Genomic DNA, 112903 nt, shown 5'->3' with positions numbered 1-112903 from the left:
ACCGCGGGGTGGAAGTGCGCGAAGCGATCCATCATCTCCTCGACCGTGGAGGGGATCGCCCAGCCTTCTTCCGCCCAGCCGTCGACGACCGCGAAGCCGAGGAAGTTGAGCAGCGTTTCCTGCCGGACTGGATAGTGCGCCACGTGGCAGCCTTCGCCGATGTGGATGCCGACCGGCTCGGCGCGGAAGTCGTCGGAAAGGTCGGTCATCGGCACCAGGCCGCGCCAGGCGACGATCTGCGTGAAGCGAGGCTGTTCGGTACCGAACAGGTCCGAGCGCACTTTCGAACGGATACCGTCGCAGCCCACGATGATGTCGGCCTCGATCCGCTGGCCGTTGGTGAACGTTGCCGAGGGGCGCTCGGCATCAGGCTCGATCCCGGCCAGTTCCCAGCCCAGCTTGACCGATCCGGGCGCGCGTTCCTCCAGCGCCTTGACCAGCATGTCGTGCAGGTCGCGGCGATGGATCTGGAGCAGGGGGGCGCCGTACGTGGGGCGCATCATGCTCTTGCGCTCGAACATGCGCAGGACTTCGCCGGTCTCGCCGTTGCGGATCATCTGGTGGATGGGTTCCTCGCCGATGCGTTCGAGTTCGTCGAACAGGCCGAGGTGCGCCAGCACTTTCGTGGCGTTCGGCCACAGCGTCAGCCCCGCGCCCACTTCGCCGAGGATTGGCGCACGTTCGTAGATGGTCGGCGCGAACCCGCGCTGGCGCAGCGCCAGGGCCAGCGTGAGTCCGCCGATGCCGGCACCGATTATCGCAATTTCACGCTGCACCATACGTCTCCATGAATTTCAGTTTCGCGGCTCAAGATGCCTGCGGGATCAAGTTCTGCGTGGCCTGCCATGCCGCGAGGTCGCGGGCGAGGAAGGCAGCGAAAGTCGTCGGCGCGCGCCCGAGCAGTGCGCGCAGGACAGTCGAGGAGCCGTCGAAGTGGTTGTCGCTGTACCAGTCGGCCACGGTGGTGAAGAGGCGGACCCGTTCGGCGAAGCGGGCTTGGTCGGGGTCGGGTCCGAACACGTTTTCGATGACCTCTTCGGGCATCACCCTGACCGTGCCGACGCTGCGATCCAGCAGCGCCGACAGTTGTTCGGCGATCTGCCCGGCGGTCAGGCACGCGCCCGAGCACAGCTCGTACGTCGCGCCGTGATGCGCAGCCGGCCCTTCGACGAGGACCTGTGCCGCGACTTGTGCGACGTCGGCGAGATCGACGAGGGCCTGCCGTCGATCGAGGCTCCAGGTCAGACGGAAGGGATCGCCAGCGAAGGCGGCGCGGTGCTGCAGGGTCTGCATGTAGTGCGCGGGCTCCAGCACCGTCCAGCGCAGGCCGGATTCTATCAGCGCGACCGATACGCGCAGCTTCATAGCATGCTGGGTGAGCGCGGGTATCTGCGGGTGTAGGACCGAACCGAACACGAAATGGTCCACGCCTGCGCCGCGCGCCGCGCGGATGGCGGCGAAGCCGATCTCGTCCTCGCGCGGGTGAGCATTGGGGCCGAGGTGATAGACCGCGTCGGCTCCCGCCATCGCCTGCGCGAGCGCACCCTCGTCAAGCAGGTCGGCCCTGATCGCCCAGGCAGCCCCGAGCCGCTGCAATGCGGCCTCGTCGGCGGCAATGTCATAGGCTCGCACCGTGCATCCGTGCGCGACGAGGCGGGGGATCAGCAGGCGCCCCTGGTTCCCCATCGCCGAAGTGACGAGGATCGTGGGCGAAGCGGCGGTGGCGCTCATGCCGGGGGCCGATGGGTCTGGAGGCGGGTCGTTGACGGCATGGCAAGGAAAATCCTGGCAGGAAGGGCGTGGGCCGGGCGGCGCAGGCGCACACCGACGGCCCGCGCTTGCGGGGGGGATCGCAAATGGTGCTCCCCCGGCCGTCGTGGGGGCGGGCGAGCTGTGCGGTGAAACTCAGGCCGGCTGTGCGATCGCGCGCCAACTCTCTCCGGCGGGAACGTCGATCACGCGGGTACGGATCTCGGCATAGTCTGCGGGATTTTCCGGACGACCCCAAGGATTTCGGCCGTCGTCTATGTCCTTGAGCGCTTGGAGCATGCCCTTGCGGAAGCGCACCAGCGTCATGTCACTGGAGCTGAGATGTTCGAAGCGCCGGTCCACTACCGGGCCCATCGACTGCAGTACGGCAAAATCCTCGTAGAAGACGTGGCGGTTGGTGATGCCGCTGAAGTGGCCGTTCTTCATTGCCTCGCGGTCCTGGGGCCAGCCGAGCGGGCCGGGGGCGGGATCGGAGATGTCGTTCTTGTCCTCATGCGTGTAGAACCAGATCTTCTCGACCTCTCCCGACTTGAAGGCGCGAAAGGGGTTGTAGGTGACGTGGATCTGCAGGCTGTTGTTGTCATCGATCGGAACCGCGATCACGATCGAACGCTCGTTGCCCTCGGTGCCGGGCAAGAATGCGTAGAATGGCGCGACCACTTCGCGCAGGCGCACGTCGCTCGACCCGTCGGCACGGTTGCGGATCGCTGCTTCGCGCACGCCGAACGGGGTGTCTTCGAATTCGAGCTTGGGGGCGCTGTCGACTTCCCAGTTCTGCGCGTTCTGCTTGGCGTTGTCGGTCATCGCCAGTTCCACAGAACTGCGGTGCAGATAGCCCAAGTGGGCCGAATCGAGCACCGATTCCAGGTTCTGCAGCCAGTTGAACGGCAGGATCGCGATCTTGATGTCGATCTGATCGGGCGCGAGGCCGGTAAATTCGAACGCGGGGAACGGCGGGGCGGAGTCCTTGGGGCCCAGGTAGACCCAGATCATTCCGCCTGCCTCGTGCGCGCTGTAGGCGCCGAGCTTGACGCGCTTCATCAGCGCTTTGCGATGCGCAACCTGCTCGGTCGGCGCTTCGATGAGGCTGCCATCCTGATCGTACTTCCAGCCGTGGTAGATGCAACGCAGGCCGCCTTCCTCGTTGCGCGCGATCGACATCGAGGCGCAGCGGTGGGGGCAACGCTCGTCGACTAGGCCGACCGTGCCGTCGGGACTGCGGTAGGCGACGAAGTCTTCTCCGATCAGGCGGACCTTCACTGGCGCACCGCCCGCTTCCAGGCGTTCGCTGCGCAGGACGGGAATCCAGTAACTGCGCATCAGTGCATGCATGGCGGTGCCTGGGTTCACCTGGGTGAGAAGTTCGTTGTCGGCGGCACTGAGCATGGATCAATTCCCTCAAAAGAGACGGGCGCGCGAAGTACAGACAGGTCACCGGCGGACGGAAGAACGCCGTGCGACCGGCGCCGTGTTGCGGTTCGTATTCAGTTTCGACCGCGTCTTGCTTCGGTGGGACCCTGCTGCCCTTGCGCACCCTTCGAATGCCCCGGCAGGCTCTCGCGACTGGCCTGCACAGTCAAGCCCGGCGCAGATGCCATAAACGCACAAGGGTATGCGCAGTTGACGAAAGGGCGCAGGTCTGCCGGCCATGGCCGTCCGGCATTCGCGCCAGTCCGCATATGCGCATCCGTCAACGGGGTCGGAGTATACCGGCATCGACAGTCTCCATGACCGGCCGCATCAATCGCGTTCCGACCCGATCCCGTGCGATCGGGGGCAGGCGGGTCTCTCTTGGAGACTTTCGCTCGAACCTAAGGATTTGCATCATGGCGACGGCAAGCGAGAACGGCATCCACTTGTGGTACGAGACCAAGGGCGAAGGCCCGCCGGTGATGCTGATCGGGGGCTTCGCACTCATCGACGCGCAGTATGAATTCGTGGTCGACGATCTCGCGCAGCACTACAAGGTCGTCAACTGGGCATTCCGGGGCAGCGGCAAGTCCGACTGGACGATGGCGTGCCCGCCCACGGTGGACCAGTACGCCGAGGACATGCGGATCGTGCTCGACGCCGCCGGAATCGAGAAGACCGCGATCTGGGCGACCTCCACGGGCGCGCCGGTCGGCCTGCGCTTTGCCGCAAAGTACCCCGAACGGGTCTCGGCGCTCTGCACGTATCCCTGGTTCAAGAGCGACGATACCTGGCGCGGGATCATGGATGCTGCCTACTACGTGGGCAAGTATTTCGGCGTGGACCACATGTCGCGTATGTTCGCGGGATCGGTCTTCCCGGCCGACCTGCTCTATGCCGAAGGTGGCATCGCCTACGAGGTATGGGCCAAGAAGCGGTACATCGAGAACGTCAATCCCAACACGCTCAAGTGGGTGATCGAGGCGTACAAGGAAGTCGACCTGACCGGCGACGTCAAGCGCCTGGAATGCCCGACGATGCTGCTGATGGGTAACGACTCCGCCCAGAACGACCGCGAGGAACTGAAGGAAGTGTCCTTCGACTACCTGGTCAACAGCTTCCTCGCGCTGAAGCCCGATGCCGAAGTCGCGACGATCGAGAACGCGGGCTCGACGTACTGCATGATCACCAGCCCCGACAAGTGCAGCGCGGCAGCGATCGAGTTCTTCGACCGCGCGATCCCGCGCTAAGCGGCTCGCAGTTCTAGAAAGGGGATCGCCATGGGGAAACTCGACGGCCGCGTGGCGATCGTCACCGGCGGCGGGCGCGGTATCGGCAGGGCCACTGCCGAACTCTTCGCACGCGAAGGCGCGTGCGTGGTGGTGGCGACCCGATCCGAAGCGCCTGGCGCGGAGACGGTAGCGGCCATCCGCTCCGCCGGCGGCGAGGCCTGCCTGGACGTGGTCGACATGGGGCAGCGCCGGGACGTGGCCGCGATGGTCGAGCGCGCGGTCACGACGTACGGCGGGCTCGACATCGTCCTGCACAACGCGGCCTACATCCCGTTCGGGGCGATCGGCGAACTTGCGGACGCCGATCTCGACAAGGTCTTCGACGTCGGCCTGAAGGCATGCTTTTGGCTGGCGGCGGATGCCTTGCCCCACCTGGAGAAAAGCAGCCACGCGCGGATACTCATCACGTCCTCGCTCGCGGGGACGCGCCGCAATTTCGTCAATCTCGTGCATTACGGTGCGCTCAAGGCGGGGGTGAACGGCTTCATTCGCGGGGCGGCGCTGGAACTGGCGCGCAAGGGGATCAACGTGGCCGGGATCGAGCCCGGCCTCGTCCTCGGCCATGCCTTGCGCGAAAGCGCCTCGGACGAAGCACTCGACGCGATGGCCTCGGTCATCCCGATCCCGCGCGTGGGCATGCCCGCGGAAATCGCGCAGGGGTTCCTTTACCTCGCCTCGGACGAGGCGCGGTACATCACCGGGCAGACCATCGCCATCGACGGCGGCATATCGGTCGGCCGCCTGGACAACCTGAAGTTCGATCGTCTGCCATGAACGCGGACGCCGCCGCGCCGGCCGCGATCGTCACCGGGGGGGCCAGCGGCATCGGCGCGGCGACCAGCCTTGCCCTGGCGGCGGCAGGGCACCGGGTGGCGCTGGTCGATACCGATGCGGAACGCGCGCAGGCGCTGGCCCGGCAGAGTGCCGCGATCGTGCCCTTCCGATGCGACATTGCGGACATCGACGCCTTGCCCGGGCTCGTCGCGGACATTGCGCAGCGCCTTGGACCGCCTCGGGTGCTGGTGAACAATGCGGCGAAAGGCGGCGGCGGGGCGATCGAGACGGTCGCTGCCGATGCGTTCGACCGCGTGTTCGCCGTTTCGGCGCGCGGGAGCTTCTTCCTGACGCAGGCCGTGGTTCCGGTGATGGCGGCGGCGGGCGGCGGCGCGATCGTCAACGTCGGATCGCTGATCGCCGCGCGCGGTGTGGAGGCGAACTCCCACTACGCGGGGGCGAAGGCGGCGATGATCGGGTTCACGCGGGCCTGGGCGCAGGAATTCGCCTCGCGCCGGATCACCGTCAACGCCGTGCTGCCCGCATTGACGGACACTCCGATGACGCGCGCAGCGATGGCGCTCGATGAAATAGCGGCGAAGGCGGCCTCGATCCCAATGGGACGGCTTGCCCAGCCGTCCGACTGCGCGGACCTGATAGTGTTCCTGGCATCCGCACAGGCGCGTTTTCTGACCGGCCAGGTCCTCAGCCCTAACGGGGCGGAGTTCACCGGCGCGCTGTGACGATCGGCAAACGCAAAGCAGCTTCACCGCCTGGCGAACAAATGGGCCGAATGCCGGCTTGACCCGCCGATCCCCTGCAGGTTTATGTCGTGCGATGAACATTCAGCATTTGCGACATTTCGTTGTCACCGCTGACACTGGCAACATGCTGAAAGCGGCTGAGACGCTCAATATCAGCCAGTCTGGGCTTTCGCGAAGCGTCGGCGCTCTCGAAAATCTGCTCGGCCTGCCATTGTTCGAACGCAGCGCGAAGGGTGTCGAACTGACCGCCTTCGGAAGACAGTTCTACCCCCACGCGCGGCTGATGCTGAACGAATACAATCGTTCAATGGACGAACTGAAGACCTATCAGAATCTCAAAGGCGGCTCGCTCCGCATCGGCATCAATCACAGCTTCGCCTATGTGTTGATCCCAGGCGTGATCGCGGAACTCGTGCGGCGTTGGCCCGGCATTCATGTCGATATCGAAAGCGACAACTACGCCGCGCTCGTATCTGACCTGTCGCACGGCGACATCGACATAGCCTTCTCTCTCTACACCACGGGCAGCATGCACGATCACCTCGATTACGAGCCGCTGTTCGATATACGCACGCGCGTGTTCGCTAGGGCGGACCATCCGCTGCGCGACAGCAAGCAGATCGGCCCCAAGGAGTTGGCGGCGGCGAATTGGTGCCTAATCAACGGAGCCTCCGTACAATCGGCTTTCAGCGCGTTCTTCACTGAAAACGGTTTGGAACCGCCACCTGTCGCGATGCAGTGTTCGTCCGTTGCGCTCATGGCGTCGGTGGTGGCGCAGTCGAACCTGCTGACGATCCTGCCTGAAGAACTGATCCAGAAGACGCGCGGTTTTTCCATCGAGCCGTTGCAGGGTTTCGACTTTACGTTCGGCGTCGCCCATGTCGGCCTCGTTCGCCGCAAGGGCAGTTTCGATTCCCCTATTGCCGAGCGCTTTTCGCGTCTGCTGCGCCGCGATGCCGGCAAGGTGGAATCCACTTGGAAATAGCAAGGATACAATGCGGGTCTCGCTCGACCGGGCCATGCGCATGTGTGATACCAACCTACATGAACCGCGATTTCCTTTGAACGGCCGACAAGGGAAACAAGTGCCAACGCAGTGATGGAGCAATGCGATGGAACTTCAGGCAGCAGAGCCGGTGACGACTGACACGACGACGAGCGGCGAGGATACGCCTGCTCCCAAGCATACCATTCCGCCATCGACCAAGATCACGCCGGATGCGCCTACCTATATACCAACGGGCTTCGCTGCACGCCGGGAGGGATGGACCGCGCCGTTCCTGTCCTCCCCCGTCAACGAGCCGCCGCATCCCATGGAGATGTGCCGCGCGATCATGGTCGAGTTCGAACTCGATCCCGAAGCGGCCCGTGCTGCGGTTCCCGATCCCCTCGTTTGGGAAGAGGGCACGACCGGCGTGGCCATCATCGGTGACAACCGCCAGATGCCCACCTCGCAGAAATTCCAGGAAGGCATGATCCTCCTGCAGGTCCGCTTCGGTGACATGGTCGGCACCTACGTGCCGTATATCTGGACTTCGACCGACGAGGCACTGATCGCCGCGCGCGACGTTTCGGGTCGCCCCAAGGCGATCTGCGAGCACAACGAACTCGAAGTCATGGGCAGCCTGGTCAAGGGCAAGATCGTGCGCCGCGGCGAGACGATGATGCGCGCATCGGTGACGCTGGAGCATCCTGCCGAACTCAAGGAACTGCCCTTCTCGCGCGACTGGCTGTCGGTCCGCAAGATCCAGATGCCCGAGTCAGGCCGCCCCGCGCTCAAGCAGGTCATCCACCATCCGACCGGCGAAGGCTTCAAGCTGCATTCGATGTGGCGCGGCCGCGGCTTCGTCGAGTTCCCGGGCCAGTCGTTCTCGGCGGTCCATGAACTGAAGCCGGGCAAGATGGTCAATGCCTGGATGATCGAGATGGGTTGGATGCTCGGCTGGGGCAAGATCCTGTGGGAGAACTGGGTACCCGCCACGCAACCCTGATTGCCTTCACGGGCGCCGGCGGAGGCGATGTCGTCCCCGCTGGCGCCCGATCCACTCCTGGAACAGTCTGTGAGGACCAAGTCATGCGCGAAGCCGTACCCTTTCTCGACACCAACGCCATGGAGTGGGCGCCCGGCGAACTGCACGGTCAGTTCACCAAGATGTTGAGCCACGACCCGGAAACGGGCGCACGCACCGCCTTGCAGCGCATCGATCCCTCGTCGGGATACGGTGCGCCCGCCAAGCCGCATTACCATTCGGGCGACGAGGAAATCTTCGTGGTCGACGGCAAGTTCTCCTTCGACGGAGAGAACTGGCTGGGCCGCTATTCCTACTGTTTCCACCCCACCCACACGGTGCACGGATTCAAGTCGGAAGTGGCGGAGGAGAGCTTCTTCCTGTCCAAGATCAAGACCCACCTCGATTTCAACTTCAGCGAGGAATATCGCGACCTTGTGCCGTTCAATCTCGACGGTATCGAACCCGAGCGCGGCGTGAGCGTGATCGGCGATCCGATGAAACAGGAATGGCAGGACGTCGCCGGGCCGGACGGGACCACGGTGATGCGCCGCCTGATCCTCTCGCGCCACCCCGGGACGGGCGAAGGTGCGATGCTGGTGCAGTTCATGCCCGGCTTCGTCAGCGAGCACGGCCCTCACTACCACACCAGCGACGAAGAGGTTTTCGTCATGGAAGGCGAAATGGAGACGACCGACGGCGTGGTCTTCGGCCCCGGCTGTTATACCTACAAGCCTGCGGGCACCGTCCAGTCGCCGCTGCGCAGTACCAAGGGCGCGATTTGCTACGTGCTGCACGCAGGCAACCTCGATTTCGTTCCGGCCGGGAATGCCTGATCGCATGATGGTGAAGGACAAGGTCGCCATCGTTACCGGCGCGGCGCGGGGCATCGGCGCCGCCGCTGCGTTGGCGCTCGCACGGGACGGCTATCACATCGAAGCGAGCGACATCGATGGCGACGGGCTGGCCCGAACCCAAGCGGCGATCGTGGACGCGGGCGGTTCGGTCGTGACCGGCCTGCTCGACGTGCGGTCCAGCGAAGCGGTGGCTGCCTATGCCGCCGGGGTCGAGGGGCGCCATGAAGGCATCGACCTGCTGGTTAGCAATGCCGGGTTCGCCTCGATCGGCTATCTGGAAGACATCGACGACGCGCATTGGGAGACGGTCACCGACCTCAACCTGACCAGCCACATGCGCCTGGCGCGCGCCTTCGTGCCGAGGATGAAGGCGCGGACTTCGGGACGTATCATCTGCCTTGGTTCGATTGCCGGGCATACGTACGGCTGGGCCGGGCGCCTAGCTTATGCGTCGTCCAAGGCCGGTGTTACGGGGCTCGTGCGTACGCTGGCGATGGAACTGGGTCCGCACGGCATCACCGTCAACGGCGTCGCCCCGGCCGGGCTCCATGCCGCCGTGGAGCAAGTCCCGCTGGGCCGGGTCGGCACCAACGAAGATATCGGAGACTTCATCGCCATGCTGGCATCGGACGGGGCACGCTTCATGACAGGGCAGATGCTGTCGGTCGACGGCGGCATGAGTGTGTCGCTCTGAACCGGTTGCGCCCCCTGATCCCGGTCGGCCCAAGCTACGGCTGGGTCGTCGCCGGCACGCTGACTGTCCTTCTGGCCATCAGCCACGGCCTCATCGGTTCCGGCATCTCGGTATTCGACGCCGCCATCCTGCACGACCTGCACATATCGCGCGCAACGCTGAAGTTGCGTGACGTCGTGCAACTGTTCGGCGGTGGCCTTTGGGCCATGGCGATTGGCTTCGCGGCCGACCGGTTGGGGCCCCGCACGGTCATCTACGCTGGGCTTTTGACGCTGGGCGTCGCCCTGTTCGGCTATGGCTACGTCACCGACGTGCGGCAGATTTATGCGTTGCACGTCCTGCTCGCCTTCGCCTATTCCTCTTGCCACGTCGTCGTCGTGCTGCTGGTGCTGACCCGCTGGTTCGCGCAGCGGCGGTCTACGGCGCTGGGGATCATCCTGGCGGGCGAGAGCCTGGGCGGGTCGATCCTTCCACCGGTCATCGCATATCTCATCGGCAACTCCGGATGGCGCGAATCCATGCACATGCTGGCTCTGCTGCCGGTCGGGCTCGCGCTGTTGCTGGTCCTCCTGCTGCGCGGCAAGCCGCAGGACTTCGGGCAGATGCCGGTCGGCGGCGCTTCCGGTTCGGATATCGAGCAGGCCGCCGAAGTTGCCGCCGATCCTTCGCTGCGCATCCGCGACTATCTGCGATCCGGCCAGGTCTGGCTGATCCTGGCGATCGGCGCGGCCTTGTTCTACACCGGTGGCGGGGTTGCGGCGCACAGCTTCCTCTATTTCAGCGACCGTGGCTTCAATCCCGAGTGGGCTGCTTCCAGCCTCAGCCTGATCTTCGTGGGCGGGCTTGTCGGCAAATCGTGCAGCGGTTTCCTGTCCGAACGCTGGCCCGGCCTCGGCGTGTGGATGGCTTTCCAGGCGACGATGCTGGTTGGCGTCACCTGCCTGACGATCGCGACCCCGCTGACCGTATGGCCCGGGGTCGCGCTGTTCGGCTTGGGTTGGGGTGGCAGCTATACCCTGACCCAGGCGAACGTGATGGAGCGTTTCCGTGGCCCCTATCTCGGTCGTCTTGCCGGCCTGATCGTGCTGGTCGAAGGCCTGTCTGCCGGGATCGGATCGTTCATGGGCGGCTTGCTGCACGATATCACCGGGTCTTATACGCAAGCCTACCTCGTGATGACTGCCAGCGTGCTCCTGGCGATCGTGCTGACCCAGCTCCTGCGTATGGCGACGCTGCAACCGGTCCCGGTCCGCTGACCCATAGGCGTAATGAAAAGGGCCGGCTGCGCGAAATCGCAGCCGGCCCTGTTTTCGTGTCACGGGAAATTCAGCTCCAGACCACCTGATACGTGTATCGCCTGTCCCGTCACCGGCGCCGCCGCCTCCGTAAGCAGCCAGCACAAGGGGCGTGCAACCTCCAGAGGAGTGGTCACCCGCCCCAGCGGCGTGCGCGGCTCGATCCGGGCGCGGAATGCCTGCGCGCCCGCTTCGCCCAGCGATTCCGTCACACCCTGGGTCCAGATCAGACCCGGCTGCAACGCATTGATGCGGATCCGGGGATGCGCGCGTTGCAGCGTCCTTGCGCGCGCGATGCTGGCACCGATCACCGCCGCCTTGGTCGACGAATAGGCCGCCGCGCCCGGTCCGCCGCGCAGGCCCGCCACCGAACTGACGTTGACGATCGCACCGCCGCCCGATGCCCGCAGCGCGGGCAGGGCCGCGTCCATGCCCAGCATCGTTCCGGTATAGTTCACCGCGACAAGGAAGCTCAATTCGTCGCCCGTCAGCAGGTCCAGCCGCCGATTGACCGATTCGCCGGCATTGTTCACCAATCCGTGGAGCGCGCCGCGGGCCGCTACCACGCTGTCTATGCCCCGTGCCCAGGCATCAGCGTCGGTCACGTCGAGGGGGACGACCATGCCGTCGCCGCCTGCCTCGCGCACCATCGCCAGCGTCTCGTCGGCCAGTGCCGTCTTGCGGCCGCCTACGGCCACGAACGCGCCGAGGCTGCCCGCAACGATGGATGCCTGCCGACCCAACCCCGAAGTCGCCCCGGTTACCAGCACCGTGCGCCCATCGAGCCGGGCGTCGCCCAATGACGTGGTGTCGTCGAGCGCGATTTCAGCGCCGCTCATGAAGGCGGAACGGGTATCGCACAAGAACCGCACCGCCTCGGCAATCGCGGCGGGGGCGGCCTGATCGGCGATGACCAGGCGGTTGGCGCGAGGGCGGCGCTCCATGCCGATCCCGTCGATCATGGCCGCGCCCATGCCGATGCGCTGCGCCTCGACGGCGGCATCGCGCGCAAAATCCGCGCCGTCTGGGGAAAGGTGCTGGCTGACGAAGATGCCGCGCTCTCCCGGCGGAAGCAGGCGCAGCATTTCGCGCATGGCGAACCACTGGCGGGCCAGCACCTGCGGGCCAGCAGTGCCGACTGGCGGCGCGCAGAAGACGATCGCATCGACCGGGCCGTGGCGGGTCAGCACTGTTTCGCTCAATGTGTTCCAGCTGCCGTCGTCGTCGGGATCGAGCGGTAGTTCGCTGGCCGGTGCGGCGGCGCGCAGGACCTGTTCGAACAGATCAGAGACGGCAGACACGGTCGTATCGGCAAACGGCGAGCCGCCGTCGATCACGAGGCAGGTAGTCGGCATGCGGTTTAGGCTCCAGTAAGCATCCGAAGGTGAAATAGGGAAGAAGTCCGGTCCTGGCGATCGCACGATCGGGCAGTCTCCATGCCGAATACGCATGTCTGCGATGGCTGGGCGACCGTCGATTTGTGTGCAAGGTCGGACGGCATCGACGTTCGACACGCGGAGCAAACATGTCCCGGCCCTTCGACTCTGCCGCAGGCTCTGCGCCCCGGCCCATCGCTTACGGTATTTCGTCCTGCATCCATGTCGATGCCATTGCCGAAGTCCCGTTCGACCTGTTCGGTGCGGACGCCTGCGCAAGGCCGCTGCGTCGGCTCGGTGATGGTCGCCTGCGCAGCGGTGTCGTCTCGTTTCCGCCAGGGTTCCGTGGCGACGGGCCGAAGGCATGGCGCAGCGTCGTGCAGATGTTCGTGCTCGGCGGCGCTATCGAAGTGGACGGGATGCGCATAGGCCAGGGCGGCTTCGTGGCGACGGCGCGCGGCGGCCCGATGCCGCATGTCGCGAGCGTGCGGGGCGCGCAGGCCATCGTTATCCTCGATCATGCCATGCCCGCCGGCGCATCCACAGGCTCCGTCACCGTGATCCCGGACGTCTTCGCGGTTGAGCCGATCGTGCCGGTGATCGGCGGCAGAGCGCTCGAAGGGTTCGAACGCCGGGTGCTTTGGGAAGACGCGCAGACCGGTGCTGATACCCGGCTGCTGCGCGTTCCCGCAGGCTTCGAAGGCACCGGCGGCCCCGGCTTCCACCCGGTCGAGGAGGAGATCTTCTGCCTCGCAGGCGACATTGCGCCGGACGACGACACGCCGATGCATGCGGGGTCCTACTTGTGGAATCCGCGACTTTCCGTCCATGGCTTCCACGAACACAGCCGGGGCGGATGCGTACTGCTGGAATGGCACGACGGGCCCTGGGCCTATCATCGCTACCAAGGCCCTTCGACTATCACCTGAACGGGGCGTCCGAAACAGGCCCGGCCGGCGGGACGGATCGCCCCGCAGGCCGGAAAGTTCATCAGAAGTCGAAGCGAGCGCGGGCGGTCCAGCGCATCGGCGGCGAATAGTAGCGGTAGCCGGAAATGACTGCGACGAGGTAGGTCTGGTCGGTGCAGTTCTCGCAACCAATCGAGAAACGCATGCCGGCGTCCTTGTTCTCAAGCGCGAGCGAGCCGGAGAGCAGGGTGTAGCCGTTGTCGTACGTCGTGGCGAGCTGCGCTGCATTGACGTTGAAGCTGCTGACGTAGCGCAGCGAGCCGGACGGCACCAGCGACCAGCTGCTGCTGACCGGCACGTCCCAGGTGAAGCCGACGGTCCCGGTGTACTTGGGTGCGCGCATAGGGTCGGCGATGGTGCCGTCGGCCCGGATGATACCGTTGCCGCAGTTGGCAGACGTCCGCCCCGCCGCCAGCGCCGCCTCGCACGCCGCCTGCTGGTTGAGCACCTGGATGGCAGGGTTGGTGTACTCGGTCTTGTTGTAGCCGCCATTGGCGAAGATCGACAGTCCGGCGGTGGGCCGGACGCTGGCTTCGAGTTCGACGCCGTAGCTGCGGAAGTCCGAGAAGTTGCCGACCGGGAACACCGGCGCGCCCGCATTGGATGCGCCGTTCGCCGTCGCGATCTGGAGATCGGTGGTGTCGCCGTAGAAGCCGGTCAGGTTGAAGGTGACCTTGTTGTCCAGGAATTCGGACCGCAGGCCGCCTTCGAAGGACCAGGTCTTCTCGGGGCTGAAGTTGCCGAGCAAGTTGGCGGCGGTGGCGCGCACGTTCCACCCGCCTGACTTGAAGCCGTTGGTGGCCGATGCGAACAGCATGACGTCGGGCGTCGCCTGGTAGGCCAGCGCGACGCGCGGGGTGAACAGCGATGCGCTCTGCCGCAGCGGGATGCCGGCATTGATCAACAACTGGTCCGAAGGATGCGCGGAAGCGCGCGGGTTGCCGTTGTCCTCGTAGTGGATCTTCTTGCGATCGGTCGTCCAGCGCCCGCCGGTGGTCAGGGTCAGCTTGTCGGTCAGGTGCCAATCGAGCTGGCTGTAGAGCGCGAAGCTATCGGTCGTGTTGAACACGGTGCGATCGGCATCGATGAACGGCGCGCCGCTGCCGAGCCGGAACACGGTCGTAAAGTCGCTGTCGTTGTATTCGTGGAAGTAGAATAGACCGGCAGTATAGTCGACGACGCCGCCGAACAGCTCGCCCGAGATGTTCGCTTCCTGGCTGAACTGGTTATGCTTGGAATACTGGACCGAATCGTAGCCGCCGATGGGCGAGGGGTTGTTGAAGTAATCCAAGCTGTACTGCGACAGGAGATGGCGATAGCCCGTGATGATCTGGATCTTGCCGATCGAGGCATCGATCGACAGGTGGCTGGTGACTCCGGTGGTGTCGTTGATCACCCTGTTCGGGCTGATATCACCCTTCTTGCCGGTCACCAGCGAGCCCAGTTTCTGCAGGCCCGAGCGGGAAACCCAGTCGCCGTCCACCTTGGTCGACGGGATCAGCGAGTTTTCGTCGTGGATGTGATCGACGGCGACGTCCCAGGTCACGGCCGACGACAGGTCGATGCTGACCGCGCCGCGCACGCCCCAACCGTCGTGATCGTTCTCCGTTCCGCCGGTGGTCACGTTCTTGACATAGCCGTCCTCGTCCATCCAGTAGCCGGACAGGCGAGTGCGGATGTTCTCGGCGATGGGCATGTCGATCGAGCCACGCAGGCTTTTGGAATCGTAGTTGCCGTAGGACCCTTCGATAGAGGCGCCCATTTCCTTGCCCGGCTTCTTGAGCACGACGTTGATGGCGCCGCCGGTGGTGTTTCGGCCGAACAGGGTTCCCTGTGGACCACGCATGACTTCGATGCGCTCGATGTCGAACAGCGCAAAGTTGTTGGAATTGACGCGGGCGAGATAGACGCCGTCGATGTAAGTACCGACCGGGGAGTCGAACGTCGCTGCAGTTTCCGCGTTGTTGAGGCCGCGAATCGAATAGTTGTTGTTGCCTGCGCCCGATACCTGGCCGCCCGAAACGTTCGGGAACATGCGCAGAAGACCCTGCGTCGACGTCGCTTCCTGGGCGACGAGCATGTCCTCGCTCACCGCCGATACGGCAAGCGGCACTTCCTGTAGGCTCTGCTCGCGGCGCTGTGCGGTAACGACGATGTCGTTCCCGCCGCCTGATGCGCGTTCGCCGTCTGCGCTTTGTTGCGTCGAGGCGTCCTGTGCCAAGGCGGGCTGTGCGCCCAGCACGAGCGCCGCCATGGAGGCGCCCACAATCCAGCGTGCATTCGTCATCGCGCTAATTCCCTCGTTGTGCCCGCACGTCGGCGTGGTCGCAATTTCATGCGTTGCCACCCGACGCGGGAGTGATCCCTGACAGGCCTTTCAGAACTCACCCTGTTTGCTTTTCTTGAGTACAAAACTGTCATGTCTGTTCGCTAAGTCCAGTGGCATTTTCGCGCCGCTGCGTGATTGAATCTGTGGCAAGACATGCTGAAAACCAAGGTTTTAGGCGTAAATTTGGCGATTTTCTGGCGGATTAGTCATAAGCTCTGATTGATGCGCATATGGTATACCAAGGGTGCCTTCAGGCGCCGATCTGAAATGCGGGGCAGTGACTGGATCCCATTTCGGAACGAACGGTTCGCAGCGAGCCGCAACATGCGCAGTTCGCATACCCTATTGGTCAATCGGCGATCGGTGCGGCGCTGTCCAAAGGGTAAAGGTGGGCGCGGTAGCCAGCGCCTTCGGGCCTTTCGCGCCGCTTCGTCCAGGGGGGGGACGTAAGGCGGATGCCCCGATGCGCGCCGTGCCGCCTTCGTAGTGCTGTCGCTCGGAACCAGGGAAGGTCCAGTTTGATGCGTGACCAAGACTATGCTTACGATGATCCCGATCTTGCGCGTGGCGCTGCGAATTTCAAAAGGATGTTCGGCGAAATCTACGGCAGCGAACTGTGCAGCCAGTTGCACGAAGGACCGGTCGGCATGAACCGCTTCGTGATGACGCAGATCGGCCCGATGGTCTGGGAGCGTGATGGGCTGGACATGAAGACCCGCATGTTCGTCGCGCTCGCCGTTCTCGCTGCGCTGGGGCGCGAAGAGACGCGGTTCTTCATGCGTGGTGCCCTGTGCAACGGCGCGACCCGTGCGGAGATCGAGGAAGTGCTAATCGTGACCGGGCAGGAGGCAGGGTTCCCCTGCGCTGCGCTCGCCGCCAAGCGCCTCGACGAGGCCGAGGCGCAGCACAACGAGATGATGGAGCGCTTCGCTGCCACGCAGCAAGCCGGGGGGGAGGGCTGACATGACCCAAGGTTTCACGCGGCCGTTCACGCCGAGCGGCAATGCCGCCATGGCCCATGCGCTGCCCTGGAAGTTCGCGGGCGATCTTCTGCTCATCCACTTCCGCGCCGCTCCCGAGGCGCTGGCCCGCTACCTGCCGGAGCCGCTGGAGCCGCTCGACGACAGCGGCGAATGCTTCCTGTGGTCGCCTCGGCTCACCTGTCATCCGGTGGATATGGACCCGGCGACGATGGATCCGGGACAGACCGGCTACAACGTGTGCGTGATCGGCATTCCGGCCAGGCTGAATGGCGAGCCGACGATGTTCTCGGCCTTCCAGTGGTGCGACAAGGACTGGCTGATCGTATTAAGCTGGTTCATCGGTGCGACCTCCAAGGGCGCAGAGTTCCAGGATACGTCGCGGCATGAGCTGATAGGGCGGATCGGATCGCCGCTCGACGGTGCTTTCGGTCATCCGATTCGTCGCACCGTTTCGCGCTTCGGCAATCGCGTGGTCGACATGGGCTACACCCCGGAGCGGGAAATCGCGATGGACGCTCTGTCGTTCTATACCGCGCTGCTGCCGTTGACCGGCATGCGCCACATGCCCGACCTGACGATACCGCCCTCCGGCAGGCCGCCGGTGCATGACTTGGTGCAGCAGATCATGCGCGACACCAGCTTCGGTACGCCCACGACGGGCCCTGCCACGCTGAAGTTCGGCGAGGGGCCGAACGAGGAACTGTTGCCGATTCAGCCGCTCGAGACGATCGCCGGGTACTCGATCCCGATGACGATGGTTCTTGAGGGAATCCGGGTCGTCCACGACTACAACGCCAGGTCCTGAAGCATCATGATGGGAGGCGGGCGTCCCTCGGTCTCCCACTTTCCACTGGCAGGGCCAGAATCGCGACCGGCACGCGTACGCTTTCGCGCAGATGGTCGATACCCTCGGGCCTGAGAGTGGCTGACATCGTCTGCGCAGCGTTGCGGGCGGTGTCCTTCAGCCTCCGGCCGGCGTCGGTCAGTGTGACAAGGAGGTGGCGTTCATGGGTGGGATCGCGATTGCGCGAAACGAGCAAGGCCGCCTCCATCCGCTTGAGCAGGCGCGTAAGCGTTCTACTTTGGAGAAGCGGCCGTGTTTCAAGTGAACCGACCGTTTGCGGCGCATTTTCCCATAACACGAGCATGACCAGGTACTGTAGCTAAGCAAGTCCCATCCGTTTGCCGGCGACGTGAATGACGGCATTTTCGAAACAAGCGGCATATCCAGCCGCGAAAAGTTGTTGAGGATTCGTTGCTCGACCCCGACCCCCAAGTTCCTTGCGCATCGCTAAAGCAATGTCGAGAAGATCGTTGTCGATACTAATAGTACCGTTTCGGACGCCGAGCACAATGAAAGAGGTAATTTATAAACGGGGCGTAAAATTTAACTATAATGGTTTTATCTCACGGAAAAATTGCAATCTGCGATAGTTTATTATTCTAGATGTTCGGTTGATTGGTTAAATCAATATTCCAATGTGGAGTTTCAAAATTTACGATCAACACATTTTCAGGCTTCAGTTTCATGTTTTAGCGAATACCGTTTCGAGACTGGCAGTTGCGGCCCTGTCCATCAGTGACGGGCGCTGGTCTTCCGCCTCGAGCCGAATCATCCGGTACTTCCCTGAATGCAGGCAGGCCCAGAGATAGGCATCGAGATGATCGACGATTAAACCACCCCTTCGGAGCAGCACGAGCGAGGCGACGCCGCGCGTCTGGCGGATGAGATCGGCAGTTGCCGCAAGTTCAGGCATTCGTACCGATGCCCTGAGGAGCGCGTCCATGGCTGCCATGCCCGAAAGGCTTGCCTTGTCGTGAAACGCCAGAGATTCCTCAACCGGGCGGTCATCGGGCAAGGCTTCGTCGGTCAGGGTCGCGCAATGCATTCGACACAGTTCGGAAAAGGCGGCGCTTATGAGATCGGTCTTGGTGCGGAAGAAATAGGTGACCGAAGCAAGTGACACACCGGCACGAGCGGCGACCTCGCGCTGGGCCAGTCGCTCGGGCCCTTTTTCTGCAATGACCTCCAGGGCGCAGTGCAGGATGTTCTCCGCCGTCTCGTTAGCCGGCGCTTCGGATGCCAGCCGCGCTGCATCAGGCCCGCCAAGCCGCACGAACGTGACCGGCTGGCCGGACAGACGCTGGCGCAAGCGCGTTGCCGGCCCGGAAATCCAGGCCGATCTCACCGGCGCCTCGGGTTCCGACAGCAGCAGGCTGGTCAACCCGAGGGCGAGGCTCGCCCAGGCTTCTGACGCCTGTGAGGTCTCGCCGAAGCTTGTTGCCAGTTGGCGCCAGAATGCAGCTTCCGCGTCCGTCTCCGCTTTGAGTGCTGCAAGCACCCCATCCTGATCGGAGCCGGCCGCTTCGTGTTCGAGTTCCTGCAGCAGTGCCAGCACGCCGGTGCTCTGGCTCAGCCGATCCTGTAGCAGGCTCGTGAAGACGTCGTGGAGATCCGCCCATGCCGGAACCCGGTTTTCCTGAGCCGCAGCCCTGCCTTCGCGCCACGTTCGGGAGGTGGCGATGGCGCGATCGCAAATTTCCGAGATCAACAGTTCGCGATTGCCAAAATAGTAATTGATCGAAGACGGGCTCATCCCTGTTTCCCGTGCCAGACTGCGCGCGCTGAGCGCGGCGAGGCCGGCGTCACGTGCCAGCGAATAAGCCGCTTCCTTGAGGCGAAGCGCCTGCGGCACTTCATTGCCGGCCTCGGGCGCATCGGATTCGCTCGTCGTCATCAAGGCCCTGTACAGTCGTTCGACTTTGGAAAAGTCCGCTTCGTCGAGGTGATTGGGCACTCTTAGGTGTGCTGCGTCAGGCGGACAAGGGTGAATGGCTAATGACCGACAATTTTGCGCCAAAAAAGGCTACTGACGTCTTCGAGTTGGGTTGGATAGAGAAAATTTTACGAGCTGTCACGGAACCGCAAGACGCAAATCTTAACTGTACAACCGTTTCGATTCGTGAACGATTTGTGTCAATGACGCCTTGCTGAGCACCGGACGGCCTGCCGTCCGGAGGCGACGGACTGCGCCCGCTTCACAGATCGCTTCAGGGAGGAACCGCTGCGCCGGCATCCCCGGCGGGCTGTAAACATGTTCAGGAGTTCACCATGACCACACCAACCGATCCGTTCACCGTGGCTGTCATCTGCGATACGCAGAACTACTCCAGCTACCGCAACCAGCGCGAGGCGGGCTTTCCCTTCAACGCCCGCGAAATGCTGTGGGACGTCATGCACTACATCTCGCGCAATGCGCGCAAGAATGGCGGCGACATTGCCTTCGTATCGGGCCTTGGCGACAGCTGGCAGCATCCCAGCGCCTGGGCGCCCGATGCCCCCCATGTGGAGCGCGGCGTCGTCTCGATCGACAATCCGGCGATCGAAGCGCTGATCCCGGCATCGCCCAAGGAAGTTCTCGAAGTAGAAATTCCCGCCGTTCGCGCCGCCTGGGAGATCATCGCGGACGACCTGCCGTTCTTCCTCGTGCCCGGCAACCATGACCACGACAACATCTGGAGCGACCCTTCGAACCCGCCGGCGCCCGATGGCTGGATACGCGACGGCATGTCCTTCGGGTTGGGATCCCTGCACGTAGGTTCGCTCGACAACTGGACGGCGCATTTCGGCAGCGAATCAGACCTGTTCAAGGACAAGCCCTGGTACGTCGCTTCGTACAAGGCGGGTTGCAACGCGGCGCAGATCTTCGAAGGTGGCGGCTATCGCTTCCTGCATATCGGCATCGAGATGTGCCCGCAGGACGACATCGTGGAATGGGCCCAATCGGTGATCGACATCTATCGGGGGCTGCCCACGATCATCTCGATCCACGAATTCATCAACGAGAAGGGCGAACGCCAGTCGATCGACTGCTTCGACCTGACCCGCATCGATCCCGACCGCAACAGCCCTCAGATGCTTTGGGAAAAGCTGGTCGCCCCCAACGACCAGATCCTGTGCACGCTCAACGGTCACTTCCATGGCGTGATGAACCGCATCGATGAAAATGCCTTCGGTCACAAGGTCTACCAGTTCCTCGTGAACTACCAGTGCCGCAAGCAGAGCTTCAAGGCGACGGGTTCGGATGCGCCGATCCTTGACGGTATCGGCGATGGCTGGCTGCGCCTCATGACCTTCGATCTTGCCGGCGAGCAGCCACAGCTTCGCCTGCGCGCCTATTCGACCCACTACAAGGCATTCGCCTCCGATTTGCCGCTCTACAAGGAATGGTATGGCAACGAGCATCCGGAAATGAGCGCGGAAGAACTGGTCGCTCTCGACGAATGCACCTTCGACCTCGACGATTTCCGGGCTCGTTTCGGCATGCCTTTCCTCCAGCAAACCGAAGTGCGCGAGCCCGCGCTGGCCGGCGAATAATCATGGCTTCGCTCGCCGACTCCCTTACAGACGGCGGTATCCCGGCATCGACAACAACGTCGATGCCGGGAGTTACAGCCCGCCCGCGCGCGATGGCGTATTACGTGCTCGCGCTGCTGTGCTTCATCTCGCTGCTCGGCTACTACGATCGCTATCTCGTGGCGATCCTGGTCGAGAGCATCAAGCACGATCTGGGCGTAAGCGATGCCCAGATCGGCCTTCTGACCGGTTTTGCCTTCGCGTTGGTCTATTCATTGATGGCGGTGCCGGTTGCGCGCTATTCCGATGGCGGGCGGCGGGTACTGGTTCTCGGCTGCTCGCTTCTGGTCTGGTCCGCGATGACGGCCCTGTGCGGTCTGGCGCCCGGCTTCCTTGTCCTGCTTGTGGCGAGACTGGGCGTGGGCATGGGCGAGGCGGGTGGAATTCCCTCCACACATGCGCTGGTCTCGGACACCTTCCCGGCGCGGTGGCGTGCTACGGCGCTATCGGCGACGGTGGTGATCGGCGGCCTCGGTTTCATGATCGCCAATGCCGCCGGTGGCTGGGTCGCCGATCACTGGGGCTGGCGTGCAGCCTTCCTGGTCGGCGCGGTGCCGGCCCCGTTCCTTGCTTTCCTGCTTTTCACGACGGTTCGCGAACCTTCGAAAGCGCCAACATCTGGGAGGTCGCCCGCTGATCGGCCGATGACGATCCGCGAGGCCGTTTCGCTACTGCTCTCGCGGCGAAGCTATGCCCTGCTCTGCGCCGGAATGGCGCTTGCCACCGTAGGCTCCGCCGCGACGCTCAACTGGATCCCGGCATTCCTGATGCGAGAATACGGTCTCAAGGCAGGGGAGGTCGGCGCCAGCTATGGGCTCATCATGGGTCTTGCAACCATTGTAGCCCTGCTTGTGGGCGGCATGCTGGGGGACGTGCTTGCACGGATCGATCCGCGATGGGCGATCCGGCTTCCGGCCGCATCGTTCGTGCTGGCAACGCCGCTCACCCTGATGTTCCTCTTCGCCCCCAATCTTCACGCCGCGCTCTGGCTGGCCGCGCCGATGACGCTGTTCGCCTCGCTTGCCACCACACCTGCCTACGCTCTGGTGCAGCGCCTCGCCGGCAACGGCAATCGCGCCATGGCGACGGCGCTCTACCTTCTCATCGTCAACCTGTTCGGTATGGGGTCAGGCCCCGCCATCGCAGGCTGGCTCAGTGACCGCCTCGCTGCCGGTTTCGGCACGCAGGCGCTCCAATATGCACTTGCCTGCGTCAGCTTTGCCTATCTGCTCGGCGGCCTGCTGATTACGTGCGGTGCCCGCACCGTCGCGCGTGACGAGGTCGCCGCGAACCGAACCTGATTTCGCCGTAAAATGCATGCTCCAAGGCGCCGACCGCGAGATCGGCGGCCGGGAGCGCATGTCCAAAACTCTCCCAGGATTTCTTCCCATGACATCGCCGATAAACGTTCCGCTTAAGCGCCGCCTGACCGTCCTGATGGCCGGCTCGGCCGTCCTGGCATTGACCGCACCCGCCGTTCGCGCCGAGGAAGCGCCCGCCAGCCTGCCCTCGGATGGCCAGGGCGACATCGTCGTCACCGCCCAGAAGCGCGAGCAGCGCCTGGTCGACGTGCCTTCCTCCGTAAGCGTCGTCAGCCCCAGGATGCTTGAGGAATCGGGGGCCAAGGACCTGGTCGACGTCTCGCGCCTGACGCCCGGCGTCGTCGTGTCGCCACAGATTTCGGGTGGTAGGACCATCCAGACCTTCACCATCCGCGGCATCGGCTACGATGATTTCAGGCCCAACGGCAACCCCTCGGCCGCCGTCAGCATCGACGGCGTCTACCAAGGATCGGGCGCGCTGGTAGGCGGACAGATGTTCGACGTTTCTCGGGTCGAGATTCTCAAAGGACCGCAGGGCACCCTCTATGGCCAGAACACGACGGCCGGCGCGGTGAACATCATCTCCAATCAGCCGGGCGACCAATGGTCCGGCAAGGCCAGGGGCGAATACGGCCGGTTCAGTTCCTGGCGTGCGGAAGCCGCCGTTGGCGGACCGCTTGCCGAAGGCGTCAAGCTGCGGGTTGCCGGGGTTTTCGACAATACCGACGGCTTCATGACCAATCTGGGCACGCAAGGCGCCACGGGATCGACCAATCCCGCCGTTCCGGCCCTCCCGGATCCGGGCGTCGATCAGAAGGCGAACCGTTCTCAATACTACGGTGGCAGGGCAATCCTCCTTCTCGAGCCGGCTAGTGGAACCTCCATCACGCTGAATGCGCACGGTTTCCATGAAAGCGGCGCGGCCCAGCTGTTCGAGCGTACGGCGACGATGAAGGGCTTTGCCCCCAACAAGCCCTACACGACCGACGCCGCCATCGCGCCTTCGCTTGGCAAGACCAGCTACGGAGCTTCGGGCACATTGAACCAGAAGATCGGTGACGACATGCTGCTGGTCGCGATCCTGGGATACGAGAAGTTGAAACAGCACTACGCAGCCAATGGCGACGCCGTGCCGCTGCGCATCGGCGACAGCATCTATCGGGACAATGTGGAGCAGGGCACCGCCGAAGTCCGCCTGCAGAATGCAAATCCCGGCCAGGCCGACTGGGTGGTGGGCGCCACGGCCTATCGCGACAAGGTTCGCCTGCGCAGCGATCTCGACCTGACGGACGCGGTGCTGAGCGTGCTGCAGGCCGACTACACCCAGCGCCGCCGCAGTTACGGCACTTTCGCCGACGGCAGCGTCAAGCTCGGTGCGCATTGGAAGATCGGTGCTGGCCTACGCTACAGTCATGACCACAGCACTTACGACGGTTCGACAGTCGATCTCGATCCTTATGGCGTCAGCATAGCCCAGGCGGTCTTCGGCGCGCTGCCGTTCACCTTCGACCGGACTTTCTCGGACAACAGCCTCTCCGGCCGCCTGAATGTCAGCTACGAGTTCTCCAGCGCTGCAAGCGCCTATGTCTCGGTGAGCCGGGGCTTCAAGTCCGGCGGTTTCGACGGATCGACCTCCTTCACTCTGCCCGAGACCAATCCTTTCAAGTCGGAGCGGGTGTGGACTTATGAGGCCGGCATCAAGTTTCTTCCGCGCGGCGGCCCGGTGCAGATCGATGCCGCTATCTACTACAACGACTTCAACGACCTTCAGGCCAGCCTCAACAAGATGATCAACGGTCTCAACAGCAATATCCGCACCAATGTCGGCAGCGCACGCACGTACGGTGCGGAGGCGAACGTGACGGTTCGACCGATCTCCGGCCTCGACATCCAGGCAGGAGTCTCGCTGCTCGACAGCAAGATCCTCGAGATGTGGTCTGACAGCGAAGCCGAGCGCGAACGCCGAATCGGTAATGACCTGCCGTTTGCTCCCAAGATGACGCTGACCGGCTCGATCCGCTATGAAATACCGCTGACCCAGAGCATGAAACTGGTGCCGTCGGTCAACGGTCGCTTCATCGACGACTACTACACCGAACTCGACAACTATCAGGCGATCAAGGGTTACTTCCTCGGCAACGCCCAGCTTGAATTCGAAATGGCCAACGGCCTTTCCCTGGCTGGGTGGGTGCGCAACTTCACCGACAAGCACTACGCAACCACGCTCTACGTAGCGCCCGGCACATATTCGATGATGAGCGGAACTCCGCGAACTTATGGTGTGTCGATGGGCTATAGCTTCTAAGAGGCTGACGTGCCTCCCCGGTATCTACCAGCGCGGATTAGAGCCGGGCAGCTTTGTTGCGCATGAGCGGGGGTTGAGCAATGGCCTGCGCAGCGGAGCCCGTTGGGCTTAGCCAAGCAGGCCATTGCTTATTCAGTTCAGCGGCGAAGGCGTCAGGGGTCTCGTCCAAGTGAGGTGGCCCTGCTTTCTCGGACAGATTGGCGGCTGAGTTAAGCCAGAGCCGCTCGATGAAGACGTTGTCCATCCACCGTCCCCGACCATCCATGCTGATGCGTATTTTCAGCCTCGAGTAGCATGCTGGTGAAGGTTAAGCTGGTAAACTGGCTACCCTGATCGGTGCCAGTGCATCCCTCCCACCCTCTACGGCATGAATACTCGGCCTCGCCGCAGCCTCGAGCTGTTACCCCTGCGCGCCCGGGCCGGCTCATGATCCGAGCGCCGCCATGATGTGCACCCACAGTTTCTGGTCGAAATCCTTGTCCACAGCTGCTGCACCTGTCCGCACGACAATCAGGCGCTTGCTGGGAACGATGTAAAGCCGCCGGTCTAGCGCTCCCAAGGCAGCGACCATGTCGGCCGGGGCAGCCGAGACCAGTGGCCCCTCGGCTCTGCCCGAAGCGCGGACCGTATAGGCGCTGCCGTTCAGCCACCACAACCGCCCATAGGCCGGATTGGCGGCCGAGGGCGTCAGCATCGCCTTGAGCCCGGCCTGCGACACCACCCGCCTGCCATCGGCGCCGATGCCGCCCTTGAGGATCATCGTACCGAACGCCGCGATATCGCGCGGCGTGGTGACGAGACCGGTGGCATTGCCCACGCCGGCAAGCGCCAGCGGGCGCTGCCGCCATGCGGTGTCCCTCATGCCCGCCGGCTCCGTCAGCCAGTCCCGCGTGATAGCCTCGAGCGGCCGGCCGGATGCCGCCGTCAGTAGCCGCTTCGTGACGGCGTAGACGGGGGTATTGTAGAAGAACCGTGTTCCCGTAGGCGCGACATAGGCGAACCGCTCATCCAGTCCCGAACTCATGGTGAGGACGTCGAGCACACGGATGCCCGATTCCTGTTCGGGCGACGCTTTGGACCATCCCGGACCCAGATAGGCGGAGACCGGCTTTTCGACATCGATGAGTCCCTTGTCGATGGCGATCGCGACCAGCACCGAAACGAAGCTTTTCTGTGCCGAGGCGACGTCTTCCAGCAGGGCCCCGTCCCCGGAGCGTTCGTAGGCGAAGGAGGCAAAGACCTTGTCCGCAGCCGGTGCGGCCCAGTTCCGCTCGACAACGACGTGGTCGTCCTGGATGACGAGGAAGCCGGTGGTGCGCTGCCCCTGCACGTAGTCGACGAGATCGCGCATCGGGCCGGGCGGGACCTCCTGCGCCGTACGGGCGGAACCCGGTCGAGGTGCCTGGGCATGCAGGAGAGTGGGCCCGCAGAGCAGGCCGGCCACGAGCAGGCCCCTGGCCATGGTGCGCACGATCATCGTCATTTTCTCGCCACGGGAACCGAAGTTCGACCGACCCCGCGGGCAAGCAGGATGCGCGAGACCGCGTCCTGCATGAAATTGATGAGCCCACGTGCCCCTTGAGCCGCCTTTTCGGCATCGCGCGCGACCAGCGCGGTGCGGATGTGATGCCAGAAGACATAGGGGCCGCTGCCGTTCGCATTGATCGCCAAGGCCACGTAGGAAAAGTGCCAGCGCGTCTTGCGGCGGATGGCTTCGATCATGCGCTGGGCGTCCACGCTGGCGTTGGCGGTCATGTCGGTGAAGATCGCTTCGCTGATGTCCATGATCTCCTCGGCGGCTGCGCCTTGTTCGGCCGCCAGGAGGAGGCTGTCGATCTTGATCAGCATCCGTTCAATCGCGGCGTCCGAGGCCCGCAGGCACGCGAAACGGGCGGCCAGCCCGTAAAGCGCCGCCCGCACTTCGTAGAGGTCGAAGACTTCCTCGACCGTCGTTTCCGAGACCCGCGCGCCGCGATTCTCCTCCAGCTCGATCAGTCCGTCATCCGCGAGCGTGCGCAGCGCGCGGCGCGCAACCGAACGACCAATGCCGAACTCGCCGCACAACTTCGCTTCGCGGATCCACTCCCCCGGGGCGATCTCGCTGCGCTGGATGCGCAGGCGCAGGGCCTCGGCGACATGGTCGGCGGTGGGCAACGGGTCAGGCTGGATGGCGTTGATGTTCAAGCAAATATCTTTCTGCGACAGGTATCGGCGCCCTTCGTCCGCGGCCTGAATCTATGGCCGGACCCAGTGCGCTGCAAGTTCGATTGTCCGGATCACAATCAAAAATTGTCGTACAATGAATTTGACATTGTCGGGCGATATGCGGATTACGCCTTAGTCAACTTATTTGGTAGTGAATGCGATGAAACGGGGTGCAATGGGGAATTTGCTCGTCACGACCGCAGGCCTGGCGCTGCTGGCAGGCACGCCGGCCTATGCGCAAACCGTCGAGCCCGGCGGGGCGCAAACGCAAAGCGGCAACAGCAATGACATCACCGTCACCGCGCGGCGGCGGGAGGAAAGCATCAAGGATGTGCCCGGCACGATCGCGGCGGTCACGGCCGAACAGCTCGAAGCCAAGGGGCCGGTCGTCGGCACGGCCGACCTGTTGAACACGACACCCGGCGTTCGCTTCAACGATGTCGCCTCCGAAAACCTCGCCGAACTGTCGATCCGCGGATCGGGCACGCAGCGCGCGACCAGTGCGGATTCGGGCGTGGGGCTGTTCGTCAACGGCGCCTATGTCGGCAGCAGCACGCTTGGTGGCCGCAATTTCAAGACGCTCGACTATTTCGACCTGGAACGGTTGGAAGTGCTCCAGGGCCCACAAGGTGGCCTCTACGGACGCAACTCGGAATTCGGCGTCGTCAACATCGTCCTGGCCAAACCCCGGTTCGAGAATTCCGGCTACGTCCGCGACACCTTCACGGCGGAATCGAACCAGAACCGGCTGGCCGCTGTCGTCAACCAGCGGCTGGGCGACGATGTCGCGGTGCGGATCGGGGCGGAGACTTATGGTCAGTCCAAGGGGTTCTACTATGACCCCGCCAACCGCAAGTACTATGACCGAACCAGCGGCTGGACCGCGCGCGGCCAGATCCGCTATCGTTCCGGGCCGCTCGACGTCACCTTGCTGGTCGATGCGCAGGACCTCGACCTGCCGAGCTTCGTCAACAGCCTCGTGGTGCCCGGCGGCGGCGTCAACGCCCAGTTGCCGCAAGGGTTCACGCAGTCGCGCTTCACGATCCCGCACAGCGGCCAGGACGGCCTGCAGCAGAAGGTCCAGCGCGTGATGCTGCTGGCCGACTACGACCTGGGCTGGGCCAGGCTGACCTCGACAACGATGGGAACGCGCTGGCGCTCGAGCCAGCAATTCGCGGCCGCCGTCGACCTTGCGACCGAGATCGCGCTACAGCAGTCCGGGCAGCTTGGCATCTATCCCTTCGGACAGACGACGACCGACGTGAAGGACCGCACGTTCTACCAGGACCTGCATCTGGCCGGCGAGGCAAACGGCGGACGCCTGACATGGCTGGTCGGCGCCGAAGGCCTGGTTCAGCGCGACACCTATCGCCGGACGGCGGCGACCTCGCCCTGCCTGTTCCGGCTGGGCAGCAGCCTGTGCACCGGCACCCCGACCGAGCCCGTCTGCGTCAAGCCGCTCTCGACCTCGACCAACTGCCCCACGCCCTTCCCAAACGCATTCGGCACCGACAACAACACCCGCCAGCGCGTCAATTCCTTCGCGGCCTACGCCTCGCTGCAATATGCGCTGGGCCCCGTAACCCTTTCTGGCGAAGGGCGTTTCACGCACGACTACAAGCGCTCGGCGCTGACCGTCTATTCGCTGTACACGAACCGGATCGTGGGCACGCCGACGGCCTTCTCGTTCAAGGCGGACCAACCGACCTGGACGTTCACGGCCAGCTACAAAACGCCCGATGCCTCCGCCACGCTCCTCTACGCCAAAGTCGGAACCGGCTACCGGGCGGGCGCCGTCAACAACGGCACCTTCAACGATGCTGCGCCCAATCCCTTCGTTGACACGTACGGCAACGAAAACACGGTAAGCTACGAGACCGGCGTGAAGTCGAGCATCCTGGACACCGTCTTCGTACGGGCCTCGGCCTATCTGTCGCGGACCACCGACGCCATCACCAGCATCAACGACGGCTGCACCGTCACCAATGCCTGCGGCACCGCGCAGCAGATCTTCAACGTCAACGGCGGTACGATTCATGCGCGCGGCTTCGAGGTCGCACTCGATGGGCGCTTCGCCATCGGGTCCGGCAGGCTTTCGATCGGCCTCAACGCGGCCAACCAGCGCGCGCGCTTTCACGACGTTCCCACCGGCGTCTCGGGCCTGCCGGTCCAGGGTTCGACGGTCGCCCAGATCCCCGACTGGACGATGTCGGCCAGCATCGATTTCAGGCAGTCGATCACCGACGACGTCAAGGGCTTCGTCAACCTGAGCTATTCGGGTCAGCGCGGCGGCGGCCAGGACACGGTGACGATCGCGACGCCCTATATCCCGATGTCCGACTTCGACAACGTCAACGCCCGCGTGGGCGTGGATGTCGGCAAAGTCCAGGCGGCCTTTTTCGTGCGCAACCTCACCGACCAGCAGGTCGAGGTCCTCAAGTTCCAGCAGGCCGGCTATCCGTTGTCGGTCCGCTACAACAAGCCGCGCACGTTCGGCGGCAGCGTCAGCTACCGCTGGTGATCGAAGGACAGGCATGATGCAAGAGACGAGCAGGCGAAACTTCCTCGCGGCGAGCGCCGTCCTTCCCCTGGTTGCCGGTGCGGCCCCAGCTGCGACAGCAGCCTCGCCGGAAGCCTGGGTCGCGGCGGATCTGGAGCGATACATCGGCTTCGGCGGCAAGCAGGCGGGCGGACCCGGCGATATCGCCTGTGGTGAATGGCTGTCTGCCGAACTGGAAGGGCTCGGCTTCGCAATCGAACGCCAGAGCCTGTCCGTTCCCTTCTTCGAAACGCGGCGCAGCGAACTCGTCTGCGGTTCGGTAAAGGCTGCGGTATGGCCCCAGCCGATCGTCGTCCCCACCGGCACGGAAGGGATCACCGGCCGACTGGTGCGGGTGGATTGCGAGGGGCGGGCGTCGAGCCCACTAGAGGGGGCCATCGCGCTCGTCGACCTGCCGTTCGGCCGCCTGTCCACCGCGCTCGCCAAGCAGGTGCGCGCGCCGGTCACAGCAGCCTTCGCGGCCGGGGCGGTCGCCGTGGTCGCCATCACCAACGGCCCGACCGGCAAAGTGATCGCCCTCAACGCCGACGGCCGCAAGCCCATGTTCGCCGGGCCCGTCGCCCTGATCGCACCGCAAGACGCGCGCGGTTTCCTGGATGGCGCAGGAGCAGGAGCAGATGCGACGCTGTTCCTCGACGGCGCCGGCGGGCATCGCCCCACGTACAACTTCATCGGCCGCATCGATCGCGGCAAGGCGCAGTGGCTGGCCGTCTCCACTCCCCGCTCCGGCTGGTACGGCTGCGCCGGCGAACGGGGCCCCGGCGTCGCCGCATGGCTCTGGCTGGCGCGCTGGGCGAGCGCGGCGGTCAGAGACTACAATCTGGCATTCATCTGCAACAGCGGCCACGAATACGAGAACCTGGGCGCGCTGAAATCGCTGAAGGCTCTGGCACCCAAACCCGCCGTGACGAAGCTGTGGCTGCACCTGGGTGCCAACGTCGGAGCGCAGGACTGGCATGAGGGGACTGGCCGCGCCCTTCCCAGCGTCGATCCCCAGCGTTACCTGTCCGTCAGCCGTTCCCTTCTTGCTCTCGCCCGCATGACTTTCGCAGGCCATCCCGGCCTGGAAGCGCCCTACACCAGCGATATCCTGTCCGCAGGAGAACTGAGCGAGGTCATCGCAGCCGGATATGGAACGGTGGCCGGGGTCTTTGGAACACATCGCTATCACCATGTCGCAGAAGACGACGGGCGATGTGTCTCCGCGCGGAACGTTCTCGCGACCGCGATGGCGTTTCAACAGTTCTTAACCAAGGCGATTTGAGGCGCGCGATGCGTTGAGATCCTGCCACAACGAGAGAGCTCATCCGCCCCTATCGCGGATGCTCGTTGTGAGCACGATCACGAAACCTCCCACCCGGTGGCAACCATCAAAGTTGGTCCAGCCGCAAAAGCCCGAGCAAGCGCGCTGCACCTAGGCGACGGTCGTGCCCACGGTAGGGGCCAGACGGTCGACCAGAATGGCGCTGGCCTGATTGAGGCCGGTCACTTCGACCTGGATGCCATGGCGCCGCATCTTGGTCACGACCTCCTCGAGCGCCTTCACCGCAGTGATGTCCCATAGATGACTGGCGGTGAGATCGATGCGGACACGCTCTGGGGTCTCGCGAAGGTCGAACTGGTCGCTAAAGATTTCGGCGCTGGCGAAGAATATCTGGCCGCTGACCGTGTAGATCCGGGTTTCCGTCGCCGGGTCATAGGCTGCCTCGACCTTCATCAGCCGGGTTACCTTGAAGGCGAAGAACACGCCGCTCAGCAGCACGCCCGCCGCAACGCCCGCGGACAGGTCGTGGGTGAGCACGGTGACGATAACCGTCGCGGCCATGACGATGCCCGAAACCTTGGGGTGCTTCGCGAGATCGCGGATCGATCCCCAGGAGAAGGTACTGACCGACACCATAATCATGATCGCGACGAGCGCGGCGACCGGCACTTGCGCGATCCACGGGCGCAGCGGGACCATGACGAGCAGCAGGAACACGCCTGCCACCAGCGTGGAGAGGCGTCCACGACCGCCGTAGCGCACATTGCCCACCGTCTGGCCGATCATGCCGCAGCCTGCGATGCCGCCGAACAGGCCGGCCGCGACATTGGCAAGGCCAAGGCCGGTGCATTCGCGGGCCTTTGAACTGTTGGTCTCGGTCAGGTCGTCGACGACCGTGGCGGTCATCATCGATTCAAGGAGACCCACCGCTGCCATGGCAAGCGCAAAGGGCGCGACGATCTGGAGCGTCTGCCATGCGAAGGGGACGGCCGGTGGGGTCAGGGATGGAAGCGACGCGGGCAAGCGGCCAAGGTCCGAAACGACATGGATGGGCATGGGAAAGGCGATGCTGATCGCGGTCAGGACCAGGATGCAGATGAGGGGCGAGGGGATCGCCGTCGTCAGGCGGGGGAGCAGATATATGATGGCGAGCCCGCCAGCGATCATCGCATAAGTGTGCCAGGTGACGCCCAGCATCTGCGGCACCTGCGCCGAGAAGATGAGAATGGCCAGCGCGTTGACGAAGCCGGTCCGCACCGACCGGGAAACGAAGCGCATCAGGATGTCCAGCTTCAACAGGCCGAAGATGATCTGGAACACACCGGCCAGCAGCGTGGCGGCAAGCAGATATGGCAAACCGTGGGCGTGGACCAACGCAGCCGCGACCAGGGCGACCGATCCCGCCGCGCCGGAAATCATCGCCGGTCGCCCGCCCGCGAAGGCGATGACGATGCCGATGATGAAGGAGGCGAAAAGGCCGACCTCCGGATCGACGCCCGCAACGAAGGAGAAGGCGATGACTTCCGGGATCAACGCGAAGGTGCCGACCATGCCGGCGAGGATGTCTCGCCGGGCATTGCCCGCGCCATCGAACCATTCGGCGCGGTAACGCGAAAAAGCGGTGCTGTTCATGTTTGATAACCGACAATGATCGCAGGAAGGGCGCGGCTAAGGCGGCAGATTTCGGCCTGCGACGAACGTTGTCCGGCGGATCGGCGGCCGGAATAGCCACCCGGAATTGCACCGGGTCCCTGCGAATGAGGGTGCCCTAGCGCGCTAGCAGCGGATGCGCAATCATAACGCCTTGGTTTTGCTGCGTCCGACAAATGTCGTGGCGATGCTCGGGGACGATATTCCATTGCGGTCTCCGCTACACCCGCATGACCTGCCCATGGAATGAAACCGAGCCTTTCCTCGCGAGTTTTGAAAGATAATGCTCCGGTCCGATCGCTTCGGGATCGCGGCCGGTGATGCTAGGGTGAAGAACCCGCATGCTCTAGCGGCCACATCTCTCCGCCCAAAGCCTTTCAAATACTACGCTAAGTCACATCAAGCGACCCTCCCGCGGAGCGGGCCGGTGCTGTGAACGGCAATGGTGGGTCAATCCAGTCCGAGGGGGCTTAGTCTACAAGGCTAGCGACACTACCATCAAGAAGTTGGGAACGGCGGGGATTGGTAGACAAGCGGCGGGACGAGCGCACCGGGCGTCCCGATCACCACATGCTCATAGATGGACGCGGCGATCGTACTGCGGCCCAATGTCTCGGTAGCCAATTGGAGAAGCATGAGTGAAGCGAGGCCCAGCCACCAGGCCGGATGCACCTTTCCGTAGCGCCGCTTGTCCCGCACGATGCCCGCCACCGGAAATGCGATCATGCCAATGAAGACTGCCGTCAGCATCGAATGCATGAGCAGCGGGGCGGGCAGAAGCCTTCCAAATGAGGGGCCCATGATAGCCGCCATGCCGCAGATGATGAGGCGCGGATGCCACTCGCGATCGCGCCGCTTTACCACGCCGCCAATCAAAAGTGCCGCGAACAGGCCCACGCTGAGCGGGTTCATCACCAAAAACTGCGCGGGCAGGAAGAAGAACGGGACAGCCGCCTTTTGAGTGCTCCACACCGTCGACAGGGTGCCGACGACCACCATAGCCAGAGCCCAGCCAACCGCCAGCCAACCTAATTTGCGATGAAGTCCGACCGACCCGGTTGCGGCGAGCGACACCTGCGAGACGAACAGCAGCACCCAACCCATGAACAAAATGGCGTGGATATGCACAGAAACAGGAGCGCGAAACGATGATATGCCCATCGCTGCAAAGAACGAGAACGCACTAACATTAATGAGCGCCATGACGATGGCGGTGATTGCAAAGAAGCGCATCTCGGCCGCGAAGAACCGTCGACTCGCAATCGCTGTATCCATCGCGCTCACTCCCGTAGCTTGCCCCTCGGCCACGGCCGCATATTACAACAGTCCTTCGTGCATGTAAAAGTCCGCTGCCAAGAGAAATACACGAAGGTGTCCTCGCCACCTCGCCGGAAATCCCCTTGTGGCTCCAGCAGAACTCCTGCGGGAAGCGCCTGACGGATCGGGATTGCCACAGCTGGACAGGGCAGGCGCCGAGTACGTGCCCGTCGATGCGTTGTCCGCACTACATTTGCACGCGTTGTGGTCCTGATCGGCCCCCTTTCAGAAAGAGGGCATTACGCAGGATTCTTCACATTCCGTGCCTGTGTACGCGAGGGATCGGGTGGAAAATCTACCTCTCTTCAGGCAAGCTTCCCATGGGCCAGGAGTGTCAAGTTCGCATAAGGTTCGCTACGCTCGCTCTTCAGTCACGACAGGGAAGGGCCGGTGCATGATTACCGTATGGGGCGGACAGACCTCGCGATCGATCCGGGTCGCCTGGGTATTGGACGAGATGAACCTGCCCTACCGCGTCCGGCAGGTGGACATGCAGGACCCTGAGTTCCTGGCGGTCAACCCCGCCGACTACATCCCGGCGATACAGGACGGCGACGTCATCATGGTCGAATCGATCGCGATCATGGAGTACTTGATGGCTCGCTACGGGCCGACACCGCTGGCGCCTGCGCCGCACGATCCGAACTTCGCCGCTTACCAGCAGTTTCTTCACCTCGGTGAAGCCGGCCTCGCGACCCTGATGATGCCCGTCGTCGTCAGCCGCTTCATCGCGCCCGAGACCGAGCGGTAGAACTGGGGCGCGAACTGGTGTCTGCAATCGGTGCAGAAGCGGCTGAAGCTGGTCAGCCAACGACTTGCCAACGCGCCCTACCTCGCGGGTGACGCTTTCACGGCTGCCGACATCTCGGTGACCTACGCCCTGGATCTGGGCCAACGGGCCTGTGGCATCACGCTCGGCGACGCCGAACTAGCCTACCTTTCCCGCACCACTGGCCGCGACGCCTATAAGCGCGCTATGGAGCGTTCGCATGCAGGGTTGAGCACCTAAACAACCGTCCACGCCGCAAATTGAGGCGAGGGAAGGCGGCGCTCAAGGTCCAAAATGGTCTCTGCCGACCGACGATAGCCCAGGTCCGATCCGCACGTTCGGACCAGCAGCGGCCAACGTCGTGGGTTGCTAGCGATCGCCGTAAGCGCCTTGCGTGCTCGAAACTTCCGCCTTTATTCCCGCCGATCCCGAGCCGAAATCGGCTTCCCGGAACCACCATTCGTTCAAGTGACGCGATTCAGGACGATCCCACCGTTCACGACGCTCACCGCTGCGCCGGTATCTCAAATCTCAACAACAACGTCTGCTGCGACGCGCGGGGTTACTTTGCTCGATCGTGCCCAGCGCCGGCCCCATCAGCAACGCCGTTGCCCTGCCATCCGGTGCCCGCAGCCCTCCGACACGAGCAAGGTGCCACGACCGTCTCCCGCCATTGCTTCGACCACCCTCGTTCTCAGGGTGGCGCTCCAGCCACGCGTCCATCCCGGCGAGGCGAGCGGGCCGGCCAGCCGGCGGACCGCCGGCAATGGCATAGCGCAAGACACGGTGATCGCGCTCCAGTACGACGAGCACCGCGTCGGGGCGACAGGGTCCCTTGCAGGCGCCTGCACCAATTCGATCGCCTCCGCATCGCTCTCGACCTTGCCCTTCACTGGCATGCCCTCGCTGTCGGTTCCGTTATCGAAAAAACAAGCCTCCAGCAGGCATGCGCGTTCCCGGAAGACCTATAGAAGTTATCTTTCGTACGGCCCCGCGCAGTTCAGTCCCGGTCCTTTCGAGCCCGCCCGCGCCCCTTCGTCATCGGGTCCGGTTTCTTAGGCGGTGTCCATCCCGCAGGAGGCTTTACGTGCTGCCGGCTCGTGCCCAGCCCCATCGCTCCCGGTTGTTGCCGAACGAGACCGGAGGGATCGACGTCCTGTGCGGGCGTGCCGGCAGGTATGCCGCGCAACAGGCTGATCCGGTCGCGCAGCTGCGCGGCCTTCTCGAAATCGCCTTGAGACGCGGCTTCGTGCATCGCGCAGTGGAGGTCGCGTAGCTGCTGCTCGTGACGTTCCATCACTTGAACGCCCAGCGCAGCGCCTGCGCGACGCCCAGCGTGCCCGCCCGTACCAGCGGCGTCCGAAGCGGCGAGGGGGACAGGCCATGGAGCGCGCGTGCCCAGCGTGGCAGCAGATCGACGCCAGCCTCACCGGCAAGCCGGCCCGGCACCGAGGCAAGCCAGTTCGCTGCGGGCGGGTACAGGATCAGCCTGGCGACTTCGGCCGTTCGCGCATCCGCCTGCAGGGCCGGACGCATCCCGGCTATCAGGCGATCCGCCTCGGCACGGGTGCGCGGCAAGGGCTCTGCCCCCAGCGCCCTGCCAATCAAGGCCATTTCGGCGAAGTATCGGTCCTGATCCGTGCGCGACATCCACGGCTCGCCGTAGCGGATCCAGGCATCCAGAAAGCTGCGGGTCTCTGTGACATGCACCCATGCCAGCAGCATTGGGTCGTTCGCGTCGTATGGGGTGCCATCGGCGAGATGCCCCTTGACGCCATCGTGGACGGAGCGGACCCGCCGGATCATGGCCTCGGCCTCGCAGCGATCGGCATAGGTGGTGGTGGCGATGAAGCGCGCGGTGCGCCGCAGCCTGCCGTGCATGTCGGCGCGGAAATTGGAATGATCCCACACGCCTGCCAGAACGCCGGGATGCAGCATCTGCAGCAGAAGGCTGGCGATGCCGCCCGCCATCATCGAGGCGACGTCGCCATGGACTCGCCAGGCGACGGACGTCGGCGCGAACAGGGCATTCTGGCTCCTGACGACCGGCGCCTCGCCTCGCTGGCTGTCGTTGAACATGCCGACGACCTGTTGACGGATGGCCCGCTTGACCGGGTTGGACGTGCGATTTCCTTCGCTCATACTCGCTCCAACGTTCCACCATCGCAATCGCTCCTTGGGATGCGAAGGCGTTGGCTTGGGCCAGGGGCGTTCAGGCATTCGCCGGGCTTGCAACAATCCGCACGGGTACGCCCTTGGAGGCAGGTGTGCGCGATTGCTCGTCATGATACCATACGGGGATGAGTGGGTTCATCTCGGGATAATAGGCGCCGATGCAGCCGCGCGGGAGCAGGAAGGGAGTGACGGTCAACCCGTCGACCTGCCGATAGACCCCGTCGCCGGCATCGGCGACCAGCCCGATCACCTGACCTTGTACCAGCCCGGCCTGCGCGATGTCGTCCGGGTTCATGAGCACGACGTCGCGGGTGCCCTCTATGCCGCGCAGGCGGTCGGAATAGCCGTAGATCGTCGTGTTGAACTGATCGTTGGAACGCAAGGTCATGAGCCGGAACCGACCCGGAGAATCCGCGAAGCCGATGGAGCGCATGGCGGTGGGCACGCTGAACTGCGCCTTGCCGCTTGCAGTCTTCCATATCCGCTCGCGCGCTGGATTGCCGGGATGGAATCCGCCTGGCGTGAACACGCGCTGGTTGAAGTCGTGGAACGGCTCGGGATAGGTCTTCTCGATGCCATCGCGGATCCTGGCGTCGTCTCCCGTCCACTCGTCCCAGCGCACGTCGGGATTGGCTGGAAGGGTCGCCTTGGCGATGCCCGCAACGATCGCGATTTCCGATCGAAGATGTTCGGATGCCGGGGCGTTCTTGCCGAGCGAGCCGTGAATGCACGAAAGCGAGTCCTCCATCGTCACCGCCTGCGCACCGGTCGCCTAGACGCAATGAACAAAGTGAATCTAACGCACTTTTTGTTCGTGTTAGTGGGTGGTAGCTGTTACCACGCGCTCAGGATGCAGCGCCGATGTCCGATATAATCCCCAACACAGGTGTGCATGGCAGTGTCAAAAGCCCAAGTCGTGGCGTCAGCCATTCCCTCGCCTATAGATTCGGACGACCACTCAGGCTGCCGTGCGTTGTTGGAGGTCCTCGACCGGATCGGCGACAAATGGACGGTGATGGTCGTCGCCGTGCTGGCGAAGGGTCCGACGCGCTTCAACGCCATTCAGCGGGCGATCAACGGCATCTCCCATAGAATGCTTACGTTGACGTTGCGAGGCCTCGAACAGGATGGCCTTGTCGAGCGCCGTGTCTTCGCGACCGTTCCGCCCAAGGTCGAATATGAACTGACCTTGATGGGCAGATCTCTGATCGAGCCGCTCGACACGCTGATGGAGTGGTCGCAGTCCAATCGGCCAGCAATCGAAAGTGCGCGTACCGAATATAATGATCGGCAAGAACCTGCCTGATCAGGTGCTTGTGCACGAACATTTCTGTGCCCTGCGACCCAATCTGACCGTTCTTGTTGCCTGAATCGCGCTGCCTATCTCCCCGTTCTGTCCGGTAAACTTCACACCGGAATGCTCAGAACAGGAAAGAGCCGAATGCAAGACCAGGTCATCATCGAGACGTTCCAGACTGTCGAATGGAAGGATTTTCCGAATGCGCCCGGTGTCCAATATGTGGATGTCGAAGGAAGCATTTCATCGCCGGGCCCATTTCTGGCGCGGGTTCGCTTCCCCGGCGGGATCGATACGCCGCCGCACACCCACAAAGCGCCGTTCATTGATCGTAACACCGTCATTTCAGGGACGCTCTACGTCGGCATCGGCGACACCTTTGACAAATCCGAGGGGATTGCCGTGCCGCCGGGCGGTGTCGTCGCCATTCCACCAGGCGTCTCGCATTTTGCATGGTCGGAGGAGGAGACCGTCGTCCATGTTCACGGCGAAGGCCCTTGGATAGCCGCCGCCTGACATCGGAAACATAGCAGGCCGACCGTCCCGCCGCAGTGAGTAATCAAGCCACTGCGGCGTGGATCCCCCGCACAATCCGGAGCGAATCTTTCGACGGCGGCAAGCCGAAGAAACGCGAATATTCGCGGCTGAACTGGGTGGCGCTCTCATAGCCCACACCGAAGGCGATCGACGTCGTGTTGCCTTCACCGGCGATCAACAGCGAGCGGGCATGCAAAAGCCGGATGCGCTTCTGGTACTGCAAGGGGCTGAGGGCCGTCACCGCCTTGAAATGGCGGTGGAATGCAGAAACGCTCAGCGCCGCCATCGATGCCAGCGCCTCGACCTTGAGTGGCTTAGTGAAATTCTCCCTGATCCATTGGATGGTGACGCCGATGCGCGAGAGATTCGTGCCGGGGGCGGCGATGTCGCGCAGCATCCAGCCATGGGGGCCTTGCAGGACGCGATACAGGATTTCTCGCTCATAGGCGGGCGCTAAGGCCGGAATGTCGCTGGGGCGTTCGATGAGGCGCAGCATCCGCGCCCAGGCATCGAGCAGCTCGTGGGTAACAGGCGCAACGGAGAAGCCGGAGCTGTATAGCTCGCCTCCGGCAGGTTTAGGCAGATCGGCGAGCAGGTTGGCGACGATGGTCGGCTCCAGCTTCAGGCTGATCGCGAGATAGGGCTCGCCGGTCTCTGCCGGATGGACCGCGCCGACTGCCGGAAGGTCTACCGACATGACGAAATAGGTCGCGGGGTCATACCGAAACGTGCGGCTTCCCACCGTCATCGTCTTCGATCCGGTGAGGATCAGATTGATCATCGGATCGTAGACCGCCGCCAGTTCGTGCTCCGGGATCGCTCCCTGCACCATAGCCACGCGCGGAATACCGGTTTCAGTGCGCCGGTTTTCGGCATGGGCGGCAAGACGCCGCAGTTCGTCGAGGGTTGCGTTCATGAAGGGTGGCATCTCACGCGAGAGCATCCCGGCCAAGGGAAAAGCAGAATCAGGCAGGTTTCGAGGAGGATCGAGAGAGCGGCGATCTGGGGGCGGGTGTACCCGATGGACAGCCCGCAACATCGGAGGTTCTCGTGAAAATCGTCATCATCACCGGCGGAAGCCGTGGCATCGGCGCCAGCGCCGCCAGACTCTGTGCCAAGAGCGGCATGGGTGTCATCCTTACCTACAACAGCAACCCGGCTATGGCCGAGGCCGTCGTCGCAGAGATCGAGGCCGATGGCGGCCGCGCCGTCGCGCTCAAGCTCGATGTTTCCGACACATCCTCCTTCCCGGCGTTTCGCGATGCGGTCGGCACCGCGCTGGAAGCGACTTGGGATCGCTCCGATTTCGACGGCCTCGTCAACAATGCGGGCTATGGCTTGTTCAACCCGATCGTCACGGTGACCGAAGAGGAATTTGACGGGCTTTTCGCCGTCCATCTCAAGGGGCCGTTCTTCCTTACCCAGACACTGTTGCCGATCATGGCCGATGGCGGCCACATCCTGAACGTCGCCAGCGCCACGTCGCGCGTCGCGACGGCCGGCGTTGCGCCCTATGCCAGTTTCAAGGGCGGTCTTCAGGTGCTGACGCGGTATATGGCCAAGGAGTTCGGCGATCGCCGCATTCGCGCCAACTCGATCGCGCCGGGGCCGATCCGCACCGATCTGGGCGGCGGCCTCAATGACGAGTTCGAGGCGCTGCTCGCTTCGCAGACGGCGCTCGGCCGTGTGGGTGAGCCCGATGATGTCGGCGGCGCCATCGCCAGCCTGCTGTCCGATGACAATCGCTGGGTCAACGCGCAGTCGATCGAGATCGCCGGCGGTTACATCATCTGAACAGGAGAAGCCCCATGCTCGACCACGTCTTCCTCTCGGTCAGCGATCTCGATCGCTCGATCGCCTTCTATACCGCCACGCTGGCTCCGCTCGGGATCACGCAGCGGGTTGATTATGATGGCAAGGATGGCCCGCCGGGGCATCCCGATCTGAAAGGCTTCGGCGCGAAGGGCCGCATGTTTTTCTGGCTGCGTCCGGGCATTGTCGAAGGCGGGGCTGCGCATGTCGGCTTCGTCGCAAACTCAAAGGACGAAGTGAACGCGGCTTATGCCGCCGCAATTGCCGCAGGCGCGACCGACAATGGCGCGCCGGGCGCCCGGCTTCACTACGACCCCCGCTACTACGCCGCGAACGTCCTGGATCCAGACGGATACAGCCTCGAATTCACCTACAAGAGTTGGCAGCACTGATATGACGAAACTGATGATCTATGGCGCGGCGGGATATACCGGCCGCATGGCGTCCACCAATGCCAAGGCCCACGGACTGGACTTCGTGATCGCAGGCAGACCGCAGGATGAGGATCGCCTGTCCACTCAAGCGGCAGACCTTGGCGTCGACTACCGACTGTTCGCGGTCGATGACGCAGCAGGCGCCCGGACGGCACTGGAAGACATCGGCGTCCTGCTCAATTGCGCTGGTCCTTTCATGCGAACCGCCGAGCCGCTGATGCGCGCCTGCATTGGCGCTGGCGTCCATTATCTCGACATCGCGGCCGAACTGGACAGCTATCGGCTCGCCGAAGCGCTGGATGCGCAAGCCGAGGCGGCCGGTGTCATGCTGCTGCCGGGTAGCGGCGGCAGCGTCGCCATGCTGGGCTCGCTGGCCAGCCATGCAGCCAAGCGGGTTGTAGCGCCGCGCAAGCTGAGCATCGCGCTTCACGTTGCCGGTGGTTTCTCGCGCGGGTCGGCGGTCAGCGCCAGCGAGAACCTGACGACGGAAACTTTGCACCGCGTCGGTGGCACGCTTGTGGCGCGCAGCTCCGAGGAGGTACGGGCCTTCGACTTCGGCAGTGGACCAGCGACGTCTTTTCCGGTCACGCTCCCTGATCTCATCACGATCTGGCGTGCGACGCGCATCCCCGACATCGAGACATTCGTTCACGTAACCGAAGGGGCATTCCCGGAGGGCGACCTCGCGGCGATGCCGGACGGCCCGACGCTGGAGCAGCGGGAGGCCAATCGCTATCACGCTGCGGTGGAGGTGGTCGGAGAAGATGGCATCGTGGTCCGCTCTGTCCTCGACACCGTCAACGGCTACACCTTCACGACAATCGCTGCGGCTGAAGCCGCTCGGCGCGTCCTGGGCGGCGAGGTGCGAGCCGGTTTCCAGACCCCTGCTGGCCTGTTCGGCGACGGCTTCGCAGAAACGATTGCCGACACTACCATCATCGATCTGTGACGAAGCAGGAGAGCCAGGCCATGGACAATCGGCATCGCTGCGGTTGGGCGGGATCGAACCCGCTTATGCAGCATTACCACGACACCGAATGGGGCGTGCCTGAGCGCGATTCTCGTGCCCTGTGGGAAACCCTGATGCTCGAAGGGTTCCAGGCCGGGCTCTCCTGGGAGATCATCCTGCGGAAACGGGATGCCTTCCGGGAGGCTTTCGCCGGGTTCGATCCGAAGCAGGTCGCGGCTTTCGACGAGAACGACGTCGAGCGCCTTATGGCCAATCCCGGCATCGTGCGTGCCCGCGCCAAGATCGAAGCGACGATCCGGGGCGCGCAGATATTCAACGCGATGCAGGACCGCGGCGAGGACTTCGCCGCCTACTGCTGGTCGTTCACGTCCGGGCGTCCGATCGCGGGCGATGTCTACACCGCGCAGACCGCGCTATCGGCAGCCATCTCGAAAGACCTGAAAGCGCGCGGGTTCAAGTTCGTCGGCCCGACGATCGTCTATGCCTGGATGCAGGCGGTGGGGATCACCAACGACCACGAGGCTGCCTGCTTTCGGCGGCAGGCCGTGTAGAGCCGGGCATGCGTTAGAGCCAGGTTTCTTCCACCCTGATCCGGGTGACCGCGCTCTTGCGAATTTTCCAATGCCCGGAGATCTTCACATACTCGTCGTGATAGTGACCCCACCCCCTGAAGATGCAGTGAGGCGCCAGAAGATAATCATGGAGCGCCCAGATCCCCGTAGCGGTCGTATCACTGGCGATCGTGATCTCAGGCAATGAAAGCTGATGGATCGCCTGGATGGCCGAGATCATCTTCTGGGCATTGGCGACGAAAGCGTCGGCGCTGCTGACGACATAATCCGCCGGGGCGTCGGCTGAAGCGCGTGGCGCGCCCTCGACCCGGCAATGAAAGTCATCGCTAAGGCATTTGCGAAATTCGGCCCAATCCTTCGTATCACCGAAGCGGGCATAGCGCGCCTTCAACATCTGGATTTCCAGAATGTCTGATGCTTTGTCATTCATTGTCATGTGATCCTTGGCGGCCGCAATAAGCTGGGCGGGAACAGGCGTACCGCCGCCGAGAGGCGGCGGCCTTTCTCACCCGATCAGATCGATCCGAGCACGCCGATGTCGCCTGAGCGCCAGACGTTGTCGATCGTCACCCGCTGGATGACCCACAGATCGCCTTCGCGGACCAGTTCGACATCGTACCGGTTCTTCATCAGGTAATGCTTCGAGGGATCGCTAGTGGGAACGTGCTGGGCTTCGACCAGCGCGTCCAGGCGGGCCTTGTCGCCGTCGACGCTCACGCGCGGGTTGCTGACCGTATGGGTGGTGTCCAGTCCAGTGAGGGAGGTCGACAGAGCCGTGACGATGGTATCGCGACCTTCCACCACGGGATATTCAAAGCCTGCCTTGGCAGCAGCGGGCCGGAAATCCGATACCGCGTCTGCCGCGAAGGACGAAGCCAGCAAATTGTTGTCGCGCAGATCGATGCCGGCAGCGAAGCGGTACAGCGCTTCGACCACTCCCAGCTTGTCCGCAACGGCGGCAGGAGGCGTGTGCGTGTCGATGGTCGTCATGATCGTTCCTTCTCACCAATCGCATTTGCGAGGTCAGCCCGATTTACGGCTTCGCGCGTCGATCAGTAGGCAGCCATCGCGACTAGCTCCCATTCCCCAAGGGAATGCTTGTGGCCATCAAGAAGCCAAGCCGGGATCGGTGGCGAAGGTCGCTGCCAGGAAATCCATGAACACGCGGACGCGCTGGGCCATCTTGCGTCCCCCGGTACTGACCAGATGGATTGGCACGGGCTCGGGCGTGAATTGCTCAAGCACCTGAACGACCCTGCCGGCGTCGAGGTCGGCGCGAAGGAGCGCCGAGGGGCCATGCAGAATGCCGAGCCCCGCAAGGACCGCTGCTCTCAGATCTTCGCCATCATCAGAGCGCACGGCGCCGACAGGCGTGACCGACAAGACCGTCTGCTCATCCCTAAAACGCCAGTCGTGGGTGGCGCCGCCCGTGTGGCCCGCGATCAGGCTGTGCCGGTCAAGGTCGTGGGGATGCCGGGGAACGCCGCGAGCAGCGAGATAACCCTCGGTTGCGACAGTCAGCATCTCCATGCTGCCGATCCTGCGCGCAATGAGGGTCGACGATTTGAGGGGTCCTACTCGCAAGGCCACGTCGATGCCCTCCTGGACCAGATCAACCGTCCGCTGGGCGACTGAGAACTCCACCGCGATTTCCGGGAATTGCGCAAGGAAATCAGGTAGACGGGGGATGATATACATCCGGCCCAACGCTGGCGGCGTAGCAACCCGGACGAGCCCTGCCGGACCCGAAATTCCGCTCCGGACCCGGCTCTCGGTTTCTTCCAGATCGGCGAGGAGACGGACCGCTGAATGATAGAGATCCAGACCCGCCGCGGTTGGCTTCAGTCCGCGTGAGGTGCGTTCCAGCAGCCGAACGCCAAGGCGGGCCTCCAGCGCCGCTACCTGCTTACTGACCGCAGGCTGGCCCAAGCCGCCTTCCTGCGCGGCACGGGTGAAGCTTCCGAGTTCAACGATGCGTATGAGAAGCTGTAAGGTTGAGAGGCGATCCATGAACTACATTCCATGCGGGAATGTTCATCGTGGCCCCTGTTGCTTCACCGTGCAACGCGCATCGCCTCGTGAAAACTCGTTGCAGGCGATTTCTACCAATCAGCTAGCTATTCGTCCCTCACTAAGAGGTCGATCACTCCGGGACCATCCGACTGGCAGCCGGAGGGGAGCAAACATGGGTCAATTTTCGGTCGAAACTTATAGACACCCCGGGCTCACAATTCAGTGGCAATCAACAGCGATGGCATCGCTTGTCGCACTCTTGCACCGCACACCAATAGATCGCTCTGTCTTGGACGAATGCGACGAAACGCTTTTGCTGGCCGGGACGGCGGCCTGTCTTTTTCTGCTACACCGTCAGCTTCAAGTATCATGTCGATCGCCCGATCATGATTGCGGATTGGCAAAAAAGCCCGGCATTAATCAGCCGGGCTCTCTCCATCTTTTAGAAGGCGGCAGTCAGCGAGGCGACGACGGCAGCGTCAGCGATGGAGCCGTTTCCGTCCTGACCTCGAGAGGCGCAGCCACACCTTTTTGTATAATCGAGCCGGATGGTTTATGCCTGCGGGGTATCCTCGGGGATGCGGAAGCGGTAGCCGATCCCGACGTCGTTGCTGATGATCTGCGGGCGTTGCGGGTCGCTTTCGAGCTTCTGACGCAAAGTTCGCACCAGCACGCGAAGGTACTCCACATGGCGCTCGTTTTCGTTGGGCCAGACATGGACCATGATCTGGTCGTGGGTGATGACCCGCCCTGGAAACTTGGCGAGCTGGGACAGTACCGCATATTCCTTGGGGGTAAGGTGCACTTCCTTGCCGCCCTTGGTAACCTTGCGATCGAGCAGGTCGACCTTCAGGTCGCCCGCCACGATCGCCGGAACGCCTCCGCCCCGCGTCATACGGTTGCGTAGCGCGACGCGAACCCGGGCGAGCAGTTCGTCGGTATCGAAAGGCTTGGTCAGGTAGTCGTCCGCTCCAAGATCGAGGGCCGCGACTTTCTCCTCGGTCGCGTCTCGCGCAGAGACGATGATGAGGGTGACGTCGGTCTGCTTCTTGATGAGCGGCACGAGTTCGAGTCCGTCGCGATCGGGAAGCCCGAGATCCAGCAGGACGATATCCGGCCTCTCGTCGCGGAGCTTGTCCAGTGCTTCTCGCCCATTTTCGGCCTCGACGGTCGTATAATCGGCGCGCGTCAGGGCGGCCTGGATCAACCGGCGAATGGATGGCTCGTCATCGACGATGAGAACCTTGTGGCGAACGTTCATGGTAGTTCCCTGCTTTCGAGATGGGCGATGATCAGAGATTTGGGAATACGTAGGGTGAAGCATGCCCCCCAGGGGTCCTCGTTATTGCTGGCCTCTACGGACAAGCCCATGGCCTCGGCGAAGCCTTTGACGATGGCGAGGCCAAGACCGGTGCCATGACGAACCCGGTCGGAGCCTTCGAGCCGGGTAAAGGTCTCGAACACCCGCTTCTCCTGACCTGAAGGGATGCCCGGCCCTTGGTCGATCACCGACAGCAGAAGAGCATCTGGCATCCGTCGGCAACGAATGACGATAGGCGATCCCGGATCAGCATAACGCCCGGCATTATCCAGCAGGTTGATGAGGCAATGGTGAAGCAGCACCGGGTCGAGTCGCACGAGCGGAATGTCGGGCACGATGTCCACCTCGACCACATGGTCATGCAGCGAAGTCCTCGTATCATGAACGGCGCCAGCGACAGCGTCGAACAGGTCGGTCGCCTCGACCTTAAGGGGCAATGCTCCCGCCTCCACGCGGGCCATATCGAGAAGGTTGGCGACGAACCGGTTGAGCCGCTGCGCCTCGGCATCGATCGTTTCCAGGAGGCCTTCGGACGGATGCTTGCGCATTTCCTGTATCGCCGACAGAATCGTTGTCAGTGGCGTGCGCAGGTCGTGGCTGACCGAGGATAGCAATGCAGAGCGCAGGCGATCGCGCTCGCCCACGGCTTGCACCTTCAGGTTTTCTTCTTCCAGCGCCATGCGGTCGAAGGCTATCGAGGCCTGGTCGAGAAGGCTCATCAGCAGCGGGACCTGGTCGGACCGAATTGGATCGCGGGTATCCTCGCGTGCGATCCCCAGCACGCCGAGCACGCCGCGCGTGGTCCGTAGCGGGTGGAACAACCAGTCGGATGCGGTCAACGTCGCCGATCCGCGCCCGGCGGGCTGCTCGTTGTCGATCGCCCATTGCGCCGCAGCGAGTTCGATCTGTTCGAGCCTGTCCTCCGGCGGGAACGCGGCGCGCAGGTCCGGACCATTGGCGGATGGCACCAGCAACACCGCCCGCACATCCAGCAGGCGGGCGACTTCGGCACAGATGGCCTGCACCAGTTCGTCCTGCGTCACTGCAGCAGTGAGCTGCCGAGAAAAGCTCGCGAGCGCGGCGTTCTGCCTTGCACTCGACCCGGCCATGTCGGCCTGCGCCCGCACCCGTGCCGCGAACTGGCTGGTGACGACCGCCACGCCAAGCAGGACGAGAATCGAGATCACGTTCTCGGGATTACTGACGGTCAGCGTGCCGGTGGGCGGCAAGAAGAAGAAGTTGTAGGCAAGGCTGGCGGACAGCCCCGCGAACAGCCCCGCGCGCAGCCCGAACGAGGCTGCTGCGAACATCACCGGCACCAGGAACAGCAGCGCGATGTTGCCGAGGTCGATGGCCTCGACCAGCAAGCGTCCGACCACCGCCATCGCCGCTACCATCAGCAGCGAGTACAGATAATTCGAAAGGGGGCCCCAATGCCCATGCCGGTGCGCCCGGCTGCGATCGGCTTTGTTGTCCGTGTGTTCGGACGGCAGGACGTGGATGGCAACGTCGCCGATGCTGCGCACCAGCCGGTCGACAACGGAGCCGTGCCGCGCTTCGAACCACCACGACCGGGTGGACTTGCCGATGACGACCTGCGTCGCACGCGCCTCTCGTGCAAAGCCGCGCAGACCCTCTACGACGTTGCCGGCCGGGATACTGGCGGTGGAGGCGCCAAGCCGCGAGGCGAGCGCCAGGGTGTCGGCAAGCTGGCGCCGATCCGCGTCGCCGAATTGCTGGTCGCGCTGGGTCTCGATATGCACCGCCGTCCAGGGTGCCCGGAGCGCGTCGGCCAGCCGCTTGCCTGCCCGGACCAGCCCGGCGGCATGGGCATGTTCATTGACGGCGACGACAATGCGTTCGCCTACAGCGAAGCTGCCGGCCAGGGCGTTCGCGCGCAAGTGCTCGAGCATCTGCGCGTCGACCGCCTGCGCCGCGCGGCGTAGCGCCAGCTCGCGCAAAGCGGTGAGATTGGATTTGGAGAAAAAGTGGCCGAGCGCCCGCGTCGCCTCGTGCGGAATATAGACCTTGCCCTCCTTCAGGCGCTCGATGAGTTCGTCGGGTGGAATGTCGACGACTTCGATCTCGGCCTGTTCGAGGATCGAATCGGGCACCGTCTCGCGCACCCTGACGCGAGTGAAGGAGGCGACGACGTCGTTGAGGCTCTCGACGTGCTGGATATTCAGGGTCGAATAGACGTCGATCCCGGCATCCAGCAGTTCTTCGACATCCTGATAGCGCTTGGGATGGCGGCTGCCCGGCGCATTGGTGTGCGCCAGTTCGTCCACCAGGACGAGGGCCGGATGCCGTTCCAGGATGGCGTCGATGTCCATCTCGCCCAGGCTGTGGCCGGCATGCTCCACCTGGCGACGGGGAACGATCTCGTGCCCGTGGACCAGCGCCTCGGTCTCGCGCCGGCCGTGGGTCTCGACCACGCCGACGATCACGTCCACGCCGCTCTCGCGCCGCTGCCGCCCCTCGGTGAGCATCTCCCAGGTCTTGCCAACGCCGGGAGCCGCCCCGAGGAAGATCTTGAGGCGGCCACGCCCCTCCTGCGCGGCGGCGCGCAGGAGGGCTTCGGGAGACGGGCGATCGGTTTCGGTCACCGGGCTGGTTTAGCGCCAAGAACGTCGAGACGTCGATTGAGTTCGAACACGTTCACGCGCGGTTCCCCCAGGAAACCGAGCAGCGGGCGTTCGATGCTGCCGGCGACGACGCGGCGCAGCGCCTCGGGCTCCAGTCCGCGCACGCGCGCCACGCGCTCGACCTGATACAAGGCCGCCTCGGGACTAATATCGGGATCGAGCCCCGAGGCGGAGGTGGTCACCAGGTCGGACGGAATGGATCGGCCTGGTGCCGCAGACTGTTGGCGCTCCACATCGGCCTTCACCCGGTCGGCGAGCGCCTGCGAGGTCGGGCCGAGGTTCGAGCCTGACGAGGCGAGCCCGTCGTAGCCCTTGCCGGCCGCCGAGGGGCGCGTCTGGAAGTAGCGCTCGGAGGTAAACGCCTGCCCGACCACCGTGGAGCCGATGACCTTGCCGTTCTCGGTGACGAGGCTGCCGTTGGCCTGGCCCGGGAAGATCGCCTGCCCGATCCCGGTGATGGCGAGCGGGTAGGCGAGGCCGAGCAAGACCGCGAAGAGCAGCGCCATGACGAATGCGGGACGCAGCGAAGAGAGGATGTCGTTGTTCATTGTCGCTTCCTCAGGCGAGACCGAGGCCGCCAACGGCCAGGTCGATGAGCTTGATGCCGATGAACGGCGCGATGAGGCCGCCGAGGCCGTAGACGGCGAGGTTGCGCGCCAAGAGCGGGCCAGCCCCCATCGGCTTGTAGGCCACGCCCTTGAGCGCGAGCGGCACCAGCAGCGGGATGATGAGGGCGTTGAAGATGATCGCCGAAAGGATCGCGCTTTGCGGGCTCGACAGGCCCATCACGTTGAGCACGCCGAGGCCGGGATAGAGCGCCACGAACATGGCCGGAATGATCGCGAAATACTTGGCCACGTCGTTGGCGACCGAGAACGTCGTCAGCGCGCCGCGCGTCATCAGCAACTGCTTGCCGAGGCCGACGATCTCGATCAGCTTGGTCGGGTCGCTGTCGAGGTCGACCATGTTGCCCGCTTCGCGCGCGGCCTGGGTGCCGGTGTTCATGGCGACGCCTACGTCCGCCTGGGCAAGCGCCGGGGCATCGTTGGTGCCGTCGCCGCACATCGCGACGAGACGGCCGCCTTGCTGTTCCTTGCGGATCAGCTCCAGCTTGTCCTCGGGCGTGGCTTCGGCGAGGAAGTCGTCGACCCCTGCCTCAGCGGCGATCGAGGCGGCGGTGAGCGGGTTGTCGCCCGTGATCATCACCGTGCGGATGCCCATCTGCCGCAATTCCCCGAAGCGCTCGCGGATGCCGGCCTTGACGATGTCCTTGAGGAAGATCGCACCGAGCAGTTTGCCATCCACGGCCACCGCGAGGGGGGTGCCGCCAGCACGGCCGATCTCGTCGGCTGCCCGGCGCAGTTCCGTCGCGGCCGCGGTCGCGCCCGCTTCCGGGTTCGCCTTCAGGATCGCCTGGACGGCGCCCTTCTGGACCACCCGGCCACCCGTGTTGACGCCGGAGATACGGGTCTGCGCGGTGAACGGGATGATTTCTGCTCCCTCGGGCAGAACCGTCGCGGTCTGGCCGAACTGGTCGCGAGCGAGCACGACGATCGAGCGGCCCTCGGGCGTTTCGTCGGCGAGGCTGGCGATCAGCGCGGCCTCGGCCAGTTCGTCGACATTCACCCCGCCTACCGGGCGGAACTCGGTCGCCTGGCGGTCTCCGATGGTGATGGTGCCGGTCTTGTCGAGCAGCAGCACGTCGATGTCGCCCGCCGCCTCTACGGCGCGGCCGGACTTGGCGAGCACGTTGAAGCGCACCAGGCGATCCATTCCGGCGATGCCGATGGCCGAAAGCAGCGCCGCAATCGTTGTCGGGATCAGAGTGATGAGCAGCGCCGCCAGGATCGAGACCGGGACCGAACCGCCAGCGTAGCTCGCGAACCCGGGAATGGTCCCGACCGCGATCAGGAAGATGATCGTCAGGCCAACCAGTAGCAGGGTGAGCGCGATCTCGTTGGGAGTCTTCTGGCGCTCGGCGCCTTCAACCAGTGCGATCATCCGGTCGAGGAAACCCTGGCCTGGGTTGACGGTGACCCTAACGCGGATCTCGTCGGAGATGACGCGGGTGCCCGCCGTCACGGCCGAGCGGTCGCCGCCTGCCTCGCGGATGACCGGCGCGCTCTCGCCGGTGATGGCCGCTTCGTTGACCGAGGCTACGCCGGCGATCACTTCGCCGTCCGACGGGATCAGGTCGCCGGTGCGCACGAGCACCACGTCGCCCTTTTTCAGCGCACTGGCGGGGACGTCGTCGTAGCGGTCTCCCTCCCCCTTCAGGCGCTTGGCGGTGAGTTCCGCCTTGGTGGCACGCAGCGAAGCCGCCTGCGCCTTGCCGCGCCCCTCCGCGAGGGCCTCGGCGAAAGTGCCGAACAGCACCGTCAGCCACAGCCACGCGACGAGCTGGATCTTGAAGCCGGCGGCGAGGCCGTCCTGCCCGACGATGAGCAGGACCGTCAGCAGCACCGCGACGACGGCGGTGGTGAACATCACCGGATTGCGGATGAGCTGCCGGGGATCGAGTTTGCGGAAGGCATCGCCGATCGCCGGAACGATCAGGTCTGCCGTGAAAAGCGATTTGGATTCGGACCGAGCCATTGGATGATCCTTAGGAAAGCTTGCCGCTGATCATCGCGAGATGATCGGCGATGGGACCAAGCGCGAGGCCGGGCAGGAAGGTCAGGCCGCCGACGATCAGCACGATGCCGACCAGCAGGCCCGTCCAGAGCAGGCCTGTCGTCGGGAAGCTGCCCGCACTCGCGGGGGTGTACTTCTTGGCGGCAAGACTGCCGGCCACGGCAAGCATCGGGATGATGATGAAGAAGCGGCCCAGCCACATCGCCACGCCCAGCATGCCGTCGTAGAACGGCGTGTTGGCGGTGAGCCCGGCGAAGGCCGACCCATTATTGGCGACCGCGCTGGTGAAGGCGTAGAGGATCTCCGAGAACCCGTGCGGCCCCTTGTTGAGCGGTCCTGCGAGCCCGGCCGGGAGCACCGCGGCGATCGCGGTCATGCCCAGGATGATGAGCGGCAGCACCGCGATCGCCAGCACCGCCAGCTTGACCTCGCGGCTCTCGATCTTCTTCCCGACGTATTCGGGCGTGCGTCCGACCATCAGTCCTGCGACGAACACGGCGAGAATGGCGAAGAGCAGGAACCCGTAGATGCCCGCGCCGACGCCGCCGACGACGACTTCGCCCAGTTGCATGTTGAACAGCGGGATCAGCCCGCCGAGAGCGGTGAAGCTGTCGTGCATGGCGTTGACCGCGCCGCAGCTCGCCGCCGTCGTGACGACCGAGAACAGCGAGCTTGCGGCGATGCCGAAGCGCACTTCCTTGCCCTCCATGTTGCCGCCGGGGACGGCCAGAGCATGCAGCACCGGGTTTCCGGCAGACTCCTGCCAGTAGGTGATGGTCGTGCCCGCGAGGAACAGAACCATCATCGCGGCGAGGATCGCCCAGCCCTGGCGCGTATTGCCCACGGCCTTGCCGAACGTGTAGGTCAGGCCGACGCCGATCGCGAAGATCGAGAGCATCTGTACCAGGTTGGTCAGCGCGGTCGGGTTCTCGAAGGGATGCGCGGAATTGGCGTTGAAGAAGCCGCCGCCGTTGGTGCCGAGCATCTTGATCGCTTCCTGCGAGGCGACCGGGCCGAGCGCGAGAGTCTGCTTGATTCCCTCCAGCGTCGAGACGTCGACCGACCCCGCCAGCGTCTGCGGCACGCCGCTCGCGATCAGGAACAGCGCATAGACGATCGAGACCGGCAGCAGCAGGTAGAGGGTGACGCGGGTCACGTCGGCCCAGAAATTGCCGATGCCCGACGCGCTCCGGCGGGCGAAGCCGCGGAACAGCGCGAAGGCGAGCGCGATGCCGGTAGCGGCCGACAGGAAGTTATGGATCGTCAACGCCAGCATCTGCGACAGGTTCGACATTGTCGATTCACCGCCGTAGCTCTGCCAGTTGGTGTTGGTCGTGAAGCTGACCGCCGTGTTGAAGGCCAGATGCTCGCTGAGGGCACCATAGCCCAGCGGATTCAGCGGCAACAGCGCCTGCGCCCGCAGCAAGACATACGTCAACAGCAGCAACATGCCGTTGAAGATCAGCATGTGCACCGCGTAACGGCGCCAGGACTGATCTTCGTCTGGATTGATGCCCGAAAGCTTGTAGAATCCGCGCTCGACGGGGCCGAGGGCTGAGTGGAGCGGCGTCCTGCGTCCTTCGTAGAGCGCGAAGAGCCACAGGCCCATCGGCTTGGTGATCGCCAGCAGGATGCCGACGAAGGCCGCGATGAGCAGCCATCCCTGAACGGTCATGGTGCTGCTCCCCCCTAGAAGCGTTCGGGCCGTGCGAGCACGGCTACGAGATAGACGAGAAGGCCGAGCGCGGTGAGCGCGGCAAGCCAGAGGTCGATGGTCATGGTTGCCCCCTCACGCCTTGTCGCACAGCGCGGCATAGCCGAGGCTGGCGATCAGTAAGACGAGGAAGAGGCCCACCCAGAGGATGTCCTGCATGATGATGCTCCTGCATGCCCGTCACCGCGGCGCGCGGGACGAGTCGTATGCAGCCGACCCATTAGGACGATACGCCGTTGAAATTCGAGACGAGCAAACCTCGAACCGCATAGTATTTGCATATGATCGCTTTGATTATTCGCGACCTGGCGCAAAAACCGGGGTGAAGGACGCGAGCCAGCACCATGCACCCGGACGGGTGCATAGCGATTTTTCTACGCGAATGCCGTTTTCGTCGTCTGGAGAAATAACGGGAATCCGAGGCATGGCGTTGCTGCTTCGCCGCGAGGAAATGCGTGCGCTGGTCGCGTGCCGTTCGGTCGCGCGGTAAATACGGGCGGGTTGGAGCGACTTTCTGGAGACCCTCATGTTCTTTTATCGTTCGCATCTATCCGCTGCGGTTTCTCCCAGCCTGCTGCGTAAAGCCAGATCCACCGCCGGCTCGGTCGAGCGGAAACGACCCGTCGAAAAACGCATCTTCGGGACTCTGTCGATTGGTCGACGCTGCGGCGAAGTTGAAGAATGACGTCCAAGCGAACGACGACCGGGCCGATCCGCGTTGTATCGCCCATGCCTGAGGACCTGTTCGGGAAAGCCGACCGGTTCACATTCTACGAGGAGCAAATTGCCGCTACCTGCGCTTTTGTCCCGCCCCTTGAAGTTGGGCAGCGGAGTGAAATCATGAGTGTGGTTGCTGCGGTTCTCTATCAAAACGGCCAGCGGGTGCGGGACATCGATGTAACCGAGAAGGTTCATTGTCCCGACGACCGATCGGAATTCGTCTGGATCGGGCTGCTCGATCCAACGCCCGAGGACCTGCGCTCGCTGCAGGCGCAGTATGGGCTCCACCCCCTGGCCGTTGAGGATGCCATCAGCGGTAAACAGATCCCCAAGGTCGACGTTTACCGCGACCAGCTGTTCGTGACCGCGCGAACCGCTGAACTCGTCGGTGACGAGATCCGCTACGGGGAAGTTTCGATCTTCGTCGGGCACAGCCACATCATCACCGTTCGCCATGGCCATGAGCGCGAATTCTCCAAGCTTCGAGGGCAACTCGAGCAGGACCCCGGCATGCTGCAGAAGGGCGTGGATTACGTGCTCCACGCCATCCTCGACTACATCGTCGACGGCTACCTGCCGATCATGGAGACGATCGAAGAGGACACCCTGGCGATGGAGCGTCGGACAGTGGACAGCTTTCTGGGCCGGGATGAGGTCATCCGCATCTTCAGCCTGCGCCGGGAGATCATACGCTTCCAGCGCGTGCTGATCCCGATGGGCGAAGTCGCCGCCAAGTTCGTGAGGGCTGATCTGCCTTGCATCGATCATGATGCCCGTCCCTACTTCAGCGACGTCAACGATCACGTCCGCCGGGTCCAGGCGATGGCGGAGGGGCTCAAGGAGGTCCTCAATTCGGTATTCGAATTCAGCAACCTGCTAGAGCAGCAGCGAACGGGCGCTATCACCCGTCAGCTGGCGGCGTGGGCGGCCATCCTGGCCGTGCCGACCGCCATTGCGGGCATCTACGGAATGAACTTCAAGAACATGCCGGAACTCGAGACGCGTTATGGATATCACGTCGTCCTGGGGGTGATCGCCTGCATCTGCCTGCTGCTTTACACCCGCTTCAGGAAGCTGAAATGGCTTTGAACCGGCCTCTCGCTGGGGCGCCGTCATAGCCCGCACCAGTCTCGACCCGATAGAATCGGTTCTCGAAACACTCAGGCTTGAAGTGGTCTTCGGGGTCTGGCTCGCTGTTCCTGCAGGACGGAGACAGGCCGATGATGGGCGAGCCGACGGTGGGGCAGGAAGCGCTGTTCTACAGCGTCACACTTCGATCTCTCCACTCGGTCAAAACCGGCTTCTTCAATACTATCGTCGGTCGTCGCAAATCAGTGAAATCTAAATTCAAATGTGCCGGATACCTTCCAAGATCGCTTCCGTAAGCCGTTGAGTTCCGCTTGCGTCAGGCCACGACAAGACCATTTTAGCGACACCGATTGATGATAAAGGGCGGCGGAGCGCTGTCCAATGTGTTGTGCCAGCAAGCTCGGAACGAGAATTCCTCATCGCATTGCCCGGCGATCCCGCTCCACGCCGCATGACGATGTTCCATGTTATCTGCCGATCTGGAGCTCGCCGCCAGATTGCAGCGATCGATGGGCGACGGAGGGGCCGTTCACAACCTCACCATTCCAGAGCACCGAGCCGCTTTCGCTACTGGAATTACGCCGAATTATGCGGATTTCCGGGCCACCATTTGGTCGAATGCTGAGGCGCTCAAACGCGGGGGGGATGACGATATATTCCGGCTTGCCTGGGGTCAGGGGATAAAGGCCGAGCGAGGCCCATACATACCATGCGGCCATGCCGCCGGCGTCGTCGTCCATGCCATCGGCATAGCCTTCCGGGGCAAGCTCAAAGCTGCGGCCATGCCAGGGGATCGGTCTCTTGCCGGCGTTGGTGTACCAATGGTCGATGGGGCGATCGAGAATCTCGCCGACTAGCGCCGCGGTCCTGCCTGGCTGTCCTGCCCCGGCGAACAGGAACGGCGCCTGAATGTCCGGCTGGTTGGTCATGTTGAAAAGGCCCTGGTCGAAGAACCGGCCCAGTTCCCGGTTGAAGCGCTCCCGGCCCATTTCCTCGTCGACCAGCCATGGCAGGTCGAAGACCGGTGCCCAGCGATATTGCCACAAGGTGCCCTGATAGAGCCCTCGTGCCTTCACCACATCGAAGTCCGGCGAGACATTCTCGAACACGTTGCGCCACATCGATCGATACTGCAGGGCGCACTTGTGCAATCGGTCTGCCAGCTCGGTATCGCCAAGGTCGCTTGCCAGTTCGGCTGCGGCCCATATATCGTAGGCCGTCTCGATCTGCTGGTCCGGCGCCTTTTGCGGCAGCGCATCCAGTTCCTTCACCATGAGCGGCAGGATGGCGGCGGCATCGAAACCGTCGATACCCTTGCGCCGGAAGTCGAGCAGGGCGACGCCTGCGTGCTCTGTCCGCACGGTGATGAACGGCTCGTTCTTCGTGGCCCACTGGGCCTTGCCGGCAAGGTACAGTTCCGCAAGCGAGGCGGCCACGTCGGCGGACCGTTCTGGGTCGAGCAACCCCAGGAGCGGGAGCTGGGTGCGGTAATTGTCCCAGATGGCCCAGCCTGAATAGCGATGGTGGCCCCGCGTCACCCGGTGCAACGATCCGTCCGATCGGCGGTACTGGCCGTCTGCATCGTCGATGCGGGCAGGGGTCTGCAGTACGCGGAACAGGTGGGTGTAGAACAGTCGGGCCCGCTCGTCCGACCCTGGGACGCGGATCCGTTCCAGCTCACGCGACCAGGCAGCGCGGGCATTCTGCCGGATCGTCTCGAGCGAATGGCTGCCAAGTGACCGCTTCAGCACACGCCGCGCCGAGCGGGGGTCCACGACCGACAGGCCGGTGCGCACTTCTATCCGGTCGCCCGCCGATACCGGGATATCGAACGCGAGCCTGTCACCGTCGAGCATAGTACCCTTTGCCTTCAGCACCTTGCCGTTCAGGCTGAGCATGCTGGCGAAGGAGAGGTGATAGATGCCTTCGTCGCAGACCGTTCCTGCGGACATGCTGCCGCGCAGGTCATTCGCGCCGGTGCTGCTCCACTCGGCGCTGTGCCGTTTGGTGTAGCTGTGGCGCGGATCGAGCACGATATGCACGCTTCCCGCGCGGGACAGCGTGAAACGCGAAACGCCTGCGGCGCCGATCGCGGCAAGGTCTGCCTGGATCCCGCCACCGTACCGCACCGAGTACCAGCCCGGCCCGGCCTTTTCGGAACCCTTGTCCATCGGCCATGGGCCATTCTCTCCGGCATAGCCGACGGTCACCAGCAGGTCGCCACCACCACCGCCGCATCCCACGCCCACCGCGCGGGTATGGGAGAAGCCCCGAAGGCGATCCGCGCGGTAATCGTAGCCTGCATGCTGGGCAGGGACCGTGTCAGGCGAAAGCTGCACCATGCCGAACGGGCCGGTGGCAGCCGGCGTCAACTGTCCGTGATCTCCCGAGGTGCCGACGAAAGGATCCACCAGATCGACCGGAACGGCTTCTTCGCCGGCGGCCACCGCCACGGGAAGACAGGTGAGGCCGATGCCGGCAATGGAGATGCCGATGTGCTTCATCATGACCGGCCTCTGGCCGGAGCCCGCGCGTCATGCCGCAGGCGAACGGGGTCTGATAAAGGGATCACCGGCCGGCCCGGAACAACGACAGGGGAACGGCGCGCCCCATCGCCTCGTATCCGCCGTTGCCGGGATGGAGGTGGTCCCCGGAGTCAAACGCATGCTTGAGCATCGGTGGAGTGGAGGTGTCGCGCAGTGCGGTGTCGAAATCGACCACGGCGTCGAATTCTCCGGACGTGCGGATCCAGACGTTCACATCCTGGCGAATCTGTTCCATGCCCGCGTCGTAGGCCTTCCAGCCGGAACCCGGAGTGATCGTGCCGCCGATGACCCGGATGCCGCGCGCGTGGCCGAACGCGATGAGCTTGCGATACCCCGCGATCAGGTCTGCGGCCGCGATGGGCGTTTCACCTGGCAAGGTGGCGCGCCAGATGTCGTTTACGCCTTCGAGCACGATCAAGTGCGTGACGCCCGGAACCGAGGCCACATCGCGCTCCAGCCGGTCGATGCCCGCCGTGCCGCGGCCGTCGCGCAACAGGCGGTTGCCGCTGATCCCCATGTTGACGACGCCGCAGTGCGCACCGGATCCCGCCTCCATCAGCCGGCGTGCCAGCACGCCCGGCCATCCGCGCCAGTCGGTGCGGGTGCCACGCGCGCCTTCGGTGATGGAATCCCCGAACGTCACGATGGTACATGTCGCGGCGTCATTATGCACGGCAAGCTGGCTGACGAGCGGGCGCAGCTTGACCGGTACGAGCGTGGCGCCTGCCGCATCCACCGCGCCGGCGGCGAATGCGACGGGGAAACCGGCGTTGCCCGCTACGGTCGTGCTGGGGGCGGATGTGTCGATTGTCACCACAATATCCTCACCGGCGCGCACATTCAGGGGCACCGGCTGCGTTTGTAGCGTGCCCCCGCCGGGCAGGGTCAGCGAGGGACCGTCCGCAAATATCACCGGCCGTGACTGTGCCGGATCGATCGCGAAGCCGTCGTTGGTGGCCCGGGCCACGCTCATCGAGGCGATCTGAAGCGGCTGCGCGCCGTCGGGATTGGTCAGCACGAGCCGAAGCGCATCGCCCGACTGGCTGGAACGGATGCGGTAGCGATAGGTACCGGCTGGCAGGGTGTCCGCCACGCTCCTGGTGGCGGGCGATGTCGCATAGCCCCAGGCGCCCACCCATCCGTCCCCTGGCGCGGCCTGAGCGGAGGTTATGGTCGAACCGACAACGACTCCGGCGAACGCGGCGAGTGCGGCACAGATCTTCATCGCAACACCTCTTCAGAACTTGAAGCGCAGGGCTGCGGAATAGCTGCGCCCTTCGAAGTAGACGCGATCGGTGAAGGCCTTGGTGCCCCAATAGGCGCGCTGCGGCCGATTGAGCAGGTTGGTGCCATCCAGGGTCAGCGAAAGGTTGCGATTGATGTTGTAGGAGGCTGATGCCGCCAGCCGCGAGATCGGATACCAGTTCAGGTTCTTGGTCGGATCGACCAGGTTGTAGGACAGCGTGAAGTCGCTGCGCCAGGACCACGCCACCTTGGCGCGGAACCTTCCGTCGTCATAGAACAGGCTGGCGTTGTAGCTGTGCTTGGAGATGCCGGTGGTCTGGCCCTTGAATGCTGCCGTTGCGGCGGTTGCGGGCAGATCCTGTCGGGAATCGATGTACGTATAATTGGCGGAGGCGCCGAAGTGACGAAGGATGCCCGGAGCAAAGTCGAAGAAGGTGCTGCCCGCAACTTCTATGCCCTTGATATAGCCATCTCCCGCATTGACGAACTTGGTCACGTCCACCGTGCCCAAGGCGCCGGGGATACTGTCGTCGGGCACCTTGGTGCGCACGATATAGCCGCGCACGTCCCGGTAGAATCCGGCGAGAGACAGGGAGCCCGTGCGCCCGAGATAATATTCGAGCGATAGATCCCAGTTGTTCGAACGTACCGGCTTCAGGTCGGGATTACCCGCCGTCGCGGTACCTGTGTAATCGCCCGAGGAAGACTGAACCTGCACCAGCGCAACCGTGGGATTGAGGTTGCTGAAATCGGGTCGGCTGAAAGTCTTCGTCCAGGCGGCACGAAGCTGCAGCTGAGGCGTGAAGTGAGCGACGGCACTTATGGCCGGATCGACGTCCAGATAGTTCTGACGGCCGTGGATCGGCTGGAAACGGGTGACCGTGCCGCCCGAGCTGGGAGTCCTCTCCGCGATGCTCTGCGTGCCGTTGATCGAGAGCCAGGTGTTCACCACCCGCGCGCCGGCCACACCGTCGATCGGCACGCCGGCCAGTTCGAAGCCGTACTTGAACTGGCCGTAGGCCGCGAAGCTGTTTTCCTTGCCGTCAAAGGCGTTGATCGGGTCGAAGGCGGGCCGCCCGTCGTCCGTGAAATATCCGCCCTTCAGAGTTCGGACATAGTTGTTGAGCGCGATCACGTTGGCTTCGCTGTTCAGATAGGTTGCGTCGTAGCCTACCCAGCCTGTCGGGATCGCGGCATCATCGCCGCCCGGTCGCCGCGAGAGCACCGCAGGCGTAGCGCCGCCGGGAAAGGCGGACATCGGCAGGTTCAACGCGTTCAGATCGACGAGCCCCGTTCCCGAACGGTACTGCACCGTACGGCGAGCATAGCGAAAGCCGGTCTTGAACGAGCGAAAGAACCCGGTCCCGGTGTCCAGCTCCAGATCGGTACGCCATTGCAGGCCCTTGCCTTTCTGCCGTTCGCGCGTGTCGGAATAGGCGCGGACGTGGAACTGGCTGACGTCGGACAGATCGACGCTGGGATAGGAATAGGAAAGGCCGCCCCACTTGCTGTCGCTCTGGAACACCGCATCGATGGTCGGCGCCTTGTTGAAGCCGAGCAGGAAGAGCTGCTGGTCGGTTTCCACGCGCGAAGTCGTATAGACCGCGCTTGTCGTCAGCTTGGCGATGCCCGAGGTGAAGTCCGCGCCGACTTCGATCTGCGTCGTGTCGAGCAACTGGCGGGTGTGGTTCGATCGGGCTCCGGAGTTTGCGGTGGCGGTGAAGCTGGCGCTCTTGACGATGTTCGTGCCGTCCACGAGCTGGACGTTGCGAAGAACGGTATTGGCCGCAATGTTGGTCTGGAAATCGGTATCGGTGTAGGTGTTGTCATCCGTGACGTTCGTCGCGCGCACATACATTCCGAAATTGTACGCCGGGCGCCACTGGATCTCTCCGGTCAATACAGGGCGCTCGTAACGCCCCTTCGGGTTCTTGGCGAGAATGCCGCTGGGAAAGCTGTAGCCCGCCGCATTGGTCTGGGGGCCAAGATTCTCGCGATAGGATTCGTAGTAGTCCCTGCGCGTGTAGCTGGCATTGACCATCGCGCCGATTTCGCCGGCGCCGGTGTCCCAGTTGCCGGCGATCAGCACATCGCCATTGTACATCAGCTTGTCTGCCTGGTCGTCGTACGTGCCGCGCACGGTGCCTGCGACGCTGATGCCCTTCTTGAAATCGAGGGGCTGGCGCAGTTGCACGTCCACCGCGCCGCCGATGCCGCCCTCGATCAGGTCCGGGGTCAGCGCCTTGTACACTTCGATCGAGCGGATGAGGCCGGCGGGATAGCTGTTGAGCAGCGTGCGGCGGGAAGCGCCGGTATAGGCTTCCTGTCCGTTGATCATGGTGACCACGCTGGAAATGCCGCGGATGGTGATCGACTGCCCTTCGCCGCGATTGCGGAAAACCTGCACGCCGGGAAGACGCGCCAAGGCTTCGGTCGCGCTGTTGTCGGGGAGCTGGCCGATGTCCTCGGCGGCCACCGCATCGACGATGGCGTCGGAGTTGCGCTTGATCTCACTGGCTTTGTTCAGGCTGGCGCGAAAGCCTGTGACCACGATGTCGTCCGCCGCCGCGGCGTCGCTGGGCGCGGCCGCACGCGCTTCGCTCTCCCTGACGCGGCGCAGGACGATGCGCGCGCCGTCGTCGGCCGCCACTTCCAGGCCGGTGCCGCCGATCAGCAGGCGCAGTGCCGTGCGCGCATCCATGCGTCCCTTGAGCGGTCGGCTGCGGATCTGGTCGATACCATCGCCGGGGGCGACGATCTGCAATTGCGCCTGTCGGCCGAGCGAGGCGATCGCGCCGGGCAGGGGCTGGGCGGGAATGTCGAACTGACGCTCCTGCGCGATGGCGGGCGTGGCGATCGCGCAAGCGACTACGGCCAGCCCGCAGCCGGAAAGAAATCTCGAATGCATCTGCAAACTACCCCAGTGCGGCGTTTCTGCCGCGTTCACAGGCTAGATGCGAGCCGTCCGGCGATCCTCCACCTGCCCCGCAATTATTTTCGCGAAAGCGTGATCGTATCGTCCGAGGTGCGTACGCGCAGGTCGTGCGCAAGGCCTGCGGCCTGCGCGAAACCGGCGGGATCGCTGGTGGAAAAGACGCCGGCGATCTTGAGACGGGCAACGTCCGGATCGGCGATCACGATCTGTCGGTCCGAATACCGGGCATACTGGCGCGCTGCATCGGCGAGGGTCAGGCCGGTCAGGTCCATTTCCCCACGCTGCCAGAGGCCCAGCCGGTCAACCTCTCCGGCGCTGAGTTTTTCGATGGCCACCGCGCCCTGCGACGGGACCAGCACTCGGTCGCCTGCCGAGAGAACGAGTGCCGCAGTCCGGCCGTGGTGCACCTCGACCCTGCCTTCGCGCACGGTGACGGACACTTCGCCAAGGTCGGACAGGTGGACGACGAAACTGGTGCCCACCACCCGGATGCGCACCGCGCCGGCATCGACGATGAACGGGCGTGCCGGGTCGCTCGCGACATCGAAGTTCGCTTCGCCCGCGAGCAGGCTGACCCGGCGCTCCAGGGGCTTCATGTCGACGGCCACCTCGGTGCCGGTATTGAGCGTGACGGCGGACCCATCGCGCAGCGCGGCACGGCGCACGTTACCCTTGTCGGCCACGATGGTCTCTGTGCCTATCAGCCGGTCCCAACCCACTGCGGCCAGCAGCGACGCGGCAATCGCGCCGGCTGCTCCGCCCAGCCAGAGCCGCCGGCTGATGCCGCGTTTCTCTGCGGGCGCGATCGAAATGACGGGCTCTTCTTCGGCAGGATTTTCCGCTTCGGAAATGCCGCGATGGACGCCCAGCGCAACGGCCCGATCAAGATAGGCGTTGCTGGCCATGGCCCGGGCAAAGGCACCGGCATTGCGCGGATCGGCGCTCGTCCAGGCTTCCAGCTCGGCTTCTTCCTCGGCCGTCAGCGTTTGGGAGTCGGCACGCTGCGCCCAGTGCGCGGCGCGCTCATCCCGCGCGTTCACGCCGTCCGGAAGGGTCGCTGGTGTTGCTGTCGTCTCGCTGCTCACGCAGCCTAGATGACGCATTGCGCGAATTTCCGCCACGCCCGATTGCATTTGTGAGCAGGGCGAGCGCCTTGACCATGTGCTTTTCGATCGTGCTTTCGGCGATCCCGAGTGCCTCAGCCGTCTCGCGCTGGCTCAGGCCCTCGACCTTTCGCAGGGTGAACACCTCGCGGCAACGGTCCGGCAGCGCGGCGATGGCCGCCGATACGCGCGACAGTTCCTGCCGGTCCGCGACGACGCGTTCGGGCGAGGGCGCATCCTCCGGGATCTCCAGAACCTGCGCGTTCGCCTCGACATCGATGGTGACGACCTTGGCGCGGCGCAGCGATTGCAGCACCACCGACTTGGCCACCTCGAACATGTAGGTTCGGGGATTGCGGATGTGATCGACCTGATCGATGGATGCCAGGATCGCATAGGTTTCCTGCACGATATCGTCGACTTCCAGCCCGGCCGATGCCGCACGCGGCCCCAGCCACTGCCGTAGCGCAGCTTCGTGAGGAAAGACATTGCGCCCCAGCCAGGCGGCACGTTCTCGCGAGAAGGACATTGCCGCAGCGACTATCCGGCGATGATGACACTTTGGATACAGCTGCGCTCTGTTGCGGAGGTTTTCCTGCTCATCAGCCTCTCTCCCAAAAATATCCTCTGCAGCGTGGAGGATCGCCTGTGCCTTTGCATCTAAGTGGCGGTCCCGAGCTGCAGGACCAGATGCCTACGCCCTGAATGCCATGCCGTGCAAGCCCGTCATCATGCGGCGTTGGTTTCATGAACGCAGCGCCGCGAACGCTCTGGAGGAACGATGATTCGGCAAACAATCCTGAAACGGCTGCGTCTTGCAGCTTGCCTGCTGCCACTGGCGGTCATGTCCGTCGCCACGCCTGCCCATGCCTGGACCCGCACCCCGCATGCCGTGGTGGGCTGGATCGCCGAAGCCGAGCTGAAGAAGGACAACCCGGCGGTCTGGCAGAAGGTGAAGGCGCTGCTGGGCGATGGCGAACTGTATGATGAAGCGGTGGCGAAATGGGCGGACGATGTCCGTACCAGCTACCCCAACCTGGCCCATTCGGTGCGTATCCCGGTTCTGGGCACGGTGCCGCTGGCATCGGACCCCGCCTGCATCGCCGACAGTCCCCAGACGATCTGCGCCGACAAGGCGATCGCGCAGTATTCGGCCATCCTGCACGATGCGTCAGGGCACAGTGCGGCCGAGCGTCTGGACGCGCTGAAGTTCATACTGCACCTGGTGGGCGACCTGCATCAGCCTCTGCATGGCACCGAGCCTGGCGGAGCCCAGACCAAGGTCATCATTCCCGGTGGCATCCTGAATGTGGACGCGGGCGGCAACGCCATCGCCACGGATATTCATTCGGTGTGGGACTATGCCATCGTGAAGCGGCATCTCGGCAACGACGGGACCGCCAACACCCTAGGGTGGGAGCTTTGGGGCAATACATCGCTAAATCCTCCCGTGGGCGGAACGGCGCGGGACTGGGCCGTCGAGAGCCGCGATCTGGCGAAGAAGTACATCTTCCTCGATCCGGTGACGCCAAGCTCCAACGATGCCTACAAGGTGGCGGCTTGTGGTGGCCGGACCGGTATCGTATGTCCGTCCACGGCAAAGGTGCTCCCGGCAGATTACGAGACGCGTAACTACTATCTTGTGTCTTATCGACTTAAACAGGCGGGCCTGCGACTGGCCGACGTGCTGGTGAATGCGCTCACGACTACGATTTGAACCACGCTGCCGCTAGCAAGCCATGAAGTGTGCAGCCGGCAAAGAATTGCGGTTCAATCTCAAGGCGGGCTGGCTTTGGGCGCGGGCGAGCCATCGTCATGACGCATTCATGGGCGCGCAGGCGGAGATTGCGTTAAATTGGCCCGCTCCTCTGGATCTGGCTTCTGGATGAGCGTCAATCCCTCACCAGCGGCAGGTTAATCCTAAAACTCTCGTCCCAGTCGTGCTTGCGTACCGGGTCGTAGAACATCTCTATGTAGTCGAACACGTCCGGCCGGGCTTCCTTGCGTGTTTTGTAGATGCGGCGCCGGATGCGCTCACGTTTGAGCGCGGAGAGGAAGCTCTCGGCGACCGTTGTCATGGCAGTTGCCGCGCCGGCTCATCGAATGCTCGCAGTCTGCTCGCTCGCTGGTCGACGATATAGATCTCGGCACGGTGCGGTCGTCCCCAAGCGCCGCGGCAGGGCACTGACCTCCTTCATTTGGTCGCATTGCGGCCAAAGGCCAGTTCGGTTGCGATCGGTTTCGGGCATCGGGGTATCGATCGCGTTCCCCGTTTGCGAGGTTCGTCCGTGGAATTGCGTCGATACGATCCGTCTTACTCCGCTCTATGTCCCGCGGGGACGGGCCGCGTATGAGCGTGCGCCTTCCGCTGGCGGGCCTCACCATCATCGCCATCGAACAGGCGGTGGCGGCGCCTTTTTGCACCTCGCGCCTTGCCGACGCGGGCGCCACAGTCATCAAGGTAGAACGTCCCGAAGGCGATTTCGCGCGCGGGTACGACGATGTTGCCAAGGGGCAGAGCAGCTACTTCGTCTGGCTCAACCGGGGCAAGCAATCACGCGTCATCGACATGGCGAGCGCCGGGGGCAAGGCCGAACTCGCAGCGCTGCTGGAAGGCGCGGACGTGCTGGTACAGAATTTGAAACCCGGTTCTCTCGCCCGCCTGGGCTTCGACCCGGCGGACCTGTGCCGCGCTAACCCGCGCCTGATCGCCTGCTCTATCAGCGGCTACGGCGACACCGGGCCGATGGCGGACCGCAAGGCCTACGACCTGCTGGTCCAGGCCGAATCCGGGCTCGCTTCGATCACCGGCGGTCCGGACGAGCCGGCGCGAGTGGGCATCTCGGTGGTCGATATCGCTACCGGGGCGACCGCGCATGCCGCCATTCTCGAGGCCTTGATCGGCCGAGGGATCACCGGCCAGGGCGCGGACATCCGCGTCTCGATGTTCGACGTGATGGCCGACTGGCTGACCGTGCCGCTGCTCCACCACGAAGGCGGAAAGCCGCCCCGGCGCCTCGGCCTCGCGCATCCCTCTATCGCGCCCTACGGCGTTTTCGCCACGCGTGAAGGGACGCCGCTGCTGGTCTCGATCCAGAGCGACCGCGAGTGGGCGAAGTTCGCCGCCGCCTTCCTCGGCGATGCCGGGCTTGCCGCGGACCCGCGCTTCGCCACCAACGTCGCCCGCGTCGCCAATCGCAGCGAGACCGATGCCGTGGTAGCTGCCGCTTTCGCCACGATGGACGAGGCCAAGGCGCGCGCGCGGCTGGTCGAGGCCGACGCCGCCTTCGCCGGGGTCAACGACATGGCCGCGCTGTCCGCGCACCCGCTGCTGCGGCGGCTGGAGGTCGAAACGCCGGCAGGCCCTGTCGCCTATCCCGCGCCTGCACCGGTCATCATGGGCGAGGATCGCCACTACCGCCCCGTTCCGGCGCTCGGCCAGTCGGAAGCGCAGGCGTGAGCCCCTTCGTCACCCCCGTCGCCCCGCTGTTCGTTCCCGCCGACCGGCCGGAACGCTTCGCCAAGGCCGCGGCGAGCGGGGCCGACGCGGTGATCCTCGACCTCGAGGATGCCGTCGCGGCCGATCGCAAGAATGCCGCCCGTGCCGCGCTCTGCTGCGACTTCACCGACAAGCCCGTCTTCGTGCGCGTCAACGCCGTGGGCACGCCCTGGCATGACGACGACATCGCCGCGGTCGCACGTCTGCCGTTCGCGGCGATCATTTTGCCCAAGGCCCAGGTTGCCGCAGAGGTGGCGAAGCTGGCGGTGGCCATTCCCGTCATCGCGCTGATCGAGACGGCGCGGGGCATGGCCTCGGTGCGAGAAATCGCGCTGCGCGGCGGTGCGTCGGCGCTGGCGCTCGGCACCGTGGATTATGTGGCGGACCTCGGATGCGAACATACGCGCGACGGGCTGCTGGCGGCGCGCAGCGAGGTCGTGCTGGCTTCGCGGCTTGGCAGCCTTGGCGCGCCGCTGGACGGAGTGACGCTCGATGTTCGCGATGTGGGTGCGGCGCGGGACGATGCGCGCCACGCCCGCAGTCTCGGCTTCGGCGGCAAGCTTGCCATCCACCCGGCGCAGGTTGCTGCGATCATCGAAGGCATGGCGCCCGAGGCGGCCGAATGCGATTGGGCGCGGCGGGTGCTGGACAGCGGTGAGGGCGCCGTCGCGCTGGAAGGTATGATGATCGATGAGCCGGTGCGCGCGCGTGCCCGCGCGATCCTCAAGCGGGCGCTGGCGGTGTCGACGCGGCTCTAGCCTTCCGAGTCGCCTGCGATAGTGCGGCGCAGCATTGCGGGCGCGGCCTGTCTCGCTGACTTGCAGGAAGTGCATCGCCATTTCGCCTTGCCGGCGAAGCATTGCTGCACGTGCGAAATACGCGCTTGCACGCGGCTTGCTTGGATCGCATTCTGGCCCCGGTTGATCGGCAGGCGAACATACCTGTTTCACGGCTCAGGATTGTGACGTCTTGATGAAAACATCCCGTCATTGATCGGGGTCAAACAAGCGGGGTACACGACGTGGAAGGAGCACATATTCGTTCTATCGGGCGGGCTCTTGCGGTGCTGCGCGCGGTGAACCAGCAGGGCGCCATGTCCATGATGCAGATCGCCAACGCGGTCGGCATTCCCTACCCGACCGCCTGCCGGATCGTGCACACGCTGCAGGAAGAAGGCATGCTGGAGCGTGAGCCGACGCGGAAATATTACCGTCCGACTGCTCTCGTGAACGCGCTCTCGCACGGCTACCAGGACCATTCCGACCTCGTCGGTATCGCACGGCAGGAACTGGAGGCGTTGACCGCGAAGCACTTCTGGCCGGTTTCGCTCACCACGTGGGTGGGCCAGCACATCCTCGTGCGGGACTGCACCCATGCGCTCTCTCCGATGGCGCTGACCAACTACCAGCCCGGCGCCAGCTTCCCGCTGGTGGAATGCGCCTCGGGTCACGTCATGCTCGCCTTCAGCGAGGAGGAGCAGCGCCAGAGCTGGCTCGACGCCTCGGAGAACTTCGACCTCGCCCCCGACCAGCACACGCTGCTGCGCCTTCGCGAACCGGGCTTCGCGGCGCAGGTGCGCGAACAGGGCTATGTCCTGCGCGGCTACAACCAGTTCACCAATACACCGGGCCGCACCTCGTCGATCGCGGTTCCGATCTTCAGCGAGGGTGAGGTCTGCGGCGCGCTTACGCTGGTGTTCTTCTCGGTCTCGATGAAGCAGGAAACCGCGGTCGAGCGCTATGTGCCGGACCTCAAGAAGGCGGCGCTGGCGATCACGGCGAAGCTGGCGGGGCAGGATGGCGGCGCGGTGCGGCCCATCGAAACGCACGGGACGATGGCGCTCCACGCCGGGATCTGATGGAACCGTCGTCGCGGACTCGATCCGGGACGACGCTCATCGGCTCAGATCGTGATGTGGAGGCTGCGCACTTCGGTGTAGCTCAGCAGTTCCTCGAGGCATTCCTCTCCGCCGATGCCGGAGTTCTTCACGCCGCCGAACGGCGCGCCGACGTAGTGCATCTTCGAGCCATTGATGTGGGTCACGCCGCTCTCGATCGCGCGCGCGGTGCGGAGCGCGGCGGAGATGTCCTGCGTGAACACGCTGGCAGTGAGGCCGTAGGGCGTGGCATTGGCCATTTCGATCATCGCGGCCTCGTCGCTCCAGCCCTGGACGGTCATGACCGGGCCGAACACTTCCTCGCGCGCGATGGTGGCGCCGAGCGGAACATCGGCGAACAGGGTCGGCTCGACGAACCAGCCCTTGTTGAGCCCGGCCGGGACGCCGCCGCCGAAAGCGACGCGGGCCTCGGCCTTGCCGGCCTCGATCATATTGCGGACCCGATTGCGGTGGGGCCCCGAGTTGAGCGGGCCCATGTCCGAGGCCGGGTCGCTGGCGTCGCCGACGTGGATGGCGGCGAGGCGCTCCTCCAGCCGGCGGGTGACCTTGTCCTTGAGGCTGTCGTGGACCAGCACGCGCGCGGTCGAGCCGCAGCTTTGACCGGCCCAGGCGAAGTTCATGCCGGCGACCGCAGCGTCCGCTGCCTTGTCCGCATCGGCGTCGGCGAAAACCACCAGCGGGTTCTTGCCGCCCAGTTCCAGCGTGACGTGCTTGACCGTCGCCTCTGCGGCGGCGCGCTGGATGGCGAGGCCGGTGGCGACCGAGCCGGTGAAACCGATGCGGCGCACTTCGGGATGGCGCGCGATGGCATCGCCTACCGGAAGCCCGTAGCCCGACACGATGTTGACGACGCCTGCGGGCAGGACCTCGGCGCAGATCTCGGCGAAGATCGCAGCGGAGAGGGGGCTGGTCTCGGGCGTCTTGAGCACCACGCAGTTGCCTGAAGCGAGAGGTGCGGCGCAGCTGGCGGTCGCGAACATGAAGGGGTGGTTGAACGGCACGATGCGGCCGACGACGCCGTAGGGCACGCGCAAGGTCATGTGCATGTTCGGCGAAAGCGCGGCGTAGGTATCGCCCTTGATCTCGGAGATGAGGCCGGCGAAATACTCGAACTGGTTGGCCGACTTGAACATGTCATTGGCGAGATTGCCGATGGTGTTGCCGCTGTCGGCGGCCTCTACGGCGACCACTTCCTCTGCCCGCGCACGAACGGCGGCGGCGAGGGCCCGCAGCATGTCACGCCGCTCCCAGATCGAGGTCTGGCCCCAGCTTTTCTGCGCCTCGCGCGCCGCTTCGACGGCGGCCGCCACGTCCTGGGCGGTGCCGGCGGGGACACGGCCGATCAGTGCCTCGGTGGACGGATCGGTGCAGTCGATCCACTCGCCCGAACCGTAAGTGAGCTGGCCGCCGATGAGCATGGGGCGATCGCCGTAGAGCATCTTGTCGTGTCCTAAATTCAGGGCCGCGACAGGCCGAGGTGGCCGCGCAGCGTGGTCTCTTCGTAATCCTGCCGCACCCGTCCACGCTTGCGCAGGATCGGCACGACCTCGTCGACGAAGGCGGGCACGCCTTCCGACTGGACCGGGAACATCAGGTTGAAGCCGTCGCAGGCACCGGCCGCCGACCAGTCGTCCATCATGTCCGCCAACTGCTCGGGCGTGCCGACGAAGGAGTGGTGGGCGCGCACGCGGGCCTGGCGACGCAGGTATTCGCCCAGGGTCGGTACTTGGCCATCCTCGCCGATGAGGCGGGCGGGGTCGCGCATGCCGCTGAGCACGCGCGGGGCCTGGCGGATGTCGTCCATCGGCAGCGGGGCGTCCATGGCGTAGCCCGAGAAGTCCATGCCGAACTGGTCGCCGAGCATGGCGAGCTGGATGCGCGGGTGGAGCAGTTCGAGATAGCGGGCCTCGTTGGCGCGCGCTTCCTCTTCGGTTCCGCCCAAGATCGGCGCGACGCCGGGCATGATCCGCACGCCAGCGGGATCGCGCCCGACATCGGCGAGCATCGCGCGCAGTTCGTTGCGGAAGACGACGGCCTTGTCGCGGTCGGAGGCGATGGTGAACATGACCTCGGCGATGCGCGCGGCAAAGTCCTTGCCGGCGGGCGACATGCCGGCCTGTACGCGCACCGGCTCGCCCTGCGGCATCGCGGGCATCGCCTGCCACGCCTTGCGCACGGTGTCGACGTAGCCGGTGGCGCGGGTGTAGCGTTCCTCCTTGCCCGGATGCTCGCGCATCGAGAAGTTGGCGGCGGCGCGGTCGGCACCGGTCGTGACGATGTTCCAGCCGACCCGGCCCGCGCTCAGGCGGTCGATCGTCGCGAGCTTGAGGGCCGTGGCGCGCGGGTCGGTGTAGGTGGTCGAGTAGGTGCCGACGAAGCCGATCTTCTCCGTCACCGCCGCCAGCGCCGGGATCAGCACGAAGGGGTCGAGCGTCGGGAAGGCCAACGCACCTTCGTGGCGGCCGTCCAACTCGTAGGAATAGAGAATCTCTGCGAAGAAGATCATGTCCAGCTTGCCGCGCTCGGCATGGATCGCAAGCTGCCGGTAGTACTCCAGCGAGGTCAGGTCCTCGGCTGGCGTCGGTGACGAGCGCCACGAACCGACATTGTGACCATGCCCCATCAGGAACAAGCCCAAGGCAATGCGTCGATCGGACATCAGCGGTTGCCCAGCACCGAGGGGAAGGGCGCCGTCTGCGGGGGCACGGCTGCCTGCAGTTGGTCCGGGACTTCGGCAAGCGAGACCTGCCAAGTGGTTCCTTCGTGAAGGATCAGGTCGGCCAACTTCGCTACCTGCCCTTCGTCGGCGAAGGCGACGAGCGGCACGCTGCCCTGCGGGGGCTGCGGGATGTTGAGTGGGCCTTCGACCTGGAAGTAGGCGCCTTCGTGGCCGATGGCCCGGACTCTGATGGGGTCGGAAAGCTGGCCGCCTTCGATGTCGGCCACGAGCGCGTCCGCGTCCCAGCTGGTGAGCAGGGCCCGCACGGTGTCTACCAGTTCGATGCTGCGTTCGGGATCGGAGCCCGGCGCGATCCGCCAGGCGGCGCGGCCCTTGCTCATGAAGTCGAGCGTGGCGAGACCGCGGGCCAGCGTGAAAGGCTCCACCGTGTCGGCCTCGACCACGGCGCAAAGGCCGATCCGGTGGGTGCGCGCGGCGCAGAAGGCCGCCATGGCGAGCCCGTCGAGCGGGTCGGCGCGGTCGCAGTTGCCGACGAGGACGAGCGGCCATCCGGCGGCGTCGAAGGCCTCGATCGCCTCGATCCAGCGCTGAAGGGTGCCGCTCATCAGGTCGGCGGGGACCACCACGGTACGGGTTGGCAAGTTCATGTCTCTGCGTTCTCCCAGCGCGCCGGCGACAGGCCGGGCGCGGCGCGGTCGACCGCCTTGCGCTCGGTATCGAATTCCCACGCGAAATCGGTGCGGTTGCGGTCCGCGACCATCGGCATCAGCTCCGTCGGCACATGGCGCAGCTGCTCGGGCGACCAGTTCGGCACCGGGCCATAGGGCCGCGCCCAGGCGGGGCGGTAGTCGATCTCTATCATACCGCGCGTCTGCTCGGTGGTGTTGGGGCCGACGCCGTGGAACAGCCGCGTCGCGAAGACGAAGGCGTCGCCGGCCTTGAGCGGCACCGTCACCGCGTCGGGATGGTCCTTGTACCGCCGATAGGGCTGCGCATCCGAATGCCAGCAGATGTGCGAGCGCGGGATGATCTTGAGCGGCGAGCGCTCGGTACCGGTATCGTCGAGGTAATACAGCACCCGCAGCCGCAGCGGGCAGCTTTCCAGCCACTGCGAATAAGTCGAGCCGAAGGGCTGGAAATCGGTGTGGTATTCCAGCTCGGGCGCGCCGGGGTGGCTGAGGATGTAGAAGCTATGCATGAACACCAGGTCCTCGCCCATCAGCGCACGCGCGAAGGGGAGGACCTGGGGGTTGCCGATCAGCCGCGCGGTCTCGGGGCCGTGGGTGTGCGGCGGGATCTTGGCGAAGGCCGGCTTGTCGGTGAAGAACGAGGGGCGCATGGGGAGCGTCTCGTACTCAGACTTGAGCGCGGCGATGTCGGCGGCCGACAGCGCATCGCCGATGATGACGAAGCCCTCGGTCTCCAGTTGCCGGATGCGTTCCGGCCCGGTCATGGCAAGGCAGGCATCGCGGATCGGCGAATGCGCGTCGAGTTGGCTCATGGGATCGAGTTCGCCTTGTTGAAACCTTCGATCATCGCGGTTTTCAGCAGAAACGCGCGCGTGGCAACCGGATCGGCGGCGATGCGGCGGAACTTCTCGCGCTCGGCGGCGGCGGCCTCGTGGTCGGTTTGTTCAAGCGACTCCTTGTTCTCGATCGTCATCGACTGCAGCACGGCCTGCGCAGCGAAGCGCCTCTGGCGGTCGTAGAGGTCGAGCGCGGCTTCGTCCCCCGTCTCCTTCCAGGCCGCCAGTGAGCGCGCGAGGTTCTCGGCGTCGTGGATGCCGAAGTTCATGCCCATGCCGCCGAGCGGGTTGTTGAGATGCGCCGCGTCACCCGCCAGCAGGATGCGGTGATCGCGGAAGGACGAGGCGACGCGCTGGTTCACCGTGTAGAGATTGGTGTGGACGACGTCGAACTCGCGGCCCGGGCCGATGAAGCGCTCCATGCGCGCGCGGCAGTTTTCGAACGAGGTCAATTCGGCCTCGACGTCGGCCGGATCGGTCGGGAAAACGGTGCGCCATAGCCCGGGCGGGCCTTCTGCGGGCACCTTGAACACCGCGCACCATTCCTCCGGGTCCGAGACGTAGTTCGAGAACGCATAGCCCTCCGCCTCGAAGTCGAAGTTGGTGGTGATGACGAGGAAGCGTTCGGCGTAAGTGAAGCCCTCGAAGGCGAAGTCGCGTGACTTGCGCACCACGGAGCGCCCACCATCGGCGCCGACCAGCCACTCGGCGTGATAGCTGTCCTTGTCGGTGGTGATCGAGACGCCGTTTTCGTCCTGCTCTATCGAGACGATTTCCTCGCCCTGGCGCAGTTCGAACAGCGGGTTTCCGGCCAGCTGGCGGCGCACGATGTTGACCAGCTTGTGCTGCTCGCACTGGAGGCGGAAGGGGAAGGTGGTGTCATCCTTCAGGATGCCAAGGTCGAACTCGGCGATCTTGCCTTCGGTGCGGTCGCGGCGCTGCCATTTGGCGGCGACGATGCCCTCCTCCATGAGCTGGTCGGTGACGCCGGACGGCGCCAGCATTTCCAGCGTCGGTGGGTGGAAGGTGGCGGCGCGCGGGTCGGTCGCGTCGCCGGTCGAGCGTTCGATCACCAGCACCGGAATGCCGTGGCGCTCGACGAGGAACAGCGCGGCGCACATGCCCGAGGGGCCGGCGCCCGCGATGATGACGGTTCGGCGTTCTTCGCCGGTCTTGATGGTCATGTCAGAATTCTTCGAGAAGGCGGCCGTAGCCATAGATTTTGTCGTCCAGTCCCATGCGGCGCAGCGCGTTCCAGTAGGTCAGCGCATTCATCGAGAGGACGGGCTTGCCGAGCCAACGCTCGGCTTCGGCGGAGACGGCCATTCCGGCCAGGTTGGTGCCGACCTGGACGATCGCGTCGACGTCGTCGCCGTCGAGTTCGCGGTAGGCTTCGCGCACTTCGGCCTCGGTGGTGTGGGCGATCATGCGCGGGGTAGGGCACTTCAGGCCCTTGAGGCGCACGACCGAGTAGCCGGCTTCCTCGAGGTAGTCGGACACCACCTTGTCACCGCGCGGCTGGTGCGGGGTGAGTACCGCGATGCGCTTCGCCTTGAAGCATTCCAGGGCCGCGAGCAGGCTTTCGGACCCCATCGAGACGCCGACGCCTGCCCGTTCCTCCAGCGACAGGCGCAGTTCCTCGGCCTTGGCGGCCCCGCCCCAGAAGGCTTCGAGCGCCACGCCCATGATAAGGTGCTGCGGCGCGCAGGTCATGACCTGGTCGACCGCCGGACCGATGCCCGAACGCATCGCCTCGACGTGCTCCGCGAAAGCGTCCTCGGTCGTGATCTTGCGTTCCGGAATCGAGATGCGCGCGATGTGGTTGGTTACGCCGCGCGGCCTGAGGGCCTCACACTCGGGCTGGACCGAAGTGTTCGTTGACGGCATCACGATACCGATGATGCCGCGCCAGCCAAGACAATCTACCATGCTTTCCCCCGTAGCGGATGGCCTTGTGTAATGGCCGTGCGGGGGGCGCCCTGCCTCAGTCGTCTGGATTATGCCCGCTAGCCGAATAGGTCCCCGGCGCGCCCGCGAAAGGAGCCTCGGCATGGACACCCGCGAGATTGATGGTGAGGCATATGGTGGTGAAGAAGCCGGTCAGCCCGACCAGTTCGACCAGCGCGCGTTCGCCCAGAAGCTCAAGCGCGGCGGCGTGCTGCGAATCGTCGACGCCTCCCTGGGCCAGCAGCGTGCGGACGAGGAGGAGCGCGGCGTCTTCCCGCGAATCCAGGCCGGCAAGCTCGGTCTCGTTCGCCGCCAGTGCGGTGACGAGGGCTTCGTCCAGCCCGGCCTTGATCGCCAGTCCCCGGTGGCTGGCGAAGGCGGAGGTGCAACGCCAGTGCCGCGCGGTGGCCAGGATGATGACCTCCCGCAGCCGCGCATCGAGAACCGATTCCTTCGCCAGATACACGCGCACATGCTGCAGCGCTTCCCACAGGCGCGGTGCCCGCAAAAAGGCGGGGTAGGGGCCGGTATGCGTGGCGCGTTCGCTCATGCGCTGCTGGTCTTCGTCGAGGTCGGCGTCGGGGATCGGCGGGAAACGGGTCACGCGAGGGTCTCCAGGAATGCGAGGATCAGGTCTGCCGCGTCCCGGGGGGCGTCGGCAAGGAGCAGGTGGCCGGTATCGTGAATGACCGTGCGGCCCCGGCAATCGGGCAGGAGTGCCGCGATCGCCTCGGCCATGGCGGCCGGGAGGTAGGTGGATGCCTCCGACCAGAGCACCAGTGCCGGTACGGCGACCCGCGGCAGCGTGCGAGCGAGGAGGTCGGGTTCGAAGTGGCGCAGGCGCAGGGCGCTTTCCGCCTCGCGACCGGGAAGCTCGCCATAGTCGCGCGCGGCGGCGGCGATGGCGCCGAACTCGGTCGGGGAGTGGGGTCGCTTGAACAGGCCGCGCAGGCGATCGGCGTACCAGTTCATGGAGCCGGTGCGGTGCAGTGCGACTTGCGGCGAACCCGCTGGTACGGCGCGGTCACGCGGCATGCCGCTGCTGGTAGCGAGCACGAGTCCCGCCATGCCACCGGTCGACTCGGCGGCGAGAAGGCAAGCCGGGATGCCGCTGTGTGACTGGCCGACCAAAACATGGGAGCCGAGGCCGCGGTGCTCGACGAAGGCCCGCACCAGCGAGGCATAGCGCGCCGCGCAGTAGTCTTCATCGCCGAACGCACCGCTCAGGCCATGGCCCGGCAGGTCGAGGCGCACCACGCGCGTCCGCTCTCCAAGCCGCTCGGCGAATGCATCGAAGTGGCTGGCGCCCAGCCATTGCGCGCTGAGCAACAAGACCGCCGGCAGGCCGTTGGCGTAACCTTCGTCGATCCAATGAACGTCGCAGCCATCGATCGCCGCGAAGTGCGAGTTGGCGACCGCTCGCTCTTTTCGCAGTTCCCCAAGCTCCTTGCAAAATGCACTGCTTCCCATTTCGAGGTCCGCCTGTCGGTTGGTTGGATGGTGCCGCGTTACGGAGCTACCCGCGCGCGCGAAGCCGACGGCGGGGCGTTTGATCGGCAAGCGAACACGCCGTGATCGCAAGTGGTCGTTTCGCGGGCAAGTGACAGTTTCGTCGCAAGGACAAGCCGGGGCCGCACTGCCAAGAACAGGCGAGCACATCGGCCGCGGGAGGGATCGGTTCAGGTTTCACAGGTTCAGCGGATCAAGAGGGATAGCGCCATGCGCAAGTCGGGAATTTCTATTGCACTTCATACGGGCGCCGCGGTTGCCGCGATGCTCGCCTCGCCGCAGGTCATGGCGCAGTCCGCCGAGGACGCTTCCGCCAACGATTCCGCGGTCGAGACCGGGGGCGGCGTCATCATGGTGACCGCCCGCAAGCGCCAGGAATCGCTGCAGGATGTGCCGATGGCGATCACCGCCTTCTCCGCTGCCAAGATCGAGCGTGCCGGCATCAACAACATCCAGGGCGTCATCAAACAGACTCCCAGCCTCCAGTTCGACAAGGGCTTCTCGCCGCAGGACAACCGCGTGTCGATCCGCGGCCTTCCGGGCAACTCGGGCCGTCCCTCTGTCGCCATCCTGATCGACGGAATCGACTATACGACTGAATCCATCGCCACCGCGGGCGGCGGCAACCTGATGGACCTGCGCCTGTTCGACTTCGAGCGCATCGAAGTGGTCAAGGGCCCGCAGTCCGCGCTCTACGGCCGCTCAGCCTTCGGCGGCGCGATCAACTACGTGCCCAAGGAGCCGGGCGACGAGTTCGGCGGATCGATCGGCGGCGAACTGGGACTCTATGGCCGCGCCGAAGTGAAGGGCGCGCTCGACTTGCCCGTCGACGAGACCCTCTCGCTGCGCGTCAACGGCGTCTACACGCGCGACGGCGGCTATTACCGCAACTCCGTCACCGGCAACAAGCTGGGCGGGTACGAGGCGTTCGGCGGCTCGGTATCCGCCAAGTGGGAGCCCAACGACGCCGGCAAGATCATCGCACGCGTGACGTATGCCGACGACCACGAGGAACAGCGCGCAGCCAAGTACTACGGCCGCGCCAACGGCGTCTCGACGCAGCTCGCGACGCCTGCGGGCGTCATCGGCCAGCGCATCGGCAGCGGGACAATTCCCGCCTTCGTCTACGGCTATGCCAAGGGCTACATCTACAACGAGGACGTGCCCGTCGCGATCAGCGCCGATCCCAAGGACCCGACCGGCAAGATGGACTACCCGGGCGCTCACACCAAGAACATCTTTGCCACCATCCACGGCGAATACGACCTCGGTTTCGCGAACCTCTCGTCCTGGACCGGCTACGCGCGCTCCAAGGGAACGACCGTTTCCGACGTCGACTATTACGGCCAGGTGCTCAGCCAGACCACGCTGCCTGCGCCGGGCGGCCTCGGCGAATATTCGTCGAACGGTTACAACGGGTTCTGGCAGTTCGACATCAGCACCAAGACCACGCAGCTCAACCAGGAGTTCCGCCTCTCCAGCATGGACGGCGGGCCGTTCCGCTGGGCCGTGGGCGGCCTCTACTGGTGGGAGAAGGTCGAGCAGCTCGACCGGCGCCTGCTGAGCTACACGCTGGGCGCCAATGCCTCGCCGTGGCTGAACGTCTCGCAGCTTGGCGGTCGATCTCCGATCGCGGGCAAGGTCGGCCGCACGTCCGAGCACGTCTCGGGCTACGGCATGCTCGAATACGACATTCTCCCCACCCTGACGGTCAGCGTCGAAGGCCGCTACGCCAAGGAAACCTACGACTACCTGTTCGGCCAGACGGTGGCGATCGCGGGAACGGGTGACCTGACGCAGGGTCCGCGGCCGATCGTCTACGTCGGTTCGAGCGGCAAGGCCTCGGCCTCGACCACCTACTTCGCGCCCCGCGGCATCCTGAGCTGGAAGCCCGACACCGACATGATGTTCTACGCATCGGCGGCGCGCGGCGTGAAGCCGGGCGGGCTGACGCAAGTCGGCACGGTGGACAAGGACCTCGGCACCTACAAGCCGGAGCGCGTGTCGAACTACGAGATCGGCGCGAAGCTGACCTTCCTGAACGGCAAGGGCTATCTGAACCTCGCCGGGTTCCACATGGACTACACCGACAAGCAGGCATCGACGCTGGTGCCGGTGGACCTGTCGATCAGCTCGCAGGGCGCGCTCAGCGTCACCACGAACGCGGGCAAGGCGACGATCGACGGGCTGGAGGTCGAGTTCGGCGTCGAGCCGGTGCGCGGCCTGACGGTCTCGGGCGGCTACACCTACCTCGACGCCAAGTACAAGGACTTCGTCTACAACTCGACGTCCACTTTCGACCCCGCGCGTACCGGCAGTTGCACGATCAGGACCGTCGGCACGACGCAGGTCTGCGAGACCAGCCTTTCGGGCAACGGGATCGAGGGCGCGTCCAAGCATAGCGGCACCGCGACGGCCAACTACACCACGGCGCTCACCGGCGAACTGGACGGCTTCGTTGAACTGAGCGGTACCTACCGCGGCCCGCGCTGGTCTGACCCGTACAACGCGTGGAAGCTGCGGCCGATCACGCTGGTGGATGTCAAGGTCGGCATCAGCTCCGACAAGTACAACCTGACGTTCTACGTCGACAACCTGCTCGACAACCGCCGTATCCAGTCGGCCACCTCGCTGCTGGACGTCGCGGCGGGCAGCTTCGGCCCGCTGAACATGGTCGCCTACCTGCCGGACCCGCGCCGTGCGGGCGTGCGGTTCAACTACAACTTCTGACGACAGGGCAACCGTACCCGTCGCTCCCGCCGCGCGGGGGCGACGGGCCGGGCGTAAACGCAACGACCTCATCCGGAGATGGCGCGATGGTGAATTTCAGGTCCTGTCGCATCGGGTGGGGCATCAGTACCGGACTGGCCTTGGGGCTCGGTGCGCCTGTATGGGCGGCCGACGATGCGCCGGGCAGTGTGCAGGTGAGTGCGGGAACCATTCCCTTCTCCAGTCAGGCCTCCTCCGAAGCCCGCGCGGCGTTCGCCCGTCGCCTCGCGGAGCCGGGGATCAACGCCGCCAAGGAGCCCATCGCCAAGGTCCGGGCCTCATACGAGGCACGCGACAAGCTCACCCTGGCGAAAATGGCGGCGCTCTATCCGGTCGAGGTTCGACAGGCGCGGATGGGCGGGGTCGAGGTGCAGGTCGTCAACCCGAAATCGGGCGTTCCCGCCGCCAATCGCAAGCGCGTGCTCATCAACGTCCACGGCGGCTCGTTCCTGTTCGGCTGGCCCAGCGGGGCGCTCGTCGAGTCCGTGCCGATCGCGGCCGTCGGCGGCTTCACCGTCGTCACCGTGAACTACCGTATGGCGCCCGAACACAAGTTCCCCGCCGGCAGCCAGGACATCCAGGCGGTCTACCGCGAACTGCTCAAGACTTATCCCGCCAGGGGCATAGGCATCTACGGCTGCTCGGCCGGTGCGGTGCTGACAGGCGAGGCGGTGGCGTGGATCGACCATGCCGGCCTGCCAATGCCGGGGGCGATAGGCACATTCTGCGGCTCGGTCGAGGGGACCGGTGGCGACAGCCAGTACACCGGCTCGCTGCTCAACAATTTCCCTCTGCCGACGACGGTTCGGCCGATGACGCAATCGGGCAATGGCTATCTCGACGGACAGTCCGATGCCGACCCGCTGGTCATCCCGGCGCGGTCGGCCGAACTGCTCAAGCGTTTTCCGCCCTCTTTGCTGATTACCAGTACGCGCGACTTCGCGATGAGCAACACGATCACCGCCCACCGCGATCTGGTGAAGGCAGGCGTCGATGCCGACCTGCATGTCTGGGACGGGCTGTGGCACGCCTTCTTCAACGACCCGGACCTGCCGGAATCGCGCGAGGCCTATGCCGTGATCTCGCGGTTCTTCGCGAACCATCTCGCGCCTTGAACGCCCAACCTGGGTGCGGCGCCTGACGGCCCGGACTTTCGAGTCCGGGCCGTTCGTTTGTCTGGCCTCAGCGCAGGTCCATCACGTGGTGCGCATCGAGACTGGAGCGCAGGTCCTCGAAAGTCACCATCTGCAGGCGCGGGTCTTTCTTGCGGACTTCGCCGGCATCGGGATCGGTGATGACGTTGACGACCGTCGCCCTGCCACTGGCAAGGGCGCTTGCGATCGCAGGCGCCAGATCGGCAACCGCCTCGACCTTGACGCCGTCCGCGCCGAAGCCCTGGGCGACGAGGTGGTAGTCGCACTGCCCGAGCACGCAGTTCACAGTGGTGCCCAGGCGCGTAAGCAGGGCGTTACGCTCGGTGCCCCAGTTGCCGTCGTTGGAGATGATGCAGGTCAGCGGCAGGCCATCGACGACGGCCGCGTTGAATTCGCCTGGGTAGAAGCCAAACGAGCCGTCGCCCGTGACCAGCACGACCGGGCGCAGGGCCTCGCCCGTATCCTCGGCCAGTTGCCGTGCGCCCGCCGCCGCGCCGACGGCGAGCGGGGTGCCGATGCCCATCGAGCCGAGCGGATAATGGTCGAGGTAGCACCGCTCCGAACGCATCCGCATCACCGCCGACATCCAGTTGTAGACGTCGGCCCCGTCCGCCACGAAGATCGCTTCGGGCGGCAGCTGCTCCATCAGTGTTCGCGCGATGGCGTAAGGGTGGATGGGACCATCCGTGTCGCGGCCAAGCTCGTCGACGCGGGCCAGGCGTTCTGCCAGGGCCTCGCCGACCCATTCGCGCGTGAAGGCGGCCTGTCCGCGCCCGCGCAGGGCCTCGAGCAGCATCTCGACGCCGAGGCAGGCATCGCCCTGGATCGGGATCTCGACCGTGCGGGTGCGGCCGATCTCGCCCGCATCGATGTCGATCTGGGCGAAGACGGCGGCTTCCGAAAAGCGCGGTGCCATGCCGTAGCCGATGCGTTGCTGCAGGCGGATGCCCACGGCGATGACGAGGTCGGCACGCTTCGCAGCCACCTGCGTGAGCGCCCAGGGATAGCCGTGGTCCATGTCCTCCGCCACCAGCCCGCGGCCTAGTGCGTGGCCGAAGACGGGGAGGCCGAACTCCTGCGACAAGGTGCGCAGCGCCGCGCCCGCGCCCGAGAGCGCCGCGCCGGCGCCCGCCAGCACGAGCGGCCGCTTGGCGTTGCCGATCGCCTCGGCCAGCGCCTCGATGGCTTCGGCGGCGGGCTGGGGCGGGATGGGCTTCAGCTTGCGGCTGCGCACGGCTGCGCCGGCCTTCAGCGCCTCGCCCTCGATGTGGGTGGGAATGCCCAGAACGGCGACGCCGGGACGGCCCGAAGTCGCCTGGTGGAAGGCGGCGTTGAGGTATTCCTCCAGCCGGTTCACGTCGGTGACGGTGCGTGCCCACTTCACGAAGGGCTTCACCATGTCGAGCCCGTCGTTGGTCTCCTCGGACATCGATTCGCTGCTGCCCTCGTTCACCGAGGCGAGCAGGACCACCGGCGAGCAGGCGAGCTGTGCGGTGCGGATGCCGCCGAGCGCGTTGGGCAGGCCCTGGTGGCCGGCGATCATGGCGACGCCGGGCAGGCCGGTGACGCGCGCGAAACCGTCGGCACCGGCCACGGTCGAGTTCTCGTGGCGGCTCGGGACGATGTGGAAGTCGGTGCCTTCGAGGTCGCGCAGCAGCGGGGCGTGCGCGGCGCCGGCAAGGCAGAACACGGTGCGCAGGCCCTGCTGGCGGAACACCTCGATCATGGCTTCGCCACCGGTGCGGGGAGTGGTCATGCTGTTCATCTTTCTGTTTATCGAATGTCTCTGGATCAGTCAGCGCCGGGCATCAGGCCGGCATAGTCACCCTCGCGCGCGTCGAAGGTCTGGCCGAGCATGTCCTCGGCCTTGCCGGCGTTGCGCGGGCGCAGGAAGGGCAGGGCGCTTTCCGGCGCCTTGGCGAGGTCCGCCTCGTCCCATTCCTTCACTTCGCCGGCGCAGCGCGCCCACAGCGGGCGGTAGGCGAATTCGAGCATGCCCCGGCCCTCGTTGCCGAGGTGCGGGTGGGTGCCGTGGAACGCCTTGACGTTGAACACGATCGCATCGCCCGCCTTCAGCGTGATCGTGCGCATGTCCTCGTGATGATCGTAGCGTACGTAGGGATTGGCGACCTCGTGAACCGACAGGTGCGAGCGCGGGACGATCGTGAACGGCGCGCGGTCCAGCGTCAGGTCGTCGAGATAGAGCAGCACGCGCAGCGTCGCGGGCGAACTTTCCTCCCAACCTTTCTGCGGCGAACCATAAGGCTGGTAGTCCGAATGAAGCGCGAGGCCGGGAACGCCTGGTCCGCTGGTGATGTAGTGACCGAGCATGAACACCACGTCCTTGCCCAGCGCCTTCTCCAGCAAGGGCACGAGGCGCGGGTTGCCGATCATTTCGGCGAAGGCCGGGCTGTGCCACTGGGGAGGAGCCTTGGCAAACTTCTGGTGCTCCGAATAGGGCGCCGTGTTCATCGGCAGGTCGGCCAGCTCGGCGCGCACGGTGTCGATCTGGCTTTGAGTGATGAGGCCGGGCACGATCACGTAACCCTCTACCGCGAGGTGATCGTCCTGCCGCGCGAGGTCCAGCGCGCTCCAGTCCGTTTCGACGAGGCGGACGGGGCCGCGCGTTGTATAGGTGGTCATGGTCGACTCCCTGAGGGCGTTGTCGTCCCCGTCAGAGCGCAAACCGGGGTGCGCCGTCATTCCCTTGCCCCGCCTTATTCGGCAAGCGAGCACGAAGGCGCAAGGCCCCTGCCCATGCAGGCGGCTTGCGGCGAAGACGCGTGCAGACAAGTCTATTCCCAGCCGCAGGAGCCATGATGTCCGCCCGCAGCCTCCGCCTCGCCGCCATCCTTTCCGCGACCGGCAGCCACATCGCCGGCTGGCGCCACCCCGACTGCCCCGCCGACGGGTCGTTCAACATCGCCCGCTACGTAGAGGAGGCGCAGATCGCCGAGGCCGCGAAGTTCGACCTCGTTTTCCTGGCGGACAACTACGCGCTCAAGCAGGCGAGCAACGAGGAGCTGAGCCGCACCTCGAATTCGATCGCGATGCTGGAGCCGATCACCGCGCTGTCGGCGATGGCGATGGTGACCAGGAACATCGGCCTCGTCGCGACGATGTCGACCACCTACTGCGAGCCGTTCCACGTCGCGCGGATGTTCGCCTCGCTCGACCACATCAGCGGTGGGCGCGCGGGCTGGAACCTCGTGACTTCCGCCAATCCGGCCGAGGCGCTCAACTTCAACCGCGATATGCAGGCCGACCACGATGCCCGCTACGCGCGCGGCGACGAGTTCGTCGACGTGGTGCGCAAGCTGTGGGACAGCTGGGACGACGCCGCGTTGGTGGCCGACAAGGCGAGCGGGCGCTACTTCCGCCCCGAGGCGCTCTCGCCCGTGAACCACAAGGGGACGCATTTTTCGGTACGCGGGCCTCTCAACGCGCTGCGTCCGCCACAGGGGCATCCGGTGATATTCCAGGCGGGCTCGTCCCCCGCCGGCATCGCGCTTGCCGCGCGTTCGGCGGACTGCGTGTTCACCCAGCAGCGCTCGATTCCGACGGCGCGGGATTTCTACCTCAAGGTCAAGCAGGCGGTGGCCGCAGCCGGGCGCGATCCCGATACGGTACGCGTGCTGCCCGGCCTGGTGCCGTTCGTGGGAGAGACGGGCACGGAGGCGCAGGCGAAATTCGACGCGCTGCAGAACCTCGTCGATCCTTCGGTCGGCATCCAGATCCTGACCGCCGTGCTGGGCGGGAAGGTCGACCTGTCGGGCTTCGACGTCAACGGTCCGGTGCCCGAGATTCCGCCCAGCGACGGCATGAGCACGTTCCAGGCCAACCTTCTCGCCGAAGCGCGCGAGGAAGGGCTGAGCCTGCGCGAGTTGTATCTGCGCTATGCCGCCGGGTTCGGGCACTGGCGGGTGATCGGGTCGGTCAAGGAGGTCGCCGACCTCATCGAGGAAGCCTTCCACGCCGAGGCGGCGGACGGCTTCGCGATCTCCTCGCCGATGCTGCCGGGCTCGCTGGGCGACTTCGCGACGATGGTGGTGCCCGAGTTGCAGCGGCGCGGGCTGTTCCGGATGGAGTACGAAGGTGAGACACTGCGCGACCGGTTGGGATTGCCGAGGCCGCTGCGGGTCGATCCGGCGAGGGGATAGGGCCTTGGTGTCGTCCCGGACTTGATCCGGGACCGCTGGCCGGGCCGCGCCCAGGCATCGGCGAGGCCGGGCCGTGGGGCTGCCAGAAAGCGTCCGCCTGAAGATGGCCAGCGGTCCCCGTTTTCGCGGGGACCGCGATTTACGCCACGGGCGTGTAATTCGCCGCAAGCTCCCGCTCCGCCGGATCGCTCGCCCCTTTGAACCAGTCGGCGATCTGGCTGCCGGTCATGAACACGGTATCCTCGCGAGCCTGCAGCAGGTCGAGCATCCGCTCGAACCAGGCGAAGCGATGCGGCACCGAGATCAGGTGCGGGTGCAGGCCGAGCGTGACGATGCGCGGACCTTTCTCCAGCTCCGGTGCATAGGTTTCCAGCGTCTGCACGAGGCGGTCGTGCATTTCGGAGGAGGAATGCTTCTCCACCGCGTAGATTACGCTGTCGTTGATTTCCAGCGAGTAGGGCACGCCCACCATCGCGCCATCGGCGGTCTTCATCCACACCGGCAGGTCGTCGAGCACCCAGTCGCAGCAGTAGCGGATGCCCCTGGCGGCGAGGTGGTCGAGAGTGTCCGCGGTCTGGCGCAGGCCGGGTCCAAGCCAGCCGGCGACGGGCTTGCCCGAGAACGCGGCGATCTTGTCGATGGCGGCGCCGAGCAGGTCGGCTTCGCTGTCCTCGGCGGTGAGGGCGCGCTGGTGCATGCCGTGGCCCATGAACTCCCAGCCGGCGTCGACCACCGCCTGCGCCAGGGCGGGGTAGTTGTCGATGACGCTGGCGTTGAAGGCGCAGGTGACAGGGATTCCCCGGCGGCCCAGCGTCTCGAACAGCCGCGGCATCCCGCAGCGCATGCCGTATTCGGCCCAGGAAAAGTTGGGAATGTCGGGCACCGCCTCGGCGCCGTGGGGCGCGGTCAGGAGCTTTCGCGGCATCGCGTGGTCGAAGCGCCAGTTCTCGATGTTGACGACGATGTGGACGATCAGGCGCCCGCCCTCGGGCGGCGCGATCGGCTTGCGGTCGCTGGCGAGCTGGAAGGGTACGCGCGGGTTGGTCGACACGTCAGATCCTTTTGGTGGCGCCGCCGTCGGCGGTGAGCGAGGTGCCGACCAGCATGTCGGCGGCGTCGGACAGCATCATCGCGGCAAGTCGGCCCATCTCGTCGGCGGCCGCGATACGGCCCAGCGGCTGGGCGGAGAGAAGCTCGGCCTCGACCTCGGCGGCAGGACGGCCCTGGCCCCGCGACAGGCGTTCGACGAGCCCATCCCAGCGATCGGTGCGAGTGGGCCCGGGGTTGAGCGCGTTGATGCGGATGCCGTCCGCCGCGATGTCCTCAGCCAGGCCACGGATCACGGCGAGGCAGGCAGCGTTGGCGGCGGAGCCGGGCAGCATCGCCTTGTTGGCCTGCACACCGTTGTTGCCGACGATCACCAGGATGCGCCCCGATCCGGCCTTGCGCATCGCCGGCACCAGCGCCCGCAGCGCGCGGATCATGCCCATGAACTTCAGTTCCAGCGCGCTCGCCCAGACATCGTCGCCGAGGTCCGTGAACGCGCCGCCCTGCGCCGCGCCGGCACTGATGACGGCGAGGTCGATCCGGCCGTAGCGCGACAGCGTCGCCTCGACCGCGGCCTCGGCATCGCCGGCGCAGGTGAGGTCGACGGTCAGGGGCAGCGCCCCGGGGATGACGGAGAGGCTGTCGTCTAGCGCTGCGCGGCTGCGCGCCGTCAGGGCGAGTGAAACGCCCTCGCCGTGGAGGGCGCGCGCCGAGGCGGCGCCGATGCCCCGGCTCGCCCCGAAGACGAGGCCGGTGCGCCCCTCGAGCCCGAGGTTCATGCGCCTACACCGTCGAGCGCGCCCCAGTTGGTGAGTTCGACCAGGGCGCCCGCGTCAGGCGCGGTTTCCAGCGACCAGACGAGGTCGAACACCTTCTGCTGCTGCTCGGGGGTGAGCAGGCCGGCGGCGTTGTCGGCGAACTTGCCCTGCAGCTCCTCGTCCGAAAGCGGGTTGTGCGGGCTGCCGCGATAGGCCTCGTTGGCCCAGCGCGCGACCTTGCGGCCATCCTTGGTGACGATCTCGACGCGCGAGCGGATGCGGTCCCAGCCCATCGCCTCGATCTCCTCGCTGAAGTGCGTCTCGATGCGGTGCTGCATCGCCTGGCAGGCGTCGGAGGAGACGAAATCGTCGGTGAACTCCTCCTTGCCGCAGCGGTTGCGCAGGGCGATCGCGGCGAGCAGGAAGGCGAAGGAGAACTTGCCCTCCAGTTCGGTCTTGGCGATGCGGTAGCGGATCGGGCCGAGCACGTTGGAACCGGCGTAGAGGCCGACGCTCTCGATGTCCTGTGCGGCGATGCCTTCCTCGGCCATGAGCAGCGCCATCGCGTCCATGCTGGGGTGGGTGAGCACGCCCGAGGGGTAGGGCTTGATGCTGACGCCGGGCGAAACCATCGTGAAGGGCGCGCCGAACTTCTCGACGACCAGTGCGGGGTCGCCGCCGGGCCCTGCGATGGTAAGGTAGCCCCACTTGCCGTCGAGCGCCTCGGTATTGGCGCTGAAGCCCTGGCGGGCGAGCAGGGCGGCGGTGACGCCGTTCTCCGCCGCGCGGCCGACGTGGAAGGGCTTGGTCATCGTGCCGAAGTTGGCGCGGATACCGGCCGAGCACGAGGCGGCGATGCCGATGGCGCGCGCGGTGGTCTCCTCGTCGAGGTCGAGCATCCGGCAGGCCGTCGCGGTCGCGGCGAAGGCGCCGATCGTGCCGCTGGTGTGGAAGCCGCGCATGTAGTGGTCGGGGTTGATGGCCTCGGCGATCTTGCAGCCTACCTCGAACCCGGTGGCGAAGGCGGTGAGGAAGCGTGCGCCGTCGACGGGCTTGCCGGTCTCTCGCGCCACCATGTCGGTCAGGGCCATGGCGGCGGCGAGCGGCGGCATCGTCGGGTGCATGAGCAGGCCGTAGGGGCGGCCCGGACCCTCGGCGAGCTGCGTGTCGTCCCAGTCCATCGCGTGCCCGGCGGTGCCGGTCCACAGCGCGGCGAGGTGCGCGGGAAGGCGGTGGCCAGCCGCGCCCATCGGCCGTGCGTCCGCAACGCCGCCGAGCGAGAGGATATAGCGGCCGAGCGGCGCCATGCCGGGTTGCTGACTACCACCTAGCGCGACGGCAAGGCCGTCCAGCACGCAGCGGCGCGCGAGGCGCAGGTGTTCGCCGGTCAGCGCCGCGGGGGTCATGCCGCAGGTGAATTTGACCGCGGCTGCCGTCAGCGAGAGAGTTTCGGTCATATTATCGTTCCCAGATTGTCAGGATGTCTTGAAGGGGCGGGGTCACGCCGAAGCGGTGACGCACGTTGGCCAGGGCGGCCTCGTGAAGGTCCTGGTCCCACGAGGCGCAGGTCTCGGGCGGCACGACGACCGCGTAGCCCAGCTCGAAGCCGGCGCGGAAAGTAGTCTCGACGCAGACGTTGGTGGACACGCCGGTGACGATGATCGTGCGCACGTCGCGGGCGCGCAGCAGCAGGTCGAGGTTGGTGGCGGTGAAGGCGCTGTAGCGGTGCTTGTGGATTTCCAGCTCGCCGGGGAGCGGGGCCAGTTCCTCGATGAACTCGGCGCCCTCGGTCCCCGCGATGCAGAGAGTGGGCGAGGAGACGGTCGCGCCCTTCCGCTTCCACAGCCAGGTATCGGAATCGCTGCCATTGCCGGGCAGGGTCCAGAAACCGACGTGGGCGACCGTGGCGCCGGCTTTCCGTGCTCCATCGAGCAGGCGGCGGATTTCCGGAATGGCGCGGTTGGCGGGGCCCATGTCGCGGCCCGCCTCCTCGGCGCCGAAGCCGGGGGTACAGAAGTCCTTCTGCATGTCGACGATGAGCACGGCAGTGTGCTCGGGCGCGACCTGAAGGGTCAGGGTGTCCATCGCGGGGCGCATCAGGCGGCTTTCCCGTCCATTTTCGGTCCAGTGGTCATCAGCTTGGGATCTCCGGCAGTCCCGGCCAGACAAAGCCGCAAAGCGTGCGGGCCGGGAGGGACCGCGCGAGGAGTGACCGGAGAGCGAACAGCGGGCGGCCTGACCATCAGGCGATCACAGCGAAGGCTTGAAATCCGAAGGGCTATCGCGTGATGTAGCGTCCGCCGCATGCACGCGTTCATCGCCCACCACCTCCCGCACGACGGGCTGTCGTTCCCGGTCATCGAAACCGGCAGCGGCAATCCCCTGGTGCTGCTCCACGGCGGCGGATCGCGGGCTGCGCATTTCATGCCGTTGATGCGCCACCTGTCGTCGCAGTACCGCGTCATCGCCTATGACCAGCGAGGCTTCGGCGCCAACATGGTGCCCCCCGGCACCCCCATCGATCATCCGCTCTGGGCGCGCGACCTGCTCGGCATGCTGGACGCGCTGGGGATCGAGCGGGCGCCGGTGCTGGGCTGGTCGCTGGGATGCTCAGTGGCGATCAACGCCGCCGCGCGCTCGCCCGAGCGGATCGATGGCCTGGTCCTCGTCGGGGCCCCCGATCCTGCCCGGCCGGTCGACGTCGCTGCGCTGCGCCGCCGCCAGTCGGAATACGGCGCGCTGGATTCCGAGGAACTCGGCCGGCGTGCCCGATCGGACCTCGCCGGGCAGCTCGCGCCCGATTTCGCCGACGACACGGCGATCCTCGACGCGCTGGTGGCGGACCGCATGGCCGCCAGCCCGGCGATGCAGGCGCGCGTGATCGACGCCTACGCTACCCGCCCCGACCTGCTGGCGGCAGCGCGCCTCGTGCGCGTGCCGGCACTGCTCGTCACCGGCGAGCACGACCGCATCAGCCCGCCCTCGTCCGGCGCCGCCATGGCCCGTGCCCTCGGCGCTCCCGATCCCGAGATCGTGGCCGGCGCCGGCCACTACATCGCCGCCGAGAAACCCGAGGCGCTCGCTCACATCGTTGCCCAGCTCCTGCCTTCCACGAAAGCCCGCCCATGACCCAGACCGCAACGCTCGCCCGCCCGTCCCGGGCGCGCACGCCCTATCCGCCGCTCGGGCTGTGCCTTGGCTTCGGGGTGGGTACGTCGGGCATCTCGATCCTGCTCAATACGGTCTCGGTCTACTTCCCGGCGCTGATGGCGACAGTGCTGGGAGTGGACCCGGCGGTGGCAGGCACGCTGGTGATGCTCTCCAAGATCTACGACGCCTTCGCCGACGTCGCCATCGGCGCGTGGAGCGACAAGGTTCGCGCGCGGCTCGGGCGGCGGCCGTTCCTGCTGGCCGGGGCGCTGGTCTCGTTCACCTCGCTGCTGATGATCTTCCTCGCGCCGCCGATGGGCGAGACCGCGCTGATCGCGTGGATGGCGGCGGGGCTCGTGATCTACTCGACCGGCTATTCGCTGTTCAACGTGCCCTACCTGGCCATGCCGTCCGAGATCACCTCGAACAATGCGGAGCGGCTCAAGCTGATCTCGTTCCGCACTGCGTTCATCGGTGTCGGCCAGCTGACCGCGCTGGCGCTGAGCGCATGGCTGATCCAGGCGGGCGGCGGCGGTCGCACCGGCTATGTCATGATGGGCTGCATCATGGCGGTCCTGGCGCTGGCGACCATGCTCGGCTCGTGGTGGGGCACCCGCGGCGCCAGGACCGACGCGCCGGCGGGCACGCCGCACCGGCTTTCGGCCGCCGACTTCCGCTCTCTGCTGGAGAACCGGCCCCTGTTCATCCTGCTTGGCGCCAAGCTGTGCCAGTACGTCGCCTTCGGGGTGCTGATGCCGATCACGCTGTTGTTCCTGCTCAACGTGATGAGCGTGGGTTATACCGGCATGATCCATCAGTCGGTGGTGCAGAACGGCGCGGTGTTCCTCTCGATGCCGGTATGGATGCGGATCGGCCGCAGGGTCGGCAAGCGCAACGCGTACCTGCTGGCCCAGGCGATCATGATCCCCGCCGTCCTGACGTGGTACTGGGCCGACGCCTCGACCGGCTATCCCGGCATCTGGTGGCGCTCGGCGGTGTTCGGCTTTGCCTCGGGCGGGGCGCTGCTGATGAGCACCTCGATGCTGCCCGACGTGATCGAGTTCGACCGTCTCAAGAACGGCGTCGAGCGTGGCGGTGTCTTCGCCAGCCTCTACTCGGTGAACGAGAAGCTGGGCTTCGCCATCGGCGCGCTGGTGCTGGGCTGGGGGCTCTCGGTCGCGGGCTACATCGCGACGAAGAACGGCGCACTGGTGGAGCAGTCGGCGCGGACGATCTCGGCGCTTTACGGGATCAAGACCCTGGTCCCGGCGGGTATGCTGCTGCTCGGCGCGGCCCTGCTGCTGTTCTACGACCTCGACGAGCCCAAGCTGGACGCTCTGCGCGAGAAGAAGGCGGGCTGACCGGCAGACGAACACGCCTGCGCCGGCACCTGCCGCGCCCCGCGCCATGGCGCCATCATGCCGCTTCGTAATGCCCCCGAGGACCCGCGCATGACCCAGAGCCCCGCCGAGACATCGACCGATCCGGAAGCCGGCTATCCCGGTGCGCTCTACGCCTGGTGCGCGGTGGCGCTGCTGACGCTGGCCTATGCGCTCTCGCTGCTCGACCGCTGGGTGCTGACGCTGCTGGTGGCGCCGATCAAGGCGGCACTGAACATCTCGGACACCGCCGTCGGCTTGCTGATGGGGCCGATCTTCGCAGCGGTCTACGTGTTGTCGGGCCTGCCGTTCGGGTGGGCGGTGGACCGGCTCAACCGCCGCAACCTGGTGAGCGGGGCGATCGGCTTCTGGTCGATCATGACGGTGGCTTCGGGCTTCACGCGCAGCTTCTTCCAGCTGGCCGTCTGCCGCTTCGGCATCGGTTTCGGCGAGGCGGCGCTGAGCCCCGCGGCGACCTCGCTGATCGCGGACATGTTCCCGCGCCGCAAGGTCAACTCGGCGGTCGGCGTGTTCAACCTCGGCATCTACACCGGCATGGGGCTGTCCTACCTGATCGGCGGGGGGCTGCTCGCCTGGGCAACCATCAACCATGCGACGTTCCTGGGCGGCGGTCTCGCGCCGTGGCAGATCGTCTTCATCCTCGTCGGCGTCCCCGGCTTCCTGGTGTCTCTGGCGCTGCTGGCGGTGATCCGCGAGCCGGCGCGGCGCGATGCGGGCAAGAAGTCCGGCGGTTCGATGAGGGAGTGCTTCGCCCACGTCGGCCGGCACCGCTCGGCGCTGGCACCCCTTGCAGTGGGCATGGGGACGGTGGCGCTGTTCGGCTACGCCTTCACCTGGCTGCCGACCCTGTTCACCCGTGTCTGGGCCTGGCCGCCCGAGCGGTTTTCCCTGTACTACGGCGTGATCCTGCTGGTGCTGGGCCCGCTCGGCACCGTGATCGGCGGCCTCATCGCCAGCCGTCTTTACGACCGGGGCCACAAGGACGCGCCGTTCCGGGTGCTGGCGGTGAGCCTGCCCGCGCTGGTGATCGTCGGCGGCACCGCGCCGCTATGGCCCAACCCCTACATGGCGATCGGAGCGCTGGCGGTCTCGGCCTTCTTCAGCTCGATGTCGACCTCTACCGGCGTCGCCTCGGTGGTCTTCGCCACGCCCTCGCAGTACCGTGGCCGGGTGCTGGCGCTCTACACGATGACCAATTCGATGATCGGGACGCTGATCGGCCCGACCGGCGTCGGCCTGCTGAACGACACCGTGTTCGGCGACGGCGCGGGTATCCGCTGGTCGCTCGCCAGCATCCTGCTCGTCGTCGGCGGCGCACTGACGCGGTTCCTGCTGACCGGCCGCAAGGGCTATGCCCGCGCCGTGATCGAACTCGAAGCCGCCTGAATCCCAGAAGGAGCCATCCCATGTCCCGCGACTTTTCCGGCCTGATCCGCTACGCCTCCGACGCCGAGGGCGACATCGGCCGGGAGATATTCTCGGTGAGCGTCCACGAGGACGGCACCCGCACCCTGCGCTGCCAGTGCTGGATGGACCAGCTCGATCTGGTGCGCGACGTGACCTACACCGTCAACGCGCGCTTCGAGGCGGTCGACGCCTTCGTGCGCGTCGTCGCCAGGGGCAGCTTCGTGGGCAGCGGCTTCTTCCGCTTCACCGATTCTTTCGCCGAGGCCGAGGTGATTTCCGCCGCCGAGGGCCGCGTCAGCCAGCGCATCCAGACGCCGGGCCGCGTACGCCTGTTCGGCTCGCACCCGATCAGCGTCGACATCTGGAAGTGCGCCCATACGCCCGCCGAGCGCCCGGGCGAGAAGCAGCCGCTGACCAACTGCTTCTCCTCCTCGCTGGCGCCGGGCGGCGCCTCTGGCCCGATGCTCACCACCAAGAGCTACGACATCGAGTTCGAAGGCCGCGAGACCGTGGAGGGTCCTGCGGGCAGCTTCGATGCGCTGCGCTACAACTGGGACACCTACACGGGTCGCACCCTGGTCATGCACACCGCGGGCGAGGACTGGCTGCCACTCAGCGTGCGGGTGCCGGAAGTCGGCCGCTATTACGAACTGGTCGAACTGAACGGCGACTGGAAATAAGCCGATGCCCCGATCCTTCCCTGGGCGGGAGGATCGGGGCCCTGCCGGGAGCGCTCAGAACGAGCGCGGCATGCCCAGCACGTGCTCGCCCGTGTAGGAGAGGATCAGGTTCGTGCTGATCGGCGCGACCTGGTAGAGGCGCGTCTCGCGGAACTTGCGCTCGATGTCGTATTCGTTGGCGAAGCCGAAGCCGCCGAAGGTCTGCATGCAGGCGTTGGCCGCCTCCCAACTGGCCTTGGCGGCAAGGTACTTGGCCATGTTCGCCTCCGCGCCGCAGGGCTGGTGGGCGTCGAACAGCTCGCAAGCCCGAAACCGCATGAGGTCGGCGGCGCGGACTTCGATGTAGGCTTCGCTGATCGGGAACTGCACGCCCTGGTTCCGGCCGATCGGGCGGCCGAAGACTTCGCGCGTCCCGGCATACTGCGCCGCGCGGTCGACGAACCAGTAGCCGTCGCCGATGCATTCGGCCGCGATGAGGGTGCGTTCCGCGTTGAGCCCGTCGAGGATGTACTTGAAACCCTTGCCTTCTTCGCCGATCCGGCTTTCCTCGGGAATTTCCAAGTCAGTGAAGAACAACTCGTTGGTCTCGTGGTTGACCATGTTGGGGATGGGGCGCACGTCCATACCGCCGCGCATCGCCTGCTTGACGTCGACGAGGAAGATCGAGAGCCCGTCGCTGCGCCTGGCTACCTGGTCGAGCGGAGTGGTGCGGGCGAGCAGGATCATCAGGTCGGTGTGCAGCACGCGGCTGATCCAAACCTTCTGGCCGTTGACGACGTAGCGGCCGTCCTTCTTCACGGCGGTCGTCTTGAGCTGGGTGGTGTCGGTGCCGGTGGTCGGCTCGGTCACCGCCATCGACTGCAGGCGCAATTCGCCGCTGGCGATGCGGGGCAGGTAGAGCGCCTTCTGCTCGGCCGAGCCGTGGCGCAGCAGCGTGTTCATGTTGTACATCTGGCCGTGGCAGGCCCCGGCATTGCCGCCGCAGCGGTTGATTTCCTCCATGATGACAGAGGCTTCGGCGAGGCCGAGACCCGAACCGCCGAACTCCTCGGGGATCAGCGCCGCCAGCCAGCCGTTGTTCGCCAGCGCATCGACGAAGGCATCGGGATAGCCGCGCTCCTCGTCGATCTTGCGGAAATATTCGTCGGGGAAGTCGGCGCAGAGCGCGCGGATGGCATCGCGGATCGGGGTATAGGTATCGTCGGGAAGATCGGCGGGCATTCGGATGTCCTTGGTATAATCAGTCGAACTGTGCGGTAGCGCTCATGCAGAGCGCGCCCTGGCCGTTGGTGGCCTGCATCCGGGCGGTGCCATCCGCGCCCGGAGGCGCCGCGCCCAGCGTGATGGCGTCGGTATCGAACAGCGGCCTGGCGCCCCGGAAGGCGAAGCTGCGGGGCGTCTTGCCGGCGCGCGCGACGAGATGGTCGAGGAGCAGCGTGGCGGTCAGCGGACCGTGGACCACGAGGGCGGAGTAGCCCTCCTCCGCCAGCGCGTAGGGGCGGTCGTAGTGGATGCGGTGAGAATTGCCGGTCAGCGCGGAGTAGCGGAACAGCAGCACCGGGTCGGCGGCGAAGGGCGTCGACCACGGCAGGTCGCAAACCCGCTCGGCAGCGGCTGCGGGCGCCGCGCCGGCCGTGGCCTCGCGGTAGACGATGTCCTGGTGTTCGGTGAGGACCGGGCCGTCCTCGCCGGACACCTCGTGGCGGACGGTGACGAAGACGAGGTCGCCGCTGCGGCCGGACTTGGTGGTGACGGACTCGATGGTGGATAGCTGCACCATCGGCAGGTCGAGCGGGATCGCGCGCTTCCAGGCCACGCGGCTGCCCGCCCACATCCGGCGCGGCAAGGTGACGGGGGGCAGGAAGTCGCCCTTCATCGGATGCCCGTCGATCCCGGTGCGGCTGCGCACCATCTCCGGGCGGAAGCAGAGCCAGTGGCCGAGCAGCAGCGCGCCCGCGCAGGGATCGAGCGGGCGGGAGTCGATGGCGCCCAGCAGGCGCTCGGCCGTGCCGCTCGCCAGGGTGTCGCGCAGGGTGCGGGTGTTTCCGATCCAGTCTTCGTAGGCGTTGGATGTCATGCCTCCTCCCTTGCCGTGCGGCCGCCTCCCCGCGACTGGCGATGCGGATTTGTTCGTAGTCCGGTCAGCCCCCGGTTTCGTCCAGGACGCGCAGGACGGCATTGGGAAGCCGGGAATCGACCCAGTCCGCCGCGAAATCGCCGATCCGCACGATCACGAGATCGCGCGAGGCCGAAATATAGACCCGCTGGCCCACGGCGCCATCGAAGATCAGCATGTCGTCCGCCGCGAAGGGCTCGCCGATGGGGAGCGGCGGGGCGGCGCCGCTGCCGTAGCTACGGGTCGGAGCGTAGGGCGATCCCCGCCAGATCTGCAATCCGTAGTTGGGATTGGTTGGCGACGGCGCGGTCATCGCTGCCAGCCATGCCTTCGAGATCACCTGCCGGCCCCGGGCCGTCCCGCCGTCCTTGATGAGCCGGGCGACGCGTACCCAATCGCGCGGCCGGGCGAGCAGGCAGCAGAACGTGCGCGCCATGCCATGCGGGCGGTCGAGCCATTCGAAGGCGTCGCCCCCGCCCATCGGTTGCCACACCATGCGCGACAGCCATTTGGCATAACGCTGGCCGACCGCGCGCTGGAGGACGAGCATGGTCAGCGCGTTGTCGGTGTTGTTGTAGTCGAAGCGTGTGCCGGGTTCGCGGGCCAGCGGCGTGCTCAGCACCAGGTCCTCGAGCCGGGTGCCGAGCATCTGCGCCTCGCCGTCGCCGCCCTTGGTGGCTGCGCCGTACTTCACGAGGCCGGAGCGCATCTGCATCGCCTGACGCAGGGTGATCGCGCCGCGGGGATCGCCGCGCCACTCGGTTATCCAGCGCGAGACGGGAGCGTCGATGTCGATCAGTCCCCGGTCAACCGCCGCGCCGACCGCCAGCGCCAGCACCGGCTTGGGCATCGATGCGGGGGCGGAGAGCATGTCCGGCCCGAAGCCTTCGCCGTAGTGCTCCAACTGCAGCACGCCGCCGTGCCAGACGAGCAGCGCGGCCGTCCCGTGGTTGCCGATGGCCCGTTGCGCAGCGGCGAGCAGAGCGCCGGCGCGTCCGGTGGCGACGGGCATAGCCTCGCTTGGCCCGCCGCGCACGCGTTCCAGTGGGCGCAGGCCATCGACTTTCAGCGCATGATCGGGAGCGGCCCACCAGGCGCGGCGTTCCTCCAGCAGGCGGGCCTCGTCCACCGTAGCCGCGCAGCCGGCGAGGAGCGGCAGCAGCGCCGCGATCCAGAGCCTCACGAACCCAGCGCCTTCAGGTAGAGGTTGGGCACCCTGGCATCGTCCCAGTCCTCGGGGGCGGCGCCGAAGCGGACGATCACCAACCCGCGCGAGGGGATCACCCAGGTCTTGGTCTGGCCGACGCCCTCGAAGACCATGACGTCGCCCGCGAGGAAGGGTTCGGACTGCCTGATGACCGACTTGACCGGCGTGGGATAGGGATTGCGCGGGCTCGCGATGCGGCGTTCGGGCCGGTAGGGGCTTCCGAGCCAGACGCCGAGGCCGTAATTGGGCTGGTCCGGGCCGCCCTGGCGCATTTCCTCGACGAAACCCGGCGGAAGCAGGCGGGGCTGGCGCGATTCCGTGACGAGGAGTGCGCCGAGGCGCACCCAGTCGTCGGCGCGGCTCCACAGGCAGCAGTTGGCGTGGACGTTGCCGCCGGGGCGGTCGACGTAGACTTTCATCGGATGCAGGCCCAGCGGCGCGGAGAGCCAGCGCGAGGCCAGCGTCTCGTAAGGCGCCCCGCCGGCACGGGCGAGCGCGAGGCCGAGCACGTCGTACGTCCAGGCGGAGTAGTCGAACAACGCCCCCGGTGCGGCGATGGATTTCAGCGCCAGCGCGCGCGGGGCGTAGTCGCTGCCGATGATGATGCGCTGGAAGTCGCTGAAGGGCGATGCCTCCTGCCGATACCACTGCAGTCCGGCATGCATCGAGAGGAGGTCCCGCCAGCGGATTTTCGCCCGGGCATCGCCGCGCCATTCGGGCAAGGTCGCGGCGACCGGCGCGTCGAGGCCGGGGATCACGCCCTCGCGTATCGCGCGGCCCGCGGCCAGCGCCTCGAGCGACTTGGCCATGGCCCCGGCGGCGCGCGGGGTGGCGGCATCGCCGGTGACGTAGTGTTCGGAAACGAGGCAGCCCTCGTGCCAGACGAGGAACGCCTCGGTCTTGCGGACGGTGAGGTAGCGGGTGGCCGCAAGGTCGGCCTCGACGAGCGCCGGGCTCGGCGCGCAGCGCGGGATGGCGGGCGCGCCCGGTCCGGCGATCGTCGCGCGTTCAGGGGGAACGGCGTTGGCTCCAGCGGCGGGCGCGAGGCCCGTCATCGCCGGAACGCGGCCCGTCCAGCGCAGCCAGAAGCGGCCGTCGTCCGCCGCCATCGCGCCGACCGCGCAGAGCAGGACGAGCGCGGCGCCGATCAGGGATTTCCTCATCGGGCAGTGACCTTGCGGGTGAAGGCGAGCGATGCCGCGAGCGCCTGCTGGTGCGCCTTCAGCGTCGCCTCGTCGGTGGCGGCGCGAAAGCCGTGGTCGGCGCCGGGCACCATGACCAGCTCCGCCTCGATGCCGTTGGCCTTGAGCAGTTCGAGGAAATGGCGGCTCTGCGCAGGAGGCGCGGAGGCATCGGCATCGCCGTGGACCAGCAGCATCGGCGGGTCCTTCGCGTCGAGATAGTGCGCGGCGGAGGGGTTTTCCAGTTCCTCCTGCGTGCAGCCCTCGGGCTTGCAGGCGAAGTAGGGGTGCTGCCCGATCGGGAAGGGGCCGCCGATCGGCTGCGTGAAATCGAAGGCGCCATACCATGCGACCGCGCCCTGCACACAGTCGGAGACCGTAGCGGGCGGCGCGTCGAGCACCGCGCCCGGCTTCCAGCCGCCCTTGGGGTTGATGTCGGGCTCAAACTTGGCGACGCCGCAGGTGGTGGCGGCGATGGCCGAAAGCTGGCCTCCCGCCGAGCCGCCCCAGGTCACGAAGCGGTCGGGGTCGAGGCCGAATTCACCGGAATGGGCGCGCAGCCAGCGGATCGAGGTCTTCACGTCCTTGAGCGCGGCCGGGAAGGGGGCCTCGCTGGCGAAGCGGTATTCGACCGAGGCGACCGCGAAGCCCTGCGCGGCGATCTCGCCCAGCAGCTTTGGCAGGTCGGCGAAACCGGCCTCGGATCGGGGGTTGCCGAACAGCCAGCCGCCGCCGTGGATGAGCACGATGACGGGCAGCGGCTTCCCGCCACGCTTGGCGGGAAGATAGAGATCCATCGTCAGCGGGCGAAAGCCCAGCAGCGTGGCGTAGCGAAGACCGGGATAGGCCACCGCGTCCTTGCCGAGCGCGACGTGGGCCCGGTCGAGACTGTCGGGCGCGCGGCACTCGGCCTTGGTGCAGATTGCGAAGGCGGGCGTCGTGTCGGAGGCGGCGGCCGCCGGGGATGCGCAAAGGAGGAGCCCTCCGGCAAGGGTCGCAAGACGGGCGAGCATCATCGGAGGGCTCCTTCTTCCTAAAACCGGTCACGCGCCGCCGGCCCCCATGACCGGCGGCGCGCGTTGCTTGCGCTACGTCAGAACTTCAGGCCCACGGTCGCGGTGACGCGGCGGGGGTCCATCGGGTAGACGCGGTTGGCGAGTGCCAGCATGTAGGCGTGCTGGTTGGTGCAGTTGGTGCAGGCGAGGCTGCCGTACCACGAGCCCATGTCGTAGCGGACGCTGGCGTCGAGCATGTCCTGGGTCTTGGTGCGGACGGGGTTCAGGATCGAGATCTGGTAGGGCGACATGTGACGCCACAGGCCCGAGAAGGTCAGCGTGCTGTCCTTGCCCATGTCCATGACGTAGGTCGGACCCGCGGTGATCTGGAACTTGGGTGCCTGTGTCGGGATTTCCGAGTCCGAGAGCTGCGCCGAGGCCGGGACGTTCGGGAAGATGTACGTCTTCAGGTACTTGGCGTCGAGGTAGCTGCCGGTCGCGCTCAGCAGCAGGCCGCGAGTGACTTCGAAGCTGGTGTCGAATTCGATGCCCATGGTCCGCACGTCGGCGATGTTCTGGAGCAGGGTCGTCAGCGTGCTGCTGCTGTCGAGGAAGACCTGAACCGTGTTCTGGTAACCCTTCAGCTTCTGGTAGAAGCCGGTCAGGTTGACCTTGGCGCGCCCGTCGAGGAACTGCGAGCGCAGGCCCGCCTCGTAGGACCAGACCTTCTCGGGATCGACGGCGATGACCAGGCTCGGGTTGCTTACGCGGGCGTTCCAGCCGCCGGCCTTGAAGCCGTTGGTGGCCGAGACGAACACGTTCACGTCGCGCGAGAAGTCGTACTGCACCGCCACGCGCGGGGTGAAGCGGTTGGAGGTCAGCTTGGTGGGCTGGCCCCGCGCGATCACGTCCTCGGTGGAGATGGTGGGCGCGTTCACCTCGCTCATCGGGATGTAGGCGAGTTCCTTGACGTCGTGCGTGAAGCGTCCGCCGAGCGTCACGGTGATGCCGTCGACGGGCTTGATGTCCGCCTGGGCATAGGCCGCGTAGGAGTTGGTCGTCGTGTGGATCTTGATGTCCTGCGTGTACCGGATGGTCGAGCCGGTCGCGGAGGCGTTGGAGAGGCGGTTCTCGTCGACGAGGTTCAGGTAGTAGAGGCCGGTGACGTATTCGATCTTGCCGTCGAGAGCCGAGGCCGCCCACTTGATCTCGCCGCTATGCGAGTAGCCGTAGCCGTCCGAGAACAGGTTGGAGTTGCCGTAGGGCGCGTTGTCGACAGTGCCGATCGGGAAGCTGTAGGTCGCCCAGTACTGGCGGAAGCCGTAGAGCACCTGAAGGTCGCCGGTGTCGGTCTTGAAGTCCATCACCGAGCCGAGGCCCAGCGAACGCGCGACCGAGCAGGCGCCGCCCCGGCCGGCCGCCCATGCGGCCATCGGGTCGGAACCGCAATCGCCCACGGGCACGCCCTGGACGGTGTGGTAGTAGTTCGCGGGCGGCGGGCTGTAGATGTTCTTGGCCGGTTCGCCCGTGGGGGAAAGCGGGAAGCCGAGGCCGTCGCTGCGGGTGTAGCTGGCCGAAAGGTCCCAGGTCATCGTGTCGGTCGGCAGCAGGCGGATGTCCTCGCGCACGCCCCAGTTCTTCTCGCCGCCCAGCGTGTCGCCGTTGGCGTCGTTCTTGATGAAGCCGGGGTCGTTGACCCAGAAGCCGCTGGTCTTGGTCAGCACCGTGTCGCTGATCGGCGCGTTGATCGACGCCTTGACGCGGACCTTGTCGTAGCTGCCGTAGGAGGCTTCGGCATAGCCACCGAAGTCGGCGGTGGGCTTCTTGAGGATGACGTTGACCGCGCCGCCGCTGGTGTTGCGGCCGAACAGGGTGCCCTGCGGCCCGCGAAGGACTTCGATGCGCTCGACGTCGAACAGGCCGATGTTGTTGGCGTTGGAGCGGGCGACGATCAGGTCGTTCTCGTAGATCGTGACTGGCGGATCGTTGGTCGTGGTGATGTCGAGCGTACCGATGCCGCGGATGAAGTAGGTCGCGGTCGCCTTGAACGAGGATTGCGTGATGTGGGTCGAGGGCACGAAGTTGGCGACGTCGAAGATGTCGTCCATGCCGAGGCGCTCGACATCGTCGCTGGAGAACGCGGTGATGGCCACCGGCACGTCCTGCAGGTTCTGTTCGCGGCGCTGCGCGGTGACGACGATGTCGCCCGGCCCGGAAGACGACGCTTGCGGCGCGTCCCGTGCCTCGTCGGCGAAAGCCGGCGCGGACAGCATGGCGCCGGCGCACGCTGTCAGCTTGAGAAGAGTCCTCAGTCTCATGGAAACCCCCTGAAATGTTCTTGGAAAGGAGGCGCAATGCTGAGGCGATTCTGCCAAATCGCGGGGTCGGTATGTAAAGTTGTTCGGCAGTCGATCATTCCGCCTCCAGCGCCCCGCAAGCACTGGAAACCGCGCAATATGACGTAGTGCAGCATGGCGAGGGGTCGGTTACGACTCCGTCCGCGGACGGCCTGCCAGCTCTTGAGATAGAGGCGAATTGTGAAGTTTCAGAGAAGCTTGCGTAGGCATCCCATCCTTTACACGCTGCTCGCCGCGTTCCTTGCGTTCGGCATCTGGACGCTGGCCACCGTGCCCGTGCCGCAGCCGCGCTTCGGTGATGCGGCGCGCGCGCTTTCGGGCGAGGGCGCGGTGATCGAGCGCAGCACCGGCCGCAGCGGCGACTGGTCCGGCACTGGCGGCGATCCGGGCGGCAGCCAGTGGTCGGCGCTCGACCAGATCACTCCGGCCAACGTGGGCAACCTCGAAGTCGCCTTCACTCACCACTCGGGCGACTTCAAGGACGGCGACACCTACTCCGGCACGCGCATGGAGTTCATCCCGCTCGTGGTCGGCCGCACGCTTTATTACTGCACCCCGTTCGACCGGGTGATCGCGGTGGACGCGGCCAACGGCACGCAGCGCTGGGCCTTCGATCCGTTCAAGGCTTCGGGCGGCAGACCGGCGCTGTTCAAGGGCGAGATGGCGCCCAAGCACTGCCGCGGCGTCGCCTACTGGCACGACCCGGAGGCGAAGGCCGGAGCCGTCTGCGCGGACCGCATCTACCGATCCTCCGGCGACCGCGCGATCGTCGCGCTCGATGCCGCCACCGGCCGGCCGTGCGAGGACTTCGGTGCGGGCAAGGGCCATCCCGGCTACGTCTCGCACACCGATTTCGACCCGCGCGGCGAGGGGCCGGTCCCGGCCAGTTCGCCCCCGATCATCATTAACGGCGTGGTCGTTGCCGCCACCGGCGCGCGCGACAACCTGCGCGACGCGGCCGACGGCATCACCCGCGGCTTCGACGCGCGTACCGGCGAGATGCTGTGGGAGTTCGATCCCATCCCCGCAGGCCACGAGCGCGATACCGGCGCGGCCAATATCTGGTCGCTGCTCTCGGGCGATCCGGGGCGCGGGCTCGTGTTCCTGGCTACCACCAGCCCTTCGCCGGACTATTATTCGGCGACGCGCAATTTCGACATTCCCTATTCGGACGCGGTCGTCGCGGTCGACGTGAAGACGGGCAAGGTGCGCTGGCACTACCAGACCGTCCACAACGACCTGTTCGACTACGACCTCCCGACCAACCCGATGCTCGTCACCATCCGCAAGGACGGGCGCCTTCGTGACGTGGTCATCCAGCCCACCAAGAGCGGCCTCGTCTTCGTGCTCGACCGCGATACCGGCAAGCCGGTCTTCCCGGTGCGCGAGACGCCGGTGCCCGCCTCCCGCGTTCCAGGAGAACATGCCTCGCCCACGCAGCCGATCCCGGTGCTGCCGGAGGCCTTCGCCAAGACCAGCGTGACGCGCGGCGAGATGTTCGGGCTCACTCCGATCGACCGCGCCTGGTGCCGTGCCAAGTTCGATTCGCTGCGCTACGATGGGCCGTTCACGCCGCCCGACGCAAAGGGTGCGCTCACCGTGCCGAGTTCCATGGGCGGCACCAACTGGGGCGGCGCGACATATGATCCGGTCACCAACCTGCTCGTCGTCAAGACCGACAACCTCGCCTCCACCATGGCGATCCGTGAGAAGCCCAAGGGCTTCAAGAACGGCGACTTCATGACCCGTGAGCTGCCGAACTCCAACCTCATCGCCAGCGGTGAGTTCTTCCTCTCGCCGCTCGGCATTCCGTGCATGCCGCCGCCGTGGGGTACGCTGACGGCGCTCGACATGAGCAGTGGCAGGATCGTCTGGCAGGTGCCGCTCGGCCAGTCGCACCGCTTCGGCATGACGGTGCCCGCGTTCCTCAACTGGGGCTCGCCCACCGTTGGCGGCCCGACCTCGACCAAAGGCGGACTGGTGTTCGTCGGCGCCACGCTGGATTCCAAGTTCCACGCCTTCGACATCCGCACCGGCAGGCAGGTCTGGAACGTCGACCTCCCCGCGCCGGGCATGTCGGTTCCCGCCAGCTACGAGGTCGATGGCCAGCAGTACCTCGCCATCGCCGCAGGCGGCAACGCCTTCGCGGGCACCAAGCTGTCCGACGCGCTGGTGGTCTACAAGCTGCGCAAGTAGCGCCGGCACGGGTGCCGGTGACGGGTCGGTGCGGCCGATCCGTCACCGGCCGACGTCGTTTGCCTTAACCGCCGACGGCCGCGCCTATCTCGCAACGAGACGATGCTGATCCCGCCGGGCGGACTGCTTTCGTCTCCGCCCGGCCGGCCAGTCACAATCCGTTTTCCTACACCTTCCTCGGCGGCTTACTTTCGCGGGATGGAGCTACCGGCCAAACCCCGTTACTCGCGCGCGTCGACAGGCCGGGAGCGTGCGCGATGCGCACAAGGCGACGCTTTTTGGCGCAGGGCGACACATCCCCGGCCCCAAGGGACACCTTTCCCCTCCGGACCGTGTAAACCGTGTAAACCTGTCTCGCCTTGCGGGTGCGCGTCCGGGCCGGGCGCCTCAGTCCGGGCAGTATGCCCCGGCCTCGACCCACGCCTGCGTGAGATCGCCGAAGCGGGCCTGCGTGCCGGGAGCGGGTTTGCGGCCTTCGCCGGGGTTCCAGGCCCAGCCGACGAGGTGGTCGTCCCGGTTGTGCTCGACCAGCGCGGCCAGGCTCTTGCCGCCGTTGCGGGCGGGGTCCTTGATCTGCCGGCAGATTTGCCCGAGCGTCCTGCCCTGCCAGGCCATATCGCGCGGGGCGAGGTGCCAGTGCGGATCGCCGGGAATGCTTCCGCGCTCGCCGGCGAACGAGACGTTGGCGTCGCCATGGCAGGTCTGGCAGCGCATGGCCGTAACGCCGTGGCCGTCCAGTCCGCGTGTCACCGGCGGTCCGTGGAGCCGCATCGTGTCGCCCTGCGTCGGGCTGTCGGTGCGCGGGTGGCAGTTCATGCAGCGCGGATGCTGGATGACCTTGCCCATCTCGGCGAAAAGCGCGAGCGAGCGCATCTTCCCGTCGCGGATGTCCGCGAAGGCGGAGGGCGCGCGCAAGGTAACCGATCCGCCGTCCGCCACTTTGGCGACGACCGTAGCGGAAGCCAGCGCGAGACTGCTGGCGAGGGCGACATGGGCGATACGCATCAGCTTGCCTCCCGCAGGCGCGAGGCCGCCAGCTTGATCGCCTTGCGGATGCGCAGGTACGTCGCGCAGCGGCAGATGTTGCCAGCCATGGCGGCGTCGATGTCGGTGTCGGAAGGCTCGGCGACCTGCCCCACCAGTACGATCGCGGCCATGATCTGGCCCGACTGGCAGAACCCGCACTGCGGCACGTCGAGTTCGATCCAGGCGCGCTGGAGGGCCTTGGCGACCCGCCCGGCGGTGCCATCGACACCGGCGGCGCCCTCGATCGTCGTCACCAACTTGCCCGCGACCGTACCGATGGGCGTGACGCACGAGCGGCGCGTCCCCCCCTCGACATGGACGGTGCAGGCTCCGCACTGGGCGACGCCGCAGCCGTACTTGGTGCCGGTAAGGCCCAGTTCGTCGCGCAGCACCCACAGCAGCGGCGTGTCCGCCTCGGCCTCGGCCGTCACGGGCTTTCCGTTGAGCGTAAAAGCGGTGGTCATGCGCCGGCCTCCCGGATGGCGCGGGCGAAGGGCAAGCGCTCGATGACCTGTCCGGTCAGCACCCGCCACGCGCTGGCGACGGCAGGGGCCAGGGGAGGCACCGGCGGTTCGCCGATTCCGGTCGGGTTGGCCTCGCTGGTGATGATCGCCACTTCCACGTCGGGCATCTCGCCCATGCGCAGCGAGGGATAATCGTCGAAATTACGTTGCATCACCCGACCGCCTTCTCCCAGCACGATCTCGGCATGAAGCGCATGGCCGAGCGCGAAGCCGATGCCGCCCTCTACTTGCGCGCGGATGTTGTCGGGGTTGATCGGCAAGCCGCAATCGACCGCGCACCAGACCTTGTGGACGCGCGGCAACCCGTCCTCACCGCGCGACACCTCGGCGATCTGGGCGACGTGCGTGCCGAAGCTCTTGACGTAGGCGACCCCGAGCGCTCTGCCCGCAGGGCGGGGACGCTTCCAGTCGGCGATCTCGGCAACGCGACGGACTACGATGCCGGCACGCTCGTCCTCCAGCAGGGCGATGCGGCCGTCGATCAGGTCGAGCCCGGCGCTGGCGAGCAGCCGGTCGATCATCGTCTCGATGACGAAGCCGGTGTGGCTCGCGCCGACCGAGCGCCACCAGTTGACCGGGATGCGGCTCGCCATCTCGCTGACGCCCAGGCGGTGGGCTGCCATGCGGTAGCCGGTCTCGTTCGCGCCCTCGACCATCATCTGGTCGTAGCCGCGCTTCTTCGCGCCTGCCTCGAACGGCGTGCCGGCGACGATCGACTGGCCCGCCATCCGGTGGTCCCAGCCCAGGATCGTGCCGTTGGCGCCGATCGCGGCGCGGACCTTGTGGACCATCATCGGGCGGTAGAAGCCGCCGGTCAGGTCGTCCTCGCGCGTCCAGACGAACTTGACCGGCTGCGGTCCGCCCCATGCGGCGCAGACCTTGCCGGCTTCATGCCCGAACTCGCGACCGGGCGTAGCGCGGCGGCCGAAGCTGCCGCCGGCGTAGCACTGGTGGAGCAGCACCTTGTCCTCGGCGATGCCCAGTTCCTCGGCCATGGCGGCGGGTTCGAGCACCTGGAACTGGCTGCCCGCCCAGACGTCGAGGCGGTCACCAGTGACTTTCATCGTGGCGTTGAGCGTCTCCATCGGCGCATGGGCGAGATAGGGGAGCACGAAACTCGCCTCGACCACGCGCGATCCGGCGGACAGGTCGGCGGGGAAGGGGGCAGTCTCCACAACGGCATGGCCGGGGAGCGCGGCAAGGCGCATGGCTTCGGCCTCGAGTTGTTCCGAGGTTCGCGTCTCCGCGCCGGTGGTATCCCATTCCACGTCGAGCGCGCGGCGGCCCTTTAGCGCGGCCGCCATGCTGTCTGCATAGACCGCCACGCCATTGCCGGCCTGCGCGACCTTGCGCACGCCGGGCACCGCCAGCGCGGCCGCGCCCTCGAAGTGTGCCACCCTGGCGCCGAATGCGGGCGGGTGCGCCATCACCGCGTGGACGAGACCCTCGTGGCGCATGTCCATCGCAAAAATGGCCGAACCGTCCGACTTGGGCGCGGAGTCCGGGCGTGGGGCGACTTTGCCGATGAGCCGGAACTGCGCTGGCGCCTTGAGCGCCACGTCCTCGGGCACAGGCAAAAGTGCTGCTGCCGCGGCAAGGTCGCCGTAAGCCGCCTCATGCCGGCCTGCGCGCAGCGTGCCGCGATCGGTGGTGACCGCGGACACCGGCACGCTCCAGCGCCGGGCGGCGGCCGTTACGAGCAGCAACCGCGCCGTCGCGCCGGCCTTGCGCATCTGCATCCATGCGCTCGCCATCGTGGTAGAGCCGCCGACCGCCATCGTACCCATGCGCTGGTTGGCGTAGCGCGTATTGTCGTTGGGTGCGAATTCGAGCCGGACCTTGGCCCAGTCCGCATCGAGTTCCTCAGCCACCAGCGTGGCGAGCCCGGTCGCCGCGCCTTGTCCGAACTCCACCGCCTTTATGATGACCGTCACGACACCATCTGTGCCAATCCGCACGAAGGCGTTGGGCTCCAATGCCTGGGCATCGGCCGACGATGATGCGCGCAGGCGGGCGGGCAGGGGCAACACCGTCGCGACGACTAGGGCTCCGGCGCCCGCCATGACCCTGCGCCTGTCTGCTTGTACCATCAATGGCCTTCCTGGACTGGGGCTGGAACCTCTCCATAGTCTATGGGCTTGATCCGGTCCTTCGAGTCCAGCGTTATTACGAAACTTCGTTCTACGAATATGTCCGCGGGAATGACCGTTCCGACGTGCGCGGTCGCCTTTTGCAGGAGCAAGGACGTTTTCGCCAAAAGCTTCCCGCACCCGGGATACCTCAGGCGACCGGGCCAGCCATTCGTAGCGTTTCGCCGTGTTGCCCCGAACATAGGCATGAGCGGGATGCGCCATCTTGAGCGTGCGGATGGCATCGAGAACTTTCCGCCGCTCGGCGGCGATGTCGGCACACCGTCGCGCCGTTAACGCCGGCCTGTTTATCAGTGTCGTGCCGGGCCGACCGGCCGGTCGGTCGGCGCCCTCAATAAGGCTGCATCAGCGCGCCCACCGCCTGCATCCGCATCATGCCTCCCTCGGCGGGGTGCGCGCCGCGCTCCTGCAGTTTGAGCAGTGCGACACTGGTTTCCACGACCATGCGGGTACGTTCGTAACGCCGTTCCGCAAAGGCGGTCAGGCCCGCCTCCACATCGGCGTTGTTCGCCAGCTCCTGCGCCAGCACCACCCCGTCCTCGATCGCCATCGATCCACCCGACGACAGGTTGGCGGTGGTGGAATGGGCGGCGTCGCCGATGACGACGATGCGGCCGCGATGCCAGGGCTTGCCTACCATCAGCCATTCGAACGGGCGGGCGATGATGTGCGGCCCGTCCGCCAGCCGCGTGCGGATGCCGCGCACCAGCGGCGCCGTATAGCGGTCGAGCACCCGCCCCAATATCTCGGTCGCCTCGCCCTGCGACAGGCGGCGATTGTCCATCTTCTCGCCCGCCGCCAGATAGACGAGGTTGCCCGGCAGGCGAGTGGTCGCGACCATGTCGCCATCGGGCTGCATGAAGAAGCCCGGCTGCCCCTCCGGCCCGTCCTCCAGCACGACGCGAAAGCTCATCCAGCCGGTATAGTCCGGGCGGATGTCGGGGATGATCGCCTCGCGCACGGCCGATCGCGTGCCGTCCGCGCCGATCACCAGATCGAACGTCTCGTCCGCGCCCTCGCGGAAGCTCGCCGCGACATGGTCGCCCTGGTCAGCCAGCGCCGTGAAGGTCGTGCCGGTCCGGATTTCCGCCCCCGCCGCGCGGGCGGCATCGCTCAGGATGCGCGCCAGTTCGGGGCGGTATATCGCGACGAGCGCAGGCAGGCCATCGTCCGGGCGGCCGGGCGGCGCGGGGATCGGCAGCGGCTCGCCCGCCGCGTTCATCATCCCGGCGAAGAGCGACCCGCCACCACCCGGCACCGTGCCCGCCGCCACGCAGGCGTCGAGCACGCCCAACTCGGCCAACGCGTCGACCGCGCGGTTGGTGATGGCGATCGAGGCGCCATCGGCCTGGCCATGCAGGTCGATGACGGTGACCTTTGCCCCTGCCTCGCCTAGCGCGATCGCGGCAGAGAGACCGGCGAGACCGCCGCCAACGATCAGGACTTTCCGGACGGCAAGGGTCATGTGGCGGGGAACTTTCCATAAGTGGGGGAGCGGCCCTGCGCATCCTCGGCGATAACCGCATTGCGTTGCCGCCCGAGGAACCTGATCTCGCTTTCGATCACGTCGCCGGCGTTCAGGAAATGACCGTGCATCGCGCCATTGCCCGGCGGCGATCCGGTAATCAGCATGTCGCCGGGGATAAGATTGATGCGTTCCGACGCGTAGGACAACAGCTGTTCGACCGAAAAGATCATGTCGCTGATCGGCCAGTCCTGCTTCACCGCGCCGTTGATCTTCAGCAGGATGCGGACCTCGTCCAGCTTCACGAACTGCTTGGGCACGATGAAGGGGCCGGTCGGCTTGAAATTGGGCTGGTGCTTGCTGACCCAGTCGTAGCCCCAGTTGACGTCGGTGCGCCGAAATTCGCTCACCGTGCCCAGATCGTTGCACATCACATAGCCCGCGACCAGGGCGTTGGTCTCGTCGGGCCGCAGATGGCGACCGCCCCTGGCGATCACCGCGCCGAACTCCAGTTCCCAGTCGTGGCTGTCCCCCACCAGCGGGAGCGGGATGGTGGCGTTCGCGCCCGCCAACGCGGAATGCAGGCTGGTCCAGAAGAAGGGCATCCCCTCCCGTGCGCGCCGGTCGACCTCGACCAGGTTGCGCGCGAAGAAGGCGGCGTCATCCTCGCCCGGCTGGCGATTATGCTGGTTGAAGCGGTTATGCGTCATCATCTCCGCCACATGGACGCGATAATTGGCGCCGGCGCACAGCATGTTGGGATGGGCGAGCGGCGGCAGCGGTTCGACCGTGTCCAGCCGCAGCCCCGTTTCGCCGCCCTTCGCCGCGATCTCGACCAGCAGGTCGAGCGTACGATCCCAGTCGTCGAGCATCGCGTGGGTATCGTGCCAGCGGTCGGACAGGTCGAACAGCGTCCCGTCGGGCTGGACCAGCCCTGGAAATCTGCGCCCCCCAGCGGCATAGGTGCCAAAGCCGAAACTGCCGAGCGCCAGCCCGGTCGCGTCATGAAATTCGGTCATGCAAATCCTTCAGGCAAAATAGCGATCAGGCGGGTCGGAGCGCCACACATCCATCTGGACAGTGGAAATGTCGTGGACGTGGGTCGGCTCGCGGGCATTGAGCAGGTCGGTGTCGCTGAATGTCTCGAACCGGTGGCCGTTTGGATCGCGCCAGACGTCGAACACATGGCTGCCATGTGGATGCCGTCCCACGCCCCATATCAGTTCATGGCCCTGCGCCTCCAGATAGCGGTGGGCGACGAACTGGGCTTCATAGTCCTGCACCTCGAAGCTGGCATGATGCAGGTCCGGGACCTCCCGCTGCATCAGCGCCAGCATATGATGGTCGACCCAATCCTCGCCCCGATTCAGCCGGTAGAAGCCGACGATCTTCGCCTGCGGCAAGTCTGGCGCATGATAGACGTCGCTGCCGATCATGCCGAGCCTCGCCTCATACCACGCGGCGGTCTCCCTGAAGCTGGTGACGAACAATCCCAGATGACCGAGCCTGTAGGTATGCGGCGGTCCTAGTGGTCGACGATGCTGGTTGCCGCCAATGCGGGTCTGGGCGCCGGGTACGTTATGGGCAAGGTCCGGATCGCGGCCGGCCGCATGGGACCGGGCGATGCCGGTGACCAGGTCGACGCGGAACCCATTGGGATCGGTCAGCGATACCGCCTTGCCGCCGCCGGGGGTGTGCAGGTCCCGGATCGGCGTCGCGCCATGGCGTTCCACCGCATGGCGCAGGTCCGCCTCGCTCTCCGCTTCCACCGCGAAACCAATGAAGCCCGGCGCATCGGCCCGCTGCGCGACATAGGCGAAGGCATCGCCCCCGCCGGTCCGCATGACCAGCCGGTCGGCGCTCCTCTCGACGGTCAGCAGGCCGAAATCGTGCGCGAACGCCTCGGTCGCGTCGAGATCGGCGGACCGCACCGTCAGATGATGCATCCCCAGCAGCGCCATGCATTCCCTCCCCGAAAGTGCCCAATTGACTCGGCCCCGATGCTTCACACAATATGAGCAAATACTCCGTTTGGTTTACTCGTGTTTGGGGAGGGGCGCGGAATGCAGGTGGTCCAGCGCAAACGGCCGGTGCAGAAACGCTCGGCAGCGACGGTGGAATTCGTGCTGGATGCCGCTGCTCGCATTCTGGAGTCGGAGGGGCTGGCCGGCTTCAACACCAATGCCGTGGCGGCGCGGGCCGGCGTCAGCATCGGATCGCTCTACCAATATTTTCCGGGGAAGGAGGCGATTACCGCCGCGCTGGTTGCCCGCGAGCATCAGCGGATCGCGGAGGGGCTGCGCGCCATGTTGCGCGAAACCGACGGCATGTCGGTTGGCTACGCCATCAGCGCGCTGATGCACATGGTGATCGACTTCCAAAGCCATGCGCCCAAGCTGCATCGCGTGCTGGAGCTGGAGGAGGAGCGGCTGCCGCGCACCGCCGAACTGGACGCGCTGGAGCGGGAAATCGAGACGCTGAACCGCGACTTCTTCCGCCGCTATGTCGATCCCGCCCGGTGCAGCGAGGCGCAGCTCGACAATGCGGCGCGCGACACCATCTGCATCGTGCGCTCTATGCTCGATTCCGCCGCGATGCACGGCCTGCTGGACGCGCCGGACCTGCATGCCCGGCTGTACCGGACGATCGAGGGCTATCTTGCTCCCCTTCTGCCTCAGGTCGAAATGCGAGCCGTCGCGGCCGACGTCGCCGCCTGAGGCCCGCCCTCGCGTGCCTCCCCAATATGAGTAGGGGTGACGAGCAAATCCTCATATTCTGTGCGCATGACGGACGGATTTCTCCATAATGCCTGGTATATGGCCGCCTGGTCGAGCGAGGTCGATCGTACGCCCATGGCGCGCACGCTGCTGGGCATGCCGGTGCTGCTCTACCGCAGCGAGGCCGGCGATCCGATGGCGATGGACGATATCTGTCCGCATCGCTTCGCACCGTTGTCGAAGGGGAAGCTGGTCGGCGACGCGATCGAGTGTCCCTATCATGGCCTGCGCTTCGCACGCGACGGGCGCTGCATCCACAGCCCCGCGCCGCCCGCGCCCGGCGCCTTGCGAACCCGCGTCTATCCGGTGGCGGAAAAGGACCAGATCATCTGGTATTGGCCCGGCGACCCGGATCGCGCGGCCGATGTCCCGCCGCCCGACCATCCCGAATTGCGCCCCGACCCTGCGTTCGCAATTGCAGCGGGAGGGCATTTGCGGGTCGAGAGCGACTATCGGCTGGTGGCCGACAATCTGCTCGACCTCAGCCATGCCGAATTTCTCCATCCTTTCCTCGGCAATCCCGGCTCCATCTCCCGCACGACATTCAGTGCGCGCGAGGAGGACGGCCATATCGTCGCCACGTCCGACATTCGCGACGAGCCGGTGACGGGTCTCATCCGCATGATGTGGGAGGGGGATGTGCCCGAGCGTATCGACATGCTGATCGACCTGCACTGGCGCGCGCCCGCCGACATGGTGCTGGACCTGCGTGTAACGGAATATGGCGGTGCGGGCGACCGTGCCTTCATCTCCCGCCAGCCGCACATCGTGACGCCGGAAGCCGCCGGAAGCTGCCATTATTTCTTCGGCAACAGCCGCAACATGAAGATCGGCATAGAGGCGCTGACCGCAGGCGTGGCGACATCGATGAAGGCGGTGTTCGAGCTTGAGGATGTGCCGATGATCGAGGCGCAGCATCGCTATCGCGCCATAGCGCAGGCGCGCGGCATGACGATGGGCATGCTGCGGCTGGACGAGGCGGTGGTTCGCGCGAACCGCCACCTCGACGGGCTGATCGCGGCCGAAGCCGCCGGGCACTGACCTCTTTCGCGGGTTGCGCCGCCACAACGCAAGGAACCGCGATGAGCAAGCCGATCCTCTATCTGAAAAACAGCTGCCCCTTCTGCCTGAAGCTGCGCATCTTCCTGAGCGAAGCGGGTCTGGCCGAAGGCTTTGCGTTCGAGACGTTCGACGATGGCGACGATCGGCACAAGGCGCTGCGTGGGCGGTTCGAGGCGGACGGGCGCGAGCCCAGCTTCCCGGCGCTGGAAGCGGGCAATAGCCTGGAAACCGGAACGGACGACCTGATCGCGCGCTTCGCGGGCGACGCGGGGGTGGATGCGAGCCGGTTGCCGTTGCTGGCCTATTATAGCGAAGGACTGTTCAAGCGCGTGGGCGAGTTGTTCCTCGAAAATCGGGCGTTGAAGGCGAAGCTCGCGGAATAGATCGTACCTTTACGCTGGAACGACCTCGACCGGCAGACTGTCGATGGCATGCAGCGTGTTGTTGAGGCGGCGCCTTGGCTCTCCCGCCGGGCGGATCGCCGCGACACGGCGCGTCATTGCCTCCAGCAGCAGTTCGCCCTCCAGCCGCGCCACCATCTGGCCCAGGCACTGGTGGATGCCATAGCCGAAGGCGACATGGCCGCTGGTCCCGCGGTCGATGGCGAAGCGGTCGGGATTATCCCAGCGGCGCGGATCGCGGTTGGCGGCGGCGAGGAACAGCAGGACCTTCGCTCCCGCCGGTATCGTCGTGCCGGCGACCTCCACGTCGCGCGTCGTGGTGCGGAAGAAGGTCTGTACGGTCGAATCCCAGCGGAGGCTTTCTTCGAACGCCCTTTTCGCGAGCGACGGGTCGGCGCGCAGCCTGTCCCACTCGGCGGGATGGCGGATGAAGGCCAGGATCATATGGGCGATGCCGTTGATCGTGGTGTCGACGCCGGCCGACAGGAACGAGCGGACGAGCCGCTCCGCTTCTTCCGGCGTGCACTCGCCCTGGTCAACCGCCTCGTAGACGGCGGCGCCCCATCCGCCCGGCCGAAGGTTTTCGCGGCGGCAGGCCATGGCGACCCACGCCATCGCATCCGCGGCGGCGGCATTGCCGCGATCAAACACCCGATTGCGCGGGCCGAAACCGTTGAACACGGCGGCGGCATAGGGGAGCAGATTTTCGCGGCCCTCGACCGGCAACCCGATCGTGTCGGGAAACACCGCCATCGGATAGGCCTCGCCCAGGTCCGCGACCGCGTCGAACCAGCGGCGATCGACCAGCCTGTCCACCAGTTCCCCGGCGCGGGCCGCCCAGACCGGGCGCAAGGCCTTGATCGCGGCCATCGACACGATCTTGTTCATGATGCCGCGCATGCGATCATGCAGCGGCGGATCGGCCTCCAGCAGCAGCGAAGGCGGGCGCCAGGGCGCCTCCCGCGCAAAGTCGGACAGGCCTACGCCACGGCCCGAGCAGAAGCTGGCATGATCCCTGAGCGCGGCGGCAACCTCGGCATGCCGCGCCATCGCATAGGTCTGGATCGGTTCGAGCCATACGACCGCCCCGGCATCGCGCAGCGCGTCGTGATGCGCATAGGGGTCAGCCAGAAACTGGTCGTCGAACGGATCGATATCCAGTCGTGGCGCTTCCTTCACTGGCAGACCTCCCCCTCTGCAGGCCGACTCCAGCGGCGTTAATTCCTTACATAAGGAAATAATCGCGCCGCAGCTACCGCCATCGTCGCGTCCGGCAGGCGGGCGGCATAAACTGGCCCCATGACCCCATAGCCCTTTGCAATTTGGGAATCAGCCGCCGCGCGTCTCTAGGATGGAGCATCAAGCAGGAGAGCCAGATGCGGATCGACGTCCACGCCCATTACTATCCCCAGGCCTATACCAAGCTGCTGGCCGGCATGGGCTTGCGCCAGGCCGAGCATGCCGGCCAGTCGAGTGACCTGTCGGGCCGACTGAAGGCGATGGATGACACCCATACCGATTGCCAGATATTGTCGTCCGCGGCGCTGGACACGCAGGTGCCCGACCGGGACAATGCGGTGATCGCCGCGCGGGTGGTGAACGATCTCTACGCCGAAACCGGCGTGCAGACCGGGGGCCGGATGAAGGCGTTCGGCTGGGTGCCGCTACCCTGGGTGGACGAGGCGATCGCCGAAATGCAGCGATGCCTCGACGAACTGGGGTTCGCCGGCATCTGTTTCCCGACGCTGTTCCAGGACCGGCCGCTCGACGAC

The 112903-nt window shown here is 65.6% G+C and carries 98 protein-coding genes, 5 pseudogenes and 1 other annotated feature (2 of these 104 cut by a window edge); of the genes and pseudogenes, 43 read left to right on the top strand and 60 right to left on the bottom strand.

Features of this window, described 5'->3' with window-relative positions; genetic code table 11:
• From ACFFDA_RS03265 to ACFFDA_RS03255, 3 genes are all read right to left on the bottom strand, one after another.
• On the bottom strand, positions 1–779 hold the 5' portion of the coding sequence (locus ACFFDA_RS03265) for an FAD-dependent monooxygenase (protein ID WP_404478164.1). 382 nt of this gene lie to the left of the window's left edge; the window shows 779 of its 1161 coding nt (coding positions 1–779); the start codon lies at positions 777–779; the stop codon falls past the left edge of the window.
• A gap of 28 nt (positions 780–807) precedes the next feature.
• On the bottom strand, positions 808–1731 hold the full coding sequence (locus ACFFDA_RS03260) for an NmrA family NAD(P)-binding protein (protein WP_404478163.1): 924 nt from the start codon (positions 1729–1731) through the stop codon (positions 808–810).
• Positions 1732–1905: 174 nt separating this feature from the next.
• Complete coding sequence (locus ACFFDA_RS03255) at positions 1906–3156, bottom strand: Rieske 2Fe-2S domain-containing protein (RefSeq protein ID WP_404478162.1); 1251 nt, start codon at positions 3154–3156, stop codon at positions 1906–1908.
• Positions 3157–3596: 440 nt separating this feature from the next.
• Between ACFFDA_RS03255 and ACFFDA_RS03250 the strand changes: the two genes are divergently transcribed.
• The 8 genes from ACFFDA_RS03250 to ACFFDA_RS03215 all read left to right on the top strand — a co-directional run bounded on the left by ACFFDA_RS03250 (position 3597) and on the right by ACFFDA_RS03215 (position 10826).
• Positions 3597–4430 (top strand): alpha/beta fold hydrolase, encoded by an 834-nt coding sequence (locus ACFFDA_RS03250; RefSeq protein WP_404478161.1) that lies wholly within the window; start codon positions 3597–3599, stop codon positions 4428–4430.
• Positions 4431–4460: 30 nt separating this feature from the next.
• The gene (locus ACFFDA_RS03245) at positions 4461–5246 is read left to right on the top strand and encodes an SDR family NAD(P)-dependent oxidoreductase (protein ID WP_404478160.1); all 786 of its coding nucleotides are present in this window, start codon (positions 4461–4463) and stop codon (positions 5244–5246) included.
• A complete protein-coding gene (locus ACFFDA_RS03240; protein WP_404478159.1) occupies positions 5243–5989 on the top strand; it encodes an SDR family NAD(P)-dependent oxidoreductase in 747 nt (248 codons plus the stop codon). Before ACFFDA_RS03245 ends, ACFFDA_RS03240 begins: the two co-directional genes overlap by 4 nt.
• Positions 5990–6083: 94 nt before the next feature.
• Entirely contained in the window at positions 6084–6995 is a 912-nt protein-coding gene (locus tag ACFFDA_RS03235; protein WP_404478158.1) for a LysR family transcriptional regulator, read from the top strand.
• 127 nt (positions 6996–7122) lie between these two features.
• Entirely contained in the window at positions 7123–8001 is an 879-nt protein-coding gene (locus ACFFDA_RS03230; protein WP_404478157.1) for an acetoacetate decarboxylase family protein, read from the top strand.
• An 83-nt stretch (positions 8002–8084) separates the two neighbouring features.
• Positions 8085–8855, top strand: a complete 771-nt coding sequence (locus tag ACFFDA_RS03225) for a cupin domain-containing protein (protein WP_404478156.1) — start codon at positions 8085–8087, stop codon at positions 8853–8855.
• A gap of 4 nt (positions 8856–8859) precedes the next feature.
• Complete coding sequence (locus tag ACFFDA_RS03220; RefSeq protein ID WP_404478155.1) at positions 8860–9570, top strand: SDR family NAD(P)-dependent oxidoreductase; 711 nt, start codon at positions 8860–8862, stop codon at positions 9568–9570.
• Between the two features lie 5 nt (positions 9571–9575).
• Entirely contained in the window at positions 9576–10826 is a 1251-nt protein-coding gene (locus tag ACFFDA_RS03215; protein WP_404478154.1) for an MFS transporter, read from the top strand.
• A gap of 59 nt (positions 10827–10885) precedes the next feature.
• Here ACFFDA_RS03215 and ACFFDA_RS03210 read toward each other — a convergent pair whose 3' ends face one another.
• Positions 10886–12220, bottom strand: coding sequence for an SDR family NAD(P)-dependent oxidoreductase (locus ACFFDA_RS03210; RefSeq protein WP_404478153.1), 1335 nt, complete (start codon positions 12218–12220; stop codon positions 10886–10888).
• Positions 12221–12390: 170 nt separating this feature from the next.
• On the opposite strand from ACFFDA_RS03210, the gene ACFFDA_RS03205 reads away from it, so the two are divergent.
• Positions 12391–13170: a cupin domain-containing protein gene (locus ACFFDA_RS03205; protein ID WP_404478152.1), complete on the top strand. Its 780-nt coding sequence runs from the start codon at positions 12391–12393 to the stop codon at positions 13168–13170.
• Positions 13171–13231: 61 nt separating this feature from the next.
• Here the strand turns inward: ACFFDA_RS03205 and ACFFDA_RS03200 are convergent, their stop codons facing one another.
• Positions 13232–15496, bottom strand: a complete 2265-nt coding sequence (locus tag ACFFDA_RS03200; RefSeq protein WP_404478151.1) for a TonB-dependent receptor — start codon at positions 15494–15496, stop codon at positions 13232–13234.
• Between the two features lie 563 nt (positions 15497–16059).
• On the opposite strand from ACFFDA_RS03200, the gene ACFFDA_RS03195 reads away from it, so the two are divergent.
• Together ACFFDA_RS03195 and ACFFDA_RS03190 are read left to right on the top strand one after the other, a co-directional pair.
• Positions 16060–16500, top strand: coding sequence for a carboxymuconolactone decarboxylase family protein (locus tag ACFFDA_RS03195; protein ID WP_404478150.1), 441 nt, complete (start codon positions 16060–16062; stop codon positions 16498–16500).
• A 1-nt stretch (position 16501) separates the two neighbouring features.
• A complete protein-coding gene (locus ACFFDA_RS03190) occupies positions 16502–17326 on the top strand; it encodes an acetoacetate decarboxylase family protein (RefSeq protein ID WP_404478149.1) in 825 nt (274 codons plus the stop codon).
• A 4-nt stretch (positions 17327–17330) separates the two neighbouring features.
• On the opposite strand, the gene ACFFDA_RS03185 is transcribed toward ACFFDA_RS03190, so the two are convergent.
• From ACFFDA_RS03185 to ACFFDA_RS03175, 3 genes and pseudogenes are all read right to left on the bottom strand, one after another.
• Positions 17331–17669: a MarR family winged helix-turn-helix transcriptional regulator gene (locus tag ACFFDA_RS03185; protein ID WP_404478148.1), complete on the bottom strand. Its 339-nt coding sequence runs from the start codon at positions 17667–17669 to the stop codon at positions 17331–17333.
• A 42-nt stretch (positions 17670–17711) separates the two neighbouring features.
• Positions 17712–17888: pseudogene (locus ACFFDA_RS03180) on the bottom strand (Ohr subfamily peroxiredoxin); the annotation flags it as partial.
• Positions 17889–18047: 159 nt separating this feature from the next.
• A complete protein-coding gene (locus ACFFDA_RS03175; protein ID WP_404478147.1) occupies positions 18048–19319 on the bottom strand; it encodes a TetR family transcriptional regulator in 1272 nt (423 codons plus the stop codon).
• Between the two features lie 314 nt (positions 19320–19633).
• On the opposite strand from ACFFDA_RS03175, the gene ACFFDA_RS03170 reads away from it, so the two are divergent.
• The 3 genes from ACFFDA_RS03170 (at position 19634) to ACFFDA_RS03160 (ending at position 24565) form a co-directional block, all read left to right on the top strand.
• Complete coding sequence (locus ACFFDA_RS03170; RefSeq protein ID WP_404478146.1) at positions 19634–20899, top strand: serine/threonine protein phosphatase; 1266 nt, start codon at positions 19634–19636, stop codon at positions 20897–20899.
• A 62-nt stretch (positions 20900–20961) separates the two neighbouring features.
• Positions 20962–22239, top strand: a complete 1278-nt coding sequence (locus ACFFDA_RS03165) for a spinster family MFS transporter (RefSeq protein ID WP_404478145.1) — start codon at positions 20962–20964, stop codon at positions 22237–22239.
• 88 nt (positions 22240–22327) lie between these two features.
• Positions 22328–24565: a TonB-dependent receptor gene (locus ACFFDA_RS03160; protein ID WP_404478144.1), complete on the top strand. Its 2238-nt coding sequence runs from the start codon at positions 22328–22330 to the stop codon at positions 24563–24565.
• 37 nt (positions 24566–24602) lie between these two features.
• Here ACFFDA_RS03160 and ACFFDA_RS03155 read toward each other — a convergent pair.
• The 4 genes and pseudogenes from ACFFDA_RS03155 to ACFFDA_RS03140 all read right to left on the bottom strand — a co-directional run.
• A pseudogene (locus ACFFDA_RS03155) lies at positions 24603–24728 on the bottom strand (IS3 family transposase); the annotation flags it as partial.
• Positions 24729–24779: 51 nt separating this feature from the next.
• Positions 24780–24903: pseudogene (locus ACFFDA_RS03150) on the bottom strand (IS3 family transposase); the annotation flags it as partial.
• Between the two features lie 86 nt (positions 24904–24989).
• Positions 24990–26042 (bottom strand): serine hydrolase domain-containing protein, encoded by a 1053-nt coding sequence (locus tag ACFFDA_RS03145; protein WP_404478143.1) that lies wholly within the window; start codon positions 26040–26042, stop codon positions 24990–24992.
• A gap of 2 nt (positions 26043–26044) precedes the next feature.
• Positions 26045–26749 (bottom strand): GntR family transcriptional regulator, encoded by a 705-nt coding sequence (locus ACFFDA_RS03140; protein ID WP_404478142.1) that lies wholly within the window; start codon positions 26747–26749, stop codon positions 26045–26047.
• Between the two features lie 196 nt (positions 26750–26945).
• Here ACFFDA_RS03140 and ACFFDA_RS03135 point away from each other — a divergent pair, with 196 nt between their 5' ends.
• Positions 26946–29291: a TonB-dependent receptor gene (locus tag ACFFDA_RS03135; RefSeq protein WP_404478141.1), complete on the top strand. Its 2346-nt coding sequence runs from the start codon at positions 26946–26948 to the stop codon at positions 29289–29291.
• A 13-nt stretch (positions 29292–29304) separates the two neighbouring features.
• Positions 29305–30594: a twin-arginine translocation signal domain-containing protein gene (locus ACFFDA_RS03130; RefSeq protein ID WP_404478140.1), complete on the top strand. Its 1290-nt coding sequence runs from the start codon at positions 29305–29307 to the stop codon at positions 30592–30594.
• Positions 30595–30744: 150 nt separating this feature from the next.
• Here the strand turns inward: ACFFDA_RS03130 and ACFFDA_RS03125 are convergent, their stop codons facing one another.
• Together ACFFDA_RS03125 and ACFFDA_RS03120 are read right to left on the bottom strand one after the other, a co-directional pair.
• Positions 30745–32226 (bottom strand): SulP family inorganic anion transporter, encoded by a 1482-nt coding sequence (locus tag ACFFDA_RS03125; protein WP_404478139.1) that lies wholly within the window; start codon positions 32224–32226, stop codon positions 30745–30747.
• 66 nt (positions 32227–32292) lie between these two features.
• Positions 32293–32348: a sequence feature (sul1 is cis-regulatory element that is thought to sense ions involved in sulfur or methionine metabolism; They are found in Alphaproteobacteria), on the bottom strand.
• 394 nt (positions 32349–32742) lie between these two features.
• Positions 32743–33519 carry a hypothetical protein gene (locus tag ACFFDA_RS03120; RefSeq protein WP_404478138.1) on the bottom strand — a complete coding sequence of 259 codons (777 nt, stop codon included), beginning with the start codon at positions 33517–33519 and terminating at the stop codon, positions 32743–32745.
• 436 nt (positions 33520–33955) lie between these two features.
• Here ACFFDA_RS03120 and ACFFDA_RS03115 point away from each other — a divergent pair, with 436 nt between their 5' ends.
• Both ACFFDA_RS03115 and ACFFDA_RS03110 read left to right on the top strand, forming a co-directional pair.
• A complete protein-coding gene (locus ACFFDA_RS03115; protein ID WP_404478137.1) occupies positions 33956–34312 on the top strand; it encodes a glutathione S-transferase family protein in 357 nt (118 codons plus the stop codon).
• A 30-nt stretch (positions 34313–34342) separates the two neighbouring features.
• On the top strand, positions 34343–34570 hold the full coding sequence (locus ACFFDA_RS03110) for a glutathione binding-like protein (RefSeq protein ID WP_404478136.1): 228 nt from the start codon (positions 34343–34345) through the stop codon (positions 34568–34570).
• Between the two features lie 760 nt (positions 34571–35330).
• Here the strand turns inward: ACFFDA_RS03110 and ACFFDA_RS03105 are convergent.
• The 3 genes and pseudogenes from ACFFDA_RS03105 to ACFFDA_RS03095 all read right to left on the bottom strand — a co-directional run.
• Positions 35331–35627 (bottom strand): UvrB/UvrC motif-containing protein, encoded by a 297-nt coding sequence (locus tag ACFFDA_RS03105; protein WP_404478135.1) that lies wholly within the window; start codon positions 35625–35627, stop codon positions 35331–35333.
• A complete protein-coding gene (locus tag ACFFDA_RS03100) occupies positions 35627–36472 on the bottom strand; it encodes an oxygenase MpaB family protein (protein WP_404478134.1) in 846 nt (281 codons plus the stop codon). The genes ACFFDA_RS03105 and ACFFDA_RS03100 overlap by 1 nt, the downstream gene beginning before the upstream one ends.
• A gap of 70 nt (positions 36473–36542) precedes the next feature.
• Positions 36543–37277 (bottom strand): annotated as a pseudogene (locus ACFFDA_RS03095) (molybdopterin dinucleotide binding domain-containing protein); the annotation flags it as partial.
• Between the two features lie 120 nt (positions 37278–37397).
• On the opposite strand from ACFFDA_RS03095, the gene ACFFDA_RS03090 reads away from it, so the two are divergent.
• Both ACFFDA_RS03090 and ACFFDA_RS03085 read left to right on the top strand, forming a co-directional pair.
• Positions 37398–37811 (top strand): winged helix-turn-helix transcriptional regulator, encoded by a 414-nt coding sequence (locus tag ACFFDA_RS03090; RefSeq protein ID WP_404478290.1) that lies wholly within the window; start codon positions 37398–37400, stop codon positions 37809–37811.
• A gap of 135 nt (positions 37812–37946) precedes the next feature.
• Positions 37947–38318 (top strand): cupin domain-containing protein, encoded by a 372-nt coding sequence (locus tag ACFFDA_RS03085; protein ID WP_404478133.1) that lies wholly within the window; start codon positions 37947–37949, stop codon positions 38316–38318.
• Between the two features lie 43 nt (positions 38319–38361).
• Here the strand turns inward: ACFFDA_RS03085 and ACFFDA_RS03080 are convergent, their stop codons facing one another.
• Positions 38362–39255 (bottom strand): AraC family transcriptional regulator N-terminal domain-containing protein, encoded by an 894-nt coding sequence (locus ACFFDA_RS03080; RefSeq protein ID WP_404478132.1) that lies wholly within the window; start codon positions 39253–39255, stop codon positions 38362–38364.
• Positions 39256–39389: 134 nt separating this feature from the next.
• Here ACFFDA_RS03080 and ACFFDA_RS03075 point away from each other — a divergent pair, with 134 nt between their 5' ends.
• From ACFFDA_RS03075 to ACFFDA_RS03060, 4 genes are read left to right on the top strand one after another with little or no spacing between them, the layout of a single operon-like run.
• Positions 39390–40133 carry an SDR family NAD(P)-dependent oxidoreductase gene (locus tag ACFFDA_RS03075; protein WP_404478131.1) on the top strand — a complete coding sequence of 248 codons (744 nt, stop codon included), beginning with the start codon at positions 39390–39392 and terminating at the stop codon, positions 40131–40133.
• Between the two features lie 14 nt (positions 40134–40147).
• A complete protein-coding gene (locus ACFFDA_RS03070) occupies positions 40148–40543 on the top strand; it encodes a VOC family protein (protein ID WP_404478130.1) in 396 nt (131 codons plus the stop codon).
• Between the two features lie 13 nt (positions 40544–40556).
• Positions 40557–41534 carry a saccharopine dehydrogenase family protein gene (locus ACFFDA_RS03065; RefSeq protein WP_404478129.1) on the top strand — a complete coding sequence of 326 codons (978 nt, stop codon included), beginning with the start codon at positions 40557–40559 and terminating at the stop codon, positions 41532–41534.
• Between the two features lie 20 nt (positions 41535–41554).
• The gene (locus ACFFDA_RS03060; protein ID WP_404478128.1) at positions 41555–42106 is read left to right on the top strand and encodes a DNA-3-methyladenine glycosylase I; all 552 of its coding nucleotides are present in this window, start codon (positions 41555–41557) and stop codon (positions 42104–42106) included.
• A 13-nt stretch (positions 42107–42119) separates the two neighbouring features.
• On the opposite strand, the gene ACFFDA_RS03055 is transcribed toward ACFFDA_RS03060, so the two are convergent.
• The 9 genes from ACFFDA_RS03055 to kdpF all read right to left on the bottom strand — a co-directional run bounded on the left by ACFFDA_RS03055 (position 42120) and on the right by kdpF (position 52519).
• Positions 42120–42557 carry a nuclear transport factor 2 family protein gene (locus ACFFDA_RS03055; protein ID WP_404478127.1) on the bottom strand — a complete coding sequence of 146 codons (438 nt, stop codon included), beginning with the start codon at positions 42555–42557 and terminating at the stop codon, positions 42120–42122.
• Positions 42558–42640: 83 nt separating this feature from the next.
• The gene (locus tag ACFFDA_RS03050) at positions 42641–43117 is read right to left on the bottom strand and encodes a nuclear transport factor 2 family protein (RefSeq protein ID WP_404478126.1); all 477 of its coding nucleotides are present in this window, start codon (positions 43115–43117) and stop codon (positions 42641–42643) included.
• A gap of 117 nt (positions 43118–43234) precedes the next feature.
• Entirely contained in the window at positions 43235–44137 is a 903-nt protein-coding gene (locus ACFFDA_RS03045) for a LysR substrate-binding domain-containing protein (protein WP_404478125.1), read from the bottom strand.
• Between the two features lie 556 nt (positions 44138–44693).
• Entirely contained in the window at positions 44694–45401 is a 708-nt protein-coding gene (locus ACFFDA_RS03040; RefSeq protein WP_404478124.1) for a response regulator transcription factor, read from the bottom strand.
• On the bottom strand, positions 45398–48067 hold the full coding sequence (locus tag ACFFDA_RS03035; RefSeq protein WP_404478123.1) for a DUF4118 domain-containing protein: 2670 nt from the start codon (positions 48065–48067) through the stop codon (positions 45398–45400). The genes ACFFDA_RS03040 and ACFFDA_RS03035 overlap by 4 nt, the downstream gene beginning before the upstream one ends.
• A complete protein-coding gene (gene kdpC, locus ACFFDA_RS03030) occupies positions 48064–48654 on the bottom strand; it encodes a potassium-transporting ATPase subunit KdpC (protein ID WP_404478122.1) in 591 nt (196 codons plus the stop codon). The genes ACFFDA_RS03035 and kdpC overlap by 4 nt, the downstream gene beginning before the upstream one ends.
• Before the next feature lie 10 nt (positions 48655–48664).
• On the bottom strand, positions 48665–50701 hold the full coding sequence (gene kdpB / locus ACFFDA_RS03025; RefSeq protein ID WP_404478121.1) for a potassium-transporting ATPase subunit KdpB: 2037 nt from the start codon (positions 50699–50701) through the stop codon (positions 48665–48667).
• 10 nt (positions 50702–50711) lie between these two features.
• Positions 50712–52415, bottom strand: a complete 1704-nt coding sequence (kdpA, locus tag ACFFDA_RS03020) for a potassium-transporting ATPase subunit KdpA (protein ID WP_404478120.1) — start codon at positions 52413–52415, stop codon at positions 50712–50714.
• A gap of 14 nt (positions 52416–52429) precedes the next feature.
• The gene (gene kdpF / locus ACFFDA_RS03015) at positions 52430–52519 is read right to left on the bottom strand and encodes a K(+)-transporting ATPase subunit F (protein ID WP_404478119.1); all 90 of its coding nucleotides are present in this window, start codon (positions 52517–52519) and stop codon (positions 52430–52432) included.
• Positions 52520–52611: 92 nt separating this feature from the next.
• On the opposite strand from kdpF, the gene ACFFDA_RS03010 reads away from it, so the two are divergent.
• The 3 genes from ACFFDA_RS03010 to corA all read left to right on the top strand — a co-directional run bounded on the left by ACFFDA_RS03010 (position 52612) and on the right by corA (position 54263).
• Positions 52612–52944: a hypothetical protein gene (locus ACFFDA_RS03010; protein WP_404478118.1), complete on the top strand. Its 333-nt coding sequence runs from the start codon at positions 52612–52614 to the stop codon at positions 52942–52944.
• A 36-nt stretch (positions 52945–52980) separates the two neighbouring features.
• Positions 52981–53139, top strand: coding sequence for a hypothetical protein (locus ACFFDA_RS03005; RefSeq protein WP_404478117.1), 159 nt, complete (start codon positions 52981–52983; stop codon positions 53137–53139).
• A 155-nt stretch (positions 53140–53294) separates the two neighbouring features.
• Positions 53295–54263: a magnesium/cobalt transporter CorA gene (gene corA / locus ACFFDA_RS03000; RefSeq protein WP_404478289.1), complete on the top strand. Its 969-nt coding sequence runs from the start codon at positions 53295–53297 to the stop codon at positions 54261–54263.
• Positions 54264–54730: 467 nt separating this feature from the next.
• Here the strand turns inward: corA and ACFFDA_RS02995 are convergent, their stop codons facing one another.
• The 5 genes from ACFFDA_RS02995 to ACFFDA_RS02975 form a co-directional block, all read right to left on the bottom strand.
• Entirely contained in the window at positions 54731–56770 is a 2040-nt protein-coding gene (locus tag ACFFDA_RS02995; protein ID WP_404478116.1) for a glycoside hydrolase domain-containing protein, read from the bottom strand.
• 61 nt (positions 56771–56831) lie between these two features.
• Positions 56832–58034, bottom strand: a complete 1203-nt coding sequence (locus tag ACFFDA_RS02990; protein ID WP_404478115.1) for an SGNH/GDSL hydrolase family protein — start codon at positions 58032–58034, stop codon at positions 56832–56834.
• 12 nt (positions 58035–58046) lie between these two features.
• On the bottom strand, positions 58047–60962 hold the full coding sequence (locus tag ACFFDA_RS02985) for a TonB-dependent receptor (RefSeq protein WP_404478114.1): 2916 nt from the start codon (positions 60960–60962) through the stop codon (positions 58047–58049).
• 83 nt (positions 60963–61045) lie between these two features.
• Entirely contained in the window at positions 61046–62074 is a 1029-nt protein-coding gene (locus ACFFDA_RS02980; RefSeq protein ID WP_404478113.1) for a FecR family protein, read from the bottom strand.
• Positions 62013–62621, bottom strand: coding sequence for an RNA polymerase sigma factor (locus ACFFDA_RS02975; RefSeq protein WP_404478112.1), 609 nt, complete (start codon positions 62619–62621; stop codon positions 62013–62015). Before ACFFDA_RS02975 ends, ACFFDA_RS02980 begins: the two co-directional genes overlap by 62 nt.
• 252 nt (positions 62622–62873) lie before the next feature.
• Here ACFFDA_RS02975 and ACFFDA_RS02970 point away from each other — a divergent pair, with 252 nt between their 5' ends.
• Positions 62874–63809 carry a S1/P1 nuclease gene (locus tag ACFFDA_RS02970; protein ID WP_404478111.1) on the top strand — a complete coding sequence of 312 codons (936 nt, stop codon included), beginning with the start codon at positions 62874–62876 and terminating at the stop codon, positions 63807–63809.
• Positions 63810–63984: 175 nt separating this feature from the next.
• Here the strand turns inward: ACFFDA_RS02970 and ACFFDA_RS02965 are convergent.
• Positions 63985–64195: pseudogene (locus tag ACFFDA_RS02965) on the bottom strand (IS3 family transposase); the annotation flags it as partial.
• 247 nt (positions 64196–64442) lie between these two features.
• Here ACFFDA_RS02965 and ACFFDA_RS02960 point away from each other — a divergent pair.
• The 3 genes from ACFFDA_RS02960 (at position 64443) to ACFFDA_RS02950 (ending at position 67449) form a co-directional block, all read left to right on the top strand.
• A complete protein-coding gene (locus tag ACFFDA_RS02960) occupies positions 64443–65552 on the top strand; it encodes a CaiB/BaiF CoA transferase family protein (protein WP_404478110.1) in 1110 nt (369 codons plus the stop codon).
• On the top strand, positions 65549–66349 hold the full coding sequence (locus tag ACFFDA_RS02955; protein ID WP_404478109.1) for an HpcH/HpaI aldolase/citrate lyase family protein: 801 nt from the start codon (positions 65549–65551) through the stop codon (positions 66347–66349). Before ACFFDA_RS02960 ends, ACFFDA_RS02955 begins: the two co-directional genes overlap by 4 nt.
• 263 nt (positions 66350–66612) lie before the next feature.
• Complete coding sequence (locus tag ACFFDA_RS02950) at positions 66613–67449, top strand: IclR family transcriptional regulator (RefSeq protein WP_404478108.1); 837 nt, start codon at positions 66613–66615, stop codon at positions 67447–67449.
• Positions 67450–67493: 44 nt separating this feature from the next.
• Here the strand turns inward: ACFFDA_RS02950 and ACFFDA_RS02945 are convergent, their stop codons facing one another.
• Genes ACFFDA_RS02945 through ACFFDA_RS02910 form a run of 8 tightly spaced genes read right to left on the bottom strand, consistent with a single transcriptional unit; the run spans position 67494 to position 75110 of the window.
• Entirely contained in the window at positions 67494–68927 is a 1434-nt protein-coding gene (locus tag ACFFDA_RS02945; RefSeq protein WP_404478107.1) for an aldehyde dehydrogenase family protein, read from the bottom strand.
• A gap of 17 nt (positions 68928–68944) precedes the next feature.
• The gene (locus ACFFDA_RS02940; RefSeq protein ID WP_404478106.1) at positions 68945–70147 is read right to left on the bottom strand and encodes an LLM class flavin-dependent oxidoreductase; all 1203 of its coding nucleotides are present in this window, start codon (positions 70145–70147) and stop codon (positions 68945–68947) included.
• Positions 70147–70815 (bottom strand): LLM class flavin-dependent oxidoreductase, encoded by a 669-nt coding sequence (locus tag ACFFDA_RS02935; RefSeq protein WP_404478105.1) that lies wholly within the window; start codon positions 70813–70815, stop codon positions 70147–70149. Before ACFFDA_RS02935 ends, ACFFDA_RS02940 begins: the two co-directional genes overlap by 1 nt.
• Positions 70812–71669 (bottom strand): phytanoyl-CoA dioxygenase family protein, encoded by an 858-nt coding sequence (locus ACFFDA_RS02930; protein WP_404478104.1) that lies wholly within the window; start codon positions 71667–71669, stop codon positions 70812–70814. Before ACFFDA_RS02930 ends, ACFFDA_RS02935 begins: the two co-directional genes overlap by 4 nt.
• Complete coding sequence (locus ACFFDA_RS02925; RefSeq protein WP_404478103.1) at positions 71666–72877, bottom strand: FAD-dependent oxidoreductase; 1212 nt, start codon at positions 72875–72877, stop codon at positions 71666–71668. Before ACFFDA_RS02925 ends, ACFFDA_RS02930 begins: the two co-directional genes overlap by 4 nt.
• A 1-nt stretch (position 72878) precedes the next feature.
• Positions 72879–73622: an arylmalonate decarboxylase gene (locus tag ACFFDA_RS02920; RefSeq protein ID WP_404478102.1), complete on the bottom strand. Its 744-nt coding sequence runs from the start codon at positions 73620–73622 to the stop codon at positions 72879–72881.
• A gap of 55 nt (positions 73623–73677) precedes the next feature.
• Positions 73678–74244 carry a carboxymuconolactone decarboxylase family protein gene (locus tag ACFFDA_RS02915; protein WP_404478101.1) on the bottom strand — a complete coding sequence of 189 codons (567 nt, stop codon included), beginning with the start codon at positions 74242–74244 and terminating at the stop codon, positions 73678–73680.
• The gene (locus ACFFDA_RS02910) at positions 74241–75110 is read right to left on the bottom strand and encodes an alpha/beta fold hydrolase (RefSeq protein WP_404478100.1); all 870 of its coding nucleotides are present in this window, start codon (positions 75108–75110) and stop codon (positions 74241–74243) included. Before ACFFDA_RS02910 ends, ACFFDA_RS02915 begins: the two co-directional genes overlap by 4 nt.
• Before the next feature lie 249 nt (positions 75111–75359).
• On the opposite strand from ACFFDA_RS02910, the gene ACFFDA_RS02905 reads away from it, so the two are divergent.
• Both ACFFDA_RS02905 and ACFFDA_RS02900 read left to right on the top strand, forming a co-directional pair.
• Positions 75360–77879 (top strand): TonB-dependent receptor, encoded by a 2520-nt coding sequence (locus ACFFDA_RS02905; protein WP_404478099.1) that lies wholly within the window; start codon positions 75360–75362, stop codon positions 77877–77879.
• A gap of 86 nt (positions 77880–77965) precedes the next feature.
• The gene (locus ACFFDA_RS02900) at positions 77966–79033 is read left to right on the top strand and encodes an alpha/beta hydrolase (protein WP_404478098.1); all 1068 of its coding nucleotides are present in this window, start codon (positions 77966–77968) and stop codon (positions 79031–79033) included.
• A gap of 67 nt (positions 79034–79100) precedes the next feature.
• Here the strand turns inward: ACFFDA_RS02900 and ACFFDA_RS02895 are convergent, their stop codons facing one another.
• Together ACFFDA_RS02895 and ACFFDA_RS02890 are read right to left on the bottom strand one after the other, a co-directional pair.
• The gene (locus ACFFDA_RS02895) at positions 79101–80828 is read right to left on the bottom strand and encodes a thiamine pyrophosphate-binding protein (RefSeq protein ID WP_404478097.1); all 1728 of its coding nucleotides are present in this window, start codon (positions 80826–80828) and stop codon (positions 79101–79103) included.
• A gap of 35 nt (positions 80829–80863) precedes the next feature.
• Positions 80864–81715: a phytanoyl-CoA dioxygenase family protein gene (locus ACFFDA_RS02890; protein ID WP_404478096.1), complete on the bottom strand. Its 852-nt coding sequence runs from the start codon at positions 81713–81715 to the stop codon at positions 80864–80866.
• Between the two features lie 173 nt (positions 81716–81888).
• Here ACFFDA_RS02890 and ACFFDA_RS02885 point away from each other — a divergent pair, with 173 nt between their 5' ends.
• Complete coding sequence (locus ACFFDA_RS02885) at positions 81889–83232, top strand: LLM class flavin-dependent oxidoreductase (RefSeq protein WP_404478094.1); 1344 nt, start codon at positions 81889–81891, stop codon at positions 83230–83232.
• A gap of 139 nt (positions 83233–83371) precedes the next feature.
• On the opposite strand, the gene ACFFDA_RS02880 is transcribed toward ACFFDA_RS02885, so the two are convergent.
• From ACFFDA_RS02880 to ACFFDA_RS02865, 4 genes are read right to left on the bottom strand one after another with little or no spacing between them, the layout of a single operon-like run.
• Positions 83372–84283 carry a polysaccharide deacetylase family protein gene (locus ACFFDA_RS02880; RefSeq protein WP_404478093.1) on the bottom strand — a complete coding sequence of 304 codons (912 nt, stop codon included), beginning with the start codon at positions 84281–84283 and terminating at the stop codon, positions 83372–83374.
• Between the two features lies 1 nt (position 84284).
• Positions 84285–85058 (bottom strand): SDR family oxidoreductase, encoded by a 774-nt coding sequence (locus tag ACFFDA_RS02875; protein ID WP_404478092.1) that lies wholly within the window; start codon positions 85056–85058, stop codon positions 84285–84287.
• The gene (locus ACFFDA_RS02870; protein WP_404478091.1) at positions 85055–86494 is read right to left on the bottom strand and encodes an MmgE/PrpD family protein; all 1440 of its coding nucleotides are present in this window, start codon (positions 86492–86494) and stop codon (positions 85055–85057) included. Before ACFFDA_RS02870 ends, ACFFDA_RS02875 begins: the two co-directional genes overlap by 4 nt.
• Before the next feature lies 1 nt (position 86495).
• Entirely contained in the window at positions 86496–87134 is a 639-nt protein-coding gene (locus ACFFDA_RS02865) for a cysteine hydrolase family protein (RefSeq protein ID WP_404478090.1), read from the bottom strand.
• Positions 87135–87341: 207 nt separating this feature from the next.
• Between ACFFDA_RS02865 and ACFFDA_RS02860 the strand changes: the two genes are divergently transcribed.
• From ACFFDA_RS02860 to ACFFDA_RS02845, 4 genes are all read left to right on the top strand, one after another.
• Positions 87342–88166, top strand: coding sequence for an alpha/beta fold hydrolase (locus ACFFDA_RS02860; RefSeq protein ID WP_404478089.1), 825 nt, complete (start codon positions 87342–87344; stop codon positions 88164–88166).
• Positions 88163–89548: an MFS transporter gene (locus tag ACFFDA_RS02855; RefSeq protein WP_404478088.1), complete on the top strand. Its 1386-nt coding sequence runs from the start codon at positions 88163–88165 to the stop codon at positions 89546–89548. The genes ACFFDA_RS02860 and ACFFDA_RS02855 overlap by 4 nt, the downstream gene beginning before the upstream one ends.
• Before the next feature lie 90 nt (positions 89549–89638).
• Entirely contained in the window at positions 89639–90973 is a 1335-nt protein-coding gene (locus tag ACFFDA_RS02850; protein ID WP_404478087.1) for an MFS transporter, read from the top strand.
• A 20-nt stretch (positions 90974–90993) separates the two neighbouring features.
• Complete coding sequence (locus ACFFDA_RS02845) at positions 90994–91674, top strand: hypothetical protein (RefSeq protein ID WP_404478086.1); 681 nt, start codon at positions 90994–90996, stop codon at positions 91672–91674.
• A 54-nt stretch (positions 91675–91728) separates the two neighbouring features.
• On the opposite strand, the gene ACFFDA_RS02840 is transcribed toward ACFFDA_RS02845, so the two are convergent.
• The 6 genes from ACFFDA_RS02840 to ACFFDA_RS02815 all read right to left on the bottom strand — a co-directional run bounded on the left by ACFFDA_RS02840 (position 91729) and on the right by ACFFDA_RS02815 (position 99491).
• Positions 91729–92895, bottom strand: coding sequence for an acyl-CoA dehydrogenase family protein (locus tag ACFFDA_RS02840; RefSeq protein WP_404478085.1), 1167 nt, complete (start codon positions 92893–92895; stop codon positions 91729–91731).
• Between the two features lie 19 nt (positions 92896–92914).
• On the bottom strand, positions 92915–93751 hold the full coding sequence (locus ACFFDA_RS02835; protein ID WP_404478084.1) for an acyl-CoA dehydrogenase: 837 nt from the start codon (positions 93749–93751) through the stop codon (positions 92915–92917).
• Positions 93752–93815: 64 nt separating this feature from the next.
• The gene (locus ACFFDA_RS02830) at positions 93816–94973 is read right to left on the bottom strand and encodes a serine hydrolase domain-containing protein (RefSeq protein WP_404478083.1); all 1158 of its coding nucleotides are present in this window, start codon (positions 94971–94973) and stop codon (positions 93816–93818) included.
• A complete protein-coding gene (locus ACFFDA_RS02825) occupies positions 94970–96160 on the bottom strand; it encodes a serine hydrolase domain-containing protein (RefSeq protein WP_404478082.1) in 1191 nt (396 codons plus the stop codon). Before ACFFDA_RS02825 ends, ACFFDA_RS02830 begins: the two co-directional genes overlap by 4 nt.
• Positions 96157–97194, bottom strand: coding sequence for an alpha/beta hydrolase fold domain-containing protein (locus ACFFDA_RS02820; protein ID WP_404478081.1), 1038 nt, complete (start codon positions 97192–97194; stop codon positions 96157–96159). Before ACFFDA_RS02820 ends, ACFFDA_RS02825 begins: the two co-directional genes overlap by 4 nt.
• 77 nt (positions 97195–97271) lie before the next feature.
• Positions 97272–99491 (bottom strand): TonB-dependent receptor, encoded by a 2220-nt coding sequence (locus tag ACFFDA_RS02815; RefSeq protein ID WP_404478079.1) that lies wholly within the window; start codon positions 99489–99491, stop codon positions 97272–97274.
• Between the two features lie 237 nt (positions 99492–99728).
• Between ACFFDA_RS02815 and ACFFDA_RS02810 the strand changes: the two genes are divergently transcribed.
• The gene (locus tag ACFFDA_RS02810; RefSeq protein WP_404478078.1) at positions 99729–101726 is read left to right on the top strand and encodes a pyrroloquinoline quinone-dependent dehydrogenase; all 1998 of its coding nucleotides are present in this window, start codon (positions 99729–99731) and stop codon (positions 101724–101726) included.
• A 387-nt stretch (positions 101727–102113) separates the two neighbouring features.
• Here ACFFDA_RS02810 and ACFFDA_RS02805 read toward each other — a convergent pair whose 3' ends face one another.
• From ACFFDA_RS02805 to ACFFDA_RS02780, 6 genes are all read right to left on the bottom strand, one after another.
• Positions 102114–102731 carry an Isoquinoline 1-oxidoreductase subunit gene (locus ACFFDA_RS02805; RefSeq protein ID WP_404478077.1) on the bottom strand — a complete coding sequence of 206 codons (618 nt, stop codon included), beginning with the start codon at positions 102729–102731 and terminating at the stop codon, positions 102114–102116.
• The gene (locus ACFFDA_RS02800) at positions 102731–103216 is read right to left on the bottom strand and encodes a (2Fe-2S)-binding protein (RefSeq protein WP_404478076.1); all 486 of its coding nucleotides are present in this window, start codon (positions 103214–103216) and stop codon (positions 102731–102733) included. Before ACFFDA_RS02800 ends, ACFFDA_RS02805 begins: the two co-directional genes overlap by 1 nt.
• Positions 103213–105366: a molybdopterin cofactor-binding domain-containing protein gene (locus tag ACFFDA_RS02795; RefSeq protein WP_404478075.1), complete on the bottom strand. Its 2154-nt coding sequence runs from the start codon at positions 105364–105366 to the stop codon at positions 103213–103215. The genes ACFFDA_RS02800 and ACFFDA_RS02795 overlap by 4 nt, the downstream gene beginning before the upstream one ends.
• A gap of 391 nt (positions 105367–105757) precedes the next feature.
• A complete protein-coding gene (locus ACFFDA_RS02790) occupies positions 105758–106891 on the bottom strand; it encodes an FAD-dependent monooxygenase (protein ID WP_404478074.1) in 1134 nt (377 codons plus the stop codon).
• A complete protein-coding gene (locus ACFFDA_RS02785; protein ID WP_404478073.1) occupies positions 106888–107910 on the bottom strand; it encodes a fumarylacetoacetate hydrolase family protein in 1023 nt (340 codons plus the stop codon). Before ACFFDA_RS02785 ends, ACFFDA_RS02790 begins: the two co-directional genes overlap by 4 nt.
• Before the next feature lie 9 nt (positions 107911–107919).
• Positions 107920–108852: a VOC family protein gene (locus ACFFDA_RS02780; RefSeq protein WP_404478072.1), complete on the bottom strand. Its 933-nt coding sequence runs from the start codon at positions 108850–108852 to the stop codon at positions 107920–107922.
• 102 nt (positions 108853–108954) lie between these two features.
• Between ACFFDA_RS02780 and ACFFDA_RS02775 the strand changes: the two genes are divergently transcribed.
• The 3 genes from ACFFDA_RS02775 to ACFFDA_RS02765 all read left to right on the top strand — a co-directional run bounded on the left by ACFFDA_RS02775 (position 108955) and on the right by ACFFDA_RS02765 (position 111113).
• Positions 108955–109608, top strand: coding sequence for a TetR/AcrR family transcriptional regulator (locus ACFFDA_RS02775; RefSeq protein WP_404478071.1), 654 nt, complete (start codon positions 108955–108957; stop codon positions 109606–109608).
• Positions 109609–109674: 66 nt separating this feature from the next.
• Positions 109675–110709: a Rieske 2Fe-2S domain-containing protein gene (locus tag ACFFDA_RS02770; RefSeq protein WP_404478070.1), complete on the top strand. Its 1035-nt coding sequence runs from the start codon at positions 109675–109677 to the stop codon at positions 110707–110709.
• Between the two features lie 41 nt (positions 110710–110750).
• A complete protein-coding gene (locus ACFFDA_RS02765; protein ID WP_404478069.1) occupies positions 110751–111113 on the top strand; it encodes a hypothetical protein in 363 nt (120 codons plus the stop codon).
• A 9-nt stretch (positions 111114–111122) separates the two neighbouring features.
• On the opposite strand, the gene ACFFDA_RS02760 is transcribed toward ACFFDA_RS02765, so the two are convergent.
• Entirely contained in the window at positions 111123–112310 is a 1188-nt protein-coding gene (locus tag ACFFDA_RS02760) for a cytochrome P450 (RefSeq protein ID WP_404478068.1), read from the bottom strand.
• A 197-nt stretch (positions 112311–112507) separates the two neighbouring features.
• Here ACFFDA_RS02760 and ACFFDA_RS02755 point away from each other — a divergent pair, with 197 nt between their 5' ends.
• Positions 112508–112903, top strand: the beginning of a protein-coding gene (locus ACFFDA_RS02755; protein WP_404478067.1) for an amidohydrolase family protein. The gene runs 582 nt beyond the window's last position; 396 of the gene's 978 nt are visible here — the first part of the coding sequence; it begins with the start codon at positions 112508–112510; the stop codon falls past the right edge of the window.

Origin of the sequence: Novosphingobium sp. BL-52-GroH (assembly GCF_044813085.1) — a bacterium.
Taxonomy (GTDB): Bacteria; Pseudomonadota; Alphaproteobacteria; order Sphingomonadales; family Sphingomonadaceae; genus Novosphingobium.
The sequence above is the reverse complement of the archived record's forward strand: the minus strand, read 5'-3'. Positions and strand labels throughout refer to the sequence as shown.

What these genes read in the sequence shown, in the direction of transcription:
- ACFFDA_RS02855 (WP_404478088.1), top strand. Translation starts at nt 88,163, where the DNA reads ATGACCCAGACCGCAACGCTCGCCCGCCCGTCCCGGGCGCGCACGCCC.
- kdpB (WP_404478121.1), bottom strand. Translation starts at nt 50,701, where the DNA reads ATGGCTCGGTCCGAATCCAAATCGCTTTTCACGGCAGACCTGATCGTT.
- ACFFDA_RS02765 (WP_404478069.1), top strand. Translation starts at nt 110,751, where the DNA reads ATGAGCAAGCCGATCCTCTATCTGAAAAACAGCTGCCCCTTCTGCCTG.
- ACFFDA_RS03100 (WP_404478134.1), bottom strand. Translation starts at nt 36,472, where the DNA reads ATGAGCGAAGGAAATCGCACGTCCAACCCGGTCAAGCGGGCCATCCGT.
- ACFFDA_RS02865 (WP_404478090.1), bottom strand. Translation starts at nt 87,134, where the DNA reads ATGCGCCCCGCGATGGACACCCTGACCCTTCAGGTCGCGCCCGAGCAC.
- ACFFDA_RS03220 (WP_404478155.1), top strand. Translation starts at nt 8,860, where the DNA reads ATGATGGTGAAGGACAAGGTCGCCATCGTTACCGGCGCGGCGCGGGGC.
- ACFFDA_RS03205 (WP_404478152.1), top strand. Translation starts at nt 12,391, where the DNA reads ATGTCCCGGCCCTTCGACTCTGCCGCAGGCTCTGCGCCCCGGCCCATC.
- ACFFDA_RS03060 (WP_404478128.1), top strand. Translation starts at nt 41,555, where the DNA reads ATGGACAATCGGCATCGCTGCGGTTGGGCGGGATCGAACCCGCTTATG.
- ACFFDA_RS02905 (WP_404478099.1), top strand. Translation starts at nt 75,360, where the DNA reads ATGCGCAAGTCGGGAATTTCTATTGCACTTCATACGGGCGCCGCGGTT.
- ACFFDA_RS03235 (WP_404478158.1), top strand. Translation starts at nt 6,084, where the DNA reads ATGAACATTCAGCATTTGCGACATTTCGTTGTCACCGCTGACACTGGC.
- ACFFDA_RS03105 (WP_404478135.1), bottom strand. Translation starts at nt 35,627, where the DNA reads ATGGAACGTCACGAGCAGCAGCTACGCGACCTCCACTGCGCGATGCAC.
- ACFFDA_RS02800 (WP_404478076.1), bottom strand. Translation starts at nt 103,216, where the DNA reads ATGACCACCGCTTTTACGCTCAACGGAAAGCCCGTGACGGCCGAGGCC.
- ACFFDA_RS03080 (WP_404478132.1), bottom strand. Translation starts at nt 39,255, where the DNA reads ATGAACGCAACCCTCGACGAACTGCGGCGTCTTGCCGCCCATGCCGAA.
- ACFFDA_RS02985 (WP_404478114.1), bottom strand. Translation starts at nt 60,962, where the DNA reads ATGCATTCGAGATTTCTTTCCGGCTGCGGGCTGGCCGTAGTCGCTTGC.
- ACFFDA_RS03130 (WP_404478140.1), top strand. Translation starts at nt 29,305, where the DNA reads ATGATGCAAGAGACGAGCAGGCGAAACTTCCTCGCGGCGAGCGCCGTC.
- ACFFDA_RS02895 (WP_404478097.1), bottom strand. Translation starts at nt 80,828, where the DNA reads ATGACCACTCCCCGCACCGGTGGCGAAGCCATGATCGAGGTGTTCCGC.
- ACFFDA_RS02840 (WP_404478085.1), bottom strand. Translation starts at nt 92,895, where the DNA reads ATGCCCGCCGATCTTCCCGACGATACCTATACCCCGATCCGCGATGCC.
- kdpC (WP_404478122.1), bottom strand. Translation starts at nt 48,654, where the DNA reads ATGAACAACGACATCCTCTCTTCGCTGCGTCCCGCATTCGTCATGGCG.
- ACFFDA_RS03250 (WP_404478161.1), top strand. Translation starts at nt 3,597, where the DNA reads ATGGCGACGGCAAGCGAGAACGGCATCCACTTGTGGTACGAGACCAAG.
- kdpA (WP_404478120.1), bottom strand. Translation starts at nt 52,415, where the DNA reads ATGACCGTTCAGGGATGGCTGCTCATCGCGGCCTTCGTCGGCATCCTG.
- ACFFDA_RS03260 (WP_404478163.1), bottom strand. Translation starts at nt 1,731, where the DNA reads ATGAGCGCCACCGCCGCTTCGCCCACGATCCTCGTCACTTCGGCGATG.
- ACFFDA_RS02900 (WP_404478098.1), top strand. Translation starts at nt 77,966, where the DNA reads ATGGTGAATTTCAGGTCCTGTCGCATCGGGTGGGGCATCAGTACCGGA.
- ACFFDA_RS03070 (WP_404478130.1), top strand. Translation starts at nt 40,148, where the DNA reads ATGCTCGACCACGTCTTCCTCTCGGTCAGCGATCTCGATCGCTCGATC.
- ACFFDA_RS03010 (WP_404478118.1), top strand. Translation starts at nt 52,612, where the DNA reads ATGATGATGCTCCTGCATGCCCGTCACCGCGGCGCGCGGGACGAGTCG.
- ACFFDA_RS02935 (WP_404478105.1), bottom strand. Translation starts at nt 70,815, where the DNA reads ATGAACTTGCCAACCCGTACCGTGGTGGTCCCCGCCGACCTGATGAGC.
- ACFFDA_RS03245 (WP_404478160.1), top strand. Translation starts at nt 4,461, where the DNA reads ATGGGGAAACTCGACGGCCGCGTGGCGATCGTCACCGGCGGCGGGCGC.
- ACFFDA_RS02780 (WP_404478072.1), bottom strand. Translation starts at nt 108,852, where the DNA reads ATGGCGCTGCTGGGGATGCATCATCTGACGGTGCGGTCCGCCGATCTC.
- ACFFDA_RS03120 (WP_404478138.1), bottom strand. Translation starts at nt 33,519, where the DNA reads ATGGATACAGCGATTGCGAGTCGACGGTTCTTCGCGGCCGAGATGCGC.
- ACFFDA_RS03225 (WP_404478156.1), top strand. Translation starts at nt 8,085, where the DNA reads ATGCGCGAAGCCGTACCCTTTCTCGACACCAACGCCATGGAGTGGGCG.
- ACFFDA_RS03050 (WP_404478126.1), bottom strand. Translation starts at nt 43,117, where the DNA reads ATGACGACCATCGACACGCACACGCCTCCTGCCGCCGTTGCGGACAAG.
- ACFFDA_RS02990 (WP_404478115.1), bottom strand. Translation starts at nt 58,034, where the DNA reads ATGAAGATCTGTGCCGCACTCGCCGCGTTCGCCGGAGTCGTTGTCGGT.
- ACFFDA_RS02795 (WP_404478075.1), bottom strand. Translation starts at nt 105,366, where the DNA reads ATGGTACAAGCAGACAGGCGCAGGGTCATGGCGGGCGCCGGAGCCCTA.
- ACFFDA_RS02885 (WP_404478094.1), top strand. Translation starts at nt 81,889, where the DNA reads ATGATGTCCGCCCGCAGCCTCCGCCTCGCCGCCATCCTTTCCGCGACC.
- ACFFDA_RS02775 (WP_404478071.1), top strand. Translation starts at nt 108,955, where the DNA reads ATGCAGGTGGTCCAGCGCAAACGGCCGGTGCAGAAACGCTCGGCAGCG.
- ACFFDA_RS03160 (WP_404478144.1), top strand. Translation starts at nt 22,328, where the DNA reads ATGACATCGCCGATAAACGTTCCGCTTAAGCGCCGCCTGACCGTCCTG.
- ACFFDA_RS02835 (WP_404478084.1), bottom strand. Translation starts at nt 93,751, where the DNA reads ATGACATCCAACGCCTACGAAGACTGGATCGGAAACACCCGCACCCTG.
- ACFFDA_RS02785 (WP_404478073.1), bottom strand. Translation starts at nt 107,910, where the DNA reads ATGACCGAATTTCATGACGCGACCGGGCTGGCGCTCGGCAGTTTCGGC.
- ACFFDA_RS03230 (WP_404478157.1), top strand. Translation starts at nt 7,123, where the DNA reads ATGGAACTTCAGGCAGCAGAGCCGGTGACGACTGACACGACGACGAGC.
- ACFFDA_RS03055 (WP_404478127.1), bottom strand. Translation starts at nt 42,557, where the DNA reads ATGAATGACAAAGCATCAGACATTCTGGAAATCCAGATGTTGAAGGCG.
- ACFFDA_RS03200 (WP_404478151.1), bottom strand. Translation starts at nt 15,496, where the DNA reads ATGACGAATGCACGCTGGATTGTGGGCGCCTCCATGGCGGCGCTCGTG.
- ACFFDA_RS03065 (WP_404478129.1), top strand. Translation starts at nt 40,557, where the DNA reads ATGATCTATGGCGCGGCGGGATATACCGGCCGCATGGCGTCCACCAAT.
- ACFFDA_RS02890 (WP_404478096.1), bottom strand. Translation starts at nt 81,715, where the DNA reads ATGACCACCTATACAACGCGCGGCCCCGTCCGCCTCGTCGAAACGGAC.
- ACFFDA_RS02910 (WP_404478100.1), bottom strand. Translation starts at nt 75,110, where the DNA reads ATGGGAAGCAGTGCATTTTGCAAGGAGCTTGGGGAACTGCGAAAAGAG.
- ACFFDA_RS02790 (WP_404478074.1), bottom strand. Translation starts at nt 106,891, where the DNA reads ATGACCCTTGCCGTCCGGAAAGTCCTGATCGTTGGCGGCGGTCTCGCC.
- ACFFDA_RS03040 (WP_404478124.1), bottom strand. Translation starts at nt 45,401, where the DNA reads ATGAACGTTCGCCACAAGGTTCTCATCGTCGATGACGAGCCATCCATT.
- ACFFDA_RS03170 (WP_404478146.1), top strand. Translation starts at nt 19,634, where the DNA reads ATGACCACACCAACCGATCCGTTCACCGTGGCTGTCATCTGCGATACG.
- ACFFDA_RS02870 (WP_404478091.1), bottom strand. Translation starts at nt 86,494, where the DNA reads ATGACCGAAACTCTCTCGCTGACGGCAGCCGCGGTCAAATTCACCTGC.
- ACFFDA_RS02770 (WP_404478070.1), top strand. Translation starts at nt 109,675, where the DNA reads ATGACGGACGGATTTCTCCATAATGCCTGGTATATGGCCGCCTGGTCG.
- ACFFDA_RS02995 (WP_404478116.1), bottom strand. Translation starts at nt 56,770, where the DNA reads ATGATGAAGCACATCGGCATCTCCATTGCCGGCATCGGCCTCACCTGT.
- ACFFDA_RS02820 (WP_404478081.1), bottom strand. Translation starts at nt 97,194, where the DNA reads ATGATGCTCGCCCGTCTTGCGACCCTTGCCGGAGGGCTCCTCCTTTGC.
- ACFFDA_RS03045 (WP_404478125.1), bottom strand. Translation starts at nt 44,137, where the DNA reads ATGGATCGCCTCTCAACCTTACAGCTTCTCATACGCATCGTTGAACTC.
- ACFFDA_RS02960 (WP_404478110.1), top strand. Translation starts at nt 64,443, where the DNA reads ATGAGCGTGCGCCTTCCGCTGGCGGGCCTCACCATCATCGCCATCGAA.
- ACFFDA_RS03115 (WP_404478137.1), top strand. Translation starts at nt 33,956, where the DNA reads ATGATTACCGTATGGGGCGGACAGACCTCGCGATCGATCCGGGTCGCC.
- ACFFDA_RS02970 (WP_404478111.1), top strand. Translation starts at nt 62,874, where the DNA reads ATGATTCGGCAAACAATCCTGAAACGGCTGCGTCTTGCAGCTTGCCTG.
- corA (WP_404478289.1), top strand. Translation starts at nt 53,295, where the DNA reads ATGAGTGTGGTTGCTGCGGTTCTCTATCAAAACGGCCAGCGGGTGCGG.
- ACFFDA_RS02920 (WP_404478102.1), bottom strand. Translation starts at nt 73,622, where the DNA reads ATGGTAGATTGTCTTGGCTGGCGCGGCATCATCGGTATCGTGATGCCG.
- ACFFDA_RS02825 (WP_404478082.1), bottom strand. Translation starts at nt 96,160, where the DNA reads ATGAGGAAATCCCTGATCGGCGCCGCGCTCGTCCTGCTCTGCGCGGTC.
- ACFFDA_RS02875 (WP_404478092.1), bottom strand. Translation starts at nt 85,058, where the DNA reads ATGAACCTCGGGCTCGAGGGGCGCACCGGCCTCGTCTTCGGGGCGAGC.
- ACFFDA_RS03190 (WP_404478149.1), top strand. Translation starts at nt 16,502, where the DNA reads ATGACCCAAGGTTTCACGCGGCCGTTCACGCCGAGCGGCAATGCCGCC.
- ACFFDA_RS02815 (WP_404478079.1), bottom strand. Translation starts at nt 99,491, where the DNA reads ATGAGACTGAGGACTCTTCTCAAGCTGACAGCGTGCGCCGGCGCCATG.
- ACFFDA_RS03255 (WP_404478162.1), bottom strand. Translation starts at nt 3,156, where the DNA reads ATGCTCAGTGCCGCCGACAACGAACTTCTCACCCAGGTGAACCCAGGC.
- ACFFDA_RS03185 (WP_404478148.1), bottom strand. Translation starts at nt 17,669, where the DNA reads ATGCTCGTGTTATGGGAAAATGCGCCGCAAACGGTCGGTTCACTTGAA.
- ACFFDA_RS02940 (WP_404478106.1), bottom strand. Translation starts at nt 70,147, where the DNA reads ATGTCCGATCGACGCATTGCCTTGGGCTTGTTCCTGATGGGGCATGGT.
- ACFFDA_RS02805 (WP_404478077.1), bottom strand. Translation starts at nt 102,731, where the DNA reads ATGCGTATCGCCCATGTCGCCCTCGCCAGCAGTCTCGCGCTGGCTTCC.
- ACFFDA_RS02930 (WP_404478104.1), bottom strand. Translation starts at nt 71,669, where the DNA reads ATGAGCCAACTCGACGCGCATTCGCCGATCCGCGATGCCTGCCTTGCC.
- ACFFDA_RS03090 (WP_404478290.1), top strand. Translation starts at nt 37,398, where the DNA reads ATGGCAGTGTCAAAAGCCCAAGTCGTGGCGTCAGCCATTCCCTCGCCT.
- ACFFDA_RS03085 (WP_404478133.1), top strand. Translation starts at nt 37,947, where the DNA reads ATGCAAGACCAGGTCATCATCGAGACGTTCCAGACTGTCGAATGGAAG.
- ACFFDA_RS02975 (WP_404478112.1), bottom strand. Translation starts at nt 62,621, where the DNA reads ATGTCCTTCTCGCGAGAACGTGCCGCCTGGCTGGGGCGCAATGTCTTT.
- ACFFDA_RS02860 (WP_404478089.1), top strand. Translation starts at nt 87,342, where the DNA reads ATGCACGCGTTCATCGCCCACCACCTCCCGCACGACGGGCTGTCGTTC.
- ACFFDA_RS02850 (WP_404478087.1), top strand. Translation starts at nt 89,639, where the DNA reads ATGACCCAGAGCCCCGCCGAGACATCGACCGATCCGGAAGCCGGCTAT.
- ACFFDA_RS03135 (WP_404478141.1), top strand. Translation starts at nt 26,946, where the DNA reads ATGGGGAATTTGCTCGTCACGACCGCAGGCCTGGCGCTGCTGGCAGGC.
- ACFFDA_RS02845 (WP_404478086.1), top strand. Translation starts at nt 90,994, where the DNA reads ATGTCCCGCGACTTTTCCGGCCTGATCCGCTACGCCTCCGACGCCGAG.
- ACFFDA_RS03165 (WP_404478145.1), top strand. Translation starts at nt 20,962, where the DNA reads ATGCCGGGAGTTACAGCCCGCCCGCGCGCGATGGCGTATTACGTGCTC.
- ACFFDA_RS03005 (WP_404478117.1), top strand. Translation starts at nt 52,981, where the DNA reads ATGTTCTTTTATCGTTCGCATCTATCCGCTGCGGTTTCTCCCAGCCTG.
- ACFFDA_RS03145 (WP_404478143.1), bottom strand. Translation starts at nt 26,042, where the DNA reads ATGATCGTGCGCACCATGGCCAGGGGCCTGCTCGTGGCCGGCCTGCTC.
- ACFFDA_RS03195 (WP_404478150.1), top strand. Translation starts at nt 16,060, where the DNA reads ATGCGTGACCAAGACTATGCTTACGATGATCCCGATCTTGCGCGTGGC.
- ACFFDA_RS03210 (WP_404478153.1), bottom strand. Translation starts at nt 12,220, where the DNA reads ATGCCGACTACCTGCCTCGTGATCGACGGCGGCTCGCCGTTTGCCGAT.
- ACFFDA_RS03125 (WP_404478139.1), bottom strand. Translation starts at nt 32,226, where the DNA reads ATGAACAGCACCGCTTTTTCGCGTTACCGCGCCGAATGGTTCGATGGC.
- kdpF (WP_404478119.1), bottom strand. Translation starts at nt 52,519, where the DNA reads ATGACCATCGACCTCTGGCTTGCCGCGCTCACCGCGCTCGGCCTTCTC.
- ACFFDA_RS03240 (WP_404478159.1), top strand. Translation starts at nt 5,243, where the DNA reads ATGAACGCGGACGCCGCCGCGCCGGCCGCGATCGTCACCGGGGGGGCC.
- ACFFDA_RS02945 (WP_404478107.1), bottom strand. Translation starts at nt 68,927, where the DNA reads ATGCTCTACGGCGATCGCCCCATGCTCATCGGCGGCCAGCTCACTTAC.
- ACFFDA_RS02925 (WP_404478103.1), bottom strand. Translation starts at nt 72,877, where the DNA reads ATGACCATCAAGACCGGCGAAGAACGCCGAACCGTCATCATCGCGGGC.